At 73.2% G+C, this 99552-nt stretch carries 98 protein-coding genes, 1 pseudogene and 1 riboswitch (1 of these 100 cut by a window edge); of the genes and pseudogenes, 46 read left to right on the top strand and 53 right to left on the bottom strand.

Annotated elements, in window-relative coordinates; genetic code table 11:
- A pseudogene (locus tag AB0C73_RS24120) lies at positions 1–205 on the top strand (hypothetical protein); the annotation flags it as partial.
- 222 nt (positions 206–427) lie between these two features.
- Here the strand turns inward: AB0C73_RS24120 and AB0C73_RS24115 are convergent.
- The 3 genes from AB0C73_RS24115 to AB0C73_RS24105 all read right to left on the bottom strand — a co-directional run bounded on the left by AB0C73_RS24115 (position 428) and on the right by AB0C73_RS24105 (position 2597).
- Positions 428–667 carry a chaplin gene (locus AB0C73_RS24115; protein ID WP_362533649.1) on the bottom strand — a complete coding sequence of 80 codons (240 nt, stop codon included), beginning with the start codon at positions 665–667 and terminating at the stop codon, positions 428–430.
- A gap of 135 nt (positions 668–802) precedes the next feature.
- Positions 803–1459 carry a response regulator transcription factor gene (locus AB0C73_RS24110; protein WP_362533647.1) on the bottom strand — a complete coding sequence of 219 codons (657 nt, stop codon included), beginning with the start codon at positions 1457–1459 and terminating at the stop codon, positions 803–805.
- Positions 1452–2597, bottom strand: a complete 1146-nt coding sequence (locus tag AB0C73_RS24105; RefSeq protein ID WP_362533645.1) for a GAF domain-containing sensor histidine kinase — start codon at positions 2595–2597, stop codon at positions 1452–1454. Before AB0C73_RS24105 ends, AB0C73_RS24110 begins: the two co-directional genes overlap by 8 nt.
- A gap of 559 nt (positions 2598–3156) precedes the next feature.
- Between AB0C73_RS24105 and AB0C73_RS24100 the strand changes: the two genes are divergently transcribed.
- Complete coding sequence (locus AB0C73_RS24100; protein ID WP_362533642.1) at positions 3157–3906, top strand: transglycosylase SLT domain-containing protein; 750 nt, start codon at positions 3157–3159, stop codon at positions 3904–3906.
- Positions 3907–3998: 92 nt separating this feature from the next.
- Here the strand turns inward: AB0C73_RS24100 and AB0C73_RS24095 are convergent, their stop codons facing one another.
- Positions 3999–6542, bottom strand: coding sequence for an FHA domain-containing protein (locus AB0C73_RS24095; RefSeq protein WP_362533639.1), 2544 nt, complete (start codon positions 6540–6542; stop codon positions 3999–4001).
- Between the two features lie 360 nt (positions 6543–6902).
- On the opposite strand from AB0C73_RS24095, the gene serB reads away from it, so the two are divergent.
- The gene (serB, locus tag AB0C73_RS24090) at positions 6903–8150 is read left to right on the top strand and encodes a phosphoserine phosphatase SerB (protein WP_362533636.1); all 1248 of its coding nucleotides are present in this window, start codon (positions 6903–6905) and stop codon (positions 8148–8150) included.
- Between the two features lie 74 nt (positions 8151–8224).
- On the opposite strand, the gene AB0C73_RS24085 is transcribed toward serB, so the two are convergent.
- The 6 genes from AB0C73_RS24085 to fabG all read right to left on the bottom strand — a co-directional run bounded on the left by AB0C73_RS24085 (position 8225) and on the right by fabG (position 11570).
- Entirely contained in the window at positions 8225–8746 is a 522-nt protein-coding gene (locus AB0C73_RS24085) for a histidine phosphatase family protein (RefSeq protein ID WP_362533634.1), read from the bottom strand.
- 35 nt (positions 8747–8781) lie between these two features.
- A complete protein-coding gene (locus AB0C73_RS24080) occupies positions 8782–8988 on the bottom strand; it encodes a hypothetical protein (RefSeq protein ID WP_362533632.1) in 207 nt (68 codons plus the stop codon).
- Between the two features lie 171 nt (positions 8989–9159).
- Positions 9160–9276 carry an SGM_5486 family transporter-associated protein gene (locus AB0C73_RS24075; RefSeq protein WP_362533630.1) on the bottom strand — a complete coding sequence of 39 codons (117 nt, stop codon included), beginning with the start codon at positions 9274–9276 and terminating at the stop codon, positions 9160–9162.
- A 131-nt stretch (positions 9277–9407) separates the two neighbouring features.
- The gene (locus AB0C73_RS24070) at positions 9408–9848 is read right to left on the bottom strand and encodes a hypothetical protein (RefSeq protein ID WP_362533628.1); all 441 of its coding nucleotides are present in this window, start codon (positions 9846–9848) and stop codon (positions 9408–9410) included.
- Positions 9849–10072: 224 nt separating this feature from the next.
- A complete protein-coding gene (gene fabI / locus AB0C73_RS24065; protein WP_362533626.1) occupies positions 10073–10849 on the bottom strand; it encodes an enoyl-ACP reductase FabI in 777 nt (258 codons plus the stop codon).
- A 4-nt stretch (positions 10850–10853) separates the two neighbouring features.
- Positions 10854–11570, bottom strand: coding sequence for a 3-oxoacyl-[acyl-carrier-protein] reductase (gene fabG, locus AB0C73_RS24060; protein ID WP_362533622.1), 717 nt, complete (start codon positions 11568–11570; stop codon positions 10854–10856).
- A gap of 231 nt (positions 11571–11801) precedes the next feature.
- On the opposite strand from fabG, the gene AB0C73_RS24055 reads away from it, so the two are divergent.
- The 3 genes from AB0C73_RS24055 (at position 11802) to tyrS (ending at position 16069) form a co-directional block, all read left to right on the top strand.
- Entirely contained in the window at positions 11802–13325 is a 1524-nt protein-coding gene (locus AB0C73_RS24055; RefSeq protein ID WP_362533619.1) for a TldD/PmbA family protein, read from the top strand.
- The gene (locus AB0C73_RS24050; RefSeq protein ID WP_362533617.1) at positions 13322–14713 is read left to right on the top strand and encodes a metallopeptidase TldD-related protein; all 1392 of its coding nucleotides are present in this window, start codon (positions 13322–13324) and stop codon (positions 14711–14713) included. Before AB0C73_RS24055 ends, AB0C73_RS24050 begins: the two co-directional genes overlap by 4 nt.
- An 84-nt stretch (positions 14714–14797) precedes the next feature.
- Positions 14798–16069: a tyrosine--tRNA ligase gene (gene tyrS, locus AB0C73_RS24045; protein ID WP_362533614.1), complete on the top strand. Its 1272-nt coding sequence runs from the start codon at positions 14798–14800 to the stop codon at positions 16067–16069.
- A 202-nt stretch (positions 16070–16271) separates the two neighbouring features.
- Here tyrS and AB0C73_RS24040 read toward each other — a convergent pair whose 3' ends face one another.
- Positions 16272–16547, bottom strand: coding sequence for a GlsB/YeaQ/YmgE family stress response membrane protein (locus tag AB0C73_RS24040; RefSeq protein ID WP_362533611.1), 276 nt, complete (start codon positions 16545–16547; stop codon positions 16272–16274).
- 169 nt (positions 16548–16716) lie between these two features.
- Here AB0C73_RS24040 and AB0C73_RS24035 point away from each other — a divergent pair, with 169 nt between their 5' ends.
- The gene (locus AB0C73_RS24035) at positions 16717–17142 is read left to right on the top strand and encodes a DUF3099 domain-containing protein (RefSeq protein ID WP_362533608.1); all 426 of its coding nucleotides are present in this window, start codon (positions 16717–16719) and stop codon (positions 17140–17142) included.
- Between the two features lie 184 nt (positions 17143–17326).
- Complete coding sequence (locus tag AB0C73_RS24030) at positions 17327–17551, top strand: hypothetical protein (protein ID WP_362533605.1); 225 nt, start codon at positions 17327–17329, stop codon at positions 17549–17551.
- 2 nt (positions 17552–17553) lie between these two features.
- Here AB0C73_RS24030 and moaA read toward each other — a convergent pair whose 3' ends face one another.
- The 3 genes from moaA to AB0C73_RS24015 all read right to left on the bottom strand — a co-directional run bounded on the left by moaA (position 17554) and on the right by AB0C73_RS24015 (position 20788).
- Positions 17554–18543, bottom strand: a complete 990-nt coding sequence (gene moaA / locus AB0C73_RS24025; RefSeq protein WP_362533602.1) for a GTP 3',8-cyclase MoaA — start codon at positions 18541–18543, stop codon at positions 17554–17556.
- 188 nt (positions 18544–18731) lie between these two features.
- Positions 18732–20312 (bottom strand): cation acetate symporter, encoded by a 1581-nt coding sequence (locus AB0C73_RS24020; protein WP_362533701.1) that lies wholly within the window; start codon positions 20310–20312, stop codon positions 18732–18734.
- 80 nt (positions 20313–20392) lie between these two features.
- Positions 20393–20788 carry a DUF485 domain-containing protein gene (locus tag AB0C73_RS24015; RefSeq protein WP_362533599.1) on the bottom strand — a complete coding sequence of 132 codons (396 nt, stop codon included), beginning with the start codon at positions 20786–20788 and terminating at the stop codon, positions 20393–20395.
- 309 nt (positions 20789–21097) lie between these two features.
- Between AB0C73_RS24015 and AB0C73_RS24010 the strand changes: the two genes are divergently transcribed.
- Complete coding sequence (locus AB0C73_RS24010) at positions 21098–22639, top strand: S8 family serine peptidase (protein WP_362533597.1); 1542 nt, start codon at positions 21098–21100, stop codon at positions 22637–22639.
- A gap of 64 nt (positions 22640–22703) precedes the next feature.
- A complete protein-coding gene (locus tag AB0C73_RS24005) occupies positions 22704–24035 on the top strand; it encodes a CoA transferase (protein ID WP_362533595.1) in 1332 nt (443 codons plus the stop codon).
- On the opposite strand, the gene AB0C73_RS24000 is transcribed toward AB0C73_RS24005, so the two are convergent.
- The 4 genes from AB0C73_RS24000 to AB0C73_RS23985 form a co-directional block, all read right to left on the bottom strand.
- A complete protein-coding gene (locus tag AB0C73_RS24000; protein ID WP_362533592.1) occupies positions 24025–25068 on the bottom strand; it encodes a zinc-dependent alcohol dehydrogenase family protein in 1044 nt (347 codons plus the stop codon). The genes AB0C73_RS24005 and AB0C73_RS24000 overlap by 11 nt on opposite strands.
- 17 nt (positions 25069–25085) lie before the next feature.
- Positions 25086–25739, bottom strand: coding sequence for a lysoplasmalogenase (locus AB0C73_RS23995; RefSeq protein WP_362533590.1), 654 nt, complete (start codon positions 25737–25739; stop codon positions 25086–25088).
- Complete coding sequence (locus AB0C73_RS23990) at positions 25736–26650, bottom strand: sterol desaturase family protein (protein WP_362533588.1); 915 nt, start codon at positions 26648–26650, stop codon at positions 25736–25738. The genes AB0C73_RS23995 and AB0C73_RS23990 overlap by 4 nt, the downstream gene beginning before the upstream one ends.
- A 116-nt stretch (positions 26651–26766) precedes the next feature.
- Positions 26767–27492, bottom strand: coding sequence for a VIT family protein (locus AB0C73_RS23985; RefSeq protein ID WP_362533585.1), 726 nt, complete (start codon positions 27490–27492; stop codon positions 26767–26769).
- Positions 27493–27713: 221 nt separating this feature from the next.
- Between AB0C73_RS23985 and AB0C73_RS23980 the strand changes: the two genes are divergently transcribed.
- The 5 genes from AB0C73_RS23980 to AB0C73_RS23960 all read left to right on the top strand — a co-directional run bounded on the left by AB0C73_RS23980 (position 27714) and on the right by AB0C73_RS23960 (position 32567).
- Positions 27714–28688, top strand: a complete 975-nt coding sequence (locus AB0C73_RS23980; protein WP_362533583.1) for a DEDDh family exonuclease — start codon at positions 27714–27716, stop codon at positions 28686–28688.
- Positions 28689–28781: 93 nt separating this feature from the next.
- Entirely contained in the window at positions 28782–29015 is a 234-nt protein-coding gene (locus AB0C73_RS23975; protein ID WP_362533582.1) for a hypothetical protein, read from the top strand.
- A 69-nt stretch (positions 29016–29084) separates the two neighbouring features.
- Complete coding sequence (locus tag AB0C73_RS23970) at positions 29085–29912, top strand: SURF1 family protein (protein WP_362533580.1); 828 nt, start codon at positions 29085–29087, stop codon at positions 29910–29912.
- Positions 29913–30010: 98 nt separating this feature from the next.
- Positions 30011–31807, top strand: coding sequence for a glycoside hydrolase family 15 protein (locus AB0C73_RS23965; protein ID WP_362533578.1), 1797 nt, complete (start codon positions 30011–30013; stop codon positions 31805–31807).
- A gap of 4 nt (positions 31808–31811) precedes the next feature.
- Positions 31812–32567: an SDR family oxidoreductase gene (locus AB0C73_RS23960; RefSeq protein WP_362533575.1), complete on the top strand. Its 756-nt coding sequence runs from the start codon at positions 31812–31814 to the stop codon at positions 32565–32567.
- A 15-nt stretch (positions 32568–32582) separates the two neighbouring features.
- On the opposite strand, the gene amaP is transcribed toward AB0C73_RS23960, so the two are convergent.
- The 5 genes from amaP to AB0C73_RS23935 form a co-directional block, all read right to left on the bottom strand.
- Positions 32583–33173 (bottom strand): alkaline shock response membrane anchor protein AmaP, encoded by a 591-nt coding sequence (amaP, locus tag AB0C73_RS23955; protein ID WP_362533573.1) that lies wholly within the window; start codon positions 33171–33173, stop codon positions 32583–32585.
- Between the two features lie 4 nt (positions 33174–33177).
- The gene (locus tag AB0C73_RS23950) at positions 33178–33765 is read right to left on the bottom strand and encodes a DUF6286 domain-containing protein (protein WP_362533698.1); all 588 of its coding nucleotides are present in this window, start codon (positions 33763–33765) and stop codon (positions 33178–33180) included.
- A gap of 191 nt (positions 33766–33956) precedes the next feature.
- Positions 33957–34334: a hypothetical protein gene (locus tag AB0C73_RS23945; RefSeq protein ID WP_362533570.1), complete on the bottom strand. Its 378-nt coding sequence runs from the start codon at positions 34332–34334 to the stop codon at positions 33957–33959.
- On the bottom strand, positions 34331–34522 hold the full coding sequence (locus AB0C73_RS23940) for a hypothetical protein (RefSeq protein WP_362533568.1): 192 nt from the start codon (positions 34520–34522) through the stop codon (positions 34331–34333). Before AB0C73_RS23940 ends, AB0C73_RS23945 begins: the two co-directional genes overlap by 4 nt.
- A gap of 30 nt (positions 34523–34552) precedes the next feature.
- A complete protein-coding gene (locus AB0C73_RS23935) occupies positions 34553–35008 on the bottom strand; it encodes an Asp23/Gls24 family envelope stress response protein (protein WP_362533566.1) in 456 nt (151 codons plus the stop codon).
- Between the two features lie 102 nt (positions 35009–35110).
- On the opposite strand from AB0C73_RS23935, the gene AB0C73_RS23930 reads away from it, so the two are divergent.
- Positions 35111–35743, top strand: a complete 633-nt coding sequence (locus tag AB0C73_RS23930) for a hypothetical protein (RefSeq protein WP_362533563.1) — start codon at positions 35111–35113, stop codon at positions 35741–35743.
- Between the two features lie 16 nt (positions 35744–35759).
- On the opposite strand, the gene AB0C73_RS23925 is transcribed toward AB0C73_RS23930, so the two are convergent.
- The 3 genes from AB0C73_RS23925 to AB0C73_RS23915 all read right to left on the bottom strand — a co-directional run bounded on the left by AB0C73_RS23925 (position 35760) and on the right by AB0C73_RS23915 (position 38887).
- The gene (locus AB0C73_RS23925) at positions 35760–36569 is read right to left on the bottom strand and encodes an enoyl-CoA hydratase/isomerase family protein (RefSeq protein ID WP_362533560.1); all 810 of its coding nucleotides are present in this window, start codon (positions 36567–36569) and stop codon (positions 35760–35762) included.
- A gap of 141 nt (positions 36570–36710) precedes the next feature.
- Entirely contained in the window at positions 36711–36932 is a 222-nt protein-coding gene (locus AB0C73_RS23920; RefSeq protein WP_006123601.1) for a helix-turn-helix domain-containing protein, read from the bottom strand.
- A 356-nt stretch (positions 36933–37288) separates the two neighbouring features.
- Entirely contained in the window at positions 37289–38887 is a 1599-nt protein-coding gene (locus AB0C73_RS23915) for an ABC-F family ATP-binding cassette domain-containing protein (RefSeq protein WP_362533557.1), read from the bottom strand.
- Between the two features lie 214 nt (positions 38888–39101).
- Between AB0C73_RS23915 and AB0C73_RS23910 the strand changes: the two genes are divergently transcribed.
- Positions 39102–39992 (top strand): neutral zinc metallopeptidase, encoded by an 891-nt coding sequence (locus AB0C73_RS23910; RefSeq protein ID WP_362533554.1) that lies wholly within the window; start codon positions 39102–39104, stop codon positions 39990–39992.
- Positions 39989–40420, top strand: coding sequence for a VOC family protein (locus tag AB0C73_RS23905; protein WP_362533552.1), 432 nt, complete (start codon positions 39989–39991; stop codon positions 40418–40420). Before AB0C73_RS23910 ends, AB0C73_RS23905 begins: the two co-directional genes overlap by 4 nt.
- Before the next feature lie 28 nt (positions 40421–40448).
- Here the strand turns inward: AB0C73_RS23905 and AB0C73_RS23900 are convergent, their stop codons facing one another.
- Both AB0C73_RS23900 and AB0C73_RS23895 read right to left on the bottom strand, forming a co-directional pair.
- Entirely contained in the window at positions 40449–41741 is a 1293-nt protein-coding gene (locus AB0C73_RS23900) for a hypothetical protein (protein WP_362533696.1), read from the bottom strand.
- Between the two features lie 523 nt (positions 41742–42264).
- Positions 42265–43392: an alpha/beta hydrolase gene (locus tag AB0C73_RS23895; protein WP_362533549.1), complete on the bottom strand. Its 1128-nt coding sequence runs from the start codon at positions 43390–43392 to the stop codon at positions 42265–42267.
- A 393-nt stretch (positions 43393–43785) separates the two neighbouring features.
- On the opposite strand from AB0C73_RS23895, the gene AB0C73_RS23890 reads away from it, so the two are divergent.
- The 7 genes from AB0C73_RS23890 (at position 43786) to AB0C73_RS23860 (ending at position 52833) form a co-directional block, all read left to right on the top strand.
- Positions 43786–45066 carry an inorganic phosphate transporter gene (locus AB0C73_RS23890; protein WP_362533546.1) on the top strand — a complete coding sequence of 427 codons (1281 nt, stop codon included), beginning with the start codon at positions 43786–43788 and terminating at the stop codon, positions 45064–45066.
- Positions 45067–45099: 33 nt separating this feature from the next.
- Positions 45100–45321 (top strand): hypothetical protein, encoded by a 222-nt coding sequence (locus AB0C73_RS23885; protein WP_362533544.1) that lies wholly within the window; start codon positions 45100–45102, stop codon positions 45319–45321.
- 132 nt (positions 45322–45453) lie between these two features.
- Positions 45454–45587: riboswitch (cobalamin riboswitch) on the top strand.
- Positions 45588–45620: 33 nt separating this feature from the next.
- Complete coding sequence (locus AB0C73_RS23880; protein WP_362533542.1) at positions 45621–46625, top strand: cobalamin biosynthesis protein; 1005 nt, start codon at positions 45621–45623, stop codon at positions 46623–46625.
- Positions 46622–48130 carry a cobyric acid synthase gene (locus AB0C73_RS23875; protein ID WP_362533540.1) on the top strand — a complete coding sequence of 503 codons (1509 nt, stop codon included), beginning with the start codon at positions 46622–46624 and terminating at the stop codon, positions 48128–48130. Before AB0C73_RS23880 ends, AB0C73_RS23875 begins: the two co-directional genes overlap by 4 nt.
- A gap of 604 nt (positions 48131–48734) precedes the next feature.
- Positions 48735–50786 (top strand): putative cobaltochelatase, encoded by a 2052-nt coding sequence (locus AB0C73_RS23870; RefSeq protein WP_362533537.1) that lies wholly within the window; start codon positions 48735–48737, stop codon positions 50784–50786.
- Complete coding sequence (cobO, locus tag AB0C73_RS23865) at positions 50786–51394, top strand: cob(I)yrinic acid a,c-diamide adenosyltransferase (protein WP_362533535.1); 609 nt, start codon at positions 50786–50788, stop codon at positions 51392–51394. The genes AB0C73_RS23870 and cobO overlap by 1 nt, the downstream gene beginning before the upstream one ends.
- Entirely contained in the window at positions 51388–52833 is a 1446-nt protein-coding gene (locus AB0C73_RS23860) for a cobyrinate a,c-diamide synthase (protein ID WP_362533532.1), read from the top strand. The genes cobO and AB0C73_RS23860 overlap by 7 nt, the downstream gene beginning before the upstream one ends.
- A gap of 2 nt (positions 52834–52835) precedes the next feature.
- On the opposite strand, the gene AB0C73_RS23855 is transcribed toward AB0C73_RS23860, so the two are convergent.
- Positions 52836–53603 carry a ZIP family metal transporter gene (locus tag AB0C73_RS23855; protein WP_362533529.1) on the bottom strand — a complete coding sequence of 256 codons (768 nt, stop codon included), beginning with the start codon at positions 53601–53603 and terminating at the stop codon, positions 52836–52838.
- A 6-nt stretch (positions 53604–53609) separates the two neighbouring features.
- Between AB0C73_RS23855 and cobC the strand changes: the two genes are divergently transcribed.
- Entirely contained in the window at positions 53610–55226 is a 1617-nt protein-coding gene (cobC, locus tag AB0C73_RS23850) for an Rv2231c family pyridoxal phosphate-dependent protein CobC (RefSeq protein ID WP_362533526.1), read from the top strand.
- A 124-nt stretch (positions 55227–55350) separates the two neighbouring features.
- Here the strand turns inward: cobC and AB0C73_RS23845 are convergent, their stop codons facing one another.
- A complete protein-coding gene (locus tag AB0C73_RS23845; RefSeq protein WP_362533523.1) occupies positions 55351–56334 on the bottom strand; it encodes an SCO1860 family LAETG-anchored protein in 984 nt (327 codons plus the stop codon).
- Between the two features lie 373 nt (positions 56335–56707).
- On the opposite strand from AB0C73_RS23845, the gene AB0C73_RS23840 reads away from it, so the two are divergent.
- Positions 56708–59086: a penicillin acylase family protein gene (locus AB0C73_RS23840; RefSeq protein WP_362533520.1), complete on the top strand. Its 2379-nt coding sequence runs from the start codon at positions 56708–56710 to the stop codon at positions 59084–59086.
- On the top strand, positions 59073–59639 hold the full coding sequence (locus AB0C73_RS23835; RefSeq protein ID WP_362533517.1) for a GNAT family N-acetyltransferase: 567 nt from the start codon (positions 59073–59075) through the stop codon (positions 59637–59639). Before AB0C73_RS23840 ends, AB0C73_RS23835 begins: the two co-directional genes overlap by 14 nt.
- Before the next feature lie 7 nt (positions 59640–59646).
- Here AB0C73_RS23835 and AB0C73_RS23830 read toward each other — a convergent pair whose 3' ends face one another.
- A complete protein-coding gene (locus tag AB0C73_RS23830) occupies positions 59647–60780 on the bottom strand; it encodes an amidohydrolase family protein (protein ID WP_362533514.1) in 1134 nt (377 codons plus the stop codon).
- A gap of 316 nt (positions 60781–61096) precedes the next feature.
- Here AB0C73_RS23830 and AB0C73_RS23825 point away from each other — a divergent pair, with 316 nt between their 5' ends.
- Complete coding sequence (locus AB0C73_RS23825) at positions 61097–61282, top strand: DUF6879 family protein (RefSeq protein ID WP_362533693.1); 186 nt, start codon at positions 61097–61099, stop codon at positions 61280–61282.
- A 42-nt stretch (positions 61283–61324) separates the two neighbouring features.
- Here the strand turns inward: AB0C73_RS23825 and AB0C73_RS23820 are convergent, their stop codons facing one another.
- The gene (locus AB0C73_RS23820; RefSeq protein ID WP_362533511.1) at positions 61325–62449 is read right to left on the bottom strand and encodes a hypothetical protein; all 1125 of its coding nucleotides are present in this window, start codon (positions 62447–62449) and stop codon (positions 61325–61327) included.
- Between the two features lie 248 nt (positions 62450–62697).
- Between AB0C73_RS23820 and AB0C73_RS23815 the strand changes: the two genes are divergently transcribed.
- Positions 62698–63801 (top strand): aminotransferase class V-fold PLP-dependent enzyme, encoded by a 1104-nt coding sequence (locus AB0C73_RS23815; RefSeq protein ID WP_362533691.1) that lies wholly within the window; start codon positions 62698–62700, stop codon positions 63799–63801.
- Between the two features lie 33 nt (positions 63802–63834).
- On the opposite strand, the gene AB0C73_RS23810 is transcribed toward AB0C73_RS23815, so the two are convergent.
- Positions 63835–64902, bottom strand: a complete 1068-nt coding sequence (locus tag AB0C73_RS23810; protein WP_362533508.1) for an alkene reductase — start codon at positions 64900–64902, stop codon at positions 63835–63837.
- A gap of 215 nt (positions 64903–65117) precedes the next feature.
- Here AB0C73_RS23810 and AB0C73_RS23805 point away from each other — a divergent pair, with 215 nt between their 5' ends.
- Positions 65118–65639, top strand: coding sequence for a MarR family winged helix-turn-helix transcriptional regulator (locus AB0C73_RS23805; RefSeq protein ID WP_362533505.1), 522 nt, complete (start codon positions 65118–65120; stop codon positions 65637–65639).
- Between the two features lie 16 nt (positions 65640–65655).
- On the opposite strand, the gene AB0C73_RS23800 is transcribed toward AB0C73_RS23805, so the two are convergent.
- The 3 genes from AB0C73_RS23800 to AB0C73_RS23790 form a co-directional block, all read right to left on the bottom strand.
- Positions 65656–66714 carry an aminotransferase class V-fold PLP-dependent enzyme gene (locus AB0C73_RS23800; protein ID WP_362533689.1) on the bottom strand — a complete coding sequence of 353 codons (1059 nt, stop codon included), beginning with the start codon at positions 66712–66714 and terminating at the stop codon, positions 65656–65658.
- A 155-nt stretch (positions 66715–66869) separates the two neighbouring features.
- Entirely contained in the window at positions 66870–67568 is a 699-nt protein-coding gene (locus AB0C73_RS23795) for a DsbA family oxidoreductase (RefSeq protein WP_362533503.1), read from the bottom strand.
- A gap of 81 nt (positions 67569–67649) precedes the next feature.
- A complete protein-coding gene (locus tag AB0C73_RS23790; protein ID WP_362533500.1) occupies positions 67650–68615 on the bottom strand; it encodes an AraC family transcriptional regulator in 966 nt (321 codons plus the stop codon).
- 105 nt (positions 68616–68720) lie between these two features.
- Between AB0C73_RS23790 and AB0C73_RS23785 the strand changes: the two genes are divergently transcribed.
- Entirely contained in the window at positions 68721–69722 is a 1002-nt protein-coding gene (locus AB0C73_RS23785) for a zinc-dependent alcohol dehydrogenase family protein (protein WP_362533687.1), read from the top strand.
- Between the two features lie 121 nt (positions 69723–69843).
- Here AB0C73_RS23785 and AB0C73_RS23780 read toward each other — a convergent pair whose 3' ends face one another.
- Positions 69844–71316: an aldehyde dehydrogenase (NADP(+)) gene (locus AB0C73_RS23780; RefSeq protein WP_362533498.1), complete on the bottom strand. Its 1473-nt coding sequence runs from the start codon at positions 71314–71316 to the stop codon at positions 69844–69846.
- Between the two features lie 172 nt (positions 71317–71488).
- Between AB0C73_RS23780 and AB0C73_RS23775 the strand changes: the two genes are divergently transcribed.
- Complete coding sequence (locus AB0C73_RS23775) at positions 71489–72259, top strand: IclR family transcriptional regulator (RefSeq protein WP_362533495.1); 771 nt, start codon at positions 71489–71491, stop codon at positions 72257–72259.
- A gap of 36 nt (positions 72260–72295) precedes the next feature.
- Here AB0C73_RS23775 and AB0C73_RS23770 read toward each other — a convergent pair whose 3' ends face one another.
- Positions 72296–72892 (bottom strand): hypothetical protein, encoded by a 597-nt coding sequence (locus AB0C73_RS23770; RefSeq protein WP_362533492.1) that lies wholly within the window; start codon positions 72890–72892, stop codon positions 72296–72298.
- A gap of 105 nt (positions 72893–72997) precedes the next feature.
- Between AB0C73_RS23770 and AB0C73_RS23765 the strand changes: the two genes are divergently transcribed.
- The 5 genes from AB0C73_RS23765 to AB0C73_RS23745 all read left to right on the top strand — a co-directional run bounded on the left by AB0C73_RS23765 (position 72998) and on the right by AB0C73_RS23745 (position 78025).
- Positions 72998–74017, top strand: a complete 1020-nt coding sequence (locus AB0C73_RS23765; protein WP_362533490.1) for a hypothetical protein — start codon at positions 72998–73000, stop codon at positions 74015–74017.
- Between the two features lie 5 nt (positions 74018–74022).
- Entirely contained in the window at positions 74023–75297 is a 1275-nt protein-coding gene (locus tag AB0C73_RS23760; RefSeq protein ID WP_362533487.1) for a histidine kinase, read from the top strand.
- Positions 75294–75980, top strand: a complete 687-nt coding sequence (locus AB0C73_RS23755; RefSeq protein WP_362533485.1) for a response regulator transcription factor — start codon at positions 75294–75296, stop codon at positions 75978–75980. The genes AB0C73_RS23760 and AB0C73_RS23755 overlap by 4 nt, the downstream gene beginning before the upstream one ends.
- 80 nt (positions 75981–76060) lie before the next feature.
- Positions 76061–77512 (top strand): penicillin-binding transpeptidase domain-containing protein, encoded by a 1452-nt coding sequence (locus AB0C73_RS23750; protein WP_362533482.1) that lies wholly within the window; start codon positions 76061–76063, stop codon positions 77510–77512.
- 78 nt (positions 77513–77590) lie between these two features.
- Positions 77591–78025, top strand: a complete 435-nt coding sequence (locus tag AB0C73_RS23745) for a hypothetical protein (RefSeq protein WP_362533479.1) — start codon at positions 77591–77593, stop codon at positions 78023–78025.
- Here the strand turns inward: AB0C73_RS23745 and AB0C73_RS23740 are convergent.
- The gene (locus AB0C73_RS23740; RefSeq protein ID WP_362533477.1) at positions 78015–78614 is read right to left on the bottom strand and encodes a TetR/AcrR family transcriptional regulator; all 600 of its coding nucleotides are present in this window, start codon (positions 78612–78614) and stop codon (positions 78015–78017) included. The two genes, AB0C73_RS23745 and AB0C73_RS23740, sit on opposite strands and share 11 nt — an antisense overlap.
- A 55-nt stretch (positions 78615–78669) precedes the next feature.
- On the opposite strand from AB0C73_RS23740, the gene AB0C73_RS23735 reads away from it, so the two are divergent.
- Positions 78670–79596: a DUF2867 domain-containing protein gene (locus tag AB0C73_RS23735; protein WP_362533475.1), complete on the top strand. Its 927-nt coding sequence runs from the start codon at positions 78670–78672 to the stop codon at positions 79594–79596.
- A gap of 67 nt (positions 79597–79663) precedes the next feature.
- Complete coding sequence (locus AB0C73_RS23730) at positions 79664–80863, top strand: MFS transporter (RefSeq protein WP_362533472.1); 1200 nt, start codon at positions 79664–79666, stop codon at positions 80861–80863.
- Positions 80864–81198: 335 nt separating this feature from the next.
- Here the strand turns inward: AB0C73_RS23730 and AB0C73_RS23725 are convergent, their stop codons facing one another.
- Together AB0C73_RS23725 and AB0C73_RS23720 are read right to left on the bottom strand one after the other, a co-directional pair.
- Positions 81199–82335, bottom strand: a complete 1137-nt coding sequence (locus tag AB0C73_RS23725) for a hypothetical protein (RefSeq protein WP_362533470.1) — start codon at positions 82333–82335, stop codon at positions 81199–81201.
- Complete coding sequence (locus AB0C73_RS23720; RefSeq protein ID WP_362533468.1) at positions 82332–83264, bottom strand: 5-dehydro-4-deoxyglucarate dehydratase; 933 nt, start codon at positions 83262–83264, stop codon at positions 82332–82334. The genes AB0C73_RS23725 and AB0C73_RS23720 overlap by 4 nt, the downstream gene beginning before the upstream one ends.
- Before the next feature lie 193 nt (positions 83265–83457).
- Here AB0C73_RS23720 and AB0C73_RS23715 point away from each other — a divergent pair, with 193 nt between their 5' ends.
- Positions 83458–84270 carry an NAD(P)-dependent oxidoreductase gene (locus AB0C73_RS23715; RefSeq protein ID WP_362533466.1) on the top strand — a complete coding sequence of 271 codons (813 nt, stop codon included), beginning with the start codon at positions 83458–83460 and terminating at the stop codon, positions 84268–84270.
- A 226-nt stretch (positions 84271–84496) separates the two neighbouring features.
- On the opposite strand, the gene AB0C73_RS23710 is transcribed toward AB0C73_RS23715, so the two are convergent.
- On the bottom strand, positions 84497–85462 hold the full coding sequence (locus tag AB0C73_RS23710; RefSeq protein ID WP_362533463.1) for an AraC family transcriptional regulator: 966 nt from the start codon (positions 85460–85462) through the stop codon (positions 84497–84499).
- A 55-nt stretch (positions 85463–85517) separates the two neighbouring features.
- Between AB0C73_RS23710 and AB0C73_RS23705 the strand changes: the two genes are divergently transcribed.
- Both AB0C73_RS23705 and AB0C73_RS23700 read left to right on the top strand, forming a co-directional pair.
- Positions 85518–85757 carry a hypothetical protein gene (locus tag AB0C73_RS23705; RefSeq protein WP_362533460.1) on the top strand — a complete coding sequence of 80 codons (240 nt, stop codon included), beginning with the start codon at positions 85518–85520 and terminating at the stop codon, positions 85755–85757.
- A 36-nt stretch (positions 85758–85793) separates the two neighbouring features.
- The gene (locus AB0C73_RS23700) at positions 85794–87032 is read left to right on the top strand and encodes a TerD family protein (RefSeq protein WP_362533457.1); all 1239 of its coding nucleotides are present in this window, start codon (positions 85794–85796) and stop codon (positions 87030–87032) included.
- 67 nt (positions 87033–87099) lie between these two features.
- Here the strand turns inward: AB0C73_RS23700 and AB0C73_RS23695 are convergent, their stop codons facing one another.
- Positions 87100–88554 carry an alkaline phosphatase PhoX gene (locus AB0C73_RS23695; RefSeq protein ID WP_362533454.1) on the bottom strand — a complete coding sequence of 485 codons (1455 nt, stop codon included), beginning with the start codon at positions 88552–88554 and terminating at the stop codon, positions 87100–87102.
- Between the two features lie 340 nt (positions 88555–88894).
- Positions 88895–90397 (bottom strand): hypothetical protein, encoded by a 1503-nt coding sequence (locus tag AB0C73_RS23690; RefSeq protein ID WP_362533451.1) that lies wholly within the window; start codon positions 90395–90397, stop codon positions 88895–88897.
- Between the two features lie 230 nt (positions 90398–90627).
- Here AB0C73_RS23690 and AB0C73_RS23685 point away from each other — a divergent pair, with 230 nt between their 5' ends.
- Both AB0C73_RS23685 and AB0C73_RS23680 read left to right on the top strand, forming a co-directional pair.
- Complete coding sequence (locus AB0C73_RS23685) at positions 90628–92478, top strand: endonuclease/exonuclease/phosphatase family protein (RefSeq protein WP_362533449.1); 1851 nt, start codon at positions 90628–90630, stop codon at positions 92476–92478.
- A gap of 37 nt (positions 92479–92515) precedes the next feature.
- The gene (locus AB0C73_RS23680) at positions 92516–92962 is read left to right on the top strand and encodes a GNAT family N-acetyltransferase (RefSeq protein ID WP_362533684.1); all 447 of its coding nucleotides are present in this window, start codon (positions 92516–92518) and stop codon (positions 92960–92962) included.
- Between the two features lie 54 nt (positions 92963–93016).
- Here the strand turns inward: AB0C73_RS23680 and dapD are convergent, their stop codons facing one another.
- The 3 genes from dapD to AB0C73_RS23665 all read right to left on the bottom strand — a co-directional run bounded on the left by dapD (position 93017) and on the right by AB0C73_RS23665 (position 95049).
- The gene (dapD, locus tag AB0C73_RS23675; protein ID WP_362533446.1) at positions 93017–94000 is read right to left on the bottom strand and encodes a 2,3,4,5-tetrahydropyridine-2,6-dicarboxylate N-succinyltransferase; all 984 of its coding nucleotides are present in this window, start codon (positions 93998–94000) and stop codon (positions 93017–93019) included.
- 165 nt (positions 94001–94165) lie between these two features.
- On the bottom strand, positions 94166–94729 hold the full coding sequence (locus AB0C73_RS23670) for a TetR family transcriptional regulator (RefSeq protein ID WP_362533443.1): 564 nt from the start codon (positions 94727–94729) through the stop codon (positions 94166–94168).
- Positions 94729–95049, bottom strand: coding sequence for a multidrug efflux SMR transporter (locus AB0C73_RS23665; protein WP_362533442.1), 321 nt, complete (start codon positions 95047–95049; stop codon positions 94729–94731). Before AB0C73_RS23665 ends, AB0C73_RS23670 begins: the two co-directional genes overlap by 1 nt.
- Before the next feature lie 62 nt (positions 95050–95111).
- Here AB0C73_RS23665 and AB0C73_RS23660 point away from each other — a divergent pair, with 62 nt between their 5' ends.
- Positions 95112–96203: an oxidoreductase gene (locus AB0C73_RS23660; RefSeq protein ID WP_362533440.1), complete on the top strand. Its 1092-nt coding sequence runs from the start codon at positions 95112–95114 to the stop codon at positions 96201–96203.
- Positions 96204–96309: 106 nt separating this feature from the next.
- On the opposite strand, the gene AB0C73_RS23655 is transcribed toward AB0C73_RS23660, so the two are convergent.
- The 6 genes in view from AB0C73_RS23655 to sufD are tightly spaced (at most 10 nt apart) and all read right to left on the bottom strand, a layout consistent with a single transcriptional unit that may run on beyond the window.
- Positions 96310–96654, bottom strand: a complete 345-nt coding sequence (locus AB0C73_RS23655) for a metal-sulfur cluster assembly factor (protein WP_362533682.1) — start codon at positions 96652–96654, stop codon at positions 96310–96312.
- 8 nt (positions 96655–96662) lie between these two features.
- Positions 96663–97124, bottom strand: coding sequence for a Fe-S cluster assembly sulfur transfer protein SufU (gene sufU, locus AB0C73_RS23650; protein WP_362533438.1), 462 nt, complete (start codon positions 97122–97124; stop codon positions 96663–96665).
- A gap of 10 nt (positions 97125–97134) precedes the next feature.
- The gene (locus AB0C73_RS23645) at positions 97135–98403 is read right to left on the bottom strand and encodes a cysteine desulfurase (protein ID WP_362533436.1); all 1269 of its coding nucleotides are present in this window, start codon (positions 98401–98403) and stop codon (positions 97135–97137) included.
- Entirely contained in the window at positions 98400–99164 is a 765-nt protein-coding gene (sufC, locus tag AB0C73_RS23640) for a Fe-S cluster assembly ATPase SufC (RefSeq protein ID WP_362533434.1), read from the bottom strand. The genes AB0C73_RS23645 and sufC overlap by 4 nt, the downstream gene beginning before the upstream one ends.
- 7 nt (positions 99165–99171) lie before the next feature.
- Positions 99172–99489: a bifunctional 3-phenylpropionate/cinnamic acid dioxygenase ferredoxin subunit gene (locus AB0C73_RS23635; protein ID WP_362533431.1), complete on the bottom strand. Its 318-nt coding sequence runs from the start codon at positions 99487–99489 to the stop codon at positions 99172–99174.
- A protein-coding gene (sufD, locus tag AB0C73_RS23630) for a Fe-S cluster assembly protein SufD (protein WP_362533428.1) crosses the window boundary here: on the bottom strand, positions 99489–99552 show its 3' portion. The gene runs 1115 nt beyond the window's last position; the window shows 64 of its 1179 coding nt (coding positions 1116–1179); the start codon falls outside the window, past its right edge — the gene reads right to left on this strand; it ends in the stop codon at positions 99489–99491. Before sufD ends, AB0C73_RS23635 begins: the two co-directional genes overlap by 1 nt.

Below are 99552 nucleotides of genomic sequence, written 5' to 3'. Positions count from 1 at the left end.
GCCACGACCGGCGGTCGGAGACCGCCGCAGCGGGACGAAGCCCGGGAGGCGCCCCGGCGCCGAGCGGCGCGAGCCACGCGTCGAGAAGGAGGGGCTGGCGGCGCGCGGGGCGGCGCTGCGGCCGGTGGAGCGGGTGGCGCGACGGGCGCAGGTCGCCGCGTACAACGCGTACGTCGAGGAACGGGAACGGGAACGCGGGTTCTAGGCGGGTCAGGGGCCCCGGCCACGACCGGCGGTCGGAGACCGCCGCAGCGGGACGAAGCCCGGGAGGCGCCCCGGCGCCGAGCGGCGCGAGCCACGCGTCGAGAAGGAGGGGCAAGGGCGTGCGTGCAGGGCGCCTCCCCGCAGGCGGGACTTTCGACACACGCCCTGGGGGCCGGCCCCCGGGGGATCGTCCGGGGGCCGGGGCCGAGGGTGGCGAGGGGCGTCAGTTGTTGACGGCGCCGTTGCCGAAGGCCGGGTTCAGCAGGCCGATCACGTTGACCGTGTTGCCGGAGACGTTCACGGGGACGTGGACCGGGACCTGCACCAGGTTGCCGGAGGCGACGCCCGGCGAGTGGAGGGCCTGGCCCTGCGCGTCCGCGTTCGCGGAGGCGACACCGGCACCGGCGGCGACGATGCCACCGGCGACCATGGTGAGGGCAGCGGCCTTCTTGAGCTTGTTCACGAGAGGTTCCTCCTGGTCGTCGCCGCGGCCGGTCCGCCGCGGCACGCCATGAAGAACGCCGCCACCCCCGCCAGGTTGCGCCATGTGGGGGACATACGCCCGACTGTATGAAGAGGGGAACAGTCGTACCCCGGCTTACGACGTCAGCCCGTGCCGTACGGCCCAGAGCGCGGCCTGGGTCCGGTCGGCGAGGTCCAGCTTCATCAGGATGTTCGAGACATGCGTCTTGACCGTCTTCTCGGAGAGGACGAGCGCCCGGGCGATCTCCCGGTTGGACCGCCCGTCCGCGATCAGGCCGAGCACCTCCCGCTCCCGCTCGGTCAGCGTCGAGCCGCGCCCCGAGCCCCCGCCCGGACCGCCGCCCTGCTCCTCCTGGCTGAGCAGCGCCTCCGCGACCTCGGGCTGGAGCAGCACGTGCCCCGCGTGGACGGAGCGGATCGCGCCCGCGAGCGCGTCGGGGTCGATGTCCTTGTAGACGTATCCGCTCGCGCCGGCGCGCAGCGCGGGCACCACCGTGCGCTGCTCGGTGAAGCTGGTGACGATCAGGACCCGCGCCGGGTTCGCCAGCTCGCGCAGCTTCCGCAGCGCCTCGATGCCGTCGGTGCCGGGCATCTTCACGTCCATGAGGACGACGTCCGGGCGCAGCTCCTCGGCGCGGGCGACGCCCTCGGCGCCGTCGGCGGCCTCCCCCACGACCTCTATGTCCTCCTGGACCTCCAGGAAGGTGCGCAGGCCGCGGCGGACGACCTGGTGGTCGTCGACCAGGAGCACGCGGATGACCTTGTCAGCCACCGGGGACCTCCATCTCGATCGTGGTGCCCCGGCCCGGGGCGGATGTGACGGTGAGGGTGCCGCCGACGCCGGCGGCGCGGTCGCGCATCGAGACCAGGCCGAGGTGGCGTCCGGCGCTGCGGACGGTGGCGGGGTCGAAGCCCTGGCCGTCGTCGGTGACGGTGAGCCTGACTCCCCGGCCGCCGCGGGTGAGGGTGACGGTGACCCGTCCGGCGCCGGAGTGGCGCAGTGCGTTGTGCAGGGCCTCCTGGGAGACCCGGAGCAGTGCCTCCTCCTGGGCGGCCGGCAGGGCGCGGACGCCGGTGCTGTCGAAGGTGACGCGGGCGGTGTGGGCGCGGTCGAGGACCTGGACCTGGGTGCGCAGGGTGTGGACGAGGCCGTCCTCGTCGAGCGCGGCGGGCCGCAGTTCGACCACCGCGGCGCGCAGCTCGTCGGCGGCCTCGGCCGCCAGCGTGGCGACCTGCTGGAGCTCGCCCTTGGCGCGGGCGGGGTCGCGGTCGACGAGCGCGGCGGCGGCCTGGGCGGTGAGGCGGAGGGAGAACAGCTTCTGGCTGACGGCGTCGTGCAGCTCGTGGGCGAGCCGGGAGCGCTCCTCGGCGATGGTGAGCTCGCGGCTGCGCTCGTACAGGCGCGCGTTGGTGAGGGCGATGGCGGCGTGCTGGGCGAGGAGCGTGAGCAGCTCCTCGTCCTCGGCGGTGAAGCCGCAGGAGCCCTCCGGCTTGGGGCAGCGCTTGTTGGCGAGGAACAGCGCGGCGAGGGTCTCGTCACCGTCACGGACCGGCAGGCCGAGGAAGTCGGACATCTCGGGGTGGGCCTCGGGCCAGCCCTCGAAGCGGGGGTCCCTGCGGACGTCGGCGAGGCGCTCGGGCTCGGCCTTGTGGAGCATGGCGGCGAGGATGCCGTGCTGGCGGGGCAGCGGGCCGATGGCGTGCCACTGCGCGTCGCTGACGCCGTCGACGACGAACTGGGCGAAGCCGCCGTGGTCGTCGGGGACGCCGAGCGCCGCGTACTCGGCGTCGAGGAGCTCGCGCGCGGAGGCGACGATCGTCTTGAGGACGTCGCGGACCTCCATCTGGCGGTTCATCGCCAGCAGGGCGCTGCTCACGGCGGCGAGGCCGGAACTCGAACGGTGGCTCATGTCCTTCACCGTACCGGCGGGGTGTGACAGTCCGTATCCGTCCGGGGACGGCGGCGGAGTGGGCCCCGGGGACTAGGTCGAAGGGCCCGCGCGTACGTGCGGGCCCGCGGGCGCGGTGGATGTGGATACGGCCCGGGGACGCCGTGCGGCGGGCACGGCGGCCCGGCGACGCGGCCCCTGGAGCGGCGGGCCCCTGGGACTCCGGGACGACTGCGCACGGCCCCCTCTCCTCCCTCCGGACGAGAGGCCTCACTCTGTGCATTGCTCGTGCAACACCCGGTGAGTTCGTTACGTGGCCGATGTGAGCCCGCGCATAGGACCCAGATCACTTACGAATGTCCCTAGTGGAGGGATAAGGGCGAGATGAGGGCCGCCAGGACTGGCCGCAAACCGGTCCGGAAGGGGCGGCGCGGGGGGCCTGATCCACTACCCGGGATCGTAGGTCACACCTTTGCCAGCGGATTTTGCGGCCGCTAAGAATTGCGTCCGTCGCCGCCGAGCATGGCGCAGCGCCGCCCCGGCCTGAGCGACCCCCAGCGATTCGAAGAGGTAGTCCTGCATGTCTGCGAACACCCCTGGCAACAGTCGTGGTCTGAAGAAGACCCACAAGGCCGCGATCGCCGGCGTCGCCGCTCTGAGCGCTGCCACGCTCGGTTTCTCCCTCGTCCAGGGCAACGGTGGCTCCGGCCAGACCGAGCCCCAGGCCCTGGCGAACACCCAGCAGGTCGCGTGGTCCTACGACGCGAACAGCCCGCAGGCCAAGGCGCTCGCCGCCAGCCTTGACCAGCAGTCCTCCGCCTTCACCCTCAAGGCGAAGCAGGAGGCCGACGCCAAGGCCAAGGTCGCCGCCCAGGCCGCCGCCAAGGCCAAGGCCGACGCCGCCGCCAAGGCCAAGGCCGCTGCCGCCGCCAAGGCGAAGGCCGAGGCGAAGAAGCGTGCCGCCGCCAAGGCCGCCGCGAGCCGTTCCGTCGCCCGCAAGCCGGTCTTCGCGAACAACCTCGACGGCTGGATCCGCGAGGCGCTGTTCATCATGGACAAGCACAACATCCCGGGTACCTACCACGGCATCTACAAGAACGTGATGCGCGAGTCCAGCGGCAACCCGTACGCGATCAACAACTGGGACATCAACGCCATCAACGGCGTGCCGTCCAAGGGTCTGCTGCAGGTCATCTACCCGACCTTCAAGGCGTACCACATCCCCGGCACCAAGTTCGACCAGTACGACCCGGTCGCCAACATCGTCGCCGCCTGCAACTACGCGGCCGACCGCTACGGCACCATCGACAACGTCAACAGCGCGTACTGAGCCGGTACGGACACGTACGCACACGCCGAAGGGCGGCACCCCGCACGGGGTGCCGCCCTCGGGCGTCGTACGGAAGCGGAACCGGCCCGCGCCTACTTGCGCATGACCTCCGGCTCGTGGCGGCGCAGCAGTCGCGCGACCAGGATGCCGAGCACCGCGGTCATGAACAGCAGCACGCCGACGTTGAAGCCCCACTGGCCGGCGCTGTGCTCCCACAGCGGGTCCAGGTCGGTCGGGTTCTTCGGGTCCCACGGCGCCATCAGGTGCGAGAGGTCGAGCGTTGTGCCCGCGCCCGCGATGGCCCAGCGGGACGGCATCAGCCAGGCGAACTGCTCCAGGCCGGGCGAGCCGTACACCTTGAAGAGGATGCCGGTGAACACCACCTGGACGATGGCGAACATGACGAGCAGCGGCATCGTCTTCTCGGCGGTCTTCACCAGCGCGGAGATGACCAGGCCCACCATCATCGAGGTGAGGCCGAGCGCGATGACCACCAGGCAGAGCTCGACGGCCGGCGGCATGATCAGGCCCTCGGCGGGCAGGTCGCGGATGGCGAAGCCGATGGCGCAGAGGATCACGCCCTGGAAGGCCGTGACGACGCCGAGGACGATCACCTTGGACATCAGGTACGCCGAGCGGGACAGGCCGGTGGCGCGCTCCCGCTCGTAGATGACCCGTTCCTTGATCAGTTCTCGGACGGAGTTCGCGGCGCCGGAGAAGCACATGCCGACCGCGAGGATCAGCATGATGATGCCGGCGTCGCCGTTGAAGCGGGACGGCGGCTTGGGCGGCGCCAGGCCGAAGTCGGCGGGGATGACCACGGACACCGAGCCGATGACGGCCGGCAGGATCACCATGAGGGCGAGGAAGCCCTTGTCGGAGACGATCACCGAGACGTAGCGGCGGATCAGGGTCCACAGCTGCGAGCCCCAGCCCTGCGGCTTGGGCGGCTTGGTCATCGCCTGCTGCGCCTGCTGCGGCATCTGCACCGGCTGGGCGGCGACGGCGTCGATCTCGGCCGCGTACATCTGGTAGTGCTGCGAGCCCTTCCAGCGGCCCGCCCAGTCGTAGTCGCGGTAGTTCTCGAACGCGGAGAAGACATCGGCCCAGGTGGAGTAGCCGAAGAAGTTCAGCGCCTCGTCCGGCGGGCCGAAGTAGGCCACCGAGCCGCCGGGCGCCATCACGAGCAGCTTGTCGCACAGCGCCAGCTCGGCCACCGAGTGGGTGACCACGAGGACCGTGCGGCCGTCGTCGGCGAGGCCGCGGAGCAGCTGCATGACGTCGCGGTCCATGCCCGGGTCGAGGCCGGAGGTCGGCTCGTCCAGGAAGATCAGCGAGGGCTTGGTCAGCAGTTCCAGGGCGACGGAGACGCGCTTGCGCTGGCCGCCGGAGAGGGAGGTGATCTTCTTCTCGCGGTGGATGTCGAGCTTGAGCTCGCGCAGCACCTCGTCGATCCGGGCCTCGCGCTCGGCCGTGGCGGTGTCGCCGGGGAAGCGGAGCTTGGCCGCGTAGCGCAGTGCCTTCTGGACGGTCAGCTCCTTGTGCAGGATGTCGTCCTGCGGGACCAGACCGATGCGCTGGCGCAGCTCGGCGAACTGCTTGTAGAGGCTGCGGTTGTCGTAGAGGACGTCACCCTGGTCGGCGGGCCGATAGCCGGTGAGCGCCTTGAGGAGCGTCGACTTGCCGGAGCCGGAGGGGCCGATGACGCCGATGAGCGACTTCTCGGGGACGCCGAAGGTGACGTCCTTGAGGATCTGCTTGCCGCCGTCGACGGTCACCGTGAGGTGGCGGGCCGAGAAGGAGACCTCGCCGGTGTCGACGAACTCCTCGAGCTGGTTGCCGACGATCCGGAACGTCGAGTGGCCGACGCCGACGATGTCGTTGGGGCCGAGGAGGACGGTGCCGCCCTTGGGGATCGGCTGACCGTTGACGTACGTGCCGTTGTGCGAGCCGAGGTCGCGGATCTCCATGCGGCCGTCGGGCGTCGCGTGGAACGTGGCGTGCTGGCGCGAGACCTGGAGGTCGGAGACGACCAGCTCGTTCTCCAGCGCACGACCGATGCGCATGATGCGGCCGAGGTCCAGCTGGTGGAACGTGGTGGGGCTGCGGTCACCGCCGTGGACCGGGGCACCCTGCTGGTACGGGACCTGCTGCGGCGGTGCCTGGTGCGGGACCTGCTGCTGCGGCGGGGCCTGGTGCGGCGGCTGTCCCCCCGCCCAGCCCTGCTGCGGCGCCGGCTGCTGCTGCGGCGGGGCCTGGTGGCCGGCCGCCTGGTGGGCGGGCTGCTGCGCCTGCGGCGCCTGCTGGTGCGGCACTTGCTGCGCCGGCGCTCCGGCGGCGGCCAGGTTGAGCCGCGGCCCGTCGGTGGCGTTGCCGAGGTGGACGGCCGAGCCCGGGCCGATCTCCACCTGGTGGATCCGCTGGCCCTGTACGAACGTGCCGTTGGTGGAGCCATGGTCCTCGATGACCCAACTCCGGCCGCCCCAGCTGATGGTGGCGTGTCGCCACGAGACCCTGGCGTCGTCGATCACCAGGTCGCCCTGGGGATCGCGGCCGAGGGTGTACGACCTGGACGGATCGAGGGTCCAGGTCCTTCCATTCAATTCCAGTACGAGTTCTGGCACTCCATGCCCCACTACTTGTCCCCCGATGCACCCCCGTCTCGGGAGCCCAGGGATGGTGAACATCCGGGGGAACTATTTCAGGCCCCGGCCCGTATCCGAAAGTCGGGCCGCGTGAAGAGCTTGCGCACGAGCGCGAGATCACCTACGCGCGGCCTCCGGGAGGGTGCGCCGAGGGACCTCCGTACGACGCGGGTACCTCGGTCCGTACGACGCGGGTACCCCGGTCCGTACGGGACGGGTACGGCGCGCGTACGGAGCGGGTACGGCGTGAGTACGGAGCGCAGCCGGGTGGCGAACCTGCGGCCACCCGGGTGTCCGGCAGGCGGGACGGGGGGTCGAGTGGCACCGGGTGCCCGATACGGTGGAGACACCATGAGCGCTTCGCAGACTCCAGACGTTCCCGCCTCGGCCGTGCCCGCCTCGGACGCGCCGACCCTCCTCGTCAAGATCTTCGGGAAGGACCGTCCCGGGATCACCGCCGGACTCTTCGACACCCTCGCCGCCTACTCCGTCGACGTCGTGGACATCGAACAGGTCGTGTCCCGTGGCCGGCTCGTGCTGTGCGCGCTGGTCACCGAGCCGACCGTGGCCTCCCAGGGCGAGCTGCGGGCGACCGTGCACAGCTGGGCCGAGTCCATGAAGCTGGAGGCCGAGATCATCTCGGGCACCGGTGACAACCGGCCGCGCGGCGAGGGCCGCTCGCACGTCACCGTGCTCGGGCACCCGCTGACCGCCGAGCAGACGGCGGCCATAGCGGCCAGGATCGCGGAGACCGGCGGCAACATCGACCGGATCTTCCGCCTCGCCAAGTACCCGGTGACGGCCGTGGAGTTCGCCGTCTCCGGCTGCGGGACCGAGCCGCTGCGCACCGCGCTCGCGACCGAGGCGCACTCGATCGGCGTGGACGTGGCCGTGGTCTCCGCCGGGCTGCACCGCCGGGCCCAGCGGCTCGTCGTGATGGACGTCGACTCGACGCTGATCCAGGACGAGGTCATCGAGCTGTTCGCGGCGCACGCGGGCTGCGAGGACAAGGTCGCCGAGGTGACGGCGGCGGCGATGCGCGGCGAGCTGGACTTCGAGCAGTCGCTGCACGCCCGGGTCGAGCTGCTCGCCGGGCTCGACGTGTCCGTGGTGGACAAGGTGCGGGCCGAGGTGCGGTTGACGCCGGGCGCGCGCACCCTGATCCGTACGCTCAAGCGGCTCGGCTACCAGGTGGGTGTGGTCTCCGGTGGCTTCACGCAGGTCACGGACGATCTGAAGGAGCGGCTCGGCCTCGACTTCGCGCAGGCCAACACGTTGGAGATCGTGGACGGGAAGCTGACCGGCCGGGTCACCGGGGAGATCGTCGACCGGGCGGGCAAGGCGCGGCTGCTGCGCCGCTTCGCCGCGGAGGCCAGGGTGCCGCTGGCCCAGACGGTGGCGATCGGCGACGGCGCGAACGACCTGGACATGCTCAACGCGGCCGGTCTGGGCGTGGCGTTCAACGCGAAGCCGGTGGTGCGGCGGGCCGCGGACACCGCGGTGAACGTGCCGTTCCTGGACACGGTGCTCTATCTGCTCGGCATCACCCGCGAGGAGGTCGAGGCGGCGGACGGCGGCGAGGAGGACCTCCCGCACTGATCGCCGGTACGCGAAGGGGCCCGGGCGTCGCTGGACGGCCGGGCCCCTTCGCGTACGTCGGGCGTTCGGGGCGCTCAGTCGTGCGGGGTCCAGAACTCGACCAGGGTGCCGGACATGCCGTGCTCGACCGTCTTCCAGGAGCCGTCGAAGCTGACGACGGCGAAGGCGGCGGTCGGGAAGCCGGTGCGGTTCATCCGGGCGAGCGCGTCGCCCTCCGACGCGCCGGAGAGCGCGTCGGCGAGCGCGTGCATCCCCGGGTTGTGGCCGATGAGCAGCAGGTTGTCGACGCTGTCGGGGGTCTCGTTGACCACGGCGAGGAGCTCGCCGAGGGAGGCCTCGTACAGCCGCTCCTCGTACACGGTCTTCGGGCGCTCGGGGAGCTCGTGCACGGCGAGCTTCCAGGTCTCCCGGGTGCGGGCGGCGGTCGAGCAGAGGGCCAGGTCGAAGGCGATGCCGGTGTCGGCGAGCCGGCGGCCCGCGACGGGGGCGTCGGTGCGGCCGCGCTCGGCGAGCGGGCGCTCGTGATCGGAGGTCTGGGGCCAGTCCGCCTTGGCGTGTCGGAGCAGCACGATCCTGCGGGGTGTGTCGACGCTCATGCTGGACAGCTTCGCACGAAACGGGCCGGGTCGACTCAGAGAGAGAGCGTTTGCTGGAGCTGCTCCAGGATGTGCCCGACACCGGGATCTCGGCCGACCGCCTGGGCCTCCCCCGGTCCCGCTATCAGCAGGAGGAGCGCGACGAACGCGGCCACCGGCAGGGCGAGCGCCCACCAGGGCAGCCTGGTGTCGACCCCGGCCTGCCGGGGCCGGGCACCGTCGGTGGGGATTCGCGCCGTCATGGCCGCCTCCGTGGGGTGGGATCCTCGCGATTTCCGCGCTGACTCCAACGTACGGAGCGGACCGGCTCCGGCCCATCAGGTGATCCACCCACTTGACCCTGACACCTGCCCCCTAGGGGATGGGGGGTTGTCCCCACCCCGGGGCTGCCGGCCGGGCTGTGAGCCGGGCGGTCAGGGGGAGGCGAAGGTGGCGATGACTCCGATGACCACCGTGATCGCGAGCATGGCGCCGAGAATGACGAGGAACGTCTTCTGGCCGTTCTTGGGGTGCGGATCGAGTACGGGCATGCGCTCAGTCTCGCATCTCAGCATGCGTCCTCGACGGTCCGGTCCCGGCCCGCCGCGCGAGGACGTGGGCCGGGAGCCGAGCGGGCGGCGACAGAGGCGGCCGGCTGCCCCTTCTTGTGCCCGCGGAACCCTCAGGAGCCCTGGGCCGCCGGTTCGTGGGTGATCCAGGCCGAGCTGACCTCTTTCCAGCAGCGGGCGGTGACCTGGGCGTAGTCGGCGGGGCCGACCTCGGCGGCGGCGCTGTCGCTGTCGAGGTCCCACCAGCGCGCGCACTCCACGTGGAGGCGGACCCGGTCGGTGCGGGGGTAGGGGTTCTGGCAGTGGGCGGTGACGACGGAGCCCTGGACGAGGGTCCGGCACGAGGCCCCCACGTCCTCGTCTCCACCGGTGTCCTCGGGGTCTTCCGCTCGGACACCGCTGCCGGCACCGCTGCTGGTACCGGTGGCCGCGGTGGCGTCCGCGGCGGGGGCGGGAGCGGCGCGGACCTCGGCGGCGACGGCGAGGCCGGCGAGTCCCGCGAGGAGTGCGGCGGCCGAGACGAGTGCGGGAGCCCTGGAGTGCGGCGTGCTCATGTCCGTACCTCCTCCCCAGTGAGTAGCCGGAATGTCACGCCCTGAACATCACGCTCTGACCCAGTCTGGGGTGCCTCGCCGGACTTTTCGACTCGGGGCCCGAGTTGCGGAAACGCCGAGGGCCCGGCACCCGCCACCAGGGCGGGCACCGGGCCCTCGTCCGTACACCGGGTACGTCGTACGTACGCCGGGTACGTGAGATCTACGTCAGCCGGAGGCCGCCGTCACGCGCCGATCGCGTGCAGACCGCCGTCCACGTGGACGATCTCGCCGGTGGTCTTCGGGAACCAGTCGGAGAGCAGCGCCACGACACCGCGGCCGGCCGGCTCCGGGTCGGCCAGGTCCCACGGCAGCGGGGAGCGGCTGTCCCAGACGCTCGCCAGCTCGGCGAAGCCCGGGATGGACTTGGCGGCCATGGAACCGATCGGACCGGCCGAGATCAGGTTGCAGCGGATGTTCTGCTTGCCCAGGTCACGCGCCATGTAGCGGCTGGTGGCCTCCAGGGCGGCCTTGGCCGGGCCCATCCAGTCGTACTGCGGCCAGGCGAACTGCGCGTCGAAGGTGAGGCCGACGACGGAGCCGCCCTCGCTCATCAGCGGCAGCAGCGCCATCGTCAGGGACTTCAGGGAGAAGGCCGAGACGTGCATGGCGGTGGCGACCGACTCGAACGGCGTGTTCAGGAAGTTGCCGCCGAGCGCGTCCTGCGGCGCGAAGCCGATGGAGTGGACGATGCCGTCGATGCGGTCGCCCAGGTGCTCGCGGACCTGGCCCTCAAGGCGCGCGAGGTGCTCGTCGTTCGAGACGTCGAGCTCAAGGACCTTGACCTCGTCGGGCCGGGGCAGCTTCTTGGCGATGCGCTCGGTCAGCGTCGGCCGCGGCCAGGCGGTGAGAATGATCTCCGCGCCCTGCTCCTGGGCCAGCTTCGCGGTGTGGAAGGCGATGGAGGACTCCATCAGCACACCCGTGATCAGGATGCGCTTGCCCTCGAGAATTCCGCTCATGTGATCAGTGACCCATGCCCAATCCGCCGTCAACCGGGATGACGGCTCCAGTGATGTACGAGGCGTCGTCCGAGGCGAGGAACTTCACCGTGGCGGCGATCTCCTCGGGCTGCGCGTAGCGGCCCAGCGGCACCTGGGACACGATGCCCGCGCGCTGCTCGTCGGTGAGCACCTTGGTCATGTCGGTGTCGACGAAACCGGGCGAGACGACGTTGAAGGTGATGTTGCGCGAGCCCAGCTCCCGGGCCAGGGAACGCGCGAAACCGACCAGGCCGGCCTTGGAGGCGGCGTAGTTCGCCTGACCCGCCGAGCCGAGCAGGCCGACGACGGAGGAGATCAGGACCACGCGGCCCTTCTTGGCGCGCAGCATGCCGCGGTTGGCGCGCTTCACGACCCGGAAGGTGCCGGTGAGGTTGGTGTCGAGGACGGACGTGAAGTCCTCCTCGGACATGCGCATGAGGAGCTGGTCCTTGGTCATGCCGGCGTTGGCCACGAGGACCTCCACCGGACCGTGCTTCTCCTCGATCTCCTTGTAGGCCTGCTCCACCTGCTCGGCATCGGTGATGTCGCACTTGACGGCGAGGAAGCCCTGCTTCTCGAGCTCCGCCGGGTCGCCCGAGCGGTACGTGATCGCGACCTGGTCGCCGGCCTCGGCGAACGCGCGGGCGATGGCGAGGCCGATGCCCCGGTTGCCTCCGGTGACGAGAACCGAGCGGCTCAACGGATCACCCTTTCGATAGCGGTCTGGTATGCCGAAAACCTATCGGTACCGCCCCCGACATGAGCAATCGACCTCCGACAGTGGCGTACGGGCGTCACTGTCGGGTCCCTACAGCTCGCCTCCGTCGCGGTGCGGAGTACGTCAACGGCCCGTGCGGGCGGCCGCACCGTGATTGACTTCCGGCACAGATCCACTTCGCCCCATCACTGACCGTCGAGAGCGAGGCCGCACGTGGTCCATGACATCGACCCTTCGTTCACCCAGCTTCCGTTGCGGGCGCTGGCCGACGCCGCGCTGGCGCGGGCCCGGGCGCTCGGCGCCGAGCACGCCGACTTCCGCCTGGAGCGGGTGCGCAGCGCGGCGTGGCGCCTGAAGGACGCCAAGCCCTCCGGCTCGTCGGACACCACGGACCTCGGGTACGCGGTGCGGGTGGTGCACGGCGGCGCGTGGGGGTTCGCGTCCGGCGTGGACCTGACCATGGACGGGGCCGCGCGGGTCGCCTCGCAGGCCGTGGCCATGGCCAAGCTGTCCGCGAAGGTGATCGCGGCGGCGGGCTCGGACGAGCGCGTGGAGCTGGCGGACGAGCCGGTGCACGCCGACAAGGTGTGGGTCTCCTCGTACGAGATCGACCCCTTCAGCGTCTCCGCCGAGGAGAAAAGCGGGCTGCTCGCCGACTGGAGCGCGCGGCTGCTGCGCGCCGACGGGGTGGCGCACGTGGACGCCTCGCTGATCACGATCTTCGAGAACAAGTTCTACGCGGACACCGCGGGCACCGTCACCACCCAGCAGCGGGTCCGGATGCACCCCGAGTTGACGGCGGTCGCGGTGGACTCGACGACCGGTGAGTTCGACTCGATGCGGACGCTCGCGCCGCCGGTCGGCCGGGGCTGGGAGTACCTGACCGGCACCGGCTGGGACTGGGACAAGGAGCTGGACGAGATTCCGGCGCTGCTCGCCGAGAAGATGCGGGCGCCGAGTGTCGAGGCCGGGCACTACGACCTGGTGGTCGACCCGTCCAACCTGTGGCTGACCATCCACGAGTCGATCGGCCACGCCACCGAGCTGGACCGCGCGCTCGGTTACGAGGCGGCGTACGCGGGCACCTCCTTCGCGACCTTCGACCAGCTGGGCAAGCTGGCGTACGGCTCCTCGGTCATGAACGTGACGGGTGACCGTACGGCCGAGCACGGTCTCGCGACCATCGGCTACGACGACGAGGGCGTCGAGGGGCAGAGCTGGGACCTGGTCAAGGACGGCACGCTCGTCGGCTACCAGCTGGACCGCCGGATCGCGAAGCTCACCGGCCTCGGGCGCTCCAACGGCTGCGCCTTCGCCGACTCCCCCGGCCATGTGCCGGTGCAGCGGATGGCGAACGTGTCGCTCCAGCCGGACCCGGGCGGGCTCTCTACGGAGGACCTGATCGGCGGCGTGGAGCGCGGCATCTACGTGGTCGGCGACCGCTCCTGGTCGATCGACATGCAGCGCTACAACTTCCAGTTCACCGGTCAGCGCTTCTTCCGCATCGAGAACGGACGGCTCGCGGGCCAGCTGCGGGACGTCGCGTACCAGGCGACGACCACCGACTTCTGGGGCTCGATGGAGCAGGTCGGCGGCCCGCAGACGTACGTCCTCGGTGGCGCGTTCAACTGCGGCAAGGCCCAGCCGGGCCAGGTCGCCGCGGTGTCGCACGGCTGCCCGTCCGCCCTCTTCCGGGGCGTCAACATTCTGAACACGACGCAGGAGGCCGGTCGATGAGCCGCGTCAGCAAGCCGTACGAGATCGTCGAGCGGGCCCTGGAGCTGTCCCGCGCGGACGGGTGTGTCGTCATCGCCGACGAGGAGTCCTCGGCGAACCTGCGCTGGGCCGGCAACGCGCTCACCACCAACGGCGTCACCCGGGGCCGTACCCTCACCGTGATCGCCACCGTGGACGGCGCCCAGGGCGCCGCCTCCGGCGTGGTGTCCCGGTCGGCGGTGACCGTGGACGACCTGGAGCCGCTGGTACGGGCCGCCGAGGAGGCGGCGCGGGCGGCCGGTCCGGCCGAGGACGCGCAGCCGCTGGTCGAGGGCGGGCCCGTGTCCGCCGGCTTCACCGAGGACCCGGCCGAGACCGGTTCCGCGGTCTTCGACGCCTTCGCCCCGGCGCTCGGCGAGGCCTTCGCCCGCGCCCGGACGGGCGGCCGCGAGCTGTACGGCTTCGCCAACCACGAGCTGACCTCCACCTACCTGGGCACCTCGACCGGGCTCCGGCTGCGGCACGACCAGCCGAACGGCACGCTGGAGATCAACGCCAAGTCCCCGGACCGCACCCGCTCCGCGTGGGCCGGGCGCTCGACCCGGGACTTCAAGGACGTCGACCCGGCCGCGCTCGACGCCGAGCTCGCCACCCGGCTCGGCTGGGCGGAGCGCAGGATCGACCTGCCGGCCGGGCGCTACGAGACGCTGCTGCCGCCGACCGCCGTGGCGGACCTGCTGATCTATCAGCTGTGGTCCTCGGCGGCGCGGGACGCGGCGGAGGGCCGCACGGTCTTCTCCAAGCCGGGCGGCGGCACCCGGGTGGGCGAGACCCTGTCGCCGCTGCCGCTGACCCTGCGCAGCGACCCGCACGCGCCGGGCCTGGAGTCCGCGCCGTTCGTGATCTCCCACAGCTCGGGCGACGACTCGTCGGTCTTCGACAACGGTCTGCCGGTCGACCCGGTCGACTGGGTACGGGACGGCAAGCTGGCCCACCTGGTCACCACCCGGCACACCGCGGGGCTCACCGGGCTGCCGATGGCGCCGGCCGCCGGGAACCTGATCCTGGACGGCGGCGGCGAGAAGTCCCTGGAGGAGATGGTCGCCGCGACCGAGCGCGGGCTGCTGCTCACCTGCCTCTGGTACATCCGCGAGGTCGACCCGGCGACGCTGCTGCTCACCGGCCTCACCCGGGACGGCGTCTACCTGGTGGAGAACGGCCAGGTGGTCGGCGAGGTGAACAACTTCCGGTTCAACGAGTCGCCGGTCGACCTGCTGTCCCGGGCCACTGAGGCCGGCCGCACCGAGCAGACGCTGCCGCGCGAGTGGAGCGACTGGTTCACCCGGGCCGCGATGCCCGCCCTGCGGGTGCCGGACTTCAACATGAGCTCGGTCAGCAAGGGCGTCTGACCGGTCCGGGCCCGGCCCTGACCCGCCGGGCAGGCCCTAGACTGGCCGGGAAACATTCATGACCACCACGAGGAGACGGACGACGTGACCGACATCGTCGACGAGCTGAAGTGGCGCGGGCTCTTCGCCCAGTCCACCGACGAAGACGCCCTGCGCAAGGCGCTCGCGGACGGTCCCGTCACGTTCTATTGCGGCTTCGACCCGACCGCGGCCAGTCTCCACGTCGGCCACCTGGTCCAGGTGCTCACCGTCCGCCGGCTCCAGCAGGCCGGGCACCGGCCGCTGGCGCTGGTCGGCGGGGCCACCGGCCAGATCGGCGACCCGCGGCCGACCGCGGAGCGCACCCTGAACGACCCGGAGACGGTCGCGAACTGGGTGAACCGGCTGCGGGCGCAGATCGAGCCGTTCCTGTCCTTCGAGGGCGAGAACGCCGCGGTCATGGTGAACAACCTGGACTGGACCGCCGGGATGTCGGCGATCGAGTTCCTGCGGGACATCGGCAAGCACTTCCGGGTCAACAAGATGCTGACCAAGGACTCCGTGGCCCGCCGCCTGGAGTCCGAGCAGGGCATCAGCTACACCGAGTTCAGCTACCAGCTGCTCCAGGGCATGGACTTCCTGGAGCTGTACCGGCGCCACGGCTGCACGCTGCAGCAGGGCGGCTCCGACCAGTGGGGCAACCTGGTGGCCGGGCTCGACCTGATCCACAAGCTGGAGCCGGAGGCGCAGGTCCACGCGCTCGCGACGCCGCTGATGGTGAAGGCCGACGGCACCAAGTTCGGCAAGACCGAGGGCGGTGCGGTGTGGCTGGACGCCGAGATGACCACGCCGTACGCGTTCTACCAGTTCTGGCTCAACGTCGACGACCGTGACATCTCCACGTACATGCGGATCCTCTCCTTCAAGTCCCGCGAGGAGCTGGAGGAGATGGAGAAGCAGACGGCGGAGCGGCCGCAGGCGCGCGCCGCGCAGCGCGCCCTCGCCGAGGAGCTCACCACCCTGGTGCACGGTGCCGACCAGTGCCGGGCCGTGATCGACGCGTCGAAGGCGCTGTTCGGCCAGGGCGAGCTCGGTGAGCTCGACGAGGCCACGCTCGCCGCGGCCCTCTCCGAGCTGCCGCACGCGCGCGTGACGGAGCTCGGCCAGGTCGTGGACCTGTTCGCCGAGGTCGGTCTGGTGGCCAGCAAGTCGGCCGCCCGTCGCACGGTGAAGGAGGGCGGCGCCTACGTGAACAACGTGAAGGTGACCGCCGAGGACGCCGTCGTGACGGCGGACGAGCTGCTGCACGGCCGCTGGCTGGTGCTGCGCCGGGGCAAGAAGAACCTGGCGGCGATCGAGGTCGGCGCCCCGGCCTGACCGGCGGATCATGGACCGTCCGAGGCCCCGCCCCGCCGGGGGCTCGGGGTCCGGGCGGCCCGCCCCGCCCGGCGGGCGCCGCCCGGGGCCCTGACCCGGGCCCGGACCCGCCCCGATACACGTACATACGCCGGAGGCCCAGTACGCGCGTTCTCGCGCCGTACCGGGCCTCCGGTCGTCCGGGCCCCTGCCGCCCAGGGATTCAGACCCGCCGTCTGTCGCCCTTGACCGAGACCCACAGCATGTCCCCGACGCCCACGACGGCGATCGCGCCGATGAGCTGGAGGAGATGGCGGGTCCAGTCGATGCCCCTGGTCTCCTCGACCCCGATCCAGCCCGCGACCGCGTTGCCGAGCACGCTGCCCAGAATGCCGAAGATCGTCGTCAGCCACAGCGGGATCTGCTGCTTGCCCGGCAGGATCGCCTTGGCGATCAGGCCCAGGACGAAGCCCACGATGATCGCCCACAACCAACCCATCGTTGCCTCCTCGTGCGCAGGTGAGCCCATCCTCGGCCCATCGGCCATACGGCGCATGTCGGACGGCGCCATACGTGCCCCGGCCTCCTCGGCGCGGGACGGCGGGCGTACCGTGGAAGGAGGACCGGACCGGGGAGAGTCCGGCACGGTGCCTGGGTGGTGGAATGTGATGCGGAAGCGTGGCGGGACCGAGGTCTTCCGGATCACCGGTGCCCGGCAGGGCCTCGCCGAGGACGTGCGCGGCCGGCAGCGGCGGTACGTGATCTCGATGTCGATCCGTACGGTCTCCGTGATCGCCGCCGCCTCGCTGTGGAACGTCGAGCGGTACGTGGCGATCGTGGCGCTGGTGCTCGGCGCCGTGCTCCCGTACATCGCGGTCGTGATCGCCAACGGCGGCCGGGAGAACACGCCGTCCCTCCCGTCCACCTTCGTCCCGCCCCCGGTACGGCCGGAACTCACCGCGGGGCCCGCCACGGAGCACGCCGCGAGGCCGTCCGCGCAGCCCTCCCCGGGGCCCTCCGACCGCGGCGAAGCGGAGGCCGGGGCGGAATCACGGGGCGACGACGCGTACCACCGGAGTGATCACCCAGGGTGAGCGGGAAGCTCAGGAAAAGCTCAGATCAATCATGAAGTTCCGGTGCACCGCACCCCATCCCCCGTGACATACTGCCTACGCGCTCCGCATCCCCCGTCGGAGCGACGGACCGGTGCCGGGCAGCTCCCCCCGTGGCTGCTCGGCATCGCCCTTGCTGGACAATGATCAGGTGATCCTGGGTCCAGTGAGCGAAGACAAGCCGATCTGTTCCGCGAAGGGGTGCCGGGCCGAAGCCGTCTGGGTCCTCGCCTGGAACAACCCCAAGCTGCACACGCCGGAGCGGCGCAAGACCTGGCTCGCGTGCGAGGAGCACCGCGAGCACCTCTCCCAGTTCCTGGGGGTACGGGGCTTCCTGAAGGACGTCGTCCCGCTGAGCCAATGGGAGCCCGGCGACTCCGAGACCCCCTAGGCTCAGCCGCCGATCGCCGACATCGGGCGCTCCGGCTGGAGGAAGTCCGGGTCGTCGAGGCCCGAGCCGGCCTTCTTGCCCCACATGGCCTTCTGCCATATCTCCGCGATCACCGCGTCCGGCGCGTCCGAGCGCAGCGCGCCGCGCAGGTCGGTCTCCTCGGTGGCGAAGAGGCAGGTGCGCACCTGGCCGTCGGCGGTGAGCCGGGTCCGGTCGCAGGCCCGGCAGAAGGGCCGGGTGACGGAGGCGATGACGCCGACGGTGTGCGGGCCGCCGTCGACGACCCAGCGCTCGGCGGGGGCGGAGCCGCGCTCGTCGGCGCCCTCGGGGGTGAGGGTGAAGCGGGTGCGCAGCGACTCCAGGATGTCCCCGGCGGTGATCATGCCCTCGCGCTTCCAGCCGTGCTGGGCGTCGAGCGGCATCTGCTCGATGAAGCGGAGCTCGTACCGCTGCTCCATGGCCCAGGCGAGCAGGTCGGGGGCCTCGTCGGCGTTGAGTCCGGGCATGAGCACGGTGTTGATCTTGACGGGGTCGAGGCCGGCGTCGCGGGCGGCGGCCATGCCGTCGAGGACGTCCTGGTGGCGGTCGCGCCGGGTGAGGGTCTTGAAGACCTCGGGGCGCAGGGTGTCGAGGGAGACGTTGACCCGGTCCAGGCCGGCGGCCTTGAGGGCGGCGGCGGTGCGCCGGAGCCCGATGCCGTTGGTGGTCAGCGAGAGGCGTGGCCGGGGGGCGAGGGCGGCGCAGCGCTCGACGATGCCGACGAGGCCGGGGCGCAGCAGCGGCTCGCCGCCGGTGAAGCGGACCTCGGTGACGCCCAGGTCGGTGACGGCGATCCGGACCAGGCGGACGATCTCGTCGTCGGTGAGCAGGTCGGGCTTGGCCAGCCACTGCAGGCCCTCTTCCGGCATGCAGTAGGTGCAGCGCAGATTGCACCGGTCGGTGAGGGACACCCGCAGGTCGGTGGCGACGCGTCCATAGGTGTCGATGAGCACGGGGCCCCTCCCCTTCTTCCGGTCGGCACTCCGGTCGGCGTTCCGGTCCGCTTCGTGTTCGAGCCTACGCGACCCCTCTGACAGGGAGCACGGGCCGAATGTCACGAGGACGGCACCGGCCGCGTCGTAGAACTCTACGACGCGGCCGGTGGATCGCTGCGGAACGTATACGACGGAGTACGCCGGGGTCAGTGCTGGATCGCGGAGGCGACGCCGACGCCGGTGAGGGACTTGACCTCCAGTTCGGCGTACTTGCCCGCGTCCGGCTCCTCCTTGGAGAGGAGCGAGCCGAGCCAGCCGAGCAGGAAGCCGAGCGGGATGGAGATCAGGCCCGGGTTCTCCAGCGGGAACCAGTGGAAGTCGACGCCCTTGAACATCGAGGCCGGGCCGCCGGAGACGACCGGGGAGAAGATGACGAGGACGACGGAGGAGATCAGGCCGCCGTAGATCGACCAGAGCGCGCCCTGGGTGGTGAACCGCTTCCAGAAGAGCGAGTAGAGGATCGTCGGCAGGTTGGCCGAGGCGGCGACCGCGAAGGCGAGGGCGACCAGGCCGGCGACGTTGAGGTCGCGGGCGAGGGCGCCGAGCGCGATCGACACGATGCCGATGATGACGGTGGACCAGCGGGCGGCCTTCATCTCCTCCTTCTCGGTGGCCTTCCCGCGCTTGATCACATTGGCGTAGATGTCGTGCGCGAAGGACGAGGAGGAGGCCAGGGTCAGTCCGGCGACCACGGCGAGGATGGTGGCGAAGGCGACGGCGGAGATGACGGCGAGGAGGACCGCGCCGGTGGTGGAGCCGGCGCCGCCGCCGACCTCCATGGCGGCGAGCGGGGCCGCCGTGTTGCCGGCCTTGTTGGACGCCATGATGGTGTCGCTGCCGAGCAGGGCGGCGGCGCCGAAGCCGAGGACGATCGTCATCAGGTAGAAGGCGCCGATGATGCCGATGGCCCAGTTGACCGACTTCCGGGCGGCCTTGGCGGTCGGCACCGTGTAGAAGCGGATGAGGATGTGCGGCAGGCCGGCGGTGCCGAGGACGAGGGCGATGCCGAGGGAGAGGAAGTCGAGCTTCGAGGTGGCGGTGGCGCCGTACTTGAGGCCGGGCTCCAGGAAGGCGTCGCCCTTGCCGCTGTTGGTGGCGGCGGCGCCGAGCAGGTCGGAGAGGTTGAAGTCGAACTTCAGCAGGATGAGGAAGGTGATGAGTACGGTGCCCACGATGAGGAGCACGGCCTTCACCATCTGCACCCAGGTGGTGCCCTTCATGCCGCCGATCGTCACGTAGACGATCATCAGGACGCCGACCAGGGCGACGATCGCGATCTTGCCGCCGTCGCTGGTGATGCCGAGGAGCAGCGAGACGAGGACGCCGGCGCCGGCCATCTGGGCGAGCAGGTAGAAGATCGAGACGACGATCGTGGAGGTGCCGGCGGCGGTGCGGACGGGGCGCTGGCGCATCCGGTAGGCGAGGACGTCGCCCATGGTGAAGCGGCCGGAGTTGCGCAGCGGTTCGGCGACCAGGAGCAGGGCGACGAGCCAGGCGACGAGGAAGCCGATGGAGTAGAGGAAGCCGTCGTAGCCGTAGAGGGCGATGGCGCCGCTGATGCCGAGGAAGGACGCGGCGGACATGTAGTCGCCGGAGATCGCGAGGCCGTTCTGGAAGCCGGTGAACTGGCCTCCGCCGGCGTAGAAGTCGGCGGCGCTGCGGGTCTGCCGGCCGGCCCAGACGGTGATGACGAGGGTGGCGACGACGAAGGCCCCGAACAGGGCCATGATCAGGGGCCGGTGCTCGGTGGTCGCGTTGCCGGCGGCGAGGAGGGCGGGGCTGCCGAGGTGGCTGCCGAGGGCGGTGCTCATGCGTCGGCCTCCGTGCGGGATTCCGTGCGGGATTCCATGTGCTGCTTGATGGCCTCGGCCTGCGGGTCGAGCCGGTTGGCGGCGTGCCGCGAGTAGAGCCAGGCGATGAGGAACGTGGTCGCGAACTGGGCCAGTCCGAGGACCAGGGCCACGTTGATGTTGCCGAAGACCTTGGTGCCCATGAAGCCGCCCGCGTAGTTGGAGAGCAGCACGTACAGCAGGTACCAGGCGGTGAAGGCGATCGTCAGGGGGAAGGCGAAGGAGCGGTAGGTGCGGCGCAGTTCGCCGAACTCGGCGCTCTGCTGGACCTCGACGAACTCCTCGGTGGTGGGGCCGGCGGGTGCGGCGGTCTCCACGCTGGTTCGGGGTGGCGGCGGTGCGTCGGTGGCCACGGAATCTCCTCGGGTTCCTTGTGTGCCGCGCGATCCTGGCGATTCGGGGGACGCAGGCGCGGTGGGCAGGGTCATGGGGCCTCGCTGGGGGTGGGGAGTGGGGGATTCCGGACCGGAACCCTTCCCCTGCTCAACGGCACGGAGCGCGCGGCGAAGTGGTTCACGTGAGTGTTTTTCCGGCCGCGGATCTTCATGAAGTCTTCTCAACTCATTGATGGGCGGGGAAGATCGGCGATAGCTTCACTCGTCATGCCCATGCCCGCGCGCAATCGGCGCCCGGGCGGTACAGACGGATGATGTGGAGAACCCATGGCTCATCTGGGATCGCGGCGCGGCCGAGTACTCGCTCTGCCGGCCGGTCTCGCGCTCACGGCCTCGCTCGGTTTCCTTCCGACCGGCGCCGCCTCCGCCGCGGAACTGTCCGACGCACCGGCGGCCGCCGTGGCCACGGACGGCCCGGAGCTGTCGTACGTCGTCAACATCGACAACAGCCCTTGGACGGGCGCGGCCGTGAAGAAGGCGATAGCCGCCGCGGGCGGCGAGGTGGTCGTGTCCTACGACCGGATCGGAGTGATCGTCGTCCACTCGCGCAACCCCGAGTTCGCGCGGGCGATCCGCCAGGTGCGTGGTGTGGTGTCGGCCGGCGCGACCCGTACGGCGCCGCTGTCCGCGCAGTCCGACGACACCGTCGACGAGGGCTCGCAGGAACTGACGCCGGCGGAGATCAAGGCCGCGGCGGCCGCCGCCACGGGCGATCAGGACCCGATGGAGCCCCTGCAGTGGGACCTGCCGGCCATCAAGGCCGACAAGGCGCACGAGAAGACCCTCGGCTCCAGGAACGTGACGGTCGGCATCATCGACACCGGTGTGGACGACACCCACCCGGATCTGGCGCCGAACTTCGACGCGGCCGCGTCCGCCAACTGCGTCAGCGGCAAGGCCGACACGACGCCGGGCTCGTGGCGTCCGAACCCGGGCGAGAGCGACCACGGCACGCACGTGGCCGGCACCATCGGCGCCGCCAAGAACGGCATCGGCGTCACCGGCATCGCGCCGGGCGTGAAGCTCGCCGGCATCAAGGTGGCCACCCCGGACGGCTTCTTCTACACCGAGGCCGTGGTCTGCGGCTTCATGTGGGCGGCCGAGCACGGCGTCGACATCACCAACAACAGCTACTACACCGACCCGTGGCTGTTCGCCTGCAAGACCGACGAGGACCAGAAGGCCCTCATCGAGGCGGTCACCCGCGCGACCCGCTACGCGGAGCGCAGGGGCACGGTCAACGTGGCGGCGGCCGGCAACTCGAAGTTCGACCTGGCGGCCGACACGATCACGGACACCACCAGCCCGAACGACACCACTCCGGGCACCCGTGACATCGACACCGCGCAGTGCTTCGACTACCCGTCGCAGCTGCCGGGCGTGGTGACGGTCTCCGCGACCGGCGCCAAGGGTCTCAAGGCGTCCTACTCCAACTACGGCATGGGCGTCATCGACGTCGCGGCGCCCGGCGGCGACCGCACCGAGTACCAGACCCCGGACGCCCCGGCGGTCAACGGCCGCATCCTGTCGACCACGGTCAACGGCGGCTACAACTACAAGGCCGGCACCTCGATGGCCTCGCCGCACGTGGCGGGTGTCCTCGCGCTCCTGAAGTCGACCCACCCGTACGCGAGCCCGGCGGCGCTGAAGGCTCTGCTGTACGCGCAGGCCGACGAGCACGCGTGCACCGACCCGTACGACATCGACGGCAACGGCACCGTCGACGCGGTGTGCGTGGAGGGCGCGGACAAGAAGAACGGCTTCTACGGGGCCGGCATCGTGAACGCGCTGGACGCGGTCCGCTGGTGACCGGTCTCGCCTGAGTGGAACCGCCCGTGGCACTGAGTGCCACGGGCGGTTCTATCGTGTGTCCATGGACAACACAGTGCGTACGGGTACGGAGTTGTTGTGGTCGGCCCTGGGCGGCGATCCCGTCCTGCTCGACCGGGTCGCGTACGGCGGCCCCTCGGGACTGCTTCCGGCCCGCCTGCCGGTGATGGATCTGGCACGGGCGACGGTCGCGGTGGCGGGGCTCGCGGCGGTGGAACGGGCCGGGCTTCCGGGTCCGGTGCGGGTGGACGACGGGGCGGTGGCGACGGCCTTCGTCAGCGAGCGGCATCTGCGGGTGGACGGGCGGGCGCCGGTGAACTTCGCGCCGCTGTCCCGGTTCTGGCGGGCGGCCGACGGCTGGGTCCGTACGCACGCCAACTACCCGCACCACAAAGCCGCGTTGCTCGCCGCTCTGAAGGCGCCCGATTCCGTGGAGGCGGTCGCGGCGGCGATCGGCGAGCGGAAGGCCGTCGAGATCGAGACGGCGGTGTACGGGGCCGGAGGCCTGGCCGTCGCCCTGCGCACGCCCGAGGAGTGGGCCGCGCACGAGCAGGGCCGGGAGGTGGCCGCGCGCCCGCTGCTGACCCGGGAGACGCTGGACGGGGCCGCACCGCCGCGGCGCGCGGGCCGCCCGCTGAGGGTGCTCGACCTGACCCGGGTCATCGCGGGCCCGGTCGCCACCCGGACGCTCGCGCTGCTCGGCGCGGACGTGCTGCGGATCGACCCGCCTGGCAACCCCGAGCTGCCGGACCAGCACGCCGACACGGACATCGGGAAGCGGACGGCGGCCCTGGACCTCGACAGCCCGTCGGACCGGCGTGCCTTCGGCGAACTCCTCGACGCGGCCGACGTGTTGGTGACCGGCTACCGGCCGGGCGCCCTCGACCGCCTCGACCTGCACCGGCCCGGCCTGGTGACCGCCCGGCTGTCGGCCTGGGGCGACTACGGGCCCTGGCGCGAACGGCGGGGCTTCGACAGCCTGGTGCAGGTGGCGACCGGCATCGCGGCCGTGGAGGGCTCGCGCTCCGGAGGGGAGGAAGCGCCTGAGCAGCAGCCGGGCGCGCTGCCCGCGCAGGCCCTGGACCACGGCACGGGCTATCTGCTCGCTGCGGCCGTGCTGCGCTCGCTGACCGAGCAGGACCGGGACGGCGGCACCCGGCTCGTACGGCTGGCCCTCGCGCAGACCGGCCACTGGCTGACGCACACGCTCCCCCGGTACGAGCCGGAGCGCCACCTCACGGAGACCGACGGACCCCTCGGCCGGCTGCGGCACGCGCTCTCGCCGGTGGCGTACGAGGGCGGCCCGGCGGGCTGGTCGCGCCCGCCGGGCATCGCCGGGGCCGACACCCCGGAGTGGCTTCCGCTCAGGGCTTGACGAGGACCTTGAGGGCGGTGCGCTCGTCCATCGCGCGGTAGCCGCCGGGGACGCCGTCCAGGTCCACGGTCAGGTCGAAGACCGGGGAGGGGTCGATCGTCCCGTCGAGGACGTCCGGGAGCAGCTCGGGGATGTACGCCCGGACCGGGGCGACGCCGCCGCGCAGGGCGATGTTCCGGTCGAACATGACGGACAGGTCGAGGCCGGTGCCGGAGCCGTGCGGGACGCCGACGTAGCCGATGGAGCCGCCGTCGCGGGTGATGTTCACGGCGGTGCGCATGGACTGCTCGGTGCCGACCGCCTCGATGACGGCGTGGGCGCCCTGACCGCCGGTGAGTTCGCGGACGGCGGCCTCGGCGGCCTCGCCGCGCTCGGCGACGACGTCGGTGGCGCCGAAGGTGCGGGCGATGTCCGTACGGGCGGTGTGCCGGCCGAGGGCGATGATCCGCTCGGCGCCGAGCCGCTTGGCGGCGAGGACTCCGCACAGGCCGACGGCGCCGTCGCCGACGACGGCGACCGTGCCGCCCTTCCGGACGCCCGCGCCGAGGGCGGCGTGGTGGCCGGTGCCCATGACGTCGGAGAGCGCGAGCAGCGCGGTGAGCAGGTGGTCGTCGGAGGCGGCCTCGGCGGGCAGCTTGACGAGGGTGCCGTCGGCGTACGGGACGCGGACGGCCTCGCCCTGGCCGCCGTCGGAGCCGACGGAGCCCCAGAAGCCGCCGTTGGGGCAGGAGGTGTGGAGGCCCTCGGCGCAGTACTCGCAGCTGCCGTCGGACCAGACGAAGGGGGCGACGACGAGGTCCCCGGTGCGGAAGTCACGGACGTCCGCGCCCACCTCCTCGACCAGGCCGAGGAACTCGTGGCCGATGCGCTGTCCGGGCTGCCGGGCGGACTCGCCGCGGTAGGCCCACAGGTCGCTGCCGCAGATGCAGGCGCGCACCACGCGGACGACGACGTCCGTGGACTGCTTGATCACGGGGTCGGGCACGTCCGCCACGCGCATGTCGAAGGGGGCGTGGATGGTGGTGGCGCGCATGGGGGACGTTCCTTGCTTCAGGTGCTGCTGGGTTCCAGCCTTGTACGACATTCACCGTACATCGCGCTCGCGCGCAGGGTTCCCTCCGTGAGCAGGTACTGCGCCGCGATGTAGGTCAGCATGACCCAGAAGTCGGGCGCGGGCAGCTGGGGCCGGTCGGCGATGCCGGTGGCGATGAGGGTGTCGGACAGCAGGAAGAGGGCGCCGCCGATGCCGGTCATGACGCCGAGGGAGCTCGACCGGTAGGCCATCGCGGTGAGCAGCAGCGAGTAGCCGGCGACGGGGACGCGCAGGCCGTCCGGAAGGCCGGGCCAGAGCGCGGTCACGGTGACGCCGAGGACGACGCCGTAGACCAGGCCGAGCAGCGGGGACGTACGCCTGCGGCCGAAGAGAAACAGATAGCAGAGGTGTCCGGCGGCGAAACAGCCCATGCCGACGAGGAAGGCCCCGTCGGCGTCGGCCATCAGGAACACGTCGCCGGCCCAGCCGCAGAGCAGGGCGGCGAGCAGCGGCTTCGGCGCGCTCCTGGTGGCGGCGTACGCGGCGAGCAGCGGCATCAGGAGCGGTTTGGCGACCTGGTGGCCGGCGTGGACCCCGGCGAGCAGGGAACCGAGGTCGACGAGGGCCGCGAGCAGGAAAGCGACCAGAAGGCCCCGTGAGAGGCGGCTCATGCGGCCGCCTCCGGCGCGACGCTGCCCTGGGCCTCGGGCCCCGAAGGCTCCGGCCCCGGCTCCGGCTCCGGTCCCGGTCCCGGTCCCGGTTGCCAGCCCGGACCGCGGAACACCCGCCCGGCCCGCTCGCGCCAGCTGCTCGCGGACCTGAGGTCGCGGGCGATGGCGGCGTACTCGTGGGTGGCGACGCGCAGCGGGTTGTAGGTGGTGATGTTCTTGGTGAGCCCGTAGACGGGCTGCTCGGTCTCGGGGACGAAGGAGCCGAACAGGCGGTCCCAGACGATGAGGATGCCGCCGAAGTTGCGGTCCAGGTAGCCGCCCTGGGAGGCGTGGTGGACCCGGTGGTGCGAGGGCGTGTTGAGCACGTACTCGAAGGGGCGGGGCAGCCGGTCGATCCGCTCGGTGTGGATCCAGAACTGGTAGACGAGGCTCACCGAGGAGCAGAACGCCACGGCCGCCGGGTGCACGCCGAGCGCGATCATCGGCAGATAGAACGGCCAGGACGTGAGACCGGTCCAGGGCTGGCGCAGCGCGGTGCTGAGGTTGAACTTGCGGCTGCTGTGGTGGACCACGTGGCTGGCCCACAGGATGCGGATGACGTGGTGGCCGCGGTGCTGCCAGTAGTAGCAGAGGTCCTGCGCGAGCAGCATCAGGAGGATCGTCCACCACAGCACGGGCACGCGCAGCGGCGTCAGCTCGTACACGGCGGTGTAGATCGCGACGACCGGGATCTTCCACAGCGCGTCGAAGAAGAGACTGCCGAGCCCCATCCCGATGCTGGTGGCGGCGTCCTTCGCCTCGTATCCGGCGGCGTCGTCGTCCGGGTGGAGCCGGTAGCTGACCATCTCGACGACGGTGAGCAGGACGAACGCCGGTATGGACCAGAGCACGACATCGGGCAGGTTCGGCATGCCGATGACGGTAGAGGCGGGGCGAGGCCACGCCTAGATGTCTTTACCAACAAGTAAGTAAGACCGGATGTCAGCAAGCTTTGGCGCCTTCCGGCAACACGCACGCGTGCAGTCCCTCAGACCCCCGCCGCACCGAGGAGCGACCCCGCCGCGTACGTCACCCCCATCGCCAGCGCGCCGCCCGCGACATTGCGGACGATGGCGCGCGAGGGCGGGGCGGCGCCGAGGCGGGCGGAGGACCAGCCCGTGAGGGTGAGGGCGGCGAGGACCGAGACCACGGTGATCCAGAGGCGGTGGTCGGCCGGCGGCAGCACGATCGCGAGGAGCGGGAGCAGGGCGCCGACCGTGAAGGCCAGGAAGCTGGCACCGGCCGCGTGCCAGGGGTTGGTGAGCGCGTCGGGGTCGATGCCCAGCTCCACGCGCGCGTGCGCCCGCAGGGCGTCGCGCTCGGTGAGCTGGGCGGCGGCCTCGCGGGCGATGTCCGGGCTGAGCCCGCGCCGGGCGAGCAGTTCGGTGAGCTCGGCGAGCTCGGCCTCCGGCTCCTCCCGCAGCTCGCGGCGCTCCTGGGCGAGCGCGGCCTTCTCGGAGTCGCGCTGCGTGGAGACGGAGACGTACTCCCCCGCCGCCATCGACATGGAGCCGGCCAGCAGTCCGGCGAGGCCGGCGGTGAGCAGGGCGTCCCGGGATTCGGTGGCGCCGGCGACGCCGACGACGAGGCCGGCGGTGGAGACGACTCCGTCGTTGGCGCCGAGCACGGCGGCCCGGAGCCAGTTGAGCCGGGAGCCGAGGCCGCCGCCGTGGGCCTCGTCGTGTGCGGGGACGTGTGCGGGTGCGTCGGTCACCCCAGGAGGGTCGCACTCCGCACCCCACCGGCCGCGCACCGACCCGCCTTTCGCGAAAGCGGCGGCCTGCTCGGCCGAGGGTCCGCCAACTCGGCCGCGGGCGGGCGGGAGTGGGGCGCGGGGGTGGCCGCCGGCGCGGGGTGAGCGAACTCCGTACGAAAGGATCCGGCCATCGAAACGGACACCGCGCGCGGGAGTGTCCGTCGCGGCCCGTATTCTCAGTGACCGTGCTTGACGACCGTACGACAGCAGCGACGTGGCCGACCGCGTACCCGCAGGGGTACGCGGTCGTCGACGTGGAGACCACCGGCCTCGCCCGCGACGACCGGATAGTGTCGGCTGCCGTCTACCGGCTCGACGCCCAGGGCAATGTCGAGGACCACTGGTACACCCTGGTCAACCCGCAGCGGGATCCCGGCCCGGTGTGGATCCACGGGCTCACCAGCGACATGCTCGAAGGCGCGCCGCTGTTCCCGGAGATCGCCGAGGAGTTCTCGGCCCGCCTGGACGGCCGGGTGCTCGTCGCGCACAACGCGATGTTCGACTGGCAGATGATCGCCCGCGAGTACGCGCGCGCCGAGGCCACCGCGCCGGTGCGGCAGCGGCTGTGCACCATCGCGCTGTCGAAGGAGCTCGCGCTGCCGCTGCCGAATCACAAGCTGGAGTCGCTCGCCGCGCACTTCGGCGTGGTGCAGCAGCGCGCGCACAACGCGCTCGACGACGCGCGGGTGCTCGCGGAGGCGTTCCGCCCGAGCCTGCACGCGGCCGCCGAGCGGAACGTACGGCTCCCGCTCCTGGAGTGCCGCCCGCTGACCGAGTGGGCCTCGGCGCCCGCGCAGCCGCGGATCGGCTACCAGGCCTCGTACCGTGCGAACAGCTGGCGCCCGTCCAGGAAGCGCCCCGCCTGCCCGTATCCGAACCCCGGACGCTACTCGTCCGACGCTCCGCTCAAGCAGGGCATGCGGGTGGCGTTCTCCGGCGACACCTCGATCGACCGTGAGCTCCTCGAGGACCGCACGGTCGAGGCCGGGCTGCACGTGGCGAGCAGTGTGTCGCGGCTCACCAGTCTGCTCGTCACCAACGACCCGGACTCCGCCACCGGCAAGACCCTCAAGGCCAGGTCGTTCGGCACGCCGATCGTCGACGAGGCCGCCTACACCCAGCTGCTGCGGGACGTCGCCCCGGCAGACGAGTGACGGACGTGCGGGTGACGGCACACGGGTGACGGCCCGGCGCGGGCCGGGCGCGCCGCCCGACCTTCGCCCGTCCGTGGCCCCACCCTGTGGCGCATGGCACGTTGTGAGGTTTGCGGAAACGACTACGGCATGGCCTTCGAGGTGCACGCGCAGGGCGCGGTGCATGTCTTCGACTGCTTCGCCTGCGCCATCCACCGCATGGCACCCATCTGCGAGCACTGCCGGGTCCAGATCATCGGCCAGGGCGTCGAGGTCGAGGGCAGCTGGTACTGCGGGGGCCACTGCGCCCGCGCGGAGGGGAGGGTGGGCATCATCGACAAGGTGTGACGAAACGATCCCCTCCCCCTCCGGCACCCGCCGCGAGGGGGCCACGGGTGACACGGTACGGTCGATCGCGTGTACCGCTTCCTGTTGTCCCGGCAGTGGGTGATCCTCACCCTCGTGGCCCTCGTCCTCATCCCCGTGATGATCGAGCTGGGCTTCTGGCAGTTCCACCGGCACGAGCACCGGGTCGCCCAGAACGCCCTGATCGCGGACAACCTGGTGGCGAAGCCCGTCCCGGTCGAGAGCGTCACCTCCCCCGGGCACACCGTGCCGCGCGCCGACTACTGGCGGCGGGTGAGCGCCACCGGCACCTTCGACCCCGCGCGCGAGGTCGTGGTGCGCCGCCGCACCTCGGCCGACGACCAGGTCGGCGTGCACGTGCTGACCCCGCTGGTCCTGAAGGACGGCAGGGTCGTCATGGTCAACCGGGGCTGGGTCCCGGCCGCCGCCGACCAGCGGTCCTACCCGGACGTGCCGCCCGCCCCGAAGGGCGAGATCACGGTCACCGGCCGGCTGATGGCCGACGAGACCACCGGCGCCAGCGGCATCAAGGACCTCAAGGGCCTGCCGGACCGTCAGGTCATGCTGATCAACAGCGCGCAGCAGGCCGCCCTGCAGGGCCGCACGGTGCTCGGCGGCTACATCGAGCAGACCGCGCCGGTGCCGGCCGGGGACTCGCCCGAGCTGATCGAGGAGCCGGACCACGAGTCGATCGGCCCGCACATGGCGTACGCGATCCAGTGGTGGCTGTTCGCGGGCGGCGTGCCGGTCGGCTGGTTCATCCTGGTGCGGCGCGAGAAGCGCGACCGGGCGGCGGCGGCCGCCGCCGCAGAGACCGAGGCGGCGGAGGGGACTCCCGAGCCGACCGAGCCGACCGAGCCGGCCGGGGCGACCGCCTGAGCCGGCCGACCACCGCCCGGCCCGAGTGACCGACGCCTCACCGCCGATCGCCGGTCGGCGCTGATTGACCGTCCTCGCTTCCGGGAACAGCCCAAAGCGTGACGCAACGTATCGACGACTACGCCCTGATCGGCGATCTGCAGACCGCCGCGCTCGTCGGCCGCGACGGGTCGGTCGACTGGCTGTGTCTGCCCCGCTTCGACTCCGCCGCGTGCTTCGCCGCCCTCCTCGGCGACGAGGACAACGGGCACTGGCGGATCGCTCCCAAGGGCGCCACCACCTGCACGAGTCGCCGGTACGCCGAGAACAGCCTGGTCCTGGAGACCACCTGGGAGACCCGTACGGGCACGGTCAGGGTCACCGACTTCATGCCGCAGCGGGACAGGGCCCCCGACCTCATGCGGATCGTGGAGGGCGTCAGCGGGAGCGTCGAGATGAGCTCCGTGCTGCGGCTGCGCTTCGACTACGGCTCGATCGTGCCGTGGGTGCGCCGCGCCGACGGGCACCGGGTGGCGATCGCCGGGCCCGACTCGGTGTGGCTGCGCAGCGAGCCGCCGGTGAAGACCTGGGGCCAGCAGTTCTCGACCTGCTCCTCCTTCACCGTCGGCGCGGGCGAGAAGGTGGCCTTCGTGCTCACCTGGCACCCCTCCCACGAACCGCGCCCCGCGCTCGTCGACCCCTTCGAGGCCCTGGAGCAGTCGCTCGCCGACTGGCGGGCGTGGGCCGCCCGCTGCACGTACGACGGCCCGTACCGGGACATCGTGGTGCGCTCCCTGATCACCCTGAAGGCACTCACCTACGCCCCCACCGGCGGCATCGTCGCCGCGCCCACGACCTCCCTGCCCGAGGAGCTCGGCGGGGTGCGCAACTGGGACTACCGGGCCTGCTGGCTGCGCGACTCCTCGCTCACCCTCGGCGCGCTGCTGTCCGCCGGCTACGCCGAGGAGGCGGCGGCCTGGCGGGACTGGCTGCTGCGCGCGGTGGCCGGCGACCCGGCCGACCTCCAGATCATGTACGGGCCGGCGGGCGAGCGCCGGCTGGCCGAGACGACCCTGCCCTGGCTGCGCGGCTACGCCGACTCGGCACCCGTACGCACCGGGAACGCGGCCGTCGACCAGCTCCAGCTCGATGTGTACGGCGAGGTGCTCGACTCGCTGTGCCGGGCCCGGGAGGCCGGCATCCCGGCCCAGCGGCACGCCTGGAACCTCCAGCTGAGCCTGCTCGGCTTCCTGGAGTCGACCTGGCGCGAGCCCGACGAGGGCCTGTGGGAGGTGCGCGGCCCGCGCCGGCACTTCGTGCACTCCAAGGTGATGTGCTGGGTGGCGGCCGACCGGGCGGTGCGCGCCCTGGAGGACGACCCGTCGCTGCCGGGGGACGCGGCGCGCTGGCGGGCGATGCGCGACGAGATCCACGCGGAGGTGTGCGCGAAGGGCTTCGACCCGGAGCGGAACACCTTCACGCAGGCGTACGGCTCGCGCGCGCTCGACGCGGCGACGCTGCTCATCCCGCGGGTGGGCTTCCTGCCGCCGGACGACCCGCGGGTGGTGGGCACGGTCGACGCGGTACGGGCGGAGCTGACGCACGGCGGCTTCGTGCGCCGCTACTCGACGGAGGGCACCTCGGCCTCGGTCGACGGACTGCCGGGTCAGGAGGGCACCTTCCTGGTGTGCTCGTTCTGGCTGGCGGACGCGCTACGGATGACCGGGCGCGTGAAGGAGGCCCGGGAGCTGTTCGGCCGGCTGGCCGGGCTGTGCAGCGACGTGGGGCTGCTCGCGGAGGAGTACGACCCGGTGACGGGCCGCCAGCTGGGGAACTTCCCGCAGGCCTTCAGCCACATCGGTCTGGTGGGCACCGCCCTCGAACTGGCCGCCGAGGAGGAGCAGGCGGCAGGATAGGCCCATGGATCTTGGACTGAAGGACCGTGTGTACGTGGTGACCGGCGCGACCCGCGGGCTCGGCCGGGCCTCGGCCGAGGCGCTGCTCGCGGAGGGCGCGAAGGTGCTGGTCACCGGACGCGAGGAAGGGACGGTCGCGGAGGCGGCGCGGGAGCTGGGTCCGGGCGCGGCGGGTGTGGCCGCCGACAACTCCGACCCGGGCACCCCGGACCGGCTGATCGCCGAGGCGCGGTCGCGGTTCGGCGGCTTCGACGGCGTGCTGATCAGCGTGGGCGGCCCGGCGCCGGGCTTCGCCGTGGACAACACGGACGAGGAGTGGGCGGCGGCCTTCGGCACGGTGTTCCTGGGCGCGGTGCGGATGGCCCGGGCGGCGGCGGACACGCTGCCGGAGGGCGGGGTCATCGGCTTCGTGCTCTCGGGTTCGGTGCACGAGCCGATCCCCGGTCTGACCATCTCGAACGGTCTGCGGCCCGGGCTCGCCGGTTTCGCCAAGTCCCTCGCCAACGACCTGGGCCCGCGCGGCATCCGGGTGGTCGGGCTGCTGCCGAGCCGGATCGACACCGACCGGGTGCGCCAGCTGGACGCGATGTCCGGGGACGCGGACGCCTCCCGCGCGGCGCACGAGGCGACGATCCCGCTGCGCCGCTACGGCACCCCCGAGGAGTTCGGCCGCACGGCCGCGTTCCTGCTCTCGCCGGCCGCCTCGTACCTCACGGGCGTGATGCTGCCGGTGGACGGCGGCGCGCGCAGCGGCTTCTAGCGCTCTGAGGCATCGTCAGGACACCCGGCGCGCACGGTGCTTGACCGCGCGCAGCCGGGCCTCGGTGGGCAGGGCCGGCAGGCCGGTGGAGGTACGGGCGTTGCCGAGGGCCTCGGCCGACAGGGCGGTCAGGGCGTCGGCCGGGGAGGCGTAGGCCTCCAGGAGCAGGGCGACCCGCGTGCGGGGCGCGGCACGGCGGCCGGTGAGCGCGACCCTGGCCCGGGCGACACCCTCCTGGGCTCGCGCCTCCGCCTCCATGACGGCCTCCAGGGCCCGGCCGCGCAGCACGGCCTCCTCGCCGTCGCCGGTGTCGACGAGGACCTCGCGGAGCCGGGCCCGGCGGAACTGGGCGATCAGCCACCACAGGGCGAGCAGCACGACGAGCCCGAGCAGGGCGATGACCGTCGGCCACCACCAGCTCTCGGCCCGCCAGTGCTGCCGCTCGGAGCGGCTGAGCAGCACGTCGCCGGGGCCCGACCAGGGCCGCCAGGACGGCAGGCCGCCCACGTCGAGCGCGGCCGGCAGCACGGCCGCACCGCCGACGACGAGCAGCAGCCCCACGAGGGCGAGCACGGTCCGGTTGACGCGCCGGAGCACCACGGCCACCGGGTCACCCCTTCCTGGGCGGCCGGGCCACCCGTACGGTCAGGGCCGGCGGGTGGGCGAGCCCCAGTTCGTCGATGCCGCCGGTGAGGACGGTCTCCAGGTCGGCGCGGACCTCGTCGAGTTCGCGGAAGTGGGAGACGGCCCGGACGCCGACCTTGGCGCGGCCCATCCTGACCCGTACGGACCGCACGCCGGACACCTCCATGGCGCGGTCGCGCAGCGCGAGGGCGGCGGCCTCCCGGTCGAGTCCGGCGCGTAGGTCGGTGTGTTCCCGGCGCATGGGGAGGATGGCCCGCAGGCCCGGGGTGAGGGCGAGGACGAGCAGCCAGGCGCCGAGGGCGACGGCGACGGCCGCGCCGGTGATCACCCAGGTGTCGTCCAGGGGGCGGGTGGCGAGGTCGTCGGCGAGGGAGCGGCGCCAGGCCATGGCGGAGCGCTCGGCGCGGACGGCGGCGACGTCGTAGAGGAGCAGTCCGGCGCCGCCGAGCAGGACGGCGGCGAGGACGGCGGCGGGGATGCGCCGTACGGACCAGAAGCGGCGTACGGGCGGGCCGTGGTGATCGCCGCCGGGGGCCGGGGTGTCCTTCTCCAGGCCGGGCAGGTTCCCGGGCCCGGCGGGCCCCTCCGGCCCCGGCCGTTCCCCGGGCCGTTCGCCCTGCCGGTCCCCCGGCTGGCCCTCCGACCGTTCCCCCGGTCGGTTCTCCGGCACCGGGCCGCCGTCCTCAGGCCCGTGCGCCGGTCCGTGCGCCGGTCCGTGCTCCGGTCTCTCCTCCGGTCCGGTGCTCATTTCAGCCGCCCCCGTTTCCGGTCGTGCGCGGTGTGCGCCGAGTGGAGGCGTTCGACGTGCACGGTGACCTCGTGGACCTCGATGCCGGCGAGGGTCTCGACCCGGTGCCGGACCCGGCCGCGCACGGCGCCGCACTGCCGGCCCAGATCGGAGGGGTAGTCGAGTTCGAGGCTGACCGACACCCGGGCGACGTCCCGGTGGACGACCACCGAGGCGTGCGGCGGGTGCCCTTCCTTCGGTACGGAGGTCAGCGCCTCCCGGGCCGCCTGGGCCGCGATCTTGGCGACCACCCGGTCGGCGATCGTGGTCGCGCCCCGGGCGGCCGCACCGACCCGGTCCGTCCGCTGTTCGAGCAGGTCCGGCACCCGGGTCACCGCCGCCGGTCGCCGCGCTCGCGGCTCCGGAAGAAGTCGCCGGGCTCCAGGTCCCCGTCGAGGAACCGGCCCACCACGAACCCGACCGCGCCGAGGGCGGCGACCAGGACGAACGCGCCGAAGCCGCCGAAGTACCCGGCGAAGCCGAGCGCCATGCCGGCCACCAGGCCGACCACCGCCATGCTCATGCTTGACCCCTTCCGCCGTGCCGGCCGCGGCTACTGGAGCCGGGTCTCCGGCTCCTCTTCCTCTTCGTCCGGCAGCTTGACGTCGCTGACGGCGATGTTGACCTCGACGACCTCCAGGCCGGTCATGCGCTCGACGGCGGCGATGACGTTCTCGCGCACCGCGCCGGCGACGTCGGCGATGGAGACGCCGTAGTCGACGACGATCTCCAGGTCGAGCGCGGTCTGCACCTCGCCGACCTCGGCCTTGACGCCGCGGGTCGCGCCGCTGGACTTGCCGCCCCCGCCGGGCACCCGCTCGCGGACGGCGCCGAGGGTGCGGGAGAAACCGCTGCCCATGGCGTGGACGCCGACGACATCGCGGGCGGCGAGCCCGGCGATCTTCTCGACGACGCCGTCGGCGATGGTGGTACGGCCCCGGGACGCGGGGTCGCCGCCGCCGCGCTTGGTCACCGGGTTCTGCTGGTCGGAGTGCGCGTTGTCAGCCATCGCGACCCGTCCCTTCCGTGAGGCTTTGCCTTGTTCACTCACATTCGCCCACATTAAGGCGACCTGCCCGGTATCGCGCCGGGGATGCGGCAGGCTGGGGCCATGACGACGGACCGGTTGTTGCCGCTCGGCGAGGCGGCGGACGGCGCATGGATCGCGGAGCGGGCGGTACGGGCCGCGCTCCTGGACGCTGCCCGAGGGGTACGGGGCGTGGTGCCGGAGCCGCCGCGGTTCCGGCTCGCGGACGCCGCCGGCGGCGTCCCCTTCCCCGTACCGCCGGGTGGGCTGCCGCCCGGGCCGCTGCGGGTGTCGCTGGCCCTCGCGGCGCTGCCGGGGCGCCCGCTGCCGGAGCTCACGGACCGGCTGCGGGCCGCGCTGCTCCGTACGGCGGAGGAGTCCCTGGGCCTGGTGGTGGCGGAGGTGGATCTCCGGGTGACGGAGCTCCTCGACGCGGCGCCGAATTCCCCGGCCCCGACTGCGCCGCCCGGGCGAACCTCCCCGCCCGCCCCCGACGACCCGGCCGCGCTCGCCGCCCTCGCGGCCCCGGGCGTGGCGGCCCTGACCGATGTCTTCGGCCCGCCGGTGCAGCACCTTCCGGGTGCCGGTCTGAGGGTCGAGGTCGCGGTGACGGCGGGCCACCGGGCCCTGGACACGGCGCGTGCCCTGCGCACGGCCGTGACCGCCGCCGCCCCGGGGGCGACGACGGTCACGGTGGTGGTGTCGGAGCTGCGGTGAGACCGCGTCCGGCGGCTCAGTCGCCGAGGCCCGCCAGGTCGCGCAGGCGGCGGCCCTGGGCGGCGCGCTCGGCGGCGCGCTGCTCCTCGTACGAGCGGCCGGAGACGCCCTGGAGCAGCGCCTTGGTCTCGATGACCGCGGAGCGCGGTGCGGCGAGCAGCGCGGCGCTGAGGTCCCGTACCGCGCCGTCGAGCTCGGCGGCGGGCACGGCGATGTTGGCCAGGCCGATGCGCTCGGCCTCCTCGGCGTGGACGAACCGGCCGGTCGCGCAGATCTCCAGCGCGCGGGCGTAACCCACGAGGGAGACCAGGGGGTGCGTGCCGGTGAGGTCAGGGACCAGGCCCAGGCTGGTCTCGCGCATGGCGAACTGCACGTCGTCGGCGACGATCCGCAGGTCGCACGCGAGCGCGAGCTGGAAACCGGCGCCGATGGCGTGGCCCTGGACGGCCGCGATCGACACGAGGTCGCTGCGGCGCCACCAGGTGAACGCCTCCTGGTACTCGGCGATGAGCACGTCGAGGTCCGCCTCGGACCCGCGCGCCATGTCAAGGAAGGACGGCTCTCCGTCGAAGCCCTCGGGCGTGAACGCCTGCCGGTCGAGTCCGGCGGAGAAGGACTGGCCCTCTCCGCGCAGCACCACGATCCGGACGCTGCCCGGGAGTGACCGCCCGGCCTCCGTCAACGCCCGCCACAGAGCGGGAGACTGGGCGTTGCGCTTCGCCGGGTTGGTCAGGGTCACCGTGGCGACGGCGTCCTCGACGGTGAGCCGTACACCGTCCTTGTCGAAAACGAGCTCGTTGAGCTCGGAGTCGTCGAGCGAAGTCATGGGGCGCCTCCGGTTCCGGGTGCAGCACTGCGGCACTGTCGTGTCAGATGCTAAGTGACTGCACAGTAACCACCCGGCCGGCCGCAGGGCCGACCGGGTGGCCACCGAAAGACCCGGTGGACCGATCGAGCCGCCCCGATGTCAGGCCGAGGCCGCCTTCTTGCCCCGTGTCGCTCCGCCGCGTCCACGCAGCGTGACTCCGGACTCGCTGAGCATCCGGTGGACGAATCCGTAGGAGCGGCCGGTTTCCTCGGCCAGCGCCCGGATGCTCGCACCGGAGTCGTACTTCTTCTTCAGGTCTGCCGCGAGCTTGTCGCGCGCGGCGCCGGTCACCCGGCTGCCCTTCTTCAGAGTCTCGGCCACCCGTGCCTCCTCATGGGAAGTGCGCTCTGGACTTCTCATGATCACCCCTCTCGGACGTCCTGGCCACCCATTCGACAAGGTCCGTGCCAAGAGCTTGCGCCGAGCGGCGCGGACCGTCACGAACGGAGTTGATCGTTCCGCACACTCCGGAACCGGCTCCGGGACGGCCCCCACCGCGAAGTGCCAGGTCAGAGCGGCCATACGGAGGTCAAACGGAAAAGAGAGCGGCGCGGGCCCTGCCGGAAGGATTCCGCAGGGCCCGCGCCGAAGGTACGAGACGCTCTCACTCAGATGATGGATCACCCATGAGCCGAATGATCCAGTACGGCGGGTCAGGCCGGGTCGGGCCAGGGCTGCTACGCCAGGGCGACCAGGTCCGCGTAGTCCGCGCCCCACAGGTCCTCGACGCCGTCCGGGAGCAGGATGATCCGCTCCGGGTCGAGCGCCTCGACGGCGCCCTCGTCGTGGGTGACGAGCACGACCGCGCCCTTGTAGGTGCGCAGCGCGCCGAGGATCTCCTCGCGGCTGGCCGGGTCGAGGTTGTTGGTGGGCTCGTCGAGGAGCAGCACGTTCGCCGAGGAGACGACCAGGGTCGCGAGCGCCAGACGGGTCTTCTCGCCGCCGGAGAGCACCCCGGCCGGCTTGTCGACGTCGTCGCCGGAGAACAGGAAGGAGCCGAGCACCTTGCGCACCTCGACCAGGTCGAGGTCGGGGGCGGCGGAGCGCATGTTCTCCAGGACCGTGCGCCCGGGGTCGAGGGTCTCGTGCTCCTGGGCGTAGTAGCCGAGCTTGAGGCCGTGGCCCGGGGTGACCTCGCCGGTGTCGGGCTGCTCGACGCCGCCGAGGAGGCGGAGGAGGGTGGTCTTGCCCGCACCGTTGAGGCCGAGGATGACGACCCGGGAGCCCTTGTCGATGGCGAGGTTCACGTCGGTGAAGATTTCGAGGGAACCGTACGACTTGGACAGGCCCTCCGCGGTGAGCGGGGTCCGGCCGCAGGGCGCGGGCTCCGGGAAGCGCAGCTTGGCGACCTTGTCGGTGGCCCGGACCGCCTCAAGGCCGGACAGCAGGCGCTCGGCGCGCTTGGCCATGTTCTGCGCGGCGACGGTCTTGGTGGCCTTGGCGCGCATCTTGTCGGCCTGCGAGTTGAGCGCGGCGGCCTTCTTCTCGGCGTTCTGGCGCTCGCGGCGGCGGCGCTTCTCGTCGGCCTCGCGCTGCTGCTGGTAGAGCTTCCAGCCCATGTTGTAGACGTCGATGACCGAGCGGTTGGCGTCCAGGTAGAAGACCTTGTTCACGACGGTCTCGACCAGGTCGACGTCGTGGGAGATGACGATGAAGCCGCCGCGGTAGGTCTTGAGGTAGTCGCGCAGCCAGACGATCGAGTCGGCGTCGAGGTGGTTGGTGGGCTCGTCGAGGAGCAGGGTGTCCGCGTCGGAGAAGAGGATGCGGGCGAGCTCGATCCGGCGGCGCTGACCGCCGGAGAGGGTGTGCAGCGGCTGGCCGAGGACCCGGTCGGGCAGGCCGAGCGCGGCGGCGATGGTGGCGGCCTCGGCCTCGGCGGCGTACCCGCCCTTGGTGAGGAACTCGGTCTCCTGGCGCTCGTACTGCCTGAGGGCCTTCTCGCGGGTGGCGCCGGAGCCGGTGGCGATGCGCTCCTCGTTCTGGCGCATCTTGCGCAGCAGGACGTCGAGGCCGCGGGCGGACAGCACGCGGTCGCGGGCGAGCACGTCGAGGTCGCCGGTGCGCGGGTCCTGCGGGAGGTAGCCGACCTCGCCGGAGGAGGTGATGGTGCCGGCGGCGGGCTGGCCCTCGCCGGCCAGGCACTTGGTGAGCGTGGTCTTGCCCGCTCCGTTGCGGCCGACGAGACCGATGCGGTCGCCCTTGGCGACACGGAAGGAAGCGTTCTCGATGAGGACTCGGGCGCCGGCGCGCAGCTCGATGCCGGAAGCGGTGATCACGGACAGACTCCAGGGCGGTGGGAAACGGCGGAAGGACGGCTGAGCGGAGCTTCGACGCCGCTAATGCACGGGGAGAATGGCCATGCGGCCAGTCTAACGGGCGCCTGCAACTGCTTTTCGGCCATGCGACCTACCTCACATGCCTCACAAAAGGGGTGAGGCTCTCCTGGCCTGCCGATACTCGGCAGAGACGGAGACGTGGAGGGCGGTGGGCATGCAGTTCGACGACGACGCCGATCTGGACACATCGGAGGTCAAGGACGTCCGCGGCAGCCGCATTCCCGGCGGCCGGGCCACGGTCGGCGGCGGCATCGCGGGCGTCATCGCCCTGATCCTCGGCCTGCTCTTCGGGGTCGGCCCCGATCAGCTCGGTCTGTCCTCCGGCGGCGACGAACCGGCCGCCACCGTCTCCTCCGCGGCCCAGGTGCAGCAGACCTGCCGCACCGGCGCGGACGCGAACACCCGCGAGGACTGCCGGATCGTGGCCGTCGTCAACAGCGTGCAGGACTACTGGCGCGCCGAGTACGCCCGCCGCGGCGGGAACTACGGCACCGCCCCGACCGTCATGTTCACCCGGCAAGTCCCCACCGCCTGCGGCCAGGCCGGCTCGGCGGTCGGCCCCTTCTACTGCCCCGGCGACCGGCAGGTCTATCTCGACCTGGGCTTCTTCGACGAGCTGCGCACCACGTTCGGCTCGACCGGCGGGCCCTTCGCACAGGCCTATGTGGTGGCGCACGAGTACGGGCACCACGTCCAGAACCTGATGGGCACCCTGGCCCGCGCCCAGGACGGCCGGACGGGCGCGAACTCCAACGCGGTGAAGGTCGAGCTCCAGGCCGACTGCTACGCCGGGGTCTGGGCCCGGCACGCGACCACCACGCCCGACGAGAAGACGGGCCGCCCGCTGCTCACCCGGCTGACCGACGAGGACATCCGCGACGGCCTGGATGCGGCGGCGGCGGTCGGCGACGACCGCATCCAGGAGCGCTTCCAGGGCCGCGTCACCCCGGAGAACTGGACCCACGGCTCGGCCGCGCAGCGGCAGCAGTGGTTCTACCAGGGCTATCGCACCGGCGACATGGCGCAGTGCAACACCTTCCGATGAGCAGGGCCGAAATGGAGGCGATCACCGTGGCGGACGCACCCGACATCTGTCCGACGCTGCTGTACGAGGACGCGAAGGCGGCGATCGCGCAGCTCACCGAGGCCTTCGGCTTCACCGCCGACGCCGTGCACGAGGGCGAGGACGGGCGTGTGGTGCACGCCGAGCTGTCCTACGGCAACGGCATGGTGATGCTGGGCAGCAAGGGCACCGGCAGCGTCTTCGACCGGTCGATGAGCGGCGCCGGGCCGGTCGGCGTGTACGTGCGCGTCGCCGACGTGGACGCGCACCACGCGCGCGCGGTCGCGGCCGGCGCCGAGATCCTGATGCCGCCGACCGACCAGGACTACGGCTCCCGGGACTACCTGGCCCGGGACACCGGGGGCAACGTCTGGAGCTTCGGGACGTACGCCCCCGGCGCGGCCGGCTAGGGCCCGTCCGGAGAGGCCCTGGGGCCTGCTAGGACCCGCCGGTGTGGACCTGGAAGGCGGCGCGGCGGACGGCCTTGGCCAGGGCCGGGTCCGGGTGGGCGGCGGCGAGGGCGACCAGGACCTGGACGGTGCGGGGGTGGTTGATGGCGCGGACCTCGTCGAGCAGGGCCGGGACCGTGCCCTGCACGGCGGAGTCCAGGTGCCGTACGAGCAGGGCGCTCTCACCGTGGTCGGCGACGGCCGCCGCGGTGTCGACCCACAGCCAGGTGGCCTCCTCGCGGGTCAGCACCTCCGGCGCCTCGTCCGGGTCGGCGCCCTCGTACTCGGCGAGCCAGAGCAGGGCGTACGGGCGGAGCGAGGCGTCCGCGAGGGCGGCACGGACCTCGGGCTCGGCCGGGGCGCCGACGACGCGGAGGGCCTCGAAGGCGAGACCGCGCAGCAGGGCGTCCTCGCCGCGGGCGACCGCGAGGAGTTCGGCGACGGCGCTGGAGAGGGTGCGGGCGGCGAGCCAGGCGCGGTACTCGTCGCGGGCCGGGCCGGGGGTGAGCCGGGCGCAGCCGCGGAGCATGTCCTCGGCGGACTGCTCGATGTTGCCGGCCGGGCTCTGCGCGGCCACGCAGATCTGCTCCAGCTTGACCCAGACCGCCCAGTTGCCGAGCGGGGTGAGGGTCGCGTGGCGGCTGTCCCCGGCCGTGCCGAGGGTCAGCGCGCCGACCGCGGCGAGGCCCTCAAGGGCCCAGTCGAGCAGCGGGGGCAGGCCGCCCTCGGCGGGGGCCTGTTCCACGGCCTCGCCGGGGCCCGGCACCTCGCAGCGCTCCTCGCGGAGCTCGTCCACGCGCTGCTCCAGGAGGTCGAGCAGTCCGCTCACGGCGACCGGCCCCGCGGAGAGCTGGAGCAGCGAGAGCACCTGCGGGACGGCCTCGACGACCTCGGCGACGGCGCCGGGGGCGACGTCCTCGGGGGCCGGGTGCGCCAGCGACCAGGCGTCGAACAGCGCGACCCAGCCGCGCAGCACGGCGGAGTCGTCCCGGTCCCAGGCGTGCAGCCGCCAGCCGGGGCGCGCGGTGTCGCCGTGCAGCTCGACGAGCCCGGCGAGCCGTGCCCGGTCCCAGCCGGCCCGGATCTGCCCGGGGGTCAGTTCCAGCGCGGCGGCGGCGCGTTCCCCGTCCGGTGGTGCCGTCTCGGGCCGCCGGCCGCCGGCCGCCCAGCGGGCGATCCGTACCGCGTCGGCGAGCACCGCACGCGCCTGCAGGGCGAGTTCCGCACGGGGCGGAGTCCCCTCTGGCGGTCGCGGCGCCGGGCGGGTCCGCCGGGCCGTCACGGCCTTTCGTGCGGTGGCGAGGGCCCCCGGACGGACGAGTCGGAGTCTGGAGTTGCGCGCGAAGGGTTCATCGGGCTTTCGAGACGTCACGGAGGGCAGTCTTCCCGCTGACGGCCCGAAAGCCCAATCGGAATGGGCAGCGCCGCGGTGAGCGCCTGTCGGGCGGGTCGTGGCGGGGTCCGCGGCGTCTGGCGCTGGGTCTCCCCCGGCCCGCCAGGACCGAAGGGAGCGGGACGCCCCTCGGACCGCCAGGCCCGAAGGGAGCGGGGCGTCCCCCTGACCGCCAGGACCGAGGGAGCCTCGCTGGACACAGGGTCTCGACGCCTTCGGGCGGCTGGTCGCCGACAGCCGTACGCGGATGCTCAGCTGAGCCCCGGACGCCCGCGCCGGGGCCGCGGGGCGGCACGGACGGGCAGGCCCCCGGCCCGCCGACTCGGCAGGCAGGCCCCCGGTCTCGGCGGGCGGAGAAGCCACCGGCCTCGGCGGCAGGAGGCTCCGGGCGGGCCCTGGGTCAGGGCCGCCCCTACACGAGCGGGGTCAGGAAGCGGCGCAGGGCCTCCTCGTAGCGGACCGGGTCGGCGTTCCACATGGCCGCGTGCGGGGCCTGGCGGACCGGGGTGAGGGTCACCAGGTCGGGGCGGAGCTCGGCGAGGCGCCGGCTGGGCTCCCAGGGGGCGATGGTGTCGTCGGGGCCGTGGAAGAGGAGGACGGGGACGCGCAGGCCGTCGGGGTCGGCGGCCTCCTGGAGGCGGTCGCCGTGCAGTCCGGTCCGGCCCTGGGCGGCGCGGACGGCGAGCGGGAGCAGGACGCCGGGGACCCGGCGGGCGGCGGCGAGGTTGCGCAGGGTCGCCTCCCAGTCGAGCACCGGGGAGTCGAGGACGAGGCCGCGGATCCGCTCGCGCACCCCGGAGCCCGCGGCGGCGTGCAGCGCCATCGCGGCGCCGGTGCCGAAGCCGTGCAGGACCACGCCGGTGGCCCCGCGCCGGACCGCGTAGCGGATCGCCGCGTCGACGTCGCGCCACTCGGAGTCGCCGAGGTGGGCCAGACCGTCGGGGGAGGGCGGCGCGCCGGCGTCGCCGCGGTAGGCGGGGATCAGGACGGGGATCCGCCGGCGGTTCAGGAAGGGCAGCAGGTTGAGCGGGTGCTCGCGGGTGGTGCCGAGGCCGTGCAGGGCGATCACCCAGGTGCCGCGGGCGCCCGGCACCAGCCAGGCGGGCAGGTTGCCGAGCTCGCCGGGGATCTCGACGTCCTCGTACCGCACGCCGAGCGCGGTCTCGGGGGTGCCGCAGTGCAGCTGCGGGGTGAGCCGGACCCGGACGCCGGTCCCGAGGGTGCCGAGCTCGACCCGTTCGAGCCGCCGGACCACCGTGTCGGCGGTGTGCGGGACCCGGTCGAGGACCGGGCCGACCACCGCGTGCAGGCCGCCCGCCTCGATCCCGTACGTGCCGGGGCGCAGGGACGCCAGGCTGCGGGTGAGGGTGATCCGGCCGGGGCCGGTGGCGTGCACGGTGAGTTTCGGGTCGCCGGGGAGGGGGCGGCCCGAGGGCACCCCCAGGGCGGCGTCGCTGGCGTACCGGCCGGCCGCCACCGCGGCCGCGCCGACACCTATCACTGTGGTGACGGCCGCTGCCGTCGCTGTAGCCGGGCGCACGCTCCCAGTGTCGGCAGCCCGCCCGCGCCCTGCCACCGGGCGGGCCCTCCTCGGGTGACGCGGGCGGCATGGGCGGCACGGGCGCCGCGGCAGGGCTCCCGCCCGGGTGTGACGTGGGTCTCAGCCGCCGGGTCCTCCGTACGCCTTGAGTGGTCCATGGGGCGATACGGGGTGAGAGTGGAGGAAGCTACGCGCGTTGCGCCGAGCCCGGAACGGCACGGTTTACCCGGGGTCGCACCCTGCCCGCATCGTGGACACTCGTACGAACACAACCGGAAGCGGAACCTCCGCACCTCGGATTGGGACACCACTGCGCCCGACCCAGTTCACCTTCCGTTCACCCAGGTTGCGTACGTTCAACCAGCCACTGACGTCAAACGATTGCCTGGGTAAATGGAACACATCACGCTGCTGCTCGCGATTGTGGTCGTGACAGCTCTCGTGTTCGATTTCACGAACGGTTTCCACGACACCGCCAACGCGATGGCGACGACCATCTCGACCGGTGCCCTCAAGCCCAAGACGGCGGTGGCCATGTCCGCCGTGCTGAACCTGGTCGGCGCGTTCCTGTCGGTGGAGGTCGCCAAGACGATCTCCAAGGGGCTCGTCAACGAGGAGGGCATCCAGCCCGAAGTCATCCTCGCCGCGCTCGTCGGCGCGATCCTCTGGAATCTGGTGACCTGGCTGGTCGGACTCCCGTCCAGCTCCTCGCACGCCCTCATGGGCGGCCTCATCGGCGCCACGGTCGCCTCGATCGGCCTCAGCGGCGTCCACGGCGACGCCGTCGTGACCAAGGTGCTCATCCCCGCGGTCGCCGCGCCCGTCGTCGCCGGCGTGGCCGCGATGCTCGCCGCCCGTCTGACGTACCGCCTCGACAGGAAGACGGACGCCAAGACGACGGCGAAGGGCTACCGCGCCGGTCAGATCGCCTCCGCCGGTCTGGTCTCGCTCGCCCACGGCACCAACGACGCCCAGAAGACCATGGGCATCATCACCCTCGCCCTGGTCGCCGGCGGCGTCCTCGCCCCCGGCTCCAACCCGCCGGTCTGGGTCATCGTCTCCGCCGGTACGGCGATCGCGCTCGGCACCTTCCTCGGCGGCTGGCGCATCATCCGCACCATGGGCAAGGGCCTCACGGACCTCCAGCCGCAGCAGGGCTTCGCCGCCCAGACCAGCGCGGCCACCGCCATCCTGGCCTCCTCCCACCTCGGCTTCTCGCTCTCCACCACCCACGTCGTCTCCGGCGGCGTGATGGGCGCGGGCCTGGGCCGCAAGGGCGGTGTCGTCCGCTGGTCGACCGCCACCCGCATGTTCATCGCCTGGGGTCTGACCCTCCCGGCCGCCGGCCTGGTCGGCGCCGGTGCCGAGTTCGTCGCCCGCCAGGGCCAGTGGGGCGTCTACGTCGTCGCGACCTTCCTGGTCGCCTCCTGCATCGGCATCTGGCTGGTCTCGCGCCGCCAGGTGGTCGACCACACCAACGTCAACGACGTGCACGACGTCGAGGCCGGCGCCGAGACGGAGCCCGCGGGCGTCGTCACCACCGCCATCGCCGCCGTCACCCCGCCGCCGGCCGGCTCCGTGGCCGCCGTCGCCGACACGGACCTGAAGACCACCATCCCCGCCCCGAACCCCGCGGACCCGGCCGCTCCCCCGGCCCCCGCCGCCGCGGTCTGACGACCGGACCGAGGAAAAGGAACCGGAACCATCATGAAGATCGACTGGGCAGCTCTCGGCTCCGTCTTCGGAGTCAGCCTCGTGGCCACCGTGGCCCTCGTGGGCCTCTTCACCCTCGGGGTCGTCGGCCTCGGCAAGCAGGAGGAGGCCGCGGCCAAGGGAGGCTCCGCCGCTCTGGCCCGTACCGGCGCCTACGCGTGCTTCGCGCTGTGCGCGGCGGCCGTGGCGTACGGCATCTATCTGATCGTCGCCTGACGGAACGTTCACGCAGTGGGGCGGTCCGCACCTCCGGGTGCGGACCGCCCCACTGCCGTATGCGCGGTGCCGTGTTTGTGGTGCTTCGCACAGTGACCCGTCGCAGGTCAAGGGTGAGTTGACGGGTGTTCGCGGGGCGTGGTGGACTGCCGGGGCCAATACGGCGGCAAGAAGAGGAAGTCCGGTGCGATTCCGGCGCGGTCCCGCCACTGTGACCGGCCCCCAGGGCCGGGAGTCAGGAACTCTCGCCGCCGGTCACGTCGATCCAGGGCGCGGACCCTGAGTGAGGACACAGCGTCATGCCCGGCCGCGGCTCCAGACCGTCCGCCCGCACGTCCCTCTTCGCGTACGGAGCGGCCGCCGGCCTCGCCGTCGACCTGCTCCTCGGTGATCCGCGCCGCGGCCACCCCGTCGCCGCGTTCGGCCGGGCCGCGAGCGCCGTCGAACGGCGCCTGTACCGCGACGCCCGCGGCCGGGGCGCCCTGCACACCGCCGTCTGCGCGGGCGGCGCCGTGGCGCTCGGCGCCCTCGCCGCCCGTACGGTACGCGGCAGCCGCCTCGCGTCCGCCGCCCTGACCGCCGCCTCCGTGTGGGCCGTCGTCGGCGGTACGACCCTGGGCCGGGAGGCCCGCGCGATCGGCGGGGCGCTGGAGGCCGGGGACCTGGAGGTGGCCCGGGAACGGATGCCGCACCTCGTCGGGCGCGACCCGCAGGCCCTGGACGGCCCGGGGATGGCCCGCGCGGTCGTCGAGTCGGTCGCCGAGAACACCTCCGACGCCGTCGTCGGCGCGCTGGTCTGGGGCGCGGTCGCCGGTGTGCCCGGGCTGCTCGGCTTCCGCGCCGTGAACACCCTCGACGCCATGGTCGGCCACAGGTCGCCGCGCTACCGGCGCTTCGGCTGGGCCTCCGCCCGCCTCGACGACCTCGCCGGCGCCCCCGGCGCCCGGCTCACCGCCGCGCTCGCGACCGTGGCGGGCGGCGCCCCGCGGGCGGCGCTGCGCGCCTGGCGCGAGGACGCGGGCAAGCACCCGAGCCCCAACGCCGGTCCGGTCGAGGCCGCGTTCGCCGGGGCCCTCGGGGTACGACTCGGTGGCACCCTCTCGTACGGCGGACGGGTCGAGCACCGGCCCGTGCTCAACGGGGAGGGGCGGCCGGTGGAGGTCGCCGACATCGAGCGGGCCGTCACGCTCTCCCGCCGGGTGACGTGGCTGACCCTGGCCGCCTGTGTGGGCGGCCGGATCCTGATCGACACGGTGAAGACCGACACGGCGAAGACGGACACGGCGAAGCGGAGGACGAAGTGAGGGGTGGGGGGCTGCTCGTCGCCGGGACGACGTCCGACGCGGGCAAGAGCGTCGTGACGGCCGGCATCTGCCGGTGGCTGGTCCGGCAGGGCGTCAAGGTGGCACCGTTCAAGGGGCAGAACATGTCCCTCAACTCCTTCGTGACGAGGGACGGCGCGGAGATCGGCCGCGCCCAGGCCATGCAGGCGCAGGCCGCGCGCGTCGAGCCGACCGCGCTGATGAACCCGGTGCTGCTCAAGCCCGGCAGCGACCGCTCCAGCCAGGTCGTGCTGATGGGCAAGCCCGTGGGTGAGCTCAGCGCTCGCGGCTACCACGGAGGGCGGCAGAAGGAGCTGTTCGAGCCGGTGCTCGCGTGCCTGGAGGAGCTCCGGGCCACGCACGACGCGGTGATCTGCGAGGGCGCCGGCAGCCCGGCCGAGATCAATCTGCGGCGCACCGACATCGTCAACATGGGGATCGCGCGGGCCGCCCGGCTCCCGGTCGTCGTGGTCGGCGACATCGACCGCGGCGGGGTCTTCGCCCAGTTCTTCGGCACGACGGCGCTGCTCGCGCCCGAGGACCAGGAGCTGGTCGCGGGCTACCTCGTCAACAAGTTCCGCGGGGACGTGAGCCTCCTGGAGCCGGGCCTCGACATGCTGCTCGGCCTCACCGGGCGCCCGACCCTCGGCGTCCTGCCGTACGCCCACGGCCTCGGCATCGACGAGGAGGACGGCCTGCGGGTCTCCCTGCGGGGCGCGGTCCGCGAGTCGGTCGTGGCGCCGCCGGTCGGCGCGGACGTGCTGCGGGTCGCCGTCTGCGCCGTACCGCTCATGTCCAACTTCACGGACGTCGACGCGCTGGCGGCGGAGCCGGGCGTGGTCGTGCGGTTCGTCGACCGCCCGGAGGAACTCGCCGACGCGGACCTGGTGGTCGTGCCGGGGACCCGGGGCACGGTCAAGGCGCTCGCGTGGCTGCGCGAGCGCGGCCTCGCCGACGCGCTCGTCCGGCGGGCCGCCGAGGGCCGCCCGATCCTCGGCATCTGCGGCGGCTTCCAGGCGCTCGGCGAGCACATCGAGGACGAGGTCGAGTCCCGGGCGGGCGTGGTGGCGGGCCTGGGGCTGCTTCCCGTACGGGTCCGGTTCGCGCCTGAGAAGACGCTGGCCCGGCCGGTGGGCGAGGCGCTCGGCGAGCGGGTGGAGGGGTACGAGATCCACCACGGCGTGGCGGACGTACGGGGCGGGGAGCCGTTCCTGGACGGGTGCCGCGTCGGTGCGGTGTGGGGCACCCACTGGCACGGCTCCCTGGAGAGCGACGGCTTCCGCCGGGCCTTCCTGCGGGAGGTCGCGGCGGCGGCCGGACGGGCCTTCGTGCCCGCGCCGGACACGTCGTTCGGCGCCCTGCGGGAGGAACAGCTCGACCGCCTGGGCGACCTGATCGAGGACCACGCGGACACGGACGCGCTTCTGCGGCTGATCGAGAAGGGCGCGCCGGTGGGCCTGCCGTTCGTGCCGCCGGGTGCGCCGTGAGCGGGCTGCGGGCGCGGCGAAGCCGCGCAACCGCTGCGCCCGGCCTCCGGCCGGGCTGGTCTTCCCACCCGCACCACCCGTGCGGATCGTGGACAGAGGTGCGGGTGGCCCCTGTGGGTGCTTGCCCGCCGTCGGCGGGCGCGGGCCCGGGACGGGCAGGCACGGATGCGGGCCGCCTCGGCGAAGGCTCCGCCACGCCCATGGGGGTGACCCGAGCGGGTGCCTGCCCGCCGCCGGCGGGCGCGGGCGCGCGTCGTGCCAGGCGCGTGGCGCCCGTTGGCCAGGACGAGTCGTCGGCTGACGCCCCGGCGAAGGCGAGCCGTTCGGCCGCCGCGGGCGCGGACATGCGCCGCCGCGCGCATGGTGCCCACAGGCAAGAGGAGCCGCACGGCGGTCTGCCGGCGCGGTCGAGCGCTACGGCCGCCGTGAGCACACCGGACGGTGGTATCCCCGCGTGTGCGGGGAGCGCGCCAGAACTCCGCCCACAGCCGGGATCACGGCGGGATCATCCCCGCTTGCGCGGGGAGCACCGCGCCATGGTTGCCCGACGTGGCCACACAGACGCTTTCGATCGCAGCAGTTCCCTCGAAAGGGGTATCGGTTAATGGCCTCCGTTCCCTATCCGTTCACCGCCGTCGTCGGCATGGATGACATGCGGCTGAGCCTGCTGCTCAACGCCGTCTCACCAGGCATCGGCGGTGTGTTGGTCCGCGGTGAGAAAGGCACGGCCAAGTCGACGCTCGTACGCGCCCTCTCCGCCCTGCTGCCCGCCATGGGCGTCGTCGCCGACTGTCGCTTCTCCTGCGCCCCGGAAGCGCCCGACTCGGAGTGCCCTGACGGGCCGCACGGGCCCACGGCGGGCGTCTCGCGACCGACACGCTTGGTCGAGCTGCCGGTCGGCGCGTCCGAAGACCGACTCGTCGGCGCGTTGGACATCGAGCGGGCACTCGCCGAGGGCGTCAAGGCCTTCGAGCCGGGGCTGCTCGCGCAGGCACACCGCGGCATCCTGTACGTCGACGAGGTCAACCTCCTGCATGACCACCTGGTGGACCTGCTCCTCGACGCGGCCGCGATGGGCTCCTCGTACGTCGAGCGCGAGGGCGTCTCCGTACGGCATGCCGCCCGGTTCCTCCTTGTCGGCACCATGAACCCTGAGGAGGGCGAGCTGCGGCCGCAGCTCCTCGACCGGTTCGGGCTGACGGTGGAGGTGGCCGCTTCCCGGGAGCCCGAGCAGCGCGTCGAGGTCGTACGGCGGCGGCTGGCGTTCGAGGACGATCAGGCGGCGTTCGCCGCGCGTTGGGCGGACGAGGAGCGCGCGCTGCGCGAACGGATCGTCGCCGCACGGGAGTTGCTGCCGCAGGTGGTGCTCGGGGACGCGGTGCTGCTGCAGATCGCCGCCACGTGCGCCGCGTTCGAGGTGGACGGGATGCGGGCCGACATCGTGATGGCGCGGACGGCGACGGCGCTCGCCGCGTGGGCGGGGCGGACCGTGGTCACCTCCGAGGACGTACGGCAGGCCGCCCTGCTCGCGCTGCCGCACCGAAGGCGGCGCGCGCCCTTCGACGCCCCCGGCCTGGACGAGGACAAGCTCGACGAGACCCTGGAGCAGTTCAAGGGCGAGGACGAGGATCCGGAGCCCGACGGTCCCGGTGACGGCGGTCCCGGCGGGGGCGGTCCGGATGGCGGTGGCATCCCTCCGCAGGGAGACGCCCCCGCGGCCGAAGAGACCCCGGCGCCCGCGCCGGAGAGCACCCCCGCGCCGCAGGGCGGCCCCGGCGCCGGGTCCGGCGAGCGCGCCGCCGTCAAGGCCACCGACCCCTTCCGTACGAAGATGCTCAGCGTGCCCGGTCTCGGCGACGGCGCGGCCGGGCGCCGTTCCCGGGCCCGCACCGAGCACGGCCGTACCACCGGCGCGACCCGCCCCAGGGGTGCGCTGACCAAGCTGCATCTGGCGGCGACCGTGCAGGCGGCCGCGCCGCACCAGAAGGCGCGCGGCCGGACCGGCCGGGGGCTCGTGGTGCGCCGGGACGATCTGCGGCAGGCGACCCGCGAGGGCCGCGAGGGCAATCTGGTCCTGTTCGTCGTGGACGCGTCGGGCTCGATGGCGGCCCGGCAGCGGATGAGCGCCGTGAAGGGCGCGGTCCTGTCGCTGCTCCTCGACGCGTACCAGCGGCGCGACAAGGTCGGTCTGGTGACCTTCCGGGGCAAGGACGCCGAGATCGCCCTGCCCCCGACCTCGTCCGTGGACGCCGCCGCGGCCCGGCTCGAACAGCTGCCGACGGGCGGCCGGACGCCGCTCTCGGCAGGGCTGCTCAAGGCGCACGACGTGCTGCGTGTCGAGCGGCTCCGGGACCCCTCGCGCCGCCCGCTGCTCGTCGTCGTGACCGACGGACGGGCGACCGGCGGACGGGCGACCGGCGCCGGCGCCGACCCGGTGGCGCTCGCCGCGCGCGCCGCCCGGCTGCACGCCGCCGAGGGCACGGCCGCGGTGGTCGTGGACTGCGAGTCGGGCCCGGTGCGGCTCGGCCTCGCCGGGAACCTCGCCCGTGAACTCGGCGGCACCGCCGTCACTCTGGACGAGCTGCGCGCCGACTCGATCGCCGGGCTCGTCCGTACCGTACAAGGCAACCACTCTGACGCCAGGAGGGCCGCGTAATGCCCAAGGGACAGCCGACCGTCGTTCCGGACGACGGTCTCACCACCCGCCAGCGCCGCAACCGCGCACTGGTGATGGTGCACACGGGCGTCGGCAAGGGGAAGTCGACCGCCGCGTTCGGCATGGCGCTGCGCGCCTGGAACCAGGGCTGGCCGATCGGGGTGTTCCAGTTCGTCAAGTCCGCGAAGTGGCGGGTCGGCGAGGAGAACGCGCTGAAGGCGCTGGGCGAGACCGGCAAGGGCGGCACCGTCGTCTGGAACAAGATGGGCGAGGGCTGGTCCTGGATCCAGCGCGAGGTCGCCGAGGGCGAGCAGTCGCACGAGGACAAGGCGCGCGAGGGCTGGGAGCAGGTCAAGCGGGACCTGGCCGAGGAGAAGTACAAGTTCTACGTCCTCGACGAGTTCGCGTACCTGCTGCACTGGGGCTGGATCGACACCAAGGAGGTCGTCGAGGTGCTGGCGAACCGTCCGGGGCAGCAGCATGTCGTCATCACCGGCCGCAACGCGCCGCAGGAGCTGGTGGACTTCGCGGACCTGGTCACCGACATGTCGAAGGTGAAGCACCCGATGGACGCGGGTCAGAAGGGCCAGCGGGGCATCGAGTGGTAGCACGTCTCGTCATCGCCGCCCCGTCCTCGGGCGCGGGCAAGACCACGGTCGCGACCGGCCTGATGGCCGCGTTCGCCGGCCGTGGTCTGGCGGTCTCGCCGCACAAGGTCGGCCCGGACTACATCGACCCGGGCTACCACGCGCTCGCCACCGGCCGCCCGGGCCGCAACCTCGACGCGTACATGTGCGGTACGGACCGGATCGCGCCGCTCTTCCTGCACGGGGCGCGCGGCTGCGACCTGGCGGTCGTCGAGGGCGTGATGGGCCTGTACGACGGGGCCGCGGGACAGGGCGAACTGGCCTCGACCGCGCAGGTCGCGAAGCTGCTCCGCGCGCCGGTGGTCCTGGTCGTGGACGCCTCGTCGCAGTCCCGGTCGGTGGCCGCGCTCGTGCACGGCTTCGCGTCCTGGGACCCGGAGGTACGGCTCGGCGGCGTGATCCTCAACAAGGTCGCGAGCGACCGGCACGAGGCGCTGCTGCGGGAGGCCCTGGAGGAGTCCGGGGTGCCGGTGATGGGGGTGCTGCGGCGGGCGGCCGCGGTGGAGACGCCGTCGCGGCATCTGGGGTTGGTGCCGGTCGCGGAGCGGCAGGCGCAGGCGGTGGCCGCGGTGGCTGCGCAGGCGGAGCAGGTTCTTCAGGGCTGCGACCTGGAGGCGCTCCTTGCACTGGCGCGGTCCGCGCCGGCGTTGCGCGACGAGCCGTGGGACGCCGCCGCGTTGTGGGCAGGCGTTCCGCTGGGGGCCCCGCCCAGGCGAAGCTCTGGGGGAGGAACGGGTGGGCACAACGCGACCACCGGGCCGCAGACGGCGAACAAGCCCGGCCGCAGGCCGATCGTCGCCGTCGCCGGTGGGGCCGCGTTCACGTTCTCGTACGCCGAGCACGCCGAACTCCTCACCGCCGCCGGCGCCGACGTCGTCACCTTCGACCCGCTGCGGGACGAGAAGCTCCCCGAGGGCACGGCCGGGCTCGTCATAGGCGGCGGGTTTCCCGAGGTGTACGGGGAGGAGTTGTCCGCCAACGTGTCGCTGCGGGCGGCCGTGGCGGGGCTCGCCGCGTCCGGGGCGCCCATCGCCGCCGAGTGCGCCGGGCTGCTCTATCTCGCGCGGTCGCTCGACGGGCGGCCGATGTGCGGGGTGCTGGATGCCGAGGCGCGGATGTCGTCGCGGCTGACGCTCGGGTACCGGGACGCGGTGGCCGTGAGCGACAGCGTCCTCGCGGCGGCCGGGACGCGGATGCGGGGGCACGAGTTCCATCGCACGGTGATCGAGCCGGGCGCCGGGGCTCAGGCGGCCTGGGGGCTGCGGCAGCCGGAGCGCCGGGTGGAGGGCTTCGTCCAGGGTGGGGTGCACGCGAGTTATGTGCACACGCACTGGGCGGGGGCGCCGGGGGTGGCCGCGCGTTTCGTGGCGCGGTGTGCGGGCGGCGGGCCGGTGGCGTGAGTTCAGCCGCCGGAGAGCCCCACCACGAGCCAGATGAACGCCACGCCCGCGACCGTGCAGAGCAGGGTGGTACGGGCGGGGTGTTCGTGGTGGGCCTCGGGCAGGATCTCGGCGGCGGCGAGGTAGAGCAGGGCGCCGCCGAAGAAGCCGAGATAGCTGCCGAGCAGTTCCTCCGGAAGGGTGAGGAGGGTGGCGAGGCCGGCGCCGGCGATGGGGGCGACCGCGTCGGCGACGAGCATGGCGAGGGCCTTGCGGCGCGCGTTCCCGTACAGGCTGGTGAGGGTGTACGTGTTGAAGCCGTCGGCGAAGTCGTGGGTGATGACGGCGAGCGCGACGGTGGCACCCATGCCGCCGCTGACCTGGAAGGCGGCGCCGAGCGCGATGCCGTCCATGAGGCTGTGCAGCACCATGGCGGCGGCCGCCACGAGTCCGACCTGCGGGGTCTTCCCGCTCAGCTCCCCTCCCGCCCGGCCGTGCTCCCCGTGCCCGTTCTCGGCGCCGTGGGAGGAGGCACGGCGGGTGGCGAGGAGGCGTTCCACCACGTGGGCGAAGAGGAATCCGCCGACGAAGAGCAGCAGGGCCTGCGGGACGCCGAAGACGTCCTTCCCGGCGGCCACCATGGCCTCGGGCAGGAGGTCGAGTCCGACGACACCGAGCATCAGGCCGCCGGCGAGACCGAGGACGAGGTGGCGGCGGTCGGTGACGCGCTGGGCGGTCCAGCCGCCGAACAGCGTCATGAGGAACGCGCCGAGCGCGACGACTACAGCCATGGGCCTTTGCTATCCGATGCGGCCTCCTCCGCGCACCTCGACGTGGTCGTGGGGGTCGGGGCCCGGCCCGGAGTCACCGAGGACGAGGTGCTCGGTCTGGTGGGGGCCGCCCTCCGGGAGGCGGGTCTGTCGGACGCGGCGGTGACGGGCGCGGCGGTGACGCTGCTCGCGACGCTCGACGTACGGGCGGGCGAGCCGGGGATCATCGGGGCGGCGGCGCGGCTCGGGGTGCCGGTGCGCGGGTTCGGGAGCGCGGAGCTCGCGGTGGTGGCCGTGCCTCATCCCTCCGAGCGGCCGCTGGCGGCGACGGGCACGGCGTCGGTGGCGGAGGCGGCGGCGCTGCGCGGGGCCGGGCCGGGTGCGGTGCTGCTGGTGCCGAAGCGCAAAAGCAGGCGTGTGACCTGCGCCATTGCCCGATCCGTACCGCTTCGTCCGAACGAAGTCTCCCCAGAGGCACGGTTGTTGCCCGATACTCACGGGTACATCGGTGGCGAGCCCCACACTCGTCCCACCGGCACCATCCCCATCCCCTCCCCCCACACGACGGCGGCCATGGACATCGACACCTCTGCGGGCACCTCCGCTGACGCGCACGACCTCAGACATCACGGCGATGCCGAGGTACGGGACGAGAAGCTGATCGATCTCGCGGTCAATGTGCGGACGAACACTCCGCCGGCCTGGCTGCGGGAGCGGATCGCCGAGTCGCTTTCGGGTCTCGCGGCCTACCCGGACGGCCGGGCGGCCCGGGCGGCGGTCGCCGAGCGGCACGATCTGCCGGCCCGGCGGGTGCTGCTCACGGCGGGTGCGGCCGAGGCGTTCGTGCTGCTCGCGCGGGCGCTGCCGGTGCGGCGGGCGGTGGTGGTGCACCCGCAGTTCACCGAGCCGGAGGCCGCGCTGCGCGACGCCGGGCACGAGGTGGAGCGGGTGCTGCTGCGCGAGGCGGACGGTTTCCGGTTCGATCCGGCGGCGGTGCCGGAGGACGCGGACCTGGTGGTCATCGGCAATCCGACCAACCCGACGTCCGTGCTGCACCCGGCGGCCGCGATCGCGTCCCTCGCCCGGCCCGGGCGGTGGCTGGTGGTCGACGAGGCGTTCATGGACGCGGTGCCGGGCGAGCGCGAGTCGCTGGCCTCGCGGACGGATGTGCCGGGTCTGGTGGTGCTGCGGAGCCTGACGAAGACCTGGGGCCTGGCGGGGCTGCGCATCGGCTATGCGCTGGCCGCGCCGGAGACGATCGCCGCGCTTGAACGCGTACAGCCGCTGTGGCCGGTGTCGACGCCCGCGCTCGTGGCGGCGGAGGCGTGCATGGCGCCGGTGGCGCTGATGGAGGCCGAGGAGGCCGCGCACCGGATCGGGGTGGAGCGGGCGCATCTGCTCGCGGGGCTCGCGGAGTTCGACGAGGTGCGGGTGGTCGAGGCGGCGGAGGGGCCGTTCGTGCTGGTACGGATCGAGGGCGCGGACGCGGTACGGGACCGGCTGCGGGCGCTGGGCTTCGCGGCCCGGCGCGGGGACACGTTCCCGGGCCTTGACCGGAACTGGCTGCGGCTCGCGGTGCGGGACCGGGTGACGACGAACCGCTTCCTGCTTGCACTCGACCAGGCGCTGTTGCTGCTGGGCTGAGCGGCCCCTCTCGTGGTTCCGGGACCGGGGCCGGGACCGGAACCGGAACCGGAACCGGAACCGGAAGGGGGTGCCGGTGCGGCACCCCCTTCCTTGGCCCCCTGGTCGTTCCCCCTCGGGCTCGTCAGCCGCGCGCGCGGGCGCGGCCGCGGGCCAGGACCAGGGCGCCGCCGCCCACGCCGAGCAGCACGATCGCGCCGCCGGCGAGGTACGGGGTCATGGAGCTGCCGCCGGTCTCGGCGAGATTCTCGGTGGGGGTGCTGCCGCCGTTCTGGGTGGTCACGCCGCTGCTGTGGCTGGGCTGGGCGGAGGGCTGCTCGGTGGGCTGCTGCGAGGGCTGGTCGCTCGGCTGCCGCGTGGGCTCCTTCGTCGGCTCGCTGCCGTGCGGAGTGGCGCAGGTGGCCTCGGCGAGGGTGACCTTGCCCTTGACCTCGGCGACGTTGAGGTTGAGCGGGTTGACCTCCACCGACAGTTCGAGGGCGGTGGCGGCGGCGGTGTTCGAGGTGGTCGCGGTACGGGAGAGGTCGAGGACGACCTCGCCGACGCCCGGCACCGTGACCTTGGTCTGGCCGCCGGTGGACAGGGTGGTCTTCTTGCCGAGCACGGTGACGTGGCCGAGCAGGTTGGACTCGGCGACCGGGCGCTTGCCGGCCTCGCAGACGGCCTTGGAGGTGACCTTCTCGACCTCGACGAGGGAGAGCAGCGGCAGGCCGGGGACGTGCAGGCGGGCCTTGGCGAGATTGACGTAGCCCTTGGCGGTGTTCCCCTCGACGGTCGCCTCGGAGGTGGCGACGTCCGCCTTGAGCACGCTGACCGGTTTTCCGTTCTCGGCGCCCTCCACCTTGACGCTGAGCGCGGTCTTCTCGGCGCTGGCCGGGGCCTCGACCTCGTTGAGGGAGGCGCGCAGCGGGACACTGACCGCCTTGTTGAGCAGGTTGACGTCGAGGCCGGTGCGCAGGACGACTGCGGTGGCGTGGCCTTCGCCGCCCTCGGTCCCGGCGGCGTGGGCGGCCGGCGCCGCGAGGACCAGGGGTCCGACGGCGAGGGCGGCGACGGTCGCCGCGGCGGCGGTACGGCGCGCGGGCAGGCGGAAGGCAGTGCTGTTCAAGACGGTGGAACCCCCACATGAGACATGGCGTCGCCTGGCCGCTCGCCACGGGGACTGTGGGTCGCTGCGGCTCCGGCGACTGAGACACCGGAATCTTTACGCACTGTGGGTGAACTGGCAGACACCTGGCGTGAGTTCACCCTAAAGGGTGGTTTCCGTGCTCATTTTCGAATGAAAACGGCACAACCATCGCCGCACGTCCCGCGTGTCACAGCGTGTGCGAGCAGAAGGCGCCTCCAGCGGAAGGACATCAACGAGGCGCGCCGGGCCGAAGTAACGGTTCGTCAACGTGCCGCACGGCACGCCGCCGCACTCCTGATAGGTTAATTTAGGGCAGGCTAACCTAACCAAGATTGAGGAGTGCGGGAGCGCAGTGAGCATCGAGGTCTTCCGGGACGCCTGGGGCGTCCCGCATCTGCGCGCCGACGACCCGCTGGAACTCGCCCGCGCGCAGGGACTGGTGACCGCCCGGGACCGGGCCTGGCAGCTGGAGGTCGAGCGGCACCGGGCGCAGGGCACGACGGCGGAGTTCCTGGGCGCGGCGGAGACGGGCTGGGACGTCCTCGTCCGCCGGGCGCGCCTGGCCGACACGGCGCGCCGCTGCCACGAGCGGCTCGACGCGGAGACCGCGGCGTGGGTGCGGGCGTACGTGGACGGGGTCAACGAGGGCCTGGCGGCGGGCGCCCGGCGCGCACCCGAGTTCGCGGCGACCGGGCTGCGGCCGGGCCGCTGGGAGCCCTGGACGCCGCTGGCGGTGTGGCTGTCCACCCACCTCCTGTTCGCCGGCTTCCCCACCAAGCTGTGGCGCGACCGGGTCGCGGCGCGGCTCGGCGAGCGGTGGACCGAGCTCTTCGCCGCCGACGGCCCGGGCACCGCCGGCTCCAACGGCTGGCTCGTCCCCGGCGCCCGCACCGCGAGCGGCGCCCCGCTCGTCGCGGGCGACCCGCACCGCTTCATCGAGGCCCCCGGCGTCTACCAGCAGATCCGTCTCTCCTGCCCGGCCTACGACGTCCTCGGCCTCGCCGTCCCGGGCGTCCCCGGCCTGGCCCACTTCGGCCACGCCGGCCATGTCGCCTGGGCCGTCACCAACGCCATGGCCGACTACCAGGACCTCTACCGCGAGCGGCTGCGCCGCCACCCCGACGGCCGGATCGAGGCCCTCGGCCCGGCCGGCTGGGAACCGGCGGCCGCGCACACGGAGACGGTACGGGTCAGGGGCGCGGCCGATCCGGTCCGGGTGGAGGTGGTGGAGACGGGCCGCGGGCCGGTGATCATCGGTGCGGGAGGCGCCTTCGGCGCCGGGGACGGGGAGGGCGCGGCCCGTGCCGCGGGCGGCGATGCGCGCCGCGACGCCGGGCCGACCGGCGGCGCCGACGAGGCGGGCGAGGCCGGCGAGGCCGGCGAGGCGGGCGAGGCGGGCGAGGCGGGCGAGGGCCCTGGCGCCACGGCCCCGCCGACGGCGGGCGCCCTGCCGCCCGATGACCGGGCGGCGGCGCTCCGCGCCATGCCGCAGGCCCGTACCCCGGCCGCACCCGGCAAGGCGACCGAGACCGACGCCGCGGTCGGCATCGTCGAGTGGGAGGCGATCAGCCTGCGCTACCCGCCCCGTGTCACCGGGGAGTCGGGGTTCGGCGTGCTGCCCGCGTTGTTGCGGGCGCGGAGTGTCGGGGACGTGGACCGGGCGCTCGACGGCTGGGTGGAGCCGGTGAACGTGGTGCAGGCGGCCGACGGGGACGGGGGGCTGCTGCATCGGGTCGCCGGGTATGTGCCCGTACGCAGCCGGGAGAACGCGCTGCGCGTGGTGCCCGCGTGGGAGGCGGGACACGAGTGGGCGGAGGCGCCCGCGGCACTGCCCCGGGCCGGGGTCGACCGCGACGGCTGCGCGGTGATGGCCAATGCGCGTGGGATCGCCACGCCGCTGGGGGTCGAGTTCGCGCCGCCGCACCGCGCCGAGCGGATCGCGGCGCTGCTCGGCTCCTCCGACGCCTGGACGCCGGAGGCGACCACCGCCGTGCACACCGACACCGAGAACCTGTCCGCGCGCCCGCTCCTGGAGCGGATCCGCGCCACGGCCGAGGAGTCACTCTCCCCCGCCGCCCGCCGGGTGCGGGCGAGGCTGCTCGCCTGGGACCGGCGGATGGAGGCCGAGAGCACCGACGCCGGGCTGTACGCGGCGGTGCGCGGCGCGGTGGTCCGGCGGATCACCGGCCACGGGGCCTTCGCGGAGTTGCGTGAACCCGCCCCGTACCCCGAACTGTTCCAGCCCTGGCTCGCGCTCGGCGCGCGCGTCGGGCTCGCCCTGGAGACCCTGCTGACCGGCGACGGTCCGGTGCCGGCCGGCGACCGGGCGCGGATCGTGCGCGAGGCCCTGGAGGAGGTCGCCGCCGGGGACGCGCCGCCCGCGTGGGGCGTGACCCACCGGCTGGCGCCCTGGCAGGCGCTGCCGGACGCGGACCCGGACGAGGACCACGAGTCCTGGCCGGGGCTCGGCGGCGACCACGACTGCGTGCTCTCCACCTCCAGCGTGCCCGGGTTCACCGACCGCAGCGCCCGCGCCTCCGCCGCCCGCTATGTGTGGGACCTCGCGGACCGCGAACGCAGCCGGTGGATCGTCCCGTTCGGCGCCTCCGGGGTGCCCGGCGACCCGCACCACCGCGACCAGCTCCCCCTGTGGCTGCGGGGCGAACTCGCCCCCGTCACCACCGACTGGACCCGCCTCGTGAAGGAAGACGGAGACGATGAGCAGGACTGAGTACACACGGACCGTCGAGGGCTTCGGCACCGTCCGCGTCGACCGGATCGACCCCGGCGCCGACGCCCCGCTGCTCCACGCCTGGGTCAACGAGGAGCGGGCCCGTTTCTGGGGCATGCACGGCACCACCGTCGAGCAGGTGCGGGAGATCTACGCCCACCTCGACTCGCTCGGCACCCACCACGGCTACCTGGTGCGCCGCGACGGCATACCCGTCGCGGTCTTCCAGACGTACGACCCCGAGGCCGACCGGGTCTCCGAGTGCTACGCGGCCCGGCCGGGCGACATCGGTGTGCATCTCTTCGTCGCGCCCTCGGCCGCCGCGCCCGAGAAGGGCTTCACCAGTGGGCTGCTCACCGCCCTGCTCGACTTCGCGCTGACCGGCCGCAGCCGGATCGTGGCCGAGCCGGACGCCGCCAACGAGAAGGCGGTCGCCCGGCTCGTACGGGCCGGGTTCGAGCTCGGCCCGGAGGTCCTGCTGCCGGAGGTGGACCTGCCGGAGGTGTTCGTCCCGGAGAAGCGGGCGCGGCTGGCCTTCTACACCAGGGGCTGACCGGGGCTCAGCCGATCACCCGGCCGTTGACCACGACCCGCCGCGGCGCCGCGAGGACGCGGACGTCCGCGCGCGGGTCCTCGCCGTAGACGACGAGGTCGGCGGGGGCGCCCTCGGTCAGGCCCGGGCGGCCGAGCCAGGTACGGGCCCGCCAGGCGGTCGCGGACAGCGCGTCGAGGGCGGGGATGCCGGCCCGGGTGAGCTCCTCGACCTCGGCGGCGACCAGGCCGTGCGCGAGCGAGCCGCCCGCGTCGGTGCCGACGAAGACCGGGATGCCCGCGTCCCAGGCGGCGCGCACCGTGTCGTAACGCCGCTCGTGCAGCCGGCGCATGTGCGCCGACCAGCGCGGGAACTTCTCCTGGCCGCCGTCCGCGAGATGCGGGAAGGTCGCGATGTTGACCAGGGTGGGGACGATGGCGACGCCGCGCTCGGCGAACAGCGGGATGGTGTCCTCGGTCAGCCCGGTGGCGTGCTCGACGCAGTCGATGCCCGCCTCGACCAGGTCGCGCAGCGAGTCCTCGGCGAAGCAGTGCGCGGTGACCCGGGCGCCCAGCCGGTGCGCCTCGGCGATGGCGGCCTCGACCTCGGCGCGCGGCCAGGACGGGGAGAGGTCGCCGAGGTCGCGGTCGATCCAGTCGCCGACCAGCTTGACCCAGCCGTCGCCGCGCCGGGCCTCCTGCCCGACGTACGCGACGAGCTGCTCGGGCTCGATCTCGTGGGCGTAGTTGCGGATGTAGCGGCGGGTGCGGGCGATGTGCCGGCCGGCCCTGATGATCTTCGGCAGGTCCTCACGGTCGTCGATCCAGCGGGTGTCGGAGGGCGAGCCGGCGTCGCGGATGAGGAGGGTGCCGGCGTCCCGGTCGGTGAGCGCCTGCTTCTCGGCGGTGGCCTCGTCCACCGGGCCGTGCCTGTCGAGGCCGACGTGACAGTGCGCGTCGACCAGGCCGGGCAGCACCCAGCCCTCGACGGTCGTGACCTCCCCGGCGGCGGCCGGGGGGCGCTCGAAGGTGATCCGCCCGTCGACGCACCACAGCTCGTCCCGTACGTCCTCCGGGCCGACGAGCACCCGCCCCTTCACATGCAGCACGCTCAAGTTTCCTCGCACCTTTTCCCTGCTCCCCAGTTTGCCTGCCCCCAGCATCCTCCCAGGAGGAGATCCGCCCCGCGCTTGGCGGTCTGCGTGACCCAGGCCACCCCCGACGGAGGTCGTGCCCCGCGCGGCTTTCCCGTTCCGGAAACTTGAGCCCCTTGCCGGGGCACACCCCACGCCGGAACGATCAGACGAGACCGTCATACGGGAAGGGGAACGCTCGTGAAGGTGACCATGCCGGCGACGACGTGCGACAAGCGGGACTGCCCGACGATCTACCAGACCGGACCGGGGCACGATCCTGGTCCAGGGTGAAACACCGACGGACCACGGGCTGGAGATCCCCGCGCACGAGACCCTCGTCGAGATCCCGAACTACAACGCGGACTGGCTGGACGAGATCCGGAGCTACGTCGCCTCGGGACGTCGCATGTACCGCGTGCACGTCCTCTCGCGCCCCCTGAGGTGCCCGGCCGTCCGCCGGTCTGCGGTCGCGCCGCACGAACGAGCACCGTACGCAGCCGGTCGTAGGGTCTTATGCAGCACCACGTGATCGCTCATACCCGCACTCTACGAGCCGTGTCGAGCGGGCAGGTCACGGGCGCCAGTCGGCCTCCAGGTCGTGCGAGTCGGTCTTGGTGAGCTGGGTGAGCGCGGTGCCGTCGCCCCGTACCAGGAAGAGGTGCTCGGGGTCCGCGTCGTCGGTGCCGCCCCGGGTGAAGACCAGGCGCCTGCCGTCCGGCGACCAGGAGGGGTACTTGTCGTTGGCGCGGGCCGAGGTGATGCGGTTCTCGCCCGTGCCGTCGGGGCGGATGACGTAGAGGTGGGCGAAGCCGGTGGAGTCCACCCGGCTGAAGACGATCCGGTCGCCGCGCGACCAGTCGGGCGTCCAGTCCTGGGAGCCGGCCGCGGTGATCGGATTCTGGGCCAGGGTGGACAGCTGGATCCGCATCAGCCGGCTGTGCCCGGACGCGTCCGCGCGGCTGAACGCCAGGTACGCGCCGTCCGGGGACCACGTCGGGTGGTACTCGTCCTCGGTGGTGAAGGTCAGGCGCGTGGCGGACGTGCCGTCGACGTCGGCCGCGTAGATCTCGCGCTCGGTGCCGACCGGCCTGGAGTAGGCGATCTTCTTTCCGTCCGGCGACCACGCCGGGTCGGAGGCGCCCTCGGTGCCGGGCACGGGCTTCAGGTCGCCGCCGGTGCTCTTCATCGTCCAGATGCCGTCGATCGCGCCGCCGGAGCCGTATCGGAGGAACGCCACCCGCTTGCCGTCCGGGGACCAGCTGGGCATCACGTCGCTGACGGTCGGGGTGTTGGTGAGCTTGACGGCCGCGCCGCCGATCGGGGAGATCGTGTAGAGGTCCTCGATCGAGTCCGTCGCCGTGTAGCGGGCGAAGACGATGGGGCGGCTGATCACCAAGCGCTCGAGCGCGGGGTTCGACGGCCGCGGAATCGGGGTCCATTCCGTGAAGCCAAGGGTCGTCAGTCCGGCCGGTCCCGTCGTCGCGGTCGGTTCGGCCGGTCCCGTGCGTCCCGTCGCGCCCGCTGTCGCCTCCCCGCCGAGGGCCAGCGGCGCCGCCAGGGCCAGCACTGCGGCGGCCACGACGGCCGCCAGCGCGGCCCGCCGGCCGCGCGCCCTGCCGTACCCGGCTTCTCCGGCTGTTCCGGTCTCTCCGGCGTTTCCGGTCTCTCCGGTCTCTCTGCCGGCACTGTCCGTCATGGTGTCCACCCCGTCTTCCCTCCCGGCGGCGCGCCCGAGTGCGGCCGCTGCGGCCCGTAACATCCCACCGCCGCAGGCCGGCGGGAAGCGGCCGGGCCCCACGATGTGTGCCCTGTGACACGTTCCGTACAGCGCTGTCACACGCGGCGCCCGGCGCGGGGGCCGACGGCGGCTCGGGGCCCGGCCGGGCCCCCTCGGTACGCTGGCCCGCGACAGGCTCCGACACCGAAGAAGGCACCACCGTGACCGTGACGCACCCGCTCCTCGACCTGGCCCCGCTGACCGCCGCCCGCTTCGCGTCGATCGAGCGGCGGGTCGCCGCGCTGCTCTCCACCGAGCAGGACGTGGTGATCACCCAGGGCGAGGCGCTGCTGCCGCTGGAGGGCTGCATCCGCAGCGGGGCCCGGGCGGGCTCGACGGCGCTGAACGTGGTCACCGGTCCGTACGGGCAGACCTTCGGCAACTGGCTGCGCGACTGCGGTGCGACCGTGGTCGACCTGGAGGTGCCGTTCCACACGGCGGTGACCGCCGAGCAGGTGGCGCGGGCCTTCGAGGAGCACCCGGAGATCGACTTCGTGTCGCTGGTGCACGCGGAGGCGGCGACCGGCAACACCAACCCGGTGGCCGAGATCGGCGAGGTGGTACGGGCGCACAACGCGCTGTTCTACCTGGACGCGGTGGCCTCGGTGGGCGCCGAGCCGGTGCTGCCGGACGTCTGGGGCGTCGACATGTGCATCATCGGCGCGCAGAAGGCGATGGGCGGCCCGGCCGGTGTGTCGGCGGTGTCGGTGAGCGAGCGGGCCTGGGAGCGTTTCGCGGCCAACCCGGCGGCGCCGCGCCGCTCGTACCTCTCCCTCCTGGACTGGAAGGAGCGCTGGATCGACGGCGGCCGCAAGGCGCTGCTGCACGCCCCGGCGCAGCTGGAGATGCTGGCCCTGGAGGCGTGCCTGGACCGGATCGAGACCGAGGGTCTCGACGCCCTGACGGCCCGGCACGCGGCGGCCGCGGCGGCGACCCGGGCGGGTGCGCTGGCGCTGGGCGGCGGCCTGGAGCCGTATGTGTACGAGGCGAAGGACGCGGCGCCGGTCGCGACGACGCTGCGTTCCCCGGCCGGGGTGGACGCCTCGGAGCTGGTCGCGAAGGCGCTGGCCGCCGACCCGTCGCTGCCGCTGATCGCGGGTGGCGGGTCGCTGGCGAAGGAGATGATCCGGGTGAACCACTACGGGGTGGACGCGACGCCCGGCGCGGTGCGGTCCTCGCTGGCGGCGCTCGGCGCGGCCCTCGCGGAGACGGGCCGCGCCGTGGACCTGGAGGGCGCGCGCCGGGCGGTCACGGAGGCGTGGACCGCCTGACGTACTCCTCGTGCCCTCGTACCCCTCTCGCCGTTACAGCGCCGGGTAGTCGGTGTAGCCGCGGTGGTCGCCGCCGAAGAAGGTGGCGGGGTCCGGGGTGTTGTACGGGCCGTCGGCCGCGAGGCGGGCCGGCAGGTCGGGGTTGGCGAGGAACAGGGCACCGTACGCGAGGATGTCGGCGGTGCCGTCCTCGATCAGGCCCAGCGCCCCGGGGCCGGTCGGGCCCTCGGTGGCCGGGTTGAGCACGAAGGTGCCGGAGAAGCTCTTGCGCAGGAGCTGGGTGAGCTCGCGGACCTCGGCCACCGGCTCGGTGACGTGCAGGTACGCGATCCCGATCGGGTCGATCGCGGAGACCAGGGCCGGGTAGACCTCGGCGGTGTCGGTCTCGGCGATGTCGTTGTAGGTGTTGGCCGGGGAGAGCCGCAGGCCGGTGCGCTCGGGGCCGATGGCGTCGGCGACGGCGCGGACGACCTCGACGGCGAAGCGGATGCGGTTCTCGACGGAGCCGCCCCACTCGTCGGTGCGGTGGTTGCTGTTGGTGGACAGGAACTGGTGCACCAGGTAGCCGTTGGCGCCGTGGATCTCGACGCCGTCGAAGCCGGCCTCGACGGCGTTGCGGGCGGCCGCCGCGAACCCCTCGATCGTCTCGCGCACCTCGTCGGCGGTCAGCTCGCGCGGGGCGGTGAAGTCCACCATCCCGGGCCCGGCGAAGAGCTGGCCGGCGGGGGCGACGGCGGACGGGCCGACCGGGTGGAGGCCGTCGCCGAGGACGTCGGGGTGGCTGATCCGGCCGGCGTGCATGAGCTGGGCGAAGATGCGTCCGCCGCGCTCGTGGACGGCGTCGGTGACCACGCGCCAGGCGGCGATCTGCTCGGCGCTGTGCAGGCCGGGGGTGTTGGGGTAGCCCTGGCCGACGGCGGTGGGCTGCACGCCCTCGCTGATGATCAGGCCGGCGGTGGCGCGCTGGGCGTAGTACTCGGCGGTGAGCGGGGTCGGGACGCGGCCCTCGGCCTCGGCCCGGCTGCGGGTCATGGGCGCCATGGCGATGCGGTTGGCGAGGCGCGTGCCGGCGAGGTCGATGGGGTCGAAGGCGGTGGTCATGGCGGTCCCCTCAGGAAATATGTGGTCGGCCAACCATTCGGGCCGGAGTTCACTGTAACCCATTTACTTGGCCAGCCAAGGTAATCTGGGAGGGACGGGGAGCGAAGGGGAGGAAAATGGGCGCGACGTAGGCTCGGACCATCGGCCCGGAGCACGCGCCAGGCACCGAGGTGACGAAGCACCGAGGCACGAGGACGAGGAGCAGGGAGCCCGCCATGACCGGATCAGGACCGGACCCCGTCTGTATCGCCGCCGCGGCGGGCGGTGCGGCGGGCGCGCTGCCGTCCGCGGCCCGTGGGGGCCCGGTCAGTCACACCCTGTCCCGGGTGGCGCGGCTGCACCGGTTCGCGGCCGGGCGGCGCCTGAAGGAGATGGGGCTCTACCCGGGCCAGGAGTTCCTGATGATGGCCCTGTGGGACTGCGGTCCGGTGCGCCAGTCCGTACTGATCAGGGAACTCGACCTGGACCCGTCCACGGTCACCAAGATGCTCCAGCGCCTGGAGCAGTCCGGCCATGTCCGCCGCCGCCCCGACCCGGACGACCGGCGGGCGGTGCTCGTCGAGGCGACGGAGGAGGGCGAGGCGCTGCGCGCCCGCGTCGAGGAGGTCTGGTGCTCCCTGGAGGAGCACTCCCTGACCGGCCTGACACCCGCCGAGCGCACGGAGCTCACCCGGCTGCTCGCCCGCCTGGAGGAGAACCTGTGCCGGGCGGCGGGCGAGTGCGGGGCGGAGGACTGACCCTCGGGGGTGCCGGTCAGCCGGCGGCGAGGACTTCCAGCACCCGGTCGACGTCCGCCGAGGAGTTGTAGAGGTGGAAGGAGGCGCGCAGGTTCCCGGCGCGGTCCGAGAGCAGGATGCCCGCCTCGCGCAGCGCGTCGGCGCGGTCGCCGAGGCCCGGCACGCCGACGACCGTGGAGTCGTCCGCGACCGCCGGGTGCCCGAGCGCGTCGAGCCCGGCCCGGAGGCGGGCCGCGAGGGCCTTGTTGTGGGCCTCGATCCGCTCGATGCCGATCTCCTCCAGGAGCGCGAGGGAGCGGGCAGCGCCGTGGTACGAGAGGAAGGCCATCGGCTCGTCGAACCGGCGGGCGGAGCGGGCGAGTTCGCGCACCGGGCCGTAGTTGTTGGCCCACAGGTCCTCGCCGCTGACCCAGCCCGCGTGGATGGGGAGCAGCGCGTCCTGCGCCTCGGCGGTGACGGTGAGGAAGGACGCGCCGCGCGGGCAGAGCAGGTACTTGTAGGCACCGGAGACGGTGAAGTCCCACTCCCCCGCGTACAGCGGCAGCCAGCCCGCGGACTGCGTCGCGTCGAGCAGGGTACGGGCGCCGTGCGCCGCCGCGGCGGCGCGGATCGCCGCGAGGTCGGCCGTGCGGCCGTCCGCCGACTGCACGGCGGAGAAGGCGACGAGCGCGGTCTCCGGCCGTACGGACTCGGCGAGCCGGTCGAGGGGCACGAACCGGAGCTTGAGGTCGCCGCGGACCGTGAAGGGGTTGATGACGGAGGAGAAGTCGCCCTCGGCGAAGAGGATCTCGGCCCCGGCCGGCATGGACTGCGCGACCATGCCGACGTGGACGGAGACGGAGCTGCCGACCGCGACCCGGTCGGGGGCGATGTGCGCGAGCCGGGCGAAGGCGGCCCGGGCCTCGTCGACCACCTCGAAGTCGCCGGCGCCGCCGGGACGGCCGGCGGCGATCTCCTCGGCGAGCCGGACGACCGCGTCGACGGTGCGGCGGGGCAGCAGCCCGCAGGCGGAGGTGTTGAGGTAGGTCTGCTTCGGGGCGAACTCGGCGCCGCCCAGCGGCTCCAGCGGCACCAGCGGCTTCGGCTGGTCCTTTGACTGGTCCTTTGACTGCTCCACGGATTCCATGGTCCCAGCCTGGATTCCCCACGATCTCACGTCAATTGGGCAAAATTGCGGGGAATCTCCAAGCCTGGCTTATATCGCGCGGTGGGCCGCGTCCTTCGCCGTGGTCAGCAGGTGCCGCCGTCGACGTCGCACGCCGCCGCCTCGCCGCCGCCGACCGGCTGGAGGGCGCGGCCCTGCCAGGCCTGTTCCAGGGCCTGGGTGAAGACCTCGGCGGGCTGGCCGCCGGACACCCCGTACCGCCGGTCGAGGACGAAGAACGGCACGCCGTTCGCGCCGAGCTCGGCCGCCTCGCGCTCGTCGGCCCGTACGGCGTCGGCGTACGCGGTGGGGTCGGCGAGCACCGCGCGCGCCTCGGACTCGTCGAGGCCGGCCTCGACCGCGAGGGTCACCAGCGTCTCGTCGTCGAAGACGGAACGCTCCTCGGCGAAGTTGGCCCGGTAGGCGAGATCGAGCAGCTCGTTCTGCCGGCCGCGGTCCTTCGCGAGGTGCAGCAGACGGTGGATGTCGAAGGTGTTGCCGTGATCGCGCCCCTCCGTGCGGTAGCCGAGCCCCTCCGCCTCCGCGTTGCCGGCGACGTGCGCCTCCATGGCCCGGGCCTCGTCGAGGCTGCGCCCGTACTTCCGCGCGAGCATCTCCAGGACCGGCCCGGTGTCGCCCTTGGCCCGGTTCGGGTCGAGCTCGAAGGAGCGGTGCACGACCTCGACCTCGTCCCGGTGGGCGAAGGCCGCGAGCCCCTTCTCGAAGCGGGCCTTGCCGATGTAGCACCAGGGACAGGCAATGTCGCTCCAGATCTCGACGCGCATGGGTGACTTCTCCTACGGGGGGGGTTCGGGGGGCTCGGTGGCCGGGGCCTTCCATGACGGGAACACCCCGGCCCGCCGTTTTCATTCCACCGCGCCCGCGGGTGTGAGCCGCCCCACCCCGGCAGAGGCTCCGGCAGCCCGGCGGTAGTGGCCCGGGGCCGTGCCGTAGGCGCGTTTGAAGGCTTTGGCGAAGGCGAACTCCGAGGAGTAGCCCGCGCGCTGGGCGACCGTACGGAGGGGGAGGGTGAGATCGGTGCGGAGGAGGCGGCCGGCCGTGGTGAGGCGCCACCAGGTGAGGTAGGCGAGGGGAGGGCGGCCGACCAGGGCCGTGAAGCGGCGGGCGAAGGCGGCGCGCGAGAGGCCGGTGAGGGCGCCGAGGTCCTCGACCGTCCAGGCGCGGGCCGGATCGCCGTGGAGGGCGCGCAGGGCCGTGGCGACGGCCGGGTCGGCGAGGGCGGCGGACCAGCCGGTGGAGCGGTCGGCGCGTTCGGCCAGCCACCAGGTGCGCAGCAGGTAGAGCAGCAGGGTGTCGAGCAGCGCGGGCACGATCGCGTCGGACCCCGGCTGCGGCTCGGCGAGCTCCGCGCCGAGCAGGTCCACGGCCGCCCGCAGCCGCGGATGCGCGCCCACCCGCGCCGGGATGTGGACGTACGGCGGGAGCTCGGTCAGCAGCGGATGGGCGCGGGCCCGGCTCAGCCGGTACGCCCCGCACAGCAGCAGCGTCTCGTCCGGGCCGACCGGTCCCCGTACCGGCGGCGTGGGCCAGGAGCCGTCGGGCGACAGTACGGCGTCGACGAGCGGGGTGTCGGGGTGGTCGGCGAGGCCGTGGCCCGTGCCGTGGGCGAGCAGGACCACGTCGCCCGGGCCGAGCCGCACGGGCGCGCTGTCGTCCGGCGGCAGGAGCCAGGCCGAGCCCTGCAGGACGACGTGGAAGCCGGCGCCCTTGCTGGGTGGGAAACGGATGCCCCAGGGGGTGAAGTTGACGGTACGGGAGGAGTGCGGCCGGCCCGTGCGCATCACGGCGATGGCGTCGCTCAGTACGTCCATGCCCCGAACCGTAGCGTGCGAGACGACCGGACATGGCCGGGAGCGCGAAGGACATGGATCGTCTCACCGCCCGCTCCTACCGTCGAGGGCATGACGACAACCCGCATGACGACAACCGGCATGACGACGAAGGCGGTTCTGTTCCACGAACTCGGCGGCCCGGAGGTGCTGTCCGTCGAGGAGATCGCCCTGCCCGCCCCCGGCCCGAACGACGTCCGCGTCCGTGTCGAGGCCGTCGGCCTCAACCGGGCCGAGACACTGTTCCGTTCGGGCACCTACTACTATCCGGCCACGCTGCCCGGCTCACGGCTCGGCTACGAGGCGGCGGGCGTCGTCGAGGCGGTCGGCGCCGAGGTCGTCGACCTGGCGCCCGGCGACCCGGTGCTCGCGGCCGCCAACTTCGACTTCGGGGTGTACGGGGTGTACGCGGAGCGCGTGGTGCTGCCGCGCGCGTACCTGGTGCGGCGGCCCGAGGGCGTGGACGCGGTGACCGGGGCCGCGGTGTGGCTCACGTACTTCACCGCGTACGGCGGGATGGTGCTCACCGGCGGGCTCAGGCCCGGCGACCACGTGGTGATCACGGGGGCGTCGAGCGGTGTGGGCACGGCCGCGATCCAGACGGCGCTGCGAACCGGCGCCGTGCCGATCGCGACCACCCGGGGCGCGGCCAAGCGCGAGGCGCTCCTGAAGGCGGGGGCGGCGCACGTGATCACCACGGACACCGAGGACCTGGTCGACGAGGTGCGGCGGATCACCGGCGGCGCGGGCGCCGATCTCGCCTTCGACGCGATCGGCGGACCCGGCTTCGCACGGCTGGGCGACGCGCTGCGGCCCGGCGGCACGGCCGTCCTGTACGGCTGGCTGGACCCCCGGCCGGTCGAGCTGTCGATGAACTGGCCGCTGACCGTGCACGCCTACGACAACGGGGCCCTCGCCAGGACGGCGGAGGGCCGCCGCCTGGCCTCCGGGTTCATCGGCTCGGGGCTGCGCGACGGCTCGCTCGCGCCGGTGATCGCCGAGACCTTCGACGGGCTCGACGCCATGCCCGCCGCGCATCGGCTCATGGAGTCGAACACCCACCTGGGGAAGATCGTCGTCCGGGTGTGACCGGGGGACCGGGTGCGACCGGGGAGACCGGGTGCGACCGGGGGGACCGGGGAGGACCGGGGGGACCGGGGAAGACCGGGGGGGACCGGGGAAGACCGGGTGCGACCGGCCCTGCCGCCCGCTACTCCCCCGCGTCCCGCAGCTCCGGCGGCAGCAGGTGCTGCGGCGTCGACTGGTACGTCACCGGGCGCAGCCAGCGCTCGATCGCGGTCGCGCCGACCGAGGTGAACGGGGAGGTGGTGGCGGGATACGGGCCCCCGTGGTGCTGGGCGTCGGCGACCGCGACGCCCGTCGGCCAGCCGTTGACGAGGATCCGGCCGGCGAGCGGGGTGAGTTCGGCGATCAGGGAGGCGGCGTCGGGGTCCTCGTCGGCGGCCTGGAGGGTGGCGGTGAGGTTGCCGGGGACGAGGGCGAGGACGGCGCTGATCTCCTCGCGCGAGGCGTAGCGGGCGACGAGCGTGACCGGGCCGAAGGTCTCGCGCAGGAGTACGTGCCGGCCGCCTTCGAGGAGCGTGCCGGCGTCGAGGCTCAGGAAGCCGGCCTTGGCGGTGTGGGGGCCGGCGGGCCCCGGGTGGACGGGGGCCGTGACGCCCTCGGCCTGGCTGTCCTCGTAGGTCGCGGTGAGGAAGCGGCCGCGGATCCGGGGCGCGAGCATCACGCCCGGTTCGACCTTCTCGACGGCCTCGGTCAGGGCGTCGACGAAGCGGTCGCCCGCCTCGCCCGCCGGGGCGAGCACGAAGCCGGGCTTGGTGCAGAACTGGCCCATGCCCTGGGTCATCGACGCGGCGAGCCCGGCGGCGAGCTCCTCGGGCCGCTGCCCGGCGGCGGTCTCGGTGATCACCACCGGGTTGAGCGAGCCGAGTTCGCCGTGGAAGGGGATGGGTACGGGGCGGGCGGCGGCCGCGTCGAAGAGTGCCCGGCCGCCCTCGACCGAGCCGGTGAAGCCGGCGGCGGCGACCAGCGGGTGCCGGATGAGCTCCGTGCCCGCGTCGAAGCCGTGCACGAGCCGCACGACGTCCTCGGGCAGTCCGGTCTCGGCGGCGGCCTTGCGCAACAGGGCGGCGCAGAGTTCGGAGGTGGCCGGGTGATAGGGGTGCGCCTTGATCACCACGGGGCAGCCGGCGGCCAGCGCGCTCGCGGTGTCGCCGCCGGGGACGGAGAAGGCGAGCGGGAAGTTGCTGGCGGCGTAGACGGCGACGACACCGAGCGGGATCTTCATGCGCCGCAGGTCGGGGGTGGGCGGGGTGGTCGTCGGGTCGGGGCGGGAGATCCGTACGTCCAGGAAGGCGCCCTCGTCGGCGATGTCGGCGAAGTAGCGCAACTGGGCGGTGGTACGGGCGAGTTCGCCGGTCAGCCGGACCGGTCCGAGGGCGGTCTCGGCGTCCGCGGCCTCCACGACCCGGTCGCGGGCGGCGTCGAGGAGCTCGGCGGCGGTCCGCAGCAGCCGGGCCCGGGCGGCACGGTCGGCGAGTGCGGCGCGGACCGCGTGCGCGGCCCGTACGGCCCGGTCGACCTCCGCGGCGTCGGCCTCGACGGCGACCTGCTCCCGCTCCTTCCCCGTACGGGGGTCCACGCTCCACACTGATGCTGCCACGACACGCCCCTCGCCCACGTTGTTCGCTATTCTGAACGCGGTCCCTGTAGGTGAATCCGACACCGGGACTCTAGAGACGGCCGAGCCGTCTCCACAAGGGGCTTCCCTCGGGCCGGGCGGGAACAAGAGGCCGAGCGGGCCCGAGGGCGCGGGACGACGAGGGGCGAGGGCGATGGCGACGAACGACGCCGGTGGGGCACAGGTCAAGTCCGCGGTGCGCACCGTGGAGTTGCTGGAGTACTTCGCCGGACGGCCCGGCATGCACTCGCTCGCCGCCGTCCAGGAGGCCGTCGGCTACCCGAAGTCGAGCCTCTACATGCTGCTGCGCACCCTGGTCGAGCTGGGCTGGGTGGAGACCGACGCGACCGGCACCCGGTACGGCATAGGGGTGCGGGCGCTGCTCGTCGGCACGTCGTACATCGACGGCGACGAGGTGGTCGCCGCGGCTCGGCCCACCCTCGACCGGCTGTCCGACGACACCACCGAGACCATCCACCTGGCCCGGCTCGACGGCACGAACGTGGTCTATCTGGCGACCCGTCAGTCCCAGCACTATCTGCGCCCGTTCACCCGGGTCGGGCGCCGGCTGCCGGCCCACTCGACCTCCCTCGGCAAGGCGCTGCTCGCGACCCACAGCGACGAGCAGGTCCGCAAGCTGCTGCCGGAGACTCTGCCCGCGCTCACCGAGCACACCATCACCGACCGCGAGCGGCTGATCGAGGAGCTGCACGTGATCCGCGAGCAGGGGTACGCCGTGGACCGCGAGGAGAACACCCTGGGCCTGCGCTGCTTCGGCATCGCGATCCCGTACCGCACCCCGGCCCGCGACGCGATCAGCTGCTCGGTGCCGGTGGCCCGGCTGACCCCGGGGCACGAACAGCTCATCAAGGACGCGCTGTTCGACGCACGCGACCGGCTGGCGCTGGCGACCCGGCGGCTCTGACACCTGACAGCCGACGCCGGCCGCTAGGCCCGGGCCTCAGCCGAACCAGACCACCAGGCGCACATGGTCCTCCCCGTGCGCGGCGGCCAGCGTGCGCATGGCGTCCCACACCGGGGCCCAGTCGCCGTCCGGCGGAACGAACATCCGGGCCGTGATGACGACCGGGCGGTACACGGAGCCGTTCAGTGGCACCTCACCGCCCTCCGGCCACTCCCACGGGCACAGCTCCTCGCCGAAGACCTCGTCGGCCGCGCGGTCCACCTCGTCCGGGATCCGGACGATGTCGTGAAAGACCAGCTCGCCGTCCGGACCCGGCCGCCACTCGCCGACCCAGGGGCCGACCGGGCCGTCGCAGAGCGGCGCGTCCCAGTCGGCGGCCAGGATCTCGGCCCAGGTGGCGTACGAGTGGCTGTGGTTGACCTCGTCGTCCAGGATGTACTCGGCGGTGGCGTCCGCCGGCAGTCCACGCTGGTCGAACAGCGCCCGGAGGGTCCCGAGGCCCCCCGGACACCCGAACAGGACCTCGCGCGCGTAGCTCTGCTTGCCGAGGTCGAAGTCCAGCAGATCGACCGCCATGTCCCAGTCCCCGCCGGGCGTTCGGGCCTCGATCACCCCGTCGATGAAAATCCCCATGGGCGCCGATGCTACGTCCGGTGACCGCCCTCTCCCCCGCGCGGCGGAGGCGGTTCGTCGTACGGCAGGACGCGCCGGGGCGGGGCCGCGCGGGAGCGTGAGGGCATGACGACACCGACCCTCCCGACCCCGAACCCCACCGCCGCCGCGGCACCCGTGCCCGGACCACCCGCACCGGCGAGCGGCTTCCGCCGGACGCTGCGCGTCCTCGCCATGCTCGGCACCCTGCCGTACATCTCCCTCAAGATCGCCTGGGTGGCCGGCAGCAGGATCGGCATCCCCGAGGGCAGCGTGCTGCTCGACCACCCGACGGCGATGCTCGTCGCCAACGGCCTCTCCGTGCTCGCCGACGCGATGGTCGTCCTGCTCGCGCTGCTCCTCACCCGGCCGTGGGGACTGCGGGTGCGGGCCTGGCTGCTCGCCTTCCCGGTGTGGGCGGCGATCGGGCTGCTCGCCCCGATCATGGTGGCCTACCCGGCCCAGCTGGTCGTCGCCCTCGTCACCGGGCAGGACGGCGGCTCCTCCGGGCCGGCCGACGAACCCTTCCTCGACGCCTGGGTCTTCCCCGTCGTCTACGGCGGCTTCATCGTCCAGGGCCTGAACCTCGGCATCCTCTTCGTCCTGTACGCCCGGGACCGCTGGGGCCACGTCTGGCGCGGGCGCCTCGGCGAGCTGCCGGCCGCCGTCGGCGGCCCCGTCGTGCGGAGCTGCGCCGTCGCCGGGTCCGTCCTCGCCCTCGCCCCGGCCGCACTGCACGTCCTGTGGGCCTGCGGCATGGCCGGCGGCCTCTCCCACGACCTCGCCGCCGCATACGACGCCGACAAGGCGGTCGTGGACGCCGCGCGCGCCGTCTTCCTCCTCGTCGCGGCGGCCGCGACGCTCGCCCTCGTGCTGCGCCGCCCGGCCGGACCGCGGGTGCGGACGGCGATGGCCCTGGCCTGGGTCTCCTCGGGCGCGGTCGGGTGCTGGGGCGCCTACATGTCGCTGGTCGCCCTGATGCCGGGCGATCCGGGGAAAGCGCCGACGGCCCTGATGGTCAGCACCTACGCTGGCGAAATGATCATCGGATTCCTGCTGGCCGGCTGCCTGGCCGTGGTGCTGCGCCGCCGGTCCGCGACCGGATGAAGCAGATGAGGTCGACGGGGAGCTCGACGGGGAGCGTGCTGTTCGGGCGGCGGGCCCGGCGGCGCTGGCTCCATCTGATCCTGGGCGGCGCGGTGTTCATGCCGTACTGGCTGGTCGGCACCGTGGTCCTCGGCCTGTTGACGGGCGGCGCGGGGCCGTTCGGCGGCAGTCTGCCCGCGCAGTTCGGCGCGTACGGGGTGGGGTTGCCGATCGCCGCGCTCACCGCGCTGTTCCCGCTGACCCGGCCGATGTCGGTGGCGGCGGCGCGGGCGCTGTGCGGGGTGGCGCCGGGCCGGTTCGCGGAGGGGCCGGCACACGGGCGGGAGGCCAGGGCGCGGACGGCCGGCTGGTTCGTGCTCCATCTGGGCACCGGGGCCCTGGTCAGCGGGGCCAGTCTGGCGCTGCCGCCGTTCGCGCTCACGGTGGCGGCGCTGCCGTTCTCGGCCGCGCTGCGGGAGTCCGAACTGGGCGCGTTCTGGCATCTGGACCAACCGTGGCTCGCCTGGGCGGGGCTGCCGCTCGGACTGCTGATGCTGCTCGCCCTCGCCGCGGCGGCCGCGGCGGCGGGTGCGCTGCTCGCGGCGGCGGCGCCCCGGCTGCTCGGGCCGAGCCCGGCCGACCGGCTCGCCGCCGCGGAACGGCGGGCCGCCGAGCTCGCGGTGCGCCATCGCCTCGCCCGCGAGCTGCACGACTCGGTCGGGCACGCGCTGAGCGCCGTCAGCCTGCAGGCGGGCGCCGCCCGCCGGGTCCTGGACGCGGGGGCGGGCGATCTCGGCTTCGTACGGGAGGCGCTGACCGCGATCGAGGAGACGACGCGGCGCACGGTCGGCGAACTGGACGCCGTGCTCGGCCTGTTGCGCAGCGGCGAGGACGACGGCGAGCTCGCGGCGCCCGGTCTCGACGCGCTCGACGCGCTGGTCAGGGGCGCCGGGCCACGGGTGGCGCTGACGGTGCGCGGGGATCTGGCGGGACTGCCGGAGGCGGTGTCGCGGGAGGCGTACCGGATCGTGCAGGAGGGGCTGACGAACGCGGTGCGGTACGCGCGGGACGAGACGGTGACGGCGCGGATCGCGCTGTCGGGGGACGAGAAGGTACTGGAGATCACCATGGAGAATCCGCTGCCCGGCACCGGCCCGGCTCCGGTGGCCCGCCCGGACGGCGGGCGCGGTCTGCGCGGCGTGGCCGAACGGGCCCGGCTGCTCGGCGGCGCGGCCGAGGCGGGCCCGGTGGACGGGTGCTGGCGCCTTGCCGCCCGGCTGCCGGTCGGGGGTGCGCGATGAGCGGCGCGAACAGTGGCCCGACCCTCCCGAAGGGGCCGGTCCGGATCGTCCTGGCGGACGACGAGCGGATGGTGCGGACCGCGCTGCGGGTGATCCTGGAGGCGGAGGACGGCCTTGAGGTCGTCGGGGAGGCGGCGACCGGCGCCGAGGCGGTGTCGGTGGTGCGGGAGCTGCGGCCGGACGTGGTCCTGATGGACGTACGGATGCCGGAGGTCGACGGCATCCAGGCGACCCGGCAGATCCTGTCCGGCCCCGAGGGGCCCAGGATCGTGGTCGTCACCACCTTCGAGAACGACGCCTATGTCTACGACGCGCTGCGGGTGGGCGCGGCCGGCTTCCTGCTGAAGCGGGCGGCGCCGGAGGAGCTGGTCAGCGCGGTGCGCCTGGTCGCGCGCAGCGACTCGCTGCTCTACCCGGCTGCCGTGCGGGCCCTGGCCGCCGACCACGCCCGCCGGCACCCGGCGGCGGCGCCCTGGGCGGCCCGGCTCACCGACCGGGAGGCGGAGGTGCTGCGGCGGATGGCGAAGGGCCTGACGAACGCGGAGATCGCGGCCGGGATGGGGGTGGGCGCGGCGACGGTGAAGTCGCACGTGGCGGCGGTGCTCGCGAAGACGGGCGCCCGGGACCGTACACAGGCGGTGATCGCGGCGTACGAGTCGGGCTTCATCCGGCCGAACGGCTGACCGGGGATCACATGAAGGTTCCCTGAGAAACCGGGCGCATCCGGAACAACTCGTACCGTCCCGGTCGTCCCGCCAGTGGGATGAACAAGACGATCAGGCGCGCCTCGGTCTTCGTGCTGCTCCTGGTGCTCGCCCTGCTCGGGCGGGCCACCTGGGTGCAGGCGTACGAAGGCAAGGCCCTCGCGAACGAGAAGACCAACCGGCGGAAGATCATCGCGCAGTACGGCGAGCCGCTCGGGAACATCGTGGTGGCCGGCTCGCCGGTCACCGGATCGAAGGAGACCAAGGGCGGCGACCTCGCGTACAAGCGGGACTACACGGACGGCGAGCTGTACGCGGCGGTCACCGGCTACAGCTCGCAGGCGTACGGGGCGACCCAGCTGGAGGGCATCTACTCCGGCGTCCTGGACGGCACCGACACCCGCCTGAAGAACCCGCTCGACGTGCTCACCGGCAAGCGGGCGCAGCCCGGCACCGTCGTGACGACGATCGACCCGGCGGTGCAGAAGGCCGGCTACCAGGCGCTCGGGAACAAGAAGGGCGCGGCCGTCGCCATCGACCCGAAGACCGGCCGGATCCTCGGCATGGTGTCGACCCCGTCGTACGACCCGTCGAGGATCGCCGGTCTGACGGACGGCGCGGAGTGGCAGCGGCTGATGGCGGACGAGGACAAGCCGCTGGTGAACCGGGCGCTGCGGCAGCCGCTGCCGCCGGGCTCGACGTTCAAGCTGGTGGTCGCGGCGGCGGCGCTCGAGGACGGTCTCTACGGCTCCGTGGACACGGCGACGGCGAGCCCGAACCCGTACACGCTGCCCGGCACCCGGACGGTGCTGAAGAACGAGAACGCGTCGGCGCCGTGCGAGAACGCGACGATCCGCACCGCCCTTCGCTATTCCTGCAACAACGTCTTCGCGAAGATGGCGGTGGACCTCGGGCAGGACAAGGTGCGGGCGATGGCGGAGAAGTTCGGCTTCGACGACAAGGAGCTGGACGTGCCGGTCCGGGCGTACCCGAGTGTGTACCCGTCCGGGATGGACAAGGCGCAGACGGCGCTGAGCGGGATCGGCCAGTTCGATGTGACGGCGACGCCGCTGCAGATGGCGATGGTGTCGGCGGCCCTCTCGAACGACGGTCTCATGGCGAGCCCGCACATGGTCGCGCAGGTGGTCGACTCCGACGGCGACGCGTTGCAGACGTACGAGGACGGGGCGACCGAGCGGGTGGTGTCCGCGGACACCGCGCGGCAGCTGCGCAGTGCGATGCGCACGGTGGTCGAGGAGGGCACCGGCACCAACGCGGCGATCGGCGGCGGTGTGGAGGTCGGCGGCAAGACGGGCACGGCGCAGCACGGCGAGAACAACAGCAAGACGCCGTACGCCTGGTTCACCTCGTACGCGAAGGATCCGGCGACGGGCAAGGAGGTCGCGGTCGCGGTGATGATCGAGGACTCGGGCGCGGCGCGGTCGGAGGTCAGCGGCAACGGTCTGGCGGCGCCGGTGGCGCAGAAGATGATGAAGGCCGCCCTGAAGTAGCTCTGCGACAGCTCTCCGAAGTGACGTACGGCGGGGGCCGGTTGGTGTCCGGCCCCCGCCGCACGATATGCAGGGGGCATGTTCTCGAACGTGCGTCTGCCCCGTTCCCTGTCCGGCTGGACCATGGCCGTCTTCGGCGTCCTGGCCGCGGCGCTCGGCGTGGCGGGCCTGGTCTCCCCCGACTCCACGATCCGCCTCATGGGTCTGACCCCCGTACCCGGCTCCGACCGGGCGGCGGACGACCACACCCTGCTCTTTCTGACGGCCTCCTCCATGGCGGCCCTCAACATGGGCGTCTACTACGTCCTGGCGGCCCTGGCCGACTGGAAGGCCTTCTTCCGCTGGACGGTCCCGTTCCGTCTCCTCACCTTCTCGGTCTTCACGCTCGCCGTCCTCACCGGCCGCGCCCCGGCCGGCTTCCTGGGCGTGGGCCTGTGGGAGGGCCTGGGCGCGCTGGTGACGGGTGCGGCCCTGTGGTGCGAGACCCGGCGGGCGGCGCGGGTCACGGCCTGAGCAGCGTCTCCATGACCGCGTCCAGGTAGGCGGGGTCCGTCGGGACGGCCGACGGGGTCGCGTGGGCGAGCTGGGCGTGGCCCAGATAGCTGGTGTAGGCGAGCAGGCCGCGGTGGCGGGCGTCGGCGGGCGGGAAGCCGAGCAGTTCGAAGAGGTGGGCGAGGTACCCGACGCGGCGCTCGGTGACGCGGGCGAGGGCCGCCGCGACCTCGGGGTGGTCGCCGGCGGCCAGCAGCCGTACCTCCAGGGGGTTCTCGGAGGCCATCGCGGTCGCACCGTGCAGCAGCGCGCCCAGGCGGGCGGCGGGGTCCGGTTCGGCGGCCTCCATCGCGCGGATGATCCGCTCGGTGGACATCTCCTCCCAGCGCGCGAGGGCCGCCGCCACGAGCGCGTCCCGGTTGGCGAAGTGCCAGTAGAAGCTGCCCTTGGTGGTGCCGAGGCGGGCGGCGAGCGGTTCGACCGCGACTCCGGCGAGCCCGCGTTCGGCGAGCGCGGCGAGGGCCGCGTCCGCCCAGTCGTCGGCGGTGAGCCGCTTACGGGCGGTGCCGCCGCCACCGCGTCGTACTGGGGGTGCCGGAGTCTCGTGCATGTTTCCGTACGGTACCGTACGGTTGGAACATACGCTCCCGTATGGAGGTCCGGTCATGCCCGGAACGCGCACGGTACGCAACGTCCACCAGAGGGTCGTCCAGGCCCCCGCCGAGACCGTCGGCGCCCTTCTCGACCGGCTCTCCGCGCCGGACGACCCGCTGTTCCCCACCCCCGTCTGGCCCGCGATGGTCCTCGACCGCCCCCTCGGCGTCGGCGCCGACGGCGGCCACGGCCGGGTCCGCTACCGGGTCGGCGCCTACGAGCCCGGCCGCTCCATCCGCTTCGACACCACCGGCGAGGGCCTCGGCACCGGCCACCACCGCTTCGACGTCGAGCCGCTCGGGCCCGACCGCTGCCGGGTCACCCACGTCCTCGAACTGACCATGGGCACCCGGGCGTTCGTCCTCTTCAAGCTGGCGATCGAGCCGGTCCACGACACCATGGTCGAGGAGGTCTTCGACAACGCCGAGCGCGCCGTGCTCGGCACCCTCCCCCACCCGCCGGCCCGCCGCCCGGCCCGCGCCCTGCTCGTCAACCGGCTCCTGTGGGCCCGCCCGGCCGCCGTCCCCGTCCCGGCCGGGGCCGCGCTGCTGCACGCCGCCGTCCCGGACCCCGACTACGCCGACGCCTACCGGATGCCGCTCCCGCCCGGCATGCCCCGCGACCCCCGGGCCTGGCGGGACGTGCTGCCGTTCCCGGTGCGGGGCGCCTCGGACTCCGAGCTGATGCTCGGCGAGGACGCCTCCCACCTGGACTTCCGTGCCTCGGTGGTGATCGGCGAGGACTCCCTCACCCTGGCCACCGCCGTCCGCCTGCACAACACCCGCGGCCGCCTCTACTTCGCGGCCGTCCGCCGCGTCCACCCGCTGCTGGCCCGCCGGGTCCTGCGCCGGGCGCACCGCCGCGCGGCCTTCGCGGCCCGCCCGGCCGGCGAGCGCAACCGGGTGGCGTCCGCCTCGCCCCTGAGGGGCCCTGTCTAGGGGGAATCCGGGGGAATAGGGAAGACGCCCGATCCGCGCGGGGCACCTCAGGCGGCAGCCTGCGCCCATGCGTGTATCCCTCTGTCTGACGGCCGTGCTCGTGTCGGGGTTCGGCACGACGGCGATGTGGCTGGTGTCCGGGATCTGGGTGAAGTCCCTGACCGGCTCCGACGGTCTGGCGGCGCTGACCGCCTTCGCCCTGTGGGCGCCCGCCCTGCTCGGGCCGCTGCTCGGAGCCCTGGTCGACCGGGTGCGGCGGCGACCGCTGCTCGTCGCCCTGAACACGGCGATGGCCCTGCTGCTGCCCCTGCTGCTGTGGGTGGACCGGGCGGACCGGGTGTGGCTGCTCTTCGTGGTGCTCCTGGTGTACGGGACGCAGGGCGCCGTCCACGAGGCGGCGGAGGCGGCGCTCGCGGCGGGCGCGCTCGATCGGGAGCGGCTCGGGGACTTCAACGGGCTGCGGATGACCGTGAACGAGGCCATGAAGCTGGTCGCCCCGCTGGTCGCGGCGGGCCTCTTCGCGCGATACGGCGGCGGCCCGGTGGCCCTGCTCGACGCGGGCACCTTCGCGGTGGCGGCGGGCCTCTTCGCGCTCCTACGGGTGCCCGAGGCCCGGCCGGTGCGCCGGGACCGTCCCCGGGTGGCCGAGGGCGCCCGCCTCCTGTGGGAGTCCTCCGTGCTGCGGCCGCTGGTCCTCGCGGGCGGCTTCACGATGCTGCTCGCGGGACTCAACGGCGCCGCGATCTACGCGGTGGTGGACCGGGGCCTCGGGCACGCCCCGGCGTACGCGGGCGTGCTGTACGCGGTCCAGGGCGCGGGCTCGGTCGCGGCCGGGCTCCTGGCCGGACCGCTGCTCCGCCGCGTCCCGGAGCGGGCGCTCGCGGCCACCGGCCTTGCCGTGTTCGCCCTGGGCGCGGCGGCCCGCGCCCTGCTGTCCGACCCGGTCGCGCTCGCTGCGAGCGCGCTGATCGGGGTGGGCCTTCCGTGGGTCCTGGTCGCGGCGATGACGGCGGTCCAGCGCCTGGTCCCCGCGGACGCGGTGGGCCGCGCCGCGGGCACCGCCCACACCCTGCTCTTCGCCCCGAACGCGGTGGCACTCGCCGCGGGCGCCGGCCTCACCGCCCTGGTGGACGTCCGGCTCCTGCTGCCGGCGCTCGGCGTGGCGGGCCTGCTGGGGGCGGTGGTACTGGCGGTGGGCCGCCGCCGGGTGGCGGGCGAGGACGAGCGCGAGCGGACGGCCACGCCGAGCACCCCTCGACGAGTCTGACCCGGCCCCCGGCCGTCCACGGCGGCCGGCGGGGCCGCGGACGGCACCCGCGATGGCGGGCCGTCGGCGAACGCCGACAGGCACACACCCGGCCCGCCCGGGGTACCGACGGAACCGCGGGCCCGCCCGACCCGGCCCCGGGCCGCCCACGGCATCAGCCAGGCCGCAGACGGCACCCGCGCGACGGCAGGGCGCGCGCGGAGCCCCGCGCCGACCGTTCTCGGGGCGTCCGGCGGAGCCGGCCCGGCCTGACGCGGCCCCCGGCTGCGGCATCGGCTGAGCCACGGGTCGGCGGCGCCAGCGGCGCACTGCCGTTACCTGGCCCCGCCCCGGCGTCAGCGCAGCGAGGCCAGCGCCTCCCCCACCGCCGCCAGGTCCGCCTCCGACGCCAGGCCCGCGTGATACAGGCTCAGTTCCGTGGCTCCCTCGTCCGCCGCCCGGCGGGCGTCCGCCGCCAGGGTGTGCGGCGAGCCGCCCATGCCGCGCACCACCGTGAGGTTGGCGGCGACGACCGTCTCCACGCGCGCGTGGGGCGCGAAGGCGGCCACCTGGGGGGCCGGGGTCACCACGCCGTCGGCGACGGCCAGGACGTGGGCCGGATCCGTGCCGGCGTTGGCGCCGCAGCGGGTCGGGACGGGGTCGGCATGGAGGAGGACGCGGAAGCCGGGCGGGGCGGCGGCGCGGACGGCGGTGACGGCGGCCTCCTGGAGGGTGCGGGCGGCGGTCAGGCGCCAGGCGAGGGCCGCGTCCGCGAGGGGGCCGGTCCAGGCCGGGGCGGCGGAGTCGCCGCGCCAGACCGGTTCCAGGGCGCCCCGCACCGCCGCGGCGAGCTCGTCCGGGTCGGCGCCCTGCTTCCCGTAACCCTCCTGGCAGGAGGGGCAGAAGCAGAGCGACATCAGGTACTGGGCGCCGGGGTCGAGCGGGATGCCGGCGGTCTTGTCGTGGGCGTGCAGGTGGGCGAGGCCGTACCAGCCGCAGGACTCGAGTTCGGTGCCGGTCGTCCCGGGGCGTACCGCCGCCTCGGCCGCGAGGCCGACCAGGAAGGCGCGGACGGCCTCCTGGCCGATGCAGGGCGCCCAGGGGTAGCGGTCGCCGTACGCGTTGACGACGGAGGTGTCCGGATGCTCGGCGCCGAGCCGGGAGTTGTGCGCGAGGACCACCCAGCTGCGCACCTCCAGACCCGCGCCGGCGAGCGCGTCCGCCGCCGCGCCGAAGGCGTCGCCGGGCGCCCAGTCCCCCGCGGGATACGGCGCGAGGGCGCGGCCCCGCCAGCGGCCCGGGTCCGGCGGGTAGAGGACGGCGGCGTGGGCGGCGGTGACGATCCGGTGCCGGGGGTGGCGCGGGGTCAGGGCGCGGGTGGAGTGGTAGGCGGCGGCGAGGGTGATCCGGTCGAGACCGAGGGCGGCGAGCCGGGCGGGCGCGGCCGGGTCGCCGTCGACGTCCCAGGGGTAGAGGAAGGCGCCCGCCCTCACCGGGTCTCCTCGCCCAGCACCGCCCGGCCGCGCTCCACGATCCCGGCGAGCTCCTTCACATGCTCGGGGTGCGGCTCGCTCAGCGGCGGGCGGACCTCGCCGACCGGCAGGCCGTACAGCCGGACCGCCGCCTTGACGAGGGAGACCGCGTACCCGCGCCCGCGCGAGCGCAGTTCGACGAGCGGGCGGTAGAACGCGTCGATGAGGCGCTCGGCGGTGGTGTCGTCGCCGGTGGTGAGGGCGCGGTGGAAGGCGAGCGCGATGTCGGGGGCGAAGCAGAAGACGGCGGAGGAGTAGAGGCGGACGCCGATGCCCCGGTAGGCGAGGCCGGTGAGTTCGGCGGTGGGCAGTCCGTTGAAGTAGCGCAGGTCCAGGCCCGCCGAGCGGACGGCGCTGACGATCCGCTGCATCAGGTCGAGGTCGCCGTGGCCGTCCTTGAGGCCGATGACGCCGGGGGTGCGGGCGAGGGCGACGGCGGTCTCGGGGGTGAGGATCGCGTTGTCGCGCTGGTAGACGATGACGTCGAGCGGGGTGGCGGCGGCGAGTTCGGTGTAGTGGCGGAGCAGTCCGGCCTGGTCGGCGACGACGAGGTACGGGGGCATGGCGAGCAGCCCGTCGGCGCCCGCCTCCTCGGCGAGCCGGGCGTAGCGGATCGCGAGCGCGGTGCCGTAGCCCGCGCCGGCGAGCACGGGGACCCGGCTGGCGGCCTCGTCGACGGCGGCGGCGACGCAGTCGCGGAACTCCTCGGGGGTCAGCGCGTGGAACTCGCCGGTGCCGCAGCAGGCGAAGACCGCGCCCGCGCCGGCGTCGATCCCGGCGCGCACATGGGCGCGGAAGACGTCGAGGTCGACGGCGCCGTCCGGGCCGAAGGCGGTGACGGGGAAGAAGAGCAGTCCGTCGAGCCGGTCGGCGAGCGGGGGTGTGGTCACGGGCACTCCCTGTCGTACAAGATTCTGACTACTGTCCACATTCTTGAACGACAGCACGCTAAGGCAGCTCCAACGGAGCGGTCAAGAAGCGAAATCCCTCTACAGCACGTGTTCTTGACGCTGTGCCCGGCAGTACCTAGCGTGGCGTGCCTTCCACATGCGTGAATACGGTCTACGGACGGAGATCTCTCCCTTGAATCCCGCACCCCGAACCGTCCTGCTCACCGGGGCCGCCGGCGCCATCGGCACCCTGATGCGCGAGCTGCTGCCCCCGTACGGCTACCGGCTGCGCCTGCTCGACATGGTCCCGGTCCCCGGCGCACCCGACGCGATCCAGGCCGACCTCGCCGACCGCGAGGCGCTGCGGGAGGCCGTGCGCGGTGTCGACGCGGTGATCCACCTCGCCGGGATCTCCCTGGAGGCCGACTTCGAGAAGATCCTCGCGGCGAACATCGTCGGGCTCCAGCACCTCTACGAGGCCGTACGGGAGGAGGGCGTCCCCCGGGTGCTCTTCGCCTCCAGCAACCACGCCGTCGGCTTCACCCCGCGGCCGCGGCCGGGCGAGCCGCCGCTGGCCGTCGACATCCGGCACCGGCCCGACACCCACTACGGCCTGTCCAAGGCCTTCGGCGAGGACCTGGCGCAGTTCTACTGGGACCGGCACGGCGTCGAGACCGTCTCGGTGCGGATCGGCTCCTGCTTCCCCGAGCCCGCAACGGTGCGGAGTCTGTCGCTGTGGCTGAGCCCGGGCGACTGCGCGCGCCTCTTCCACGCGGCGCTCTCCGCGCCGGAGGTCGGCCACACCGTGGTGTACGGCTCCTCCGCCAACACCCGTGAGTGGTGGGACCTCTCGTCGGCCCGGGCGCTCGGCTACGAGCCGAAGGACGACTCCGAGATGTACGCCGAGAAGATCATCGCGGAACACGGCCTCCCGGCGCCCGGCAGCGCCGTCGACCGCTTCATGGGCGGCCACTTCTGCGAGGACGCGCCGCGCTGGCCGCACTGAACACGCCCGGGAGAGCGGGAGACCCGAAGACCGGGAGAAGTACGCAGGCCCGGCCGGACAATGCGGGGGAGCCGGCCGGGGCCCGGGTCGACGTGGGCGACGCATGACGCCCGCGGACATCTCCGACGATACGTTTCGGTCAAGATCGCCGCGATCCGCGGAGCGCGGCAACTGTCCGCAAAGCGCGACGCGTTCGGCTGCCGACGGCCCGGACCGGCGCCGGGGCTCAGCCGCGCAGGGTGCGCGAGGGGGTCTCGCCGAACCGGGCCCGGTACTGCGCCGCGAAGCGGCCCGGGTGGGTGAAGCCCCAGCGCCAGGCCACGTCGCCGACGCTCAGCCCGTCCGGGTCGCCCGCCCGGAGCTCCTCGTGGACCCGCTCCAGGCGCACCTCGCGCACGTACGCCATCGGCGACATCCCCACGTACTGCCGGAACGACTCCTGGAGGCGGCGCACGCTCACCCGGGCGAGGGCCGCGAGTTCGGTGGTGGTGAAGGGGTGCTCGGGGCAGGCCCGGACGGCGTCCGTCGCCCGCTTCACGGGCGCGGGCCTGGCCGGGCCGCCGGGGTGCGCGAGCTCGTCGCGCCACGGGTGCTCGGCGGCGAGCAGCAGCCCGTTGAGCAGCGCCTCCTGGAGCGGACGGGCCACCAGCTCGTGGCCGGCGAGACCGTCCCCGGCGAGCGCCCCGGCCGCGACCTGCCGGGCGAAGGTCACCCAGCTCAGGCCGGGGCCGCGGGTGATGTCGAGCCGGGTGCCCAGGGTGAGCCTGCCACCAGGGGGGCGGCCCAGGAGCGCTTCGAGACGGTCACGGAGGGCGGCCGCGTCGATCTTGACCGAAAGCGAGCGGCAGTCCCAGCTCCACCGGTCGAGAAAGGTCTCCCCCGCGGGGTCGAGCAGCATCGCCTCCTCGGGGGTCGCGAGCAGCCGGCGACCGCTCCGGCCCTGGCGCACCTCCATGGTGCCGCCCTGCGGCGCGTTGAGGTGGAAGGCCCCGAGCTCGCCGAAGCGCATCCGCACATCGGTCCCGCAGCCGACGTCGCCGATCATCAGCGGCCCGAGCCGGACGGTGTCCAGACGGGCTGCGAAAGGCCGGCCCCGTGTGTCGATCACATCCAGGGTATTGGCGTAGTACCGCGCGCCGATCTCCTGGCGCGCCTCGTCCACGTCCCCCGTACGAAAAGAGCTCCCACCCACGGTCCGAAAGAATATTCGCATGACGGACGCGGCCGGGAACGGCAGGATGCCCGTCATGTCACAGCCACGGGGATTCTCCTTCGAGCAGCGCGCGGACGGCACGGTCGTCGTCACGCACCACGGCCGGGCCGCCGCCACCCTGCGCGGCGCCCGCGCGCAGAAGTTCCTGGCCGAGGCCGGGGCCGGGGACCCGCAGCTGGTGATGGCCCGCTGGACGGGCTCGTACAAGTTCGGCAACGAGCGGGTCGCCCGGAACCACCCGCGTCACCAAGGTGGCCGAACCGGGCGAAGGTAAGGGAACGGCAAAGGTGCCCCGTTCGTTACCCCGGTCATGACCGCTATGACCCCCGGCTCGAACATCCCTCTCACCGCCGCGCGCGTGGCGGTGGACGTCGCCGCCCCGGTGCGGCTCGACGTCTCGGGCCTGCTGCTCGGCGCCAACGGCAAGGTGCGCTCCGACGACGACTTCATCTTCTACAACCAGCCCGCGGGCCCCGGTGTCACCTACCGGTCCGGCGGCGGCAGCGCGCCGGACGCGATCCTGGTGGACACCGCCGCCGTGCCGGCCGGCATCGAGAAGATCGTGGTGACCGCGAGCCCGGACGCCGCGGGCCAGACCTTCCAGGGCATCGAGCCCACCGCGACGCTGCGCGACGCCGACGACGGCAGCGTGCTCGCCACGTTCACCCCGCCGCGGCTCGGCGGCGAAACGGCACTCGTGGTCATGGAGATCTATCTGCGCAACGGCGCGTGGAAGGCCCGCGCGGTCGGCCAGGGGTACGCGAACGGGCTCGCCGGGATCGCCACCGACTTCGGTGTGAGCGTCGACGAGGAGCCCACGCCCGCCGCCACCCCGGCGCCCGCACCCGCCGCCGCGCCGGTCGCCCCGCCCGTCGCCGCTCCCCCGATGCCCGCGGCCCCGCCCGCCGCGCCGCCGGCCGCGCCGCCGGCCGCGCCGCCGGCCGCTCCCCCGGCCCCGCCCGCCGGCACCGGGAAGATCAACCTGGACAAGGGCCGGGTCAGCCTGCAGAAGAACCAGACCGTGTCCCTGGTCAAGGGCGGCCGCCCGCTGCTCTCCCAGGTGAAGATGGGCCTGGGCTGGGAGCCCGCGTACCGCGGCAAGGACATCGACCTCGACGCCTCCGTCATCGCCTACGGCCCGCAGCGCAACCACGTCGACAGCTGCTACTTCGGCAAGCTGTCGATCCTGAACGGCGCGGTCCGGCACTCCGGCGACAACCTCACCGGTGAGGGCGCGGGCGACGACGAGGTGATCACGGTCGACCTGGGCCGGCTCCCGGCGGACGTCAGCGGACTGGTGTTCACCGTCAACTCCTTCTCCGGCCAGAAGTTCACCGAGGTCGCCAAGGCCTACTGCCGGCTGATCGACGCGGCCTCCGGCGAGGAGCTGGTGCGCTTCGACCTCACCACCGCCGAGCCGCAGACCGGCGTGATGATGGCCAAGCTGATCCGCCAGTTCTCCGGCGAGTGGGAGATGACGGCGATGGGCGAGTTCGCGAAGTCCCGCACCGTGCGCGGCATGGTGAAGCCCGCCGCCCAGGCGCTCTGAGAACGCCCCCGCCCGTGGAGCGCGCCGGGAATGGCGCGCGCCACGGGCGGGGAGGCGGTGACGGGGGTCAGCGGCGCGGCTGGCGGCGCCAGGGGCCGGTGATCGCGACCATGATGCCCGGGGTCTGGATGTTGGCGAACAGCGTGTCGCCGTCGGGCGAGAAGGTCACGCCCGTGAACTCGCTGTCGTTGAGGTCGTTGCGGGCGATCGGGTAGGTGCGGCCGCTCTCGGTGGCGCCGAAGAGGTGCTGCACGCCCTCGCCGTCCTCGGCGATGACCAGACCGCCGTACGGGGAGACGGTGATGTTGTCCGGGCCGTCGAAGGCGCCGTCCACGTCCGGGTCGGCGTTGACACCGAGCAGCACCTTGAGGGTGAGGGTGCGGCGCTTGGGGTCGTAGAACCAGACCTGGCCGTCGTGCGCGGTGCCCGGGCTCTCCTCACGGGCGTACGAGGAGACGATGTACGCGCCGCCGTCGCCCCACCACATGCCCTCCAGCTTGCGGGCGCGGGTGACCTCGGCGGTGCCGAACTGCTTGCGGACCGGCAGGGTGCGGGCGTCGCGGTCCGGGACGTCGACCCAGTCGACGCCGTACACGGTGCCGATCTTCGTGGCGCGCGAGAGGTCGTCGACGAACGAGCCGGCGGCGTCGTAGCACTTGGGGGCCTGGAGGCGGCCCGCGTCGTCGGCGAGAGCGGCGAGGCGGCCGCGGCCGTGCTCGAAGCCCTGCGGCGGGACCCAGCGGAAGAGCAGGCCGTTGGGGCCGGAGGCGTCCTCGGTGAGGTAGGCGTGGCCGCGCTTGGGGTCGATGACGACGGCCTCGTGGGCGTAGCGGCCGAAGGCCTTGACCGGCTTCGGGGCGCGGTTGGCGCGGCGGTCGTGCGGGTCGACCTCGAAGACGTAGCCGTGGTCCTTGGTCATGCCGTTCTTGCCGGCCAGGTCCTCGGTCTCCTCGCAGGTGAGCCAGGTGCCCCAGGGGGTGCTGCCGCCCGCGCAGTTGGTGGAGGTGCCGGCGATGCCGACCCACTCGGCGACGGTGCCGTCCCGGTGCACCTCGACGACGGTGCAGCCGCCGGAGGCCGCCGGGTCGTAGACCAGGCCCTCGGTGAGCGGGACCGGGTGGGCCCAGTTGGCGCGGGGGCCCTTGAGCTCGTGGTTGTTCACCAGGTACGTGGTGCCGCGCGGGCCGGCGAAGGCGGCGGTGCCGTCGTGGTTGGAGGGGGTGGACTCGCCGGACTCCAGACGGGTGACGCCGCTGTGGGTGAGGACGCGGTAGGTGAAGCCCTCGGGGAGGGCGAGGATGCCCTCGGGGTCGGCGACGAGGGGGCCGTAGCCGACGCGGTGGCCGTGCCCGTCGCCCCGCTGGTCCTGGTCCTGGCCCTGGGCGTTGCTCACGGCCGGCTCGTCGGCGGCGAGCGCCTGCGGGGCGGTGGCGAGCGCGCCGACGGCGCCGGTGAGCGCGAGGCCCGCGCCGGCGGCGGCCGACCGCTTCGTGAAGTCTCTGCGGTTGAGGTTGAGGGACATGACGGTCTTCTTCCTGTCGTCACCCGGTGTCGGCGACACGGTCGCGCCCGCGAACAAACGTGGGTTGAACGGAAGGGCGATGTCCCATGAACCTGCCCGCCCACGGTCGGAATGTACTCGTCACCGGCGCCTCGCGCGGTCCGGGCCGCGCGGTGGCGGGCGCCTTCGCCGCCGACGGCGGGCGGGGCGCAGGCCCGTAAGTGGTGGGGGGGGCGGCGTCCCACAACGGGTGGGCACCGTCCCGCGGGCAGGCGCCCGCAACGGAGGGCGGGGCCGCCCCGGCCGGACGTGAGGGCGGGGCCGCCCCGGCCGGGCGGGAGGGTGGGCCCGCCCGCCCGTGTCAGCCGCGCGACCGCGCCCTGAAGGCGGCCTTTCGGGCCTCCTTCGCCGTGGGCTTGTCGCGGTGGAGGCGGCCCATCGCCTCCAGGACGTCGGCCGTCGAGGGGTGGTCGACGCGCCAGGCCGCCTCGAAGAAGCCGCTGTGGCCGGCGGTGAGGCCCTCGATGAGGTCCTGGAGTTCCTCCGGGTCGCCCTCGGCGTCGAGGTGGGCGGCGATGGTGTCGATGACGAGCCAGTAGATCAGGGTCTCCGGCGGGACCGGGATGTCGGCCGCGCCGCGCTCGGCGAGCCAGACGCGGGCGAGGCCGCCGAGTTCGCGGTCGTCGAGGACCTCGCGGACGGCCGGCTCGGCCTCGGGGCCGGCGAGGGAGAGGGCCTGCTGGGCGTGGAGGCGGCGGAGCGGGGCGCCCGGGTCGGTGCCGCGCGCGGCGTCGAGGAGTTCGCGCGCGGCGGCCACGGCCTCGCGGCCGGCGAGCCAGCCGGTGGTCTCGGCGCGGGCGGCCTCCTGCGGGTAGTGCGCGATGCCGTCGAGAAGGGCCTCGGCGCCCTTGCCGGCGAGGTCGCCGACGGCCGGCGCGACGAGCCCCGCCTCCAGCATCCGCGCACGCACCCCGTAGAGCCCGAGCGGCGTGAGCCGCACCAGGCCGTAACGGCTCACGTCCTCCTCGTCGAACGGCGCGTCCGAGTCCGGGCGTTCGGCCCCTTCCTCCACCATCAGGGCCTCGTCCACCGGCTCGTACTCCACGAGCCCGATCGGCTCCAGGATCCGGAACTGCTCGTCGAGCCGCATCATCGCGTCGGAGACCTGCTCCAGGACGTCGTCGGTGGGCTCCCCCATGTCGTCGGGGACGACCATCGACGCGGCGAGCGCGGGCAGCGGCACCGGGCCCTCGCCCGCGCCGCCCTCGCTGACGGTCAGCAGGTAGAGGTTGCCGAGGACGCCCTCCAGGAAGTCGGCCTCGCCCTCCGGGTCCCAGTCGAGCGCCTCGAAGTCGATGCTGCCGTCCTCGCCGACCAGCGCCTCCAGGTCGTCCACGTACGGCGCGGTGGCGTCGGCGAAGACGGTCTCCAGGCCGTCGAGCCAGATCGCCAGGACGTCCTGGGGCGAGCCGCCGGTGAGCAGCGCGAGGTTCTCGCCGGGCCGGGCGCTCCCGGTCTCCTCCTCGGCCTCCCCGTCCGCCCCGCCCGCCCCGTCCTCGGCCTCCTCGGCCTCCTCGGCGTCCGCCGGGTCCTCGACCTCCACCAGACCGGTGTCGACCGCGACCCGCCACGCCTCGCTCGCGTACGCCTCGCCGTCCTCGTCCCCGCTCAGGCCGAGCACCTCGGCGGCGGCGGGCAGTTGCTCGTCGACGAGCTCGCCGCCCGCGCCCACGCGCGTGTCCGGGCCGGCCCAGCGGGCCAGGCGGACGGCGCGGGTGAGGAGGGGGGCGGCCAGGGCGTCCCGCGCGAGTTCCGCGTCCGCGCGCAGCCGAACGGGGGGAAGGGTCGGGCGGTCCGATGCCATCAGGGGTGTTCTCCTCGGCGGGTGTCGGCAGGGGGGTGCCGGCGCTGTCGCCGGCACGCGATGTGCTTCGAGCGGCCTTCAGCGTAGACGCATTCGCGGGGCCGTCCGGCGGTTCACCCGGGCGTCAGCCTTCGTACACCCGTCGAGCCTTGACAAGTCGACTGTCATACAACGAGATTGACGCGCGTAGATCGTTCGATTGTTCGTCCAACCCCTCACGGAGCACCTTGATGTCTTCCTCCATACCGAGATCGGCCGCCGTGGCCGCCCTCGTCTCCGCCGCCCTCGCCGCCGGCCTGCTCGGCGGCACGGCCGCCGCGGCCGACGACGCCACAGCGGCCGACGACACGGCCCGCGTCCGGATCCACGACATCCAGGGCACCACCCGCGTCTCGCCGCTGGCCGGCAAGCAGGTCACCGGCGTGACCGGCGTCGTCACCGGCGTGCGCACCTACGGCACGCGCGGCTTCTGGATGCAGGACCCGCAGGCCGACGCGAACCCCGCCACCAGCGAGGGCGTCTTCGTCTTCACCAGCTCGGTCCCGAAGGTCGCCGTCGGCGACGCCGTCAGCGTCGACGCGACGGTCACCGAGTACGTCCCGGGCGGTCTGACCTCAGGGAACCAGTCGCTGACGGAGCTGTCCAAGCCGACCGTCACCGTGCTCTCCTCCGGCAACCCGGTCCCGGCCCCGGTCACCGTCTCGGCGTTCTCCGTGCCCGGCGCGTACGCCCCCGAGGGCGACCCGGCGGCCGGCGGCTCGGTCAACGGGCTGCCCCTGGAGCCGAGGAAGTACGCCCTGGACTACTACGAGTCCCTGGAGGGCACCAACGTCCGGATCGGCTCCTCGCGCGTGGTCGGCGCCACCGACCCGTACAACGAGCTCTGGGTGACGGTGAAGCCGTTCGAGAACGACAACCTCCGCGGCGGCACGGTCTACGGCTCGTACGACTCCCAGAACACCGGCCGGCTCCAGATCCAGACGCTGGCCCCGGTCGCACAGCAGCCCTTCCCGAAGCTGAACGTCGGCGACTGGCTGGCCGGCACCACCGAGGGCCCGCTGGACTTCAACCAGTACGGCGGCTACACCCTGGTCGCCAACGAGCTCGGGCAGAGTGTGGACCTGGGCCTGGAGCGCGAGGTGACGGACCGCCAGCACAAGAACGAGCTGGCCGTCGCCACGTACAACGTCGAGAACCTCGACCCGTCCGACCCGCAGACGAAGTTCGACGCGCTCGCCAAGGCGGTCGTCGAGAACCTGGCCTCCCCGGACATCGTCGCCCTGGAGGAGATCCAGGACGACAACGGCGCCAAGAACGACGGCACGGTGACGGCCGGCGAGACGCTGAAGAAGTTCACCGCGGCGATCGTCGCGGCCGGCGGCCCGGCGTACGAGTGGCGCTCGGTCGACCCCGAGAACCTCAAGGACGGCGGCGAGCCCGGCGGCAACATCCGTCAGGTCTTCCTCTTCAACCCCGAGCGGGTCTCCTTCGTGGACCGCCCGGGCGGCGACGCCACCACCGCGACCGCGGTCACCGGCACCGAGGGCGACGCGCACCTGACCGTCTCCCCCGGCCGGATCGACCCGTCGAACGCCGCGTGGGTGGACAGCCGCAAGCCGCTCGCGGGCGAGTTCCGCTTCCGCGGCCGCACGGTGATCGTGATCGCGAACCACCTCAGCTCGAAGGGCGGCGACGAGTCGATCGTCTCCCACCACCAGCCGCCGACCCGTTCCTCCGAGGTCAAGCGGCGGCTCCAGGCGCAGGCCGTCAACACCTTCGTCAAGGACATCGAGGCGCTCGACAAGCAGGCGGACGTGCTCGTCGTCGGCGACATGAACGACTTCGAGTTCTCCGGCACCACGCAGGCGATGACCGCCGACGGCGCGCTGTTCCCGGCCATGCTGTCGCTGCCGGAGAGCGAGCGCTACTCGTACGTCTACCAGGGCAACAGCCAGGTCCTCGACCAGATCCTGACCAGCCCCGGGGTGCACCACTTCGAGTACGACAGCGTGCACATCAACGCGGAGTTCGCGGACCAGAACAGCGACCACGACCCGCAGGTGCTGCGCTTCCGCCCCTGACCGACCGTGCGCACGGGTGTGCGAGACTGCGGCCGTGATCGTCCTGCGTCCCGCCACCCGTGCCGAGCTGCCCGCCGTCCTCGCGCTCCTCGCCGACGAGGAGCGGGTGGTGGACCCGGCCTCGGTGACCGTGACCCCCGCCCACGAGCGGGCCTTCGCGGACATCGAGGCCGACGCGCGCAACGAGATCCTTGTGCTCGTGGACGACCGGGATCTCGTCGTGGGCTGCCTCCAGGTCACCTACATCCCCGGCCTCGGCAAGGGCGGCGCCGAGCGGGCCCTGATCGAGGCCGTGCGCATCCGGGCCGACCGACGCGGCGGCGGGCTCGGCCGCGAGCTGATGCGCCGGGTGATCGCCCGGGCCGAGGCCCGTGGCTGCGCGCTCGTCCAGCTGACCAGCAACAAGTCCCGGACCGACGCCCACCGCTTCTACGACTCGCTGGGCTTCGCCCGCAGCCACGACGGCTTCAAGCTCGCACTGTGACGGCCCGCCGCCCCCGGTGAGGGGCGACGGGCCGTTCGTTCGCCACGCAGTGGCTCAGTTGTGGCTGTGCAGGATCTCGTTGAGGCCGCCCCAGACCGCGTTGTTCGGGCGGGCCTCGACGGTGCCGGTGACCGAGTTGCGGCGGAAGAGGATGTTCGAGGCGCCGGACAGCTCACGGGCCTTGACCACCTGGCCGTCGGGCATGGTGACCCGGGTGCCGGCCGTGACGTACAGACCGGCCTCGACGACGCACTCGTCGCCGAGCGCGATGCCGACGCCCGCCTCGGCGCCGATCAGGCAGCGCTCGCCGATGGAGATGATCACGTTGCCGCCGCCGGACAGGGTGCCCATGGTGGAGGCGCCGCCGCCGATGTCGGAGCCGTCGCCGACGACGACACCGGCGGAGATGCGGCCCTCGACCATGGAGGTGCCCAGGGTGCCGGCGTTGAAGTTGACGAAGCCCTCGTGCATGACGGTGGTGCCGGCCGCCAGGTGGGCGCCGAGGCGCACCCGGTCGGCGTCGGCGATGCGCACGCCGGCGGGCACGACGTAGTCGGTCATGCGGGGGAACTTGTCGATCGAGGTGACCGACAGGTGCAGGCCCTCGGCGCGGGCGTTGAGCCGCACCTTCTCGATGTCGTCGACGGCGACCGGGCCCAGCGAGGTCCAGGCGACGTTGGCGAGCAGCCCGAAGACGCCGTCCAGGTTCTGGCCGTGCGGCTTCACCAGGCGGGTGCTCAGCAGGTGCAGGCGCAGGTAGGCGTCGTGGGCGTCGAGCGGCTTGTCGTCGAGGGAGGCGATGACGGTGCGCACGGCGACCACCTCGACCCCGCGGCGGGCGTCCACGCCGAGGGCCTTGGCGGCACCCTCGCCGAGGGCGTTGACGGCGGCGTCGGCGCTCAGGCGCTCGGTGCCGGCCGGGCCGGGCGCCTCGATCAGCTCGGGGGCGGGGAACCAGGTGTCGAGAACGGTGCCGTCGCCGGCGATGGTGGCGAGGCCGGCGGCGACGGCGCCGGTGGAGCGAGGAGCAGAGGTCATGACGGAAAACCTAACGGTCGGGCCCCCGCGCGGGCCAACCGGTCTCAGCCGGCGGTCCGCCCGTCCGTGGTTTCCGACGAGCCCGGGGCCGGGCCGTTGGGGCCTTCGTTCAGGATCCCGGCCTCAGGTTCCCGGGCTCAGGATCCTCCGTTCAGGCTCCCTCGTTCAGGATCCCCCGTTCAGGATCCTGGCCAGCATCTCGCGCGCGTACGCCTCGTCGTACCCGACGCCCGTCAGCAGCACCTGCAGCGCGATGCCGTCCATGAGGGCGACCAGCGCCCTGGCGGTGACCGGTCCGGTGCGCGGGGCGAGGACGGCGACGACGGCCTCGGCCCACTCCGCGGCGACGGGCCGCAGCGCGGGGCGGCGCAGGGCGGCGAGATACAGCTCGTACTCCAGCTCCACCCCGGTCCGCTCCGCGCCCAGCCACTCCCCCATGATCCGGGCGAGGCCGCCGGCGAGGTCCGGTCCGGCGAGCGCGGGACTGCCGCGGAGCTCTTCGGCGAAGGTGGCGTTGACCCGGCGCAGGGCGGCGACGAGGAGTTCGTCGAGGGAGGCGAAGTGGTACGTGGTGGAGCCGAGCGGCACGTCGGCCTCGGCGGCCACCGTGCGATGGCTCAGGCCGGCGATCCCGGCGCGCCCGACGACCCGCAGCGCGGCGTCGACGATCCGCTCCCGCCGTTCGGGGTCGTACCGCCGGGGGCGGGCGGCGGCGCGGGCGGCGCCCATCAGTGGGCTCCGCCGAGATTGAGGACGGCGACGCCAACGATGATCAGCACGATGCCGGTGATCTTGGCGGCGTTCAGGTTCTCGCCGAGGAAGAGGAAGCCGATGACGGCGACGGCGGCGGTGCCAACGCCGGACCAGATCGCGTAGGCGGTGCCGACCTGGAGGGTCTTGAGCGCCCGGGCGAGGAGCGCGAAGGTGACGAGATAGCCGACTCCGGTGATCAGCGAGGGCCAGAACCTGGAGAAACCGTCGCTGTACTTCATGGAGGTGGTGGCGATGATCTCGGCCGCTATGGCCCCCGCGAGCAGTCCGTATCCCATGTGTACGAGTGTACGCATCGCTGTGTACGCCCGTACGCAGTGCCTGCCGCTACGGTGTGCGCATGACATACGCCCAGGGGCCGTACGGATACGGCTACCCGCCCCCGCCTCCCCCGCCGAAACCCGGCGTCATACCCCTGGCGCCGCTCGGCTTCAGCGAGATCCTGACCGGCGCCTTCAGCACCTACGGCCGTTACTGGAAGCCGCTCGTCGGCGTGGCCCTGGCCGCCTACACGGGCCTCGGCCTGGTGGTGGGCGGCGCGCTGCTCGCCGCCTGGGCCGCCGTCGGCGACCAGGTGACCCGGCTCTTCGACACACCCGCGGGCGAAACGCCGGACGTCTCGGACGTGACGCCGATGATCGTCGCGTTCGTCTGCGTCTGGCTGGCGGCGATGGTCGCGCTCGTCCTCGCCAACGCGCTGGTCTCCGCGGCCGCCCCGGCCGTGCTCCAGGAGGCGGTCCTCGGCCGCCCGATCGGCTTCGCCGAGACCTGGCAGCGCGCCTGGTCGCGGCTCGGCGCGGTGCTCGGCTCGCTCGTCCTGACCGCCCTCGCCACCATGCTGCCGATGCTGCTCGCCCTGGCCGGCTTCGCCTTCCTGATGGCGGGGATCGTCTCGGCCGTCGCCGCCTCGGACCACGCCGGCATGGACGACGGGCAGGGCCTGGCCGTCACCGGCGCGCTGTTCTTCCTCGTCACCATGGCGATGGTGCCGCTGGCGCTCTGGCTGCAGATCAAGTTCAGCCTGGCCCCGACGGTCGCCGTCATCGAGCAGCAGAGCGCCATGGGCTCCCTGCGCCGCTCCTCCGCCCTCGTCAAGGGCTCCTGGTGGCGGACCTTCGGCTGCCTGATCGCCGCCGGCGCGATCGCCGGCATGGTCAACTTCGCGATCCAGCAGGTGGTCCAGGCCGCGGCCGGTCTCCCGATGCTGACCTTCCAGCCGGGCGACGAGGTCACCCCGGGCGAGGTGTTCTCCGCCCTCGGCGGCGTGATGGCGGTCCTCGCGATCGCGAGCGTCGTCACCCAGGCCTTCATCGCCCCCTTCCAGCCGCTGGTCATGGGCCTGGTCTACGTCGACCGGCGCATCCGTGGGGAGAACCTGGCCCCGGCCCTGGCTCAGCAGGCCGCCCAGCAGACCGCCGAGCACACCGGCTGAGCGGCGGGCCCTCCGTACAGCGGGCCCCCGTACAGCGCGAAGGGCCGCACCCCCACAGGAGTGCGGCCCTTCGCGTATGCCTACGGCATCGGTCAGACGTTGAAGGTCAGACGTTGAAGCCGAGCGCCCGCAGCTGCTCGCGGCCGTCGTCGGTGATCTTGTCGGGGCCCCACGGCGGCATCCAGACCCAGTTGATCTTCAGCTCGTTGACGATGCCGTCGGTGGCGGCCTTCGCCTGGTCCTCGATCACGTCGGTCAGCGGACAGGCCGCCGACGTCAGGGTCATGTCCAGCGTCGCGACGTTGGAGTCGTCGATGTGGATGCCGTAGATGAGGCCCAGGTTGACCACGTCGATGCCCAGCTCGGGGTCGACGACGTCGTACAGCGCCTCGCGGATCTCCTCCTCGGAGGCCGGCTTGATCGTGGCCCCGGCGGTCTCGGTCTCGGTCACGTTCTCGGTCATGCCGACTTCCTCTCCGCGTCACCCAGCGCCTGGGCGGTCGCGTCCTTCCACGCCATCCAGCTGAGCAGCGCGCACTTCACCCGGGCCGGGTACTTGGAGACTCCGGCGAACGCGACCGCGTCCTCCAGGATCTCCTCCATCGCGTCGTCCGGCTCGATCCTGCCCTTGGACTGCATCAGCTCCAGGAACGTGCCCTGGATCTTCTGCGCCTCGGCGAGGTCCTTGCCGACCAGGAGCTCGTTGAGCACGGAGGCCGAGGCCTGGCTGATGGAGCAGCCCTGGCCCTCGTACGACACGTCCTCGATGCGCTCCCCGTCGTACTTCACACGCAGCGTGATCTCGTCGCCGCACGTCGGATTGACGTGGTGCACCTCGGCGTCGCCGGGCCGCAAGCCCCGCCCGTGCGGGTGCTTGTAGTGGTCCAGGATGACGTCCTGGTACATCGAATCCAGCTTCACAGGTCCAGCCCTATCCGAAGAAGTTCCGTACGTGCTCCAGCCCCTCGACCAGAGCGTCGACCTCGGCCGGGGTGGAGTACAGATAGAACGACGCCCGCGTGGTCGCAGGAATTCCGTACCGCAGGCAGACCGGCCGCGCGCAGTGGTGGCCGACCCGGACCGCGATGCCCTGCTCGTCGAGGACCTGGCCGACGTCGTGCGGGTGGATGTCGCCGAGCACGAAGGAGATCGCCGCGCCACGGTCCTCGGCCGTGGTGGGACCGATGATCCGCAGGTCCGGCACCTCCTGGAGGCGGCGGACGGCGTACTCGGTGATCGCGTGCTCGTGGCGCTGGATGTTCTCCATGCCGATCGCCGACAGGTAGTCCACGGCCGCGCCGAGGCCGACGGCCTGGGCGATCGGGGGCGTACCCGCCTCGAACTTGTGCGGGGCCGGCGCGTAGGTGGAGGAGTGCATCGAGACGGTCTCGATCATCTCGCCGCCGCCGAGGAAGGGCGGCAGGTCCTCCAGGAGCTCCTGCCGTCCCCACAGCACGCCGATGCCGGTCGGGCCGCACATCTTGTGGCCGGTGAAGGCCACGAAGTCGGCCTGCAGCGCCTGCACGTCGAGCACCATGTGCGGGGCCGCCTGGGAGGCGTCGATGCAGACCAGCGCACCGACCTCCTGGGCGCGCCGGACGATGGTCTCGACCGGGTTGTAGGTGCCGAGCAGGTTGGAGACCAGGGTGAAGGAGACGATCTTCGTCTTCTCGGTGATGATCTCGTCGATGTTCGACAGGTCGAGACGGCCCTCGTCGGTGAGGCCGAACCACTTCAGCTTCGCGCCGGTGCGCTGCGCGAGCAGCTGCCACGGCACGATGTTGGAGTGGTGCTCCATCTCCGTGATGACGATCTCGGTCTCGTGGTCCACCCGGTAGGGCTCGTCGGCCCAGCCCAGCATGTTGGCCACGAGGTTGAGCGACTCGGAGGCGTTCTTGGTGAAGATCACCTCGTCGCGGCTCGGCGCGTTGATGAAGGCGGCGACCTTGTCGCGGGCGCCCTCGTACAGCGCGGTGGCCTCCTCGGCGACCGTGTAGACGCCGCGGTGCACGTTCGCGTTGTGCCGCTCGTAGTAGGTGTTGAGCGCCTCAAGCACCTGCCGCGGCTTCTGCGAGGTCGCCGCGGAGTCCAGGTAGACGATCTTCTTGCCGTCGTGGACCAGACGGTCCAGGAGCGGGAAGTCCTTGCGGATCGCCTCGGTGTCGAGGAGGCCGGTCAGCCCCGGATGGGCGGAAGTCACGCGGATGCGCCACCCTTCACGTACTTGTCGTAGCCCTCGTTCTCGAGCTGGTCGGCGAGCTCGGCACCGCCGGACTCGACGACGCGGCCGTTCGCGAAGACGTGAACGAAATCAGGCTTGATGTAGCGGAGGATCCGCGTGTAGTGCGTGATCAGCAGCGTGCCGACCTCACCGCCCTCGCGGACGCGGTTGACGCCCTCGGAGACGATGCGCAGGGCGTCGACGTCGAGGCCGGAGTCGGTCTCGTCGAGGATGGCGATCCGCGGCTTGAGGAGCTCCAGCTGGAGGATCTCGTGGCGCTTCTTCTCACCGCCGGAGAAGCCCTCGTTGACGTTGCGCTCGGCGAAGGCCGGGTCCATCTGCAGCTTCGCCATGGCCTCCTTGACCTCCTTCACCCACAGCCGCAGCTTCGGCGCCTCGCCGCGGACGGCGGTGGCGGAGGTGCGCAGGAAGTTGGAGACCGAGACACCGGGGACCTCGACCGGGTACTGCATGGCGAGGAAGACGCCGGCGCGGGCACGCTCGTCGACCGTCATCGCCAGGACGTCCTCGCCGTCGAGGGTGACGGTGCCGCCGGTGACCGTGTACTTCGGGTGGCCGGCCAGCGAGTACGCCAGGGTCGACTTGCCGGAGCCGTTGGGGCCCATGACGGCGTGGGTCTCGCCCTGCTTGATGGTCAGGTCGACACCCTTGAGGATCTCACGCGGACCGTTCTCGGCCTCGACGGAGACGTGCAGGTCGTGGATTTCAAGCGTTGCCATGGGTGACTCAGGACTCCTGGGTGACGGAGACGAGCACATCGTCCCCTTCGATCTTTACGGGGTATACGGGGACGGGGCGCGTCGCGGGGAGGCCGGACGGCTTGCCGGTGCGCAGGTCGAAGCTGGAGCCGTGCAGCCAGCACTCGATCTGGCAGTCCTCGACCTCGCCCTCGGAGAGGGAGACGTTCGCGTGCGAGCAGATGTCGTGGATCGCGAACACCTCGCCCTCGGTACGGACGACGGACACCGGCGTGCCGTCGACCTCGACCCGCCGCGGGGTGTCGGTCTCCAGCTCGCTCAGCGCGCAGACGCGGACGAAGGCCATCAGACGGAAGCCTCCAGCTCGGCCTCGATCTTGGCGATCAGGCGCTCCTCGACGTCCGGCAGA

Origin of the sequence: Streptomyces sp. NPDC048623 (assembly GCF_040650755.1) — a bacterium.
Taxonomy (GTDB): domain Bacteria; phylum Actinomycetota; class Actinomycetes; order Streptomycetales; family Streptomycetaceae; genus Streptomyces.
The sequence above is the reverse complement of the archived record's forward strand: the minus strand, read 5'-3'. Positions and strand labels throughout refer to the sequence as shown.

Excerpts from the sequence above, each read along its gene's own strand:
- AB0C73_RS24105 (WP_362533645.1), bottom strand. The coding sequence starts at position 2,597 with ATGAGCCACCGTTCGAGTTCCGGCCTCGCCGCCGTGAGCAGCGCCCTG.
- AB0C73_RS24100 (WP_362533642.1), top strand. The coding sequence starts at position 3,157 with ATGTCTGCGAACACCCCTGGCAACAGTCGTGGTCTGAAGAAGACCCAC.
- serB (WP_362533636.1), top strand. The coding sequence starts at position 6,903 with ATGAGCGCTTCGCAGACTCCAGACGTTCCCGCCTCGGCCGTGCCCGCC.
- AB0C73_RS24085 (WP_362533634.1), bottom strand. The coding sequence starts at position 8,746 with ATGAGCGTCGACACACCCCGCAGGATCGTGCTGCTCCGACACGCCAAG.
- AB0C73_RS24080 (WP_362533632.1), bottom strand. The coding sequence starts at position 8,988 with ATGACGGCGCGAATCCCCACCGACGGTGCCCGGCCCCGGCAGGCCGGG.
- AB0C73_RS24075 (WP_362533630.1), bottom strand. The coding sequence starts at position 9,276 with ATGCCCGTACTCGATCCGCACCCCAAGAACGGCCAGAAGACGTTCCTC.
- AB0C73_RS24070 (WP_362533628.1), bottom strand. The coding sequence starts at position 9,848 with ATGAGCACGCCGCACTCCAGGGCTCCCGCACTCGTCTCGGCCGCCGCA.
- fabI (WP_362533626.1), bottom strand. The coding sequence starts at position 10,849 with ATGAGCGGAATTCTCGAGGGCAAGCGCATCCTGATCACGGGTGTGCTG.
- AB0C73_RS24050 (WP_362533617.1), top strand. The coding sequence starts at position 13,322 with ATGAGCCGCGTCAGCAAGCCGTACGAGATCGTCGAGCGGGCCCTGGAG.
- AB0C73_RS24040 (WP_362533611.1), bottom strand. The coding sequence starts at position 16,547 with ATGGGTTGGTTGTGGGCGATCATCGTGGGCTTCGTCCTGGGCCTGATC.
- AB0C73_RS24035 (WP_362533608.1), top strand. The coding sequence starts at position 16,717 with ATGCGGAAGCGTGGCGGGACCGAGGTCTTCCGGATCACCGGTGCCCGG.
- AB0C73_RS24020 (WP_362533701.1), bottom strand. The coding sequence starts at position 20,312 with ATGGCCCTGTTCGGGGCCTTCGTCGTCGCCACCCTCGTCATCACCGTC.
- AB0C73_RS24010 (WP_362533597.1), top strand. The coding sequence starts at position 21,098 with ATGGCTCATCTGGGATCGCGGCGCGGCCGAGTACTCGCTCTGCCGGCC.
- AB0C73_RS24005 (WP_362533595.1), top strand. The coding sequence starts at position 22,704 with ATGGACAACACAGTGCGTACGGGTACGGAGTTGTTGTGGTCGGCCCTG.
- AB0C73_RS24000 (WP_362533592.1), bottom strand. The coding sequence starts at position 25,068 with ATGCGCGCCACCACCATCCACGCCCCCTTCGACATGCGCGTGGCGGAC.
- AB0C73_RS23995 (WP_362533590.1), bottom strand. The coding sequence starts at position 25,739 with ATGAGCCGCCTCTCACGGGGCCTTCTGGTCGCTTTCCTGCTCGCGGCC.
- AB0C73_RS23990 (WP_362533588.1), bottom strand. The coding sequence starts at position 26,650 with ATGCCGAACCTGCCCGATGTCGTGCTCTGGTCCATACCGGCGTTCGTC.
- AB0C73_RS23975 (WP_362533582.1), top strand. The coding sequence starts at position 28,782 with ATGGCACGTTGTGAGGTTTGCGGAAACGACTACGGCATGGCCTTCGAG.
- AB0C73_RS23960 (WP_362533575.1), top strand. The coding sequence starts at position 31,812 with ATGGATCTTGGACTGAAGGACCGTGTGTACGTGGTGACCGGCGCGACC.
- AB0C73_RS23940 (WP_362533568.1), bottom strand. The coding sequence starts at position 34,522 with ATGAGCATGGCGGTGGTCGGCCTGGTGGCCGGCATGGCGCTCGGCTTC.
- AB0C73_RS23935 (WP_362533566.1), bottom strand. The coding sequence starts at position 35,008 with ATGGCTGACAACGCGCACTCCGACCAGCAGAACCCGGTGACCAAGCGC.
- AB0C73_RS23930 (WP_362533563.1), top strand. The coding sequence starts at position 35,111 with ATGACGACGGACCGGTTGTTGCCGCTCGGCGAGGCGGCGGACGGCGCA.
- AB0C73_RS23925 (WP_362533560.1), bottom strand. The coding sequence starts at position 36,569 with ATGACTTCGCTCGACGACTCCGAGCTCAACGAGCTCGTTTTCGACAAG.
- AB0C73_RS23910 (WP_362533554.1), top strand. The coding sequence starts at position 39,102 with ATGCAGTTCGACGACGACGCCGATCTGGACACATCGGAGGTCAAGGAC.
- AB0C73_RS23905 (WP_362533552.1), top strand. The coding sequence starts at position 39,989 with ATGAGCAGGGCCGAAATGGAGGCGATCACCGTGGCGGACGCACCCGAC.
- AB0C73_RS23890 (WP_362533546.1), top strand. The coding sequence starts at position 43,786 with ATGGAACACATCACGCTGCTGCTCGCGATTGTGGTCGTGACAGCTCTC.
- AB0C73_RS23885 (WP_362533544.1), top strand. The coding sequence starts at position 45,100 with ATGAAGATCGACTGGGCAGCTCTCGGCTCCGTCTTCGGAGTCAGCCTC.
- AB0C73_RS23880 (WP_362533542.1), top strand. The coding sequence starts at position 45,621 with ATGCCCGGCCGCGGCTCCAGACCGTCCGCCCGCACGTCCCTCTTCGCG.
- AB0C73_RS23870 (WP_362533537.1), top strand. The coding sequence starts at position 48,735 with ATGGCCTCCGTTCCCTATCCGTTCACCGCCGTCGTCGGCATGGATGAC.
- cobO (WP_362533535.1), top strand. The coding sequence starts at position 50,786 with ATGCCCAAGGGACAGCCGACCGTCGTTCCGGACGACGGTCTCACCACC.
- AB0C73_RS23855 (WP_362533529.1), bottom strand. The coding sequence starts at position 53,603 with ATGGCTGTAGTCGTCGCGCTCGGCGCGTTCCTCATGACGCTGTTCGGC.
- AB0C73_RS23835 (WP_362533517.1), top strand. The coding sequence starts at position 59,073 with ATGAGCAGGACTGAGTACACACGGACCGTCGAGGGCTTCGGCACCGTC.
- AB0C73_RS23830 (WP_362533514.1), bottom strand. The coding sequence starts at position 60,780 with ATGCTGGGGGCAGGCAAACTGGGGAGCAGGGAAAAGGTGCGAGGAAAC.
- AB0C73_RS23820 (WP_362533511.1), bottom strand. The coding sequence starts at position 62,449 with ATGACGGACAGTGCCGGCAGAGAGACCGGAGAGACCGGAAACGCCGGA.
- AB0C73_RS23810 (WP_362533508.1), bottom strand. The coding sequence starts at position 64,902 with ATGACCACCGCCTTCGACCCCATCGACCTCGCCGGCACGCGCCTCGCC.
- AB0C73_RS23805 (WP_362533505.1), top strand. The coding sequence starts at position 65,118 with ATGACCGGATCAGGACCGGACCCCGTCTGTATCGCCGCCGCGGCGGGC.
- AB0C73_RS23795 (WP_362533503.1), bottom strand. The coding sequence starts at position 67,568 with ATGCGCGTCGAGATCTGGAGCGACATTGCCTGTCCCTGGTGCTACATC.
- AB0C73_RS23790 (WP_362533500.1), bottom strand. The coding sequence starts at position 68,615 with ATGGACGTACTGAGCGACGCCATCGCCGTGATGCGCACGGGCCGGCCG.
- AB0C73_RS23785 (WP_362533687.1), top strand. The coding sequence starts at position 68,721 with ATGACGACAACCGGCATGACGACGAAGGCGGTTCTGTTCCACGAACTC.
- AB0C73_RS23775 (WP_362533495.1), top strand. The coding sequence starts at position 71,489 with ATGGCGACGAACGACGCCGGTGGGGCACAGGTCAAGTCCGCGGTGCGC.
- AB0C73_RS23770 (WP_362533492.1), bottom strand. The coding sequence starts at position 72,892 with ATGGGGATTTTCATCGACGGGGTGATCGAGGCCCGAACGCCCGGCGGG.
- AB0C73_RS23765 (WP_362533490.1), top strand. The coding sequence starts at position 72,998 with ATGACGACACCGACCCTCCCGACCCCGAACCCCACCGCCGCCGCGGCA.
- AB0C73_RS23760 (WP_362533487.1), top strand. The coding sequence starts at position 74,023 with ATGAGGTCGACGGGGAGCTCGACGGGGAGCGTGCTGTTCGGGCGGCGG.
- AB0C73_RS23755 (WP_362533485.1), top strand. The coding sequence starts at position 75,294 with ATGAGCGGCGCGAACAGTGGCCCGACCCTCCCGAAGGGGCCGGTCCGG.
- AB0C73_RS23750 (WP_362533482.1), top strand. The coding sequence starts at position 76,061 with ATGAACAAGACGATCAGGCGCGCCTCGGTCTTCGTGCTGCTCCTGGTG.
- AB0C73_RS23745 (WP_362533479.1), top strand. The coding sequence starts at position 77,591 with ATGTTCTCGAACGTGCGTCTGCCCCGTTCCCTGTCCGGCTGGACCATG.
- AB0C73_RS23740 (WP_362533477.1), bottom strand. The coding sequence starts at position 78,614 with ATGCACGAGACTCCGGCACCCCCAGTACGACGCGGTGGCGGCGGCACC.
- AB0C73_RS23735 (WP_362533475.1), top strand. The coding sequence starts at position 78,670 with ATGCCCGGAACGCGCACGGTACGCAACGTCCACCAGAGGGTCGTCCAG.
- AB0C73_RS23730 (WP_362533472.1), top strand. The coding sequence starts at position 79,664 with ATGCGTGTATCCCTCTGTCTGACGGCCGTGCTCGTGTCGGGGTTCGGC.
- AB0C73_RS23705 (WP_362533460.1), top strand. The coding sequence starts at position 85,518 with ATGTCACAGCCACGGGGATTCTCCTTCGAGCAGCGCGCGGACGGCACG.
- AB0C73_RS23700 (WP_362533457.1), top strand. The coding sequence starts at position 85,794 with ATGACCGCTATGACCCCCGGCTCGAACATCCCTCTCACCGCCGCGCGC.
- AB0C73_RS23695 (WP_362533454.1), bottom strand. The coding sequence starts at position 88,554 with ATGTCCCTCAACCTCAACCGCAGAGACTTCACGAAGCGGTCGGCCGCC.
- AB0C73_RS23690 (WP_362533451.1), bottom strand. The coding sequence starts at position 90,397 with ATGGCATCGGACCGCCCGACCCTTCCCCCCGTTCGGCTGCGCGCGGAC.
- AB0C73_RS23685 (WP_362533449.1), top strand. The coding sequence starts at position 90,628 with ATGTCTTCCTCCATACCGAGATCGGCCGCCGTGGCCGCCCTCGTCTCC.
- dapD (WP_362533446.1), bottom strand. The coding sequence starts at position 94,000 with ATGACCTCTGCTCCTCGCTCCACCGGCGCCGTCGCCGCCGGCCTCGCC.
- AB0C73_RS23670 (WP_362533443.1), bottom strand. The coding sequence starts at position 94,729 with ATGGGCGCCGCCCGCGCCGCCGCCCGCCCCCGGCGGTACGACCCCGAA.
- AB0C73_RS23665 (WP_362533442.1), bottom strand. The coding sequence starts at position 95,049 with ATGGGATACGGACTGCTCGCGGGGGCCATAGCGGCCGAGATCATCGCC.
- AB0C73_RS23660 (WP_362533440.1), top strand. The coding sequence starts at position 95,112 with ATGACATACGCCCAGGGGCCGTACGGATACGGCTACCCGCCCCCGCCT.
- sufC (WP_362533434.1), bottom strand. The coding sequence starts at position 99,164 with ATGGCAACGCTTGAAATCCACGACCTGCACGTCTCCGTCGAGGCCGAG.
- AB0C73_RS23635 (WP_362533431.1), bottom strand. The coding sequence starts at position 99,489 with ATGGCCTTCGTCCGCGTCTGCGCGCTGAGCGAGCTGGAGACCGACACC.